General features: G+C 74.0%; 101 protein-coding genes, 1 tRNA gene, 3 pseudogenes and 1 riboswitch (1 of these 106 cut by a window edge). Of the genes and pseudogenes, 51 read left to right on the top strand and 54 right to left on the bottom strand.

Annotated elements, in window-relative coordinates:
- A protein-coding gene (locus tag ACGFS9_RS05585) for a tRNA (adenine-N1)-methyltransferase (protein WP_393251022.1) crosses the window boundary here: on the bottom strand, positions 1-275 show its 5' end (the start). 628 nt of this gene lie to the left of the window's left edge; the window shows 275 of its 903 coding nt (coding positions 1-275); it begins with the start codon at positions 273-275; its stop codon lies beyond the left edge, outside the window.
- Positions 276-322: 47 nt separating this feature from the next.
- A complete protein-coding gene (locus ACGFS9_RS05580) occupies positions 323-2,062 on the bottom strand; it encodes a site-2 protease family protein (protein ID WP_393251021.1) in 1,740 nt (579 codons plus the stop codon).
- 291 nt (positions 2,063-2,353) lie between these two features.
- On the opposite strand from ACGFS9_RS05580, the gene ACGFS9_RS05575 reads away from it, so the two are divergent.
- From ACGFS9_RS05575 to ACGFS9_RS05555, 5 genes are all read left to right on the top strand, one after another.
- Positions 2,354-3,289 (top strand): RecB family exonuclease, encoded by a 936-nt coding sequence (locus tag ACGFS9_RS05575; protein ID WP_393251020.1) that lies wholly within the window; start codon positions 2,354-2,356, stop codon positions 3,287-3,289.
- A gap of 14 nt (positions 3,290-3,303) precedes the next feature.
- Complete coding sequence (locus ACGFS9_RS05570) at positions 3,304-3,975, top strand: response regulator transcription factor (RefSeq protein WP_358817116.1); 672 nt, start codon at positions 3,304-3,306, stop codon at positions 3,973-3,975.
- 453 nt (positions 3,976-4,428) lie between these two features.
- Complete coding sequence (locus ACGFS9_RS05565) at positions 4,429-5,187, top strand: ATP-binding cassette domain-containing protein (protein WP_393251019.1); 759 nt, start codon at positions 4,429-4,431, stop codon at positions 5,185-5,187.
- Positions 5,184-6,527 (top strand): hypothetical protein, encoded by a 1,344-nt coding sequence (locus ACGFS9_RS05560; protein WP_393251018.1) that lies wholly within the window; start codon positions 5,184-5,186, stop codon positions 6,525-6,527. The genes ACGFS9_RS05565 and ACGFS9_RS05560 overlap by 4 nt, the downstream gene beginning before the upstream one ends.
- Positions 6,524-7,111 carry a hypothetical protein gene (locus tag ACGFS9_RS05555; protein ID WP_393251017.1) on the top strand — a complete coding sequence of 196 codons (588 nt, stop codon included), beginning with the start codon at positions 6,524-6,526 and terminating at the stop codon, positions 7,109-7,111. The genes ACGFS9_RS05560 and ACGFS9_RS05555 overlap by 4 nt, the downstream gene beginning before the upstream one ends.
- A gap of 344 nt (positions 7,112-7,455) precedes the next feature.
- On the opposite strand, the gene ACGFS9_RS05550 is transcribed toward ACGFS9_RS05555, so the two are convergent.
- The 4 genes from ACGFS9_RS05550 to metH form a co-directional block, all read right to left on the bottom strand.
- Entirely contained in the window at positions 7,456-9,036 is a 1,581-nt protein-coding gene (locus ACGFS9_RS05550) for an ABC transporter substrate-binding protein (RefSeq protein ID WP_393251016.1), read from the bottom strand.
- Positions 9,037-9,105: 69 nt separating this feature from the next.
- Positions 9,106-10,710 (bottom strand): ABC transporter substrate-binding protein, encoded by a 1,605-nt coding sequence (locus tag ACGFS9_RS05545; protein ID WP_393251015.1) that lies wholly within the window; start codon positions 10,708-10,710, stop codon positions 9,106-9,108.
- Between the two features lie 463 nt (positions 10,711-11,173).
- Positions 11,174-11,875, bottom strand: a complete 702-nt coding sequence (locus tag ACGFS9_RS05540) for an HAD family hydrolase (RefSeq protein WP_393251014.1) — start codon at positions 11,873-11,875, stop codon at positions 11,174-11,176.
- 140 nt (positions 11,876-12,015) lie between these two features.
- Complete coding sequence (metH, locus tag ACGFS9_RS05535) at positions 12,016-15,546, bottom strand: methionine synthase (RefSeq protein WP_393251013.1); 3,531 nt, start codon at positions 15,544-15,546, stop codon at positions 12,016-12,018.
- 281 nt (positions 15,547-15,827) lie between these two features.
- Here metH and ACGFS9_RS05530 point away from each other — a divergent pair, with 281 nt between their 5' ends.
- The 5 genes from ACGFS9_RS05530 (at position 15,828) to ACGFS9_RS05510 (ending at position 22,681) form a co-directional block, all read left to right on the top strand.
- A complete protein-coding gene (locus ACGFS9_RS05530; RefSeq protein ID WP_393251012.1) occupies positions 15,828-16,592 on the top strand; it encodes an IclR family transcriptional regulator in 765 nt (254 codons plus the stop codon).
- A 386-nt stretch (positions 16,593-16,978) separates the two neighbouring features.
- A complete protein-coding gene (locus tag ACGFS9_RS05525; protein WP_393251011.1) occupies positions 16,979-17,770 on the top strand; it encodes an MIP/aquaporin family protein in 792 nt (263 codons plus the stop codon).
- A 61-nt stretch (positions 17,771-17,831) separates the two neighbouring features.
- Positions 17,832-19,370: a glycerol kinase GlpK gene (glpK, locus tag ACGFS9_RS05520; RefSeq protein ID WP_393251010.1), complete on the top strand. Its 1,539-nt coding sequence runs from the start codon at positions 17,832-17,834 to the stop codon at positions 19,368-19,370.
- Between the two features lie 18 nt (positions 19,371-19,388).
- Entirely contained in the window at positions 19,389-21,005 is a 1,617-nt protein-coding gene (locus ACGFS9_RS05515; protein WP_393251009.1) for an FAD-dependent oxidoreductase, read from the top strand.
- Between the two features lie 518 nt (positions 21,006-21,523).
- The gene (locus ACGFS9_RS05510; protein WP_393251008.1) at positions 21,524-22,681 is read left to right on the top strand and encodes a PAC2 family protein; all 1,158 of its coding nucleotides are present in this window, start codon (positions 21,524-21,526) and stop codon (positions 22,679-22,681) included.
- A 508-nt stretch (positions 22,682-23,189) separates the two neighbouring features.
- Here the strand turns inward: ACGFS9_RS05510 and mshC are convergent.
- The 4 genes from mshC to ACGFS9_RS05490 form a co-directional block, all read right to left on the bottom strand.
- The gene (mshC, locus tag ACGFS9_RS05505; RefSeq protein WP_393251007.1) at positions 23,190-24,419 is read right to left on the bottom strand and encodes a cysteine--1-D-myo-inosityl 2-amino-2-deoxy-alpha-D-glucopyranoside ligase; all 1,230 of its coding nucleotides are present in this window, start codon (positions 24,417-24,419) and stop codon (positions 23,190-23,192) included.
- A 111-nt stretch (positions 24,420-24,530) separates the two neighbouring features.
- On the bottom strand, positions 24,531-25,358 hold the full coding sequence (locus ACGFS9_RS05500; protein WP_393251006.1) for an SCO1664 family protein: 828 nt from the start codon (positions 25,356-25,358) through the stop codon (positions 24,531-24,533).
- Positions 25,322-25,912, bottom strand: coding sequence for a DUF3090 domain-containing protein (locus ACGFS9_RS05495; RefSeq protein WP_393251005.1), 591 nt, complete (start codon positions 25,910-25,912; stop codon positions 25,322-25,324). Before ACGFS9_RS05495 ends, ACGFS9_RS05500 begins: the two co-directional genes overlap by 37 nt.
- 120 nt (positions 25,913-26,032) lie before the next feature.
- A complete protein-coding gene (locus tag ACGFS9_RS05490; RefSeq protein WP_393251004.1) occupies positions 26,033-26,719 on the bottom strand; it encodes a histidine phosphatase family protein in 687 nt (228 codons plus the stop codon).
- A gap of 98 nt (positions 26,720-26,817) precedes the next feature.
- On the opposite strand from ACGFS9_RS05490, the gene corA reads away from it, so the two are divergent.
- Positions 26,818-27,816 (top strand): magnesium/cobalt transporter CorA, encoded by a 999-nt coding sequence (gene corA / locus ACGFS9_RS05485; RefSeq protein WP_393251003.1) that lies wholly within the window; start codon positions 26,818-26,820, stop codon positions 27,814-27,816.
- A gap of 25 nt (positions 27,817-27,841) precedes the next feature.
- On the opposite strand, the gene ACGFS9_RS05480 is transcribed toward corA, so the two are convergent.
- The gene (locus tag ACGFS9_RS05480) at positions 27,842-28,630 is read right to left on the bottom strand and encodes a ferritin-like domain-containing protein (protein ID WP_393251002.1); all 789 of its coding nucleotides are present in this window, start codon (positions 28,628-28,630) and stop codon (positions 27,842-27,844) included.
- A gap of 259 nt (positions 28,631-28,889) precedes the next feature.
- A complete protein-coding gene (locus ACGFS9_RS05475) occupies positions 28,890-29,945 on the bottom strand; it encodes an LLM class F420-dependent oxidoreductase (RefSeq protein WP_393251001.1) in 1,056 nt (351 codons plus the stop codon).
- A gap of 297 nt (positions 29,946-30,242) precedes the next feature.
- Between ACGFS9_RS05475 and ACGFS9_RS05470 the strand changes: the two genes are divergently transcribed.
- Complete coding sequence (locus ACGFS9_RS05470; RefSeq protein ID WP_393251000.1) at positions 30,243-31,226, top strand: aldo/keto reductase; 984 nt, start codon at positions 30,243-30,245, stop codon at positions 31,224-31,226.
- Positions 31,223-33,571, top strand: coding sequence for a helix-hairpin-helix domain-containing protein (locus ACGFS9_RS05465; RefSeq protein WP_393250999.1), 2,349 nt, complete (start codon positions 31,223-31,225; stop codon positions 33,569-33,571). Before ACGFS9_RS05470 ends, ACGFS9_RS05465 begins: the two co-directional genes overlap by 4 nt.
- 319 nt (positions 33,572-33,890) lie before the next feature.
- Here ACGFS9_RS05465 and ACGFS9_RS05460 read toward each other — a convergent pair whose 3' ends face one another.
- Positions 33,891-34,586 (bottom strand): hypothetical protein, encoded by a 696-nt coding sequence (locus tag ACGFS9_RS05460; RefSeq protein ID WP_393250998.1) that lies wholly within the window; start codon positions 34,584-34,586, stop codon positions 33,891-33,893.
- A gap of 47 nt (positions 34,587-34,633) precedes the next feature.
- On the opposite strand from ACGFS9_RS05460, the gene ACGFS9_RS05455 reads away from it, so the two are divergent.
- Entirely contained in the window at positions 34,634-34,822 is a 189-nt protein-coding gene (locus ACGFS9_RS05455) for a DUF5703 family protein (RefSeq protein ID WP_081223519.1), read from the top strand.
- Between the two features lie 105 nt (positions 34,823-34,927).
- Here the strand turns inward: ACGFS9_RS05455 and ACGFS9_RS05450 are convergent, their stop codons facing one another.
- The 3 genes from ACGFS9_RS05450 to ACGFS9_RS05440 form a co-directional block, all read right to left on the bottom strand.
- Entirely contained in the window at positions 34,928-35,908 is a 981-nt protein-coding gene (locus tag ACGFS9_RS05450) for a chaplin (RefSeq protein ID WP_393250997.1), read from the bottom strand.
- A 194-nt stretch (positions 35,909-36,102) separates the two neighbouring features.
- Positions 36,103-36,336 carry a chaplin ChpH gene (chpH, locus tag ACGFS9_RS05445; protein WP_393250996.1) on the bottom strand — a complete coding sequence of 78 codons (234 nt, stop codon included), beginning with the start codon at positions 36,334-36,336 and terminating at the stop codon, positions 36,103-36,105.
- A 191-nt stretch (positions 36,337-36,527) separates the two neighbouring features.
- Positions 36,528-37,853 (bottom strand): M20/M25/M40 family metallo-hydrolase, encoded by a 1,326-nt coding sequence (locus tag ACGFS9_RS05440; RefSeq protein ID WP_393250995.1) that lies wholly within the window; start codon positions 37,851-37,853, stop codon positions 36,528-36,530.
- A 186-nt stretch (positions 37,854-38,039) separates the two neighbouring features.
- On the opposite strand from ACGFS9_RS05440, the gene ACGFS9_RS05435 reads away from it, so the two are divergent.
- Positions 38,040-38,124 (top strand) — tRNA-Leu (locus ACGFS9_RS05435).
- A gap of 645 nt (positions 38,125-38,769) precedes the next feature.
- Positions 38,770-39,615 (top strand): spermidine synthase, encoded by an 846-nt coding sequence (locus ACGFS9_RS05430; protein ID WP_393250994.1) that lies wholly within the window; start codon positions 38,770-38,772, stop codon positions 39,613-39,615.
- Here the strand turns inward: ACGFS9_RS05430 and ACGFS9_RS05425 are convergent.
- Together ACGFS9_RS05425 and ACGFS9_RS05420 are read right to left on the bottom strand one after the other, a co-directional pair.
- The gene (locus ACGFS9_RS05425; RefSeq protein ID WP_393250993.1) at positions 39,577-40,941 is read right to left on the bottom strand and encodes an MFS transporter; all 1,365 of its coding nucleotides are present in this window, start codon (positions 40,939-40,941) and stop codon (positions 39,577-39,579) included. The genes ACGFS9_RS05430 and ACGFS9_RS05425 overlap by 39 nt on opposite strands.
- 169 nt (positions 40,942-41,110) lie before the next feature.
- Complete coding sequence (locus ACGFS9_RS05420) at positions 41,111-42,178, bottom strand: hypothetical protein (protein WP_393250992.1); 1,068 nt, start codon at positions 42,176-42,178, stop codon at positions 41,111-41,113.
- Between the two features lie 524 nt (positions 42,179-42,702).
- Here ACGFS9_RS05420 and ACGFS9_RS05415 point away from each other — a divergent pair.
- Together ACGFS9_RS05415 and ACGFS9_RS05410 are read left to right on the top strand one after the other, a co-directional pair.
- The gene (locus ACGFS9_RS05415; protein ID WP_393251274.1) at positions 42,703-43,140 is read left to right on the top strand and encodes a DUF4442 domain-containing protein; all 438 of its coding nucleotides are present in this window, start codon (positions 42,703-42,705) and stop codon (positions 43,138-43,140) included.
- A 489-nt stretch (positions 43,141-43,629) separates the two neighbouring features.
- Positions 43,630-44,280 (top strand): DedA family protein, encoded by a 651-nt coding sequence (locus ACGFS9_RS05410; RefSeq protein WP_393250991.1) that lies wholly within the window; start codon positions 43,630-43,632, stop codon positions 44,278-44,280.
- Positions 44,281-44,299: 19 nt separating this feature from the next.
- Here ACGFS9_RS05410 and ACGFS9_RS05405 read toward each other — a convergent pair whose 3' ends face one another.
- Positions 44,300-44,830 (bottom strand): gamma carbonic anhydrase family protein, encoded by a 531-nt coding sequence (locus ACGFS9_RS05405; RefSeq protein WP_393250990.1) that lies wholly within the window; start codon positions 44,828-44,830, stop codon positions 44,300-44,302.
- Positions 44,831-44,981: 151 nt separating this feature from the next.
- Between ACGFS9_RS05405 and ACGFS9_RS05400 the strand changes: the two genes are divergently transcribed.
- Positions 44,982-45,797, top strand: a complete 816-nt coding sequence (locus ACGFS9_RS05400; protein ID WP_393250989.1) for an acyltransferase — start codon at positions 44,982-44,984, stop codon at positions 45,795-45,797.
- Between the two features lie 31 nt (positions 45,798-45,828).
- On the opposite strand, the gene ACGFS9_RS05395 is transcribed toward ACGFS9_RS05400, so the two are convergent.
- The gene (locus tag ACGFS9_RS05395) at positions 45,829-46,686 is read right to left on the bottom strand and encodes a DMT family transporter (RefSeq protein ID WP_393250988.1); all 858 of its coding nucleotides are present in this window, start codon (positions 46,684-46,686) and stop codon (positions 45,829-45,831) included.
- 92 nt (positions 46,687-46,778) lie between these two features.
- Between ACGFS9_RS05395 and ACGFS9_RS05390 the strand changes: the two genes are divergently transcribed.
- Positions 46,779-47,351, top strand: coding sequence for a helix-turn-helix domain-containing protein (locus tag ACGFS9_RS05390; protein WP_393251273.1), 573 nt, complete (start codon positions 46,779-46,781; stop codon positions 47,349-47,351).
- 197 nt (positions 47,352-47,548) lie between these two features.
- Positions 47,549-48,106, top strand: coding sequence for a YbaK/EbsC family protein (locus ACGFS9_RS05385; RefSeq protein WP_393250987.1), 558 nt, complete (start codon positions 47,549-47,551; stop codon positions 48,104-48,106).
- Between the two features lie 135 nt (positions 48,107-48,241).
- Here the strand turns inward: ACGFS9_RS05385 and ACGFS9_RS05380 are convergent, their stop codons facing one another.
- Complete coding sequence (locus ACGFS9_RS05380) at positions 48,242-49,357, bottom strand: cation diffusion facilitator family transporter (RefSeq protein ID WP_393250986.1); 1,116 nt, start codon at positions 49,355-49,357, stop codon at positions 48,242-48,244.
- A 62-nt stretch (positions 49,358-49,419) separates the two neighbouring features.
- Here ACGFS9_RS05380 and ACGFS9_RS05375 point away from each other — a divergent pair, with 62 nt between their 5' ends.
- Entirely contained in the window at positions 49,420-49,779 is a 360-nt protein-coding gene (locus tag ACGFS9_RS05375; RefSeq protein ID WP_393250985.1) for an ArsR/SmtB family transcription factor, read from the top strand.
- 111 nt (positions 49,780-49,890) lie between these two features.
- Complete coding sequence (locus tag ACGFS9_RS05370; RefSeq protein WP_393250984.1) at positions 49,891-50,739, top strand: alpha/beta fold hydrolase; 849 nt, start codon at positions 49,891-49,893, stop codon at positions 50,737-50,739.
- Positions 50,740-50,833: 94 nt separating this feature from the next.
- Here the strand turns inward: ACGFS9_RS05370 and ACGFS9_RS05365 are convergent, their stop codons facing one another.
- Entirely contained in the window at positions 50,834-51,274 is a 441-nt protein-coding gene (locus ACGFS9_RS05365) for a GNAT family N-acetyltransferase (RefSeq protein WP_393250983.1), read from the bottom strand.
- Positions 51,275-51,397: 123 nt separating this feature from the next.
- Entirely contained in the window at positions 51,398-51,805 is a 408-nt protein-coding gene (locus tag ACGFS9_RS05360; RefSeq protein ID WP_393250982.1) for a CoA-binding protein, read from the bottom strand.
- Positions 51,806-52,107: 302 nt separating this feature from the next.
- On the opposite strand from ACGFS9_RS05360, the gene ACGFS9_RS05355 reads away from it, so the two are divergent.
- From ACGFS9_RS05355 to ACGFS9_RS05335, 5 genes are all read left to right on the top strand, one after another.
- Positions 52,108-52,848, top strand: a complete 741-nt coding sequence (locus tag ACGFS9_RS05355) for a hypothetical protein (protein WP_393250981.1) — start codon at positions 52,108-52,110, stop codon at positions 52,846-52,848.
- Positions 52,845-53,387 (top strand): SixA phosphatase family protein, encoded by a 543-nt coding sequence (locus ACGFS9_RS05350; RefSeq protein WP_393250980.1) that lies wholly within the window; start codon positions 52,845-52,847, stop codon positions 53,385-53,387. Before ACGFS9_RS05355 ends, ACGFS9_RS05350 begins: the two co-directional genes overlap by 4 nt.
- 94 nt (positions 53,388-53,481) lie before the next feature.
- Positions 53,482-54,120, top strand: a complete 639-nt coding sequence (locus ACGFS9_RS05345; protein WP_393250979.1) for a YigZ family protein — start codon at positions 53,482-53,484, stop codon at positions 54,118-54,120.
- Between the two features lie 96 nt (positions 54,121-54,216).
- Positions 54,217-55,380 (top strand): exonuclease SbcCD subunit D, encoded by a 1,164-nt coding sequence (locus tag ACGFS9_RS05340; RefSeq protein WP_393250978.1) that lies wholly within the window; start codon positions 54,217-54,219, stop codon positions 55,378-55,380.
- Between the two features lie 76 nt (positions 55,381-55,456).
- Positions 55,457-58,462 carry an AAA family ATPase gene (locus ACGFS9_RS05335; RefSeq protein ID WP_393250977.1) on the top strand — a complete coding sequence of 1,002 codons (3,006 nt, stop codon included), beginning with the start codon at positions 55,457-55,459 and terminating at the stop codon, positions 58,460-58,462.
- A gap of 98 nt (positions 58,463-58,560) precedes the next feature.
- On the opposite strand, the gene ACGFS9_RS05330 is transcribed toward ACGFS9_RS05335, so the two are convergent.
- Complete coding sequence (locus ACGFS9_RS05330; RefSeq protein ID WP_393250976.1) at positions 58,561-59,007, bottom strand: Lrp/AsnC family transcriptional regulator; 447 nt, start codon at positions 59,005-59,007, stop codon at positions 58,561-58,563.
- A gap of 291 nt (positions 59,008-59,298) precedes the next feature.
- On the opposite strand from ACGFS9_RS05330, the gene ACGFS9_RS05325 reads away from it, so the two are divergent.
- A complete protein-coding gene (locus ACGFS9_RS05325; protein ID WP_393250975.1) occupies positions 59,299-59,802 on the top strand; it encodes a rhodanese-like domain-containing protein in 504 nt (167 codons plus the stop codon).
- Positions 59,803-60,206: 404 nt separating this feature from the next.
- Here ACGFS9_RS05325 and ACGFS9_RS05320 read toward each other — a convergent pair whose 3' ends face one another.
- Together ACGFS9_RS05320 and ACGFS9_RS05315 are read right to left on the bottom strand one after the other, a co-directional pair.
- A complete protein-coding gene (locus ACGFS9_RS05320) occupies positions 60,207-61,898 on the bottom strand; it encodes a DUF885 domain-containing protein (protein WP_393250974.1) in 1,692 nt (563 codons plus the stop codon).
- A gap of 62 nt (positions 61,899-61,960) precedes the next feature.
- On the bottom strand, positions 61,961-62,467 hold the full coding sequence (locus tag ACGFS9_RS05315) for an Lrp/AsnC family transcriptional regulator (protein ID WP_393250973.1): 507 nt from the start codon (positions 62,465-62,467) through the stop codon (positions 61,961-61,963).
- A 60-nt stretch (positions 62,468-62,527) separates the two neighbouring features.
- Between ACGFS9_RS05315 and ACGFS9_RS05310 the strand changes: the two genes are divergently transcribed.
- Complete coding sequence (locus tag ACGFS9_RS05310; RefSeq protein WP_393250972.1) at positions 62,528-63,739, top strand: trans-sulfuration enzyme family protein; 1,212 nt, start codon at positions 62,528-62,530, stop codon at positions 63,737-63,739.
- Positions 63,740-64,141: 402 nt separating this feature from the next.
- Here ACGFS9_RS05310 and ACGFS9_RS05305 read toward each other — a convergent pair whose 3' ends face one another.
- From ACGFS9_RS05305 to ACGFS9_RS05295, 3 genes and pseudogenes are all read right to left on the bottom strand, one after another.
- Positions 64,142-65,584: a GNAT family N-acetyltransferase gene (locus tag ACGFS9_RS05305; protein WP_393250971.1), complete on the bottom strand. Its 1,443-nt coding sequence runs from the start codon at positions 65,582-65,584 to the stop codon at positions 64,142-64,144.
- A 360-nt stretch (positions 65,585-65,944) separates the two neighbouring features.
- Positions 65,945-66,127, bottom strand: a pseudogene (locus ACGFS9_RS05300) (alkaline phosphatase); the annotation flags it as partial.
- 192 nt (positions 66,128-66,319) lie between these two features.
- Positions 66,320-67,795: a PLP-dependent aminotransferase family protein gene (locus ACGFS9_RS05295; RefSeq protein WP_393250970.1), complete on the bottom strand. Its 1,476-nt coding sequence runs from the start codon at positions 67,793-67,795 to the stop codon at positions 66,320-66,322.
- On the opposite strand from ACGFS9_RS05295, the pseudogene ACGFS9_RS05290 reads away from it, so the two are divergent.
- Positions 67,786-68,679, top strand: a pseudogene (locus ACGFS9_RS05290) (DMT family transporter); the annotation flags it as partial. The gene ACGFS9_RS05295 and the pseudogene ACGFS9_RS05290 overlap by 10 nt on opposite strands.
- A 114-nt stretch (positions 68,680-68,793) precedes the next feature.
- Here ACGFS9_RS05290 and ACGFS9_RS05285 read toward each other — a convergent pair.
- Entirely contained in the window at positions 68,794-69,624 is an 831-nt protein-coding gene (locus ACGFS9_RS05285) for an alpha/beta fold hydrolase (RefSeq protein ID WP_393250969.1), read from the bottom strand.
- A gap of 160 nt (positions 69,625-69,784) precedes the next feature.
- On the opposite strand from ACGFS9_RS05285, the gene sigJ reads away from it, so the two are divergent.
- Together sigJ and ACGFS9_RS05275 are read left to right on the top strand one after the other, a co-directional pair.
- Complete coding sequence (gene sigJ, locus ACGFS9_RS05280) at positions 69,785-70,669, top strand: RNA polymerase sigma factor SigJ (RefSeq protein WP_393250968.1); 885 nt, start codon at positions 69,785-69,787, stop codon at positions 70,667-70,669.
- A gap of 268 nt (positions 70,670-70,937) precedes the next feature.
- Complete coding sequence (locus ACGFS9_RS05275; protein WP_393250967.1) at positions 70,938-71,699, top strand: GntR family transcriptional regulator; 762 nt, start codon at positions 70,938-70,940, stop codon at positions 71,697-71,699.
- Positions 71,700-71,885: 186 nt separating this feature from the next.
- On the opposite strand, the gene ACGFS9_RS05270 is transcribed toward ACGFS9_RS05275, so the two are convergent.
- A complete protein-coding gene (locus ACGFS9_RS05270) occupies positions 71,886-73,043 on the bottom strand; it encodes an ROK family transcriptional regulator (RefSeq protein ID WP_393250966.1) in 1,158 nt (385 codons plus the stop codon).
- Between the two features lie 477 nt (positions 73,044-73,520).
- On the opposite strand from ACGFS9_RS05270, the gene ACGFS9_RS05265 reads away from it, so the two are divergent.
- Positions 73,521-73,967, top strand: coding sequence for a hypothetical protein (locus ACGFS9_RS05265; protein WP_393250965.1), 447 nt, complete (start codon positions 73,521-73,523; stop codon positions 73,965-73,967).
- An 86-nt stretch (positions 73,968-74,053) separates the two neighbouring features.
- Here ACGFS9_RS05265 and mug read toward each other — a convergent pair whose 3' ends face one another.
- From mug to ACGFS9_RS05245, 4 genes are all read right to left on the bottom strand, one after another.
- Positions 74,054-74,602, bottom strand: a complete 549-nt coding sequence (gene mug / locus ACGFS9_RS05260; RefSeq protein ID WP_393251272.1) for a G/U mismatch-specific DNA glycosylase — start codon at positions 74,600-74,602, stop codon at positions 74,054-74,056.
- Positions 74,599-76,041, bottom strand: coding sequence for an adenylosuccinate lyase (purB, locus tag ACGFS9_RS05255; protein WP_393250964.1), 1,443 nt, complete (start codon positions 76,039-76,041; stop codon positions 74,599-74,601). The genes mug and purB overlap by 4 nt, the downstream gene beginning before the upstream one ends.
- A gap of 118 nt (positions 76,042-76,159) precedes the next feature.
- Positions 76,160-76,735, bottom strand: coding sequence for a hypothetical protein (locus tag ACGFS9_RS05250; RefSeq protein ID WP_393250963.1), 576 nt, complete (start codon positions 76,733-76,735; stop codon positions 76,160-76,162).
- Positions 76,736-76,741: 6 nt separating this feature from the next.
- The gene (locus tag ACGFS9_RS05245; protein ID WP_393250962.1) at positions 76,742-77,218 is read right to left on the bottom strand and encodes a transcriptional regulator; all 477 of its coding nucleotides are present in this window, start codon (positions 77,216-77,218) and stop codon (positions 76,742-76,744) included.
- 465 nt (positions 77,219-77,683) lie between these two features.
- Between ACGFS9_RS05245 and ACGFS9_RS05240 the strand changes: the two genes are divergently transcribed.
- Positions 77,684-78,265: an RNA polymerase sigma factor gene (locus tag ACGFS9_RS05240; RefSeq protein WP_393250961.1), complete on the top strand. Its 582-nt coding sequence runs from the start codon at positions 77,684-77,686 to the stop codon at positions 78,263-78,265.
- Positions 78,262-79,860 carry a BN159_2729 family protein gene (locus ACGFS9_RS05235; protein ID WP_393250960.1) on the top strand — a complete coding sequence of 533 codons (1,599 nt, stop codon included), beginning with the start codon at positions 78,262-78,264 and terminating at the stop codon, positions 79,858-79,860. Before ACGFS9_RS05240 ends, ACGFS9_RS05235 begins: the two co-directional genes overlap by 4 nt.
- Before the next feature lie 750 nt (positions 79,861-80,610).
- On the opposite strand, the gene ACGFS9_RS05230 is transcribed toward ACGFS9_RS05235, so the two are convergent.
- The 6 genes and pseudogenes from ACGFS9_RS05230 to ACGFS9_RS05205 all read right to left on the bottom strand — a co-directional run bounded on the left by ACGFS9_RS05230 (position 80,611) and on the right by ACGFS9_RS05205 (position 88,636).
- Positions 80,611-81,429: an SGNH/GDSL hydrolase family protein gene (locus ACGFS9_RS05230; protein WP_393250959.1), complete on the bottom strand. Its 819-nt coding sequence runs from the start codon at positions 81,427-81,429 to the stop codon at positions 80,611-80,613.
- 468 nt (positions 81,430-81,897) lie between these two features.
- A complete protein-coding gene (locus ACGFS9_RS05225; protein ID WP_393250958.1) occupies positions 81,898-82,911 on the bottom strand; it encodes a hemolysin family protein in 1,014 nt (337 codons plus the stop codon).
- The gene (locus tag ACGFS9_RS05220) at positions 82,908-84,233 is read right to left on the bottom strand and encodes a hemolysin family protein (protein ID WP_393250957.1); all 1,326 of its coding nucleotides are present in this window, start codon (positions 84,231-84,233) and stop codon (positions 82,908-82,910) included. The genes ACGFS9_RS05225 and ACGFS9_RS05220 overlap by 4 nt, the downstream gene beginning before the upstream one ends.
- 417 nt (positions 84,234-84,650) lie before the next feature.
- Positions 84,651-85,073, bottom strand: a pseudogene (locus ACGFS9_RS05215) (GNAT family N-acetyltransferase); the annotation flags it as partial.
- A gap of 112 nt (positions 85,074-85,185) precedes the next feature.
- Positions 85,186-87,753 carry an ABC transporter permease gene (locus ACGFS9_RS05210; protein ID WP_393250956.1) on the bottom strand — a complete coding sequence of 856 codons (2,568 nt, stop codon included), beginning with the start codon at positions 87,751-87,753 and terminating at the stop codon, positions 85,186-85,188.
- Between the two features lie 7 nt (positions 87,754-87,760).
- Entirely contained in the window at positions 87,761-88,636 is an 876-nt protein-coding gene (locus ACGFS9_RS05205; RefSeq protein ID WP_393250955.1) for an ABC transporter ATP-binding protein, read from the bottom strand.
- Positions 88,637-88,914: 278 nt separating this feature from the next.
- On the opposite strand from ACGFS9_RS05205, the gene ACGFS9_RS05200 reads away from it, so the two are divergent.
- On the top strand, positions 88,915-89,154 hold the full coding sequence (locus ACGFS9_RS05200; protein ID WP_393250954.1) for a toxin-antitoxin system HicB family antitoxin: 240 nt from the start codon (positions 88,915-88,917) through the stop codon (positions 89,152-89,154).
- A gap of 40 nt (positions 89,155-89,194) precedes the next feature.
- Positions 89,195-89,533 carry a fic family toxin-antitoxin system, toxin component gene (locus ACGFS9_RS05195; protein WP_393251271.1) on the top strand — a complete coding sequence of 113 codons (339 nt, stop codon included), beginning with the start codon at positions 89,195-89,197 and terminating at the stop codon, positions 89,531-89,533.
- 108 nt (positions 89,534-89,641) lie between these two features.
- Here the strand turns inward: ACGFS9_RS05195 and ACGFS9_RS05190 are convergent, their stop codons facing one another.
- The 4 genes from ACGFS9_RS05190 to bioB all read right to left on the bottom strand — a co-directional run bounded on the left by ACGFS9_RS05190 (position 89,642) and on the right by bioB (position 93,758).
- Positions 89,642-90,346, bottom strand: a complete 705-nt coding sequence (locus ACGFS9_RS05190; RefSeq protein WP_393250953.1) for a class I SAM-dependent methyltransferase — start codon at positions 90,344-90,346, stop codon at positions 89,642-89,644.
- Between the two features lie 206 nt (positions 90,347-90,552).
- A complete protein-coding gene (gene bioD / locus ACGFS9_RS05185) occupies positions 90,553-91,269 on the bottom strand; it encodes a dethiobiotin synthase (protein WP_393250952.1) in 717 nt (238 codons plus the stop codon).
- Position 91,270: 1 nt separating this feature from the next.
- Positions 91,271-92,551, bottom strand: coding sequence for an adenosylmethionine--8-amino-7-oxononanoate transaminase (locus tag ACGFS9_RS05180; RefSeq protein WP_393250951.1), 1,281 nt, complete (start codon positions 92,549-92,551; stop codon positions 91,271-91,273).
- A complete protein-coding gene (gene bioB / locus ACGFS9_RS05175; protein ID WP_393250950.1) occupies positions 92,544-93,758 on the bottom strand; it encodes a biotin synthase BioB in 1,215 nt (404 codons plus the stop codon). The genes ACGFS9_RS05180 and bioB overlap by 8 nt, the downstream gene beginning before the upstream one ends.
- A 161-nt stretch (positions 93,759-93,919) precedes the next feature.
- Between bioB and ACGFS9_RS05170 the strand changes: the two genes are divergently transcribed.
- Complete coding sequence (locus ACGFS9_RS05170; protein ID WP_393250949.1) at positions 93,920-95,044, top strand: 8-amino-7-oxononanoate synthase; 1,125 nt, start codon at positions 93,920-93,922, stop codon at positions 95,042-95,044.
- Between the two features lie 12 nt (positions 95,045-95,056).
- Here the strand turns inward: ACGFS9_RS05170 and ACGFS9_RS05165 are convergent, their stop codons facing one another.
- Together ACGFS9_RS05165 and ACGFS9_RS05160 are read right to left on the bottom strand one after the other, a co-directional pair.
- On the bottom strand, positions 95,057-95,281 hold the full coding sequence (locus ACGFS9_RS05165) for a DUF397 domain-containing protein (RefSeq protein ID WP_393250948.1): 225 nt from the start codon (positions 95,279-95,281) through the stop codon (positions 95,057-95,059).
- Positions 95,282-95,294: 13 nt separating this feature from the next.
- Complete coding sequence (locus ACGFS9_RS05160; RefSeq protein ID WP_393250947.1) at positions 95,295-96,152, bottom strand: helix-turn-helix domain-containing protein; 858 nt, start codon at positions 96,150-96,152, stop codon at positions 95,295-95,297.
- 211 nt (positions 96,153-96,363) lie between these two features.
- Here ACGFS9_RS05160 and ACGFS9_RS05155 point away from each other — a divergent pair, with 211 nt between their 5' ends.
- Entirely contained in the window at positions 96,364-96,825 is a 462-nt protein-coding gene (locus ACGFS9_RS05155; RefSeq protein ID WP_393250946.1) for an ATP-binding protein, read from the top strand.
- Between the two features lie 220 nt (positions 96,826-97,045).
- On the opposite strand, the gene ACGFS9_RS05150 is transcribed toward ACGFS9_RS05155, so the two are convergent.
- Together ACGFS9_RS05150 and ACGFS9_RS05145 are read right to left on the bottom strand one after the other, a co-directional pair.
- Positions 97,046-97,519 (bottom strand): C40 family peptidase, encoded by a 474-nt coding sequence (locus ACGFS9_RS05150; protein ID WP_393250945.1) that lies wholly within the window; start codon positions 97,517-97,519, stop codon positions 97,046-97,048.
- Between the two features lie 3 nt (positions 97,520-97,522).
- A riboswitch (cyclic di-AMP (ydaO/yuaA leader) is annotated at positions 97,523-97,721 on the bottom strand.
- Between the two features lie 319 nt (positions 97,722-98,040).
- Entirely contained in the window at positions 98,041-98,346 is a 306-nt protein-coding gene (locus ACGFS9_RS05145; RefSeq protein ID WP_393250944.1) for a hypothetical protein, read from the bottom strand.
- Positions 98,347-99,209: 863 nt separating this feature from the next.
- On the opposite strand from ACGFS9_RS05145, the gene ACGFS9_RS05140 reads away from it, so the two are divergent.
- From ACGFS9_RS05140 to ACGFS9_RS05110, 7 genes are all read left to right on the top strand, one after another.
- The gene (locus ACGFS9_RS05140) at positions 99,210-99,512 is read left to right on the top strand and encodes an urease subunit gamma (RefSeq protein ID WP_393250943.1); all 303 of its coding nucleotides are present in this window, start codon (positions 99,210-99,212) and stop codon (positions 99,510-99,512) included.
- A gap of 16 nt (positions 99,513-99,528) precedes the next feature.
- Entirely contained in the window at positions 99,529-99,840 is a 312-nt protein-coding gene (locus tag ACGFS9_RS05135; protein ID WP_393250942.1) for an urease subunit beta, read from the top strand.
- On the top strand, positions 99,833-101,554 hold the full coding sequence (locus tag ACGFS9_RS05130) for an urease subunit alpha (protein WP_393250941.1): 1,722 nt from the start codon (positions 99,833-99,835) through the stop codon (positions 101,552-101,554). The genes ACGFS9_RS05135 and ACGFS9_RS05130 overlap by 8 nt, the downstream gene beginning before the upstream one ends.
- Complete coding sequence (locus ACGFS9_RS05125) at positions 101,554-102,228, top strand: urease accessory protein UreF (protein WP_393250940.1); 675 nt, start codon at positions 101,554-101,556, stop codon at positions 102,226-102,228. Before ACGFS9_RS05130 ends, ACGFS9_RS05125 begins: the two co-directional genes overlap by 1 nt.
- 193 nt (positions 102,229-102,421) lie before the next feature.
- A complete protein-coding gene (ureG, locus tag ACGFS9_RS05120) occupies positions 102,422-103,099 on the top strand; it encodes an urease accessory protein UreG (protein ID WP_393250939.1) in 678 nt (225 codons plus the stop codon).
- On the top strand, positions 103,096-103,887 hold the full coding sequence (locus ACGFS9_RS05115) for an urease accessory protein UreD (RefSeq protein ID WP_393250938.1): 792 nt from the start codon (positions 103,096-103,098) through the stop codon (positions 103,885-103,887). Before ureG ends, ACGFS9_RS05115 begins: the two co-directional genes overlap by 4 nt.
- 192 nt (positions 103,888-104,079) lie before the next feature.
- Positions 104,080-105,690 (top strand): alpha/beta hydrolase, encoded by a 1,611-nt coding sequence (locus ACGFS9_RS05110; RefSeq protein WP_393250937.1) that lies wholly within the window; start codon positions 104,080-104,082, stop codon positions 105,688-105,690.
- A 70-nt stretch (positions 105,691-105,760) separates the two neighbouring features.
- On the opposite strand, the gene ACGFS9_RS05105 is transcribed toward ACGFS9_RS05110, so the two are convergent.
- The 4 genes from ACGFS9_RS05105 to ACGFS9_RS05090 all read right to left on the bottom strand — a co-directional run bounded on the left by ACGFS9_RS05105 (position 105,761) and on the right by ACGFS9_RS05090 (position 109,284).
- Positions 105,761-106,498: a lysophospholipid acyltransferase family protein gene (locus ACGFS9_RS05105; RefSeq protein WP_393250936.1), complete on the bottom strand. Its 738-nt coding sequence runs from the start codon at positions 106,496-106,498 to the stop codon at positions 105,761-105,763.
- A 100-nt stretch (positions 106,499-106,598) separates the two neighbouring features.
- Entirely contained in the window at positions 106,599-107,846 is a 1,248-nt protein-coding gene (rocD, locus tag ACGFS9_RS05100; RefSeq protein WP_393250935.1) for an ornithine--oxo-acid transaminase, read from the bottom strand.
- Complete coding sequence (gene ddaH / locus ACGFS9_RS05095; RefSeq protein WP_393250934.1) at positions 107,843-108,655, bottom strand: dimethylargininase; 813 nt, start codon at positions 108,653-108,655, stop codon at positions 107,843-107,845. The genes rocD and ddaH overlap by 4 nt, the downstream gene beginning before the upstream one ends.
- Before the next feature lie 125 nt (positions 108,656-108,780).
- On the bottom strand, positions 108,781-109,284 hold the full coding sequence (locus ACGFS9_RS05090) for an Lrp/AsnC family transcriptional regulator (protein WP_103550629.1): 504 nt from the start codon (positions 109,282-109,284) through the stop codon (positions 108,781-108,783).
- Positions 109,285-109,382: 98 nt separating this feature from the next.
- Between ACGFS9_RS05090 and ACGFS9_RS05085 the strand changes: the two genes are divergently transcribed.
- The 4 genes from ACGFS9_RS05085 to ACGFS9_RS05070 are packed head-to-tail and all read left to right on the top strand — an operon-like array spanning position 109,383 to position 113,428.
- Complete coding sequence (locus ACGFS9_RS05085; RefSeq protein ID WP_393250933.1) at positions 109,383-110,138, top strand: LytR/AlgR family response regulator transcription factor; 756 nt, start codon at positions 109,383-109,385, stop codon at positions 110,136-110,138.
- 10 nt (positions 110,139-110,148) lie between these two features.
- The gene (locus ACGFS9_RS05080) at positions 110,149-110,508 is read left to right on the top strand and encodes a hypothetical protein (RefSeq protein ID WP_393250932.1); all 360 of its coding nucleotides are present in this window, start codon (positions 110,149-110,151) and stop codon (positions 110,506-110,508) included.
- Positions 110,509-110,513: 5 nt separating this feature from the next.
- Entirely contained in the window at positions 110,514-112,226 is a 1,713-nt protein-coding gene (locus ACGFS9_RS05075; protein ID WP_393250931.1) for a cation acetate symporter, read from the top strand.
- On the top strand, positions 112,223-113,428 hold the full coding sequence (locus tag ACGFS9_RS05070; RefSeq protein WP_393250930.1) for a sensor histidine kinase: 1,206 nt from the start codon (positions 112,223-112,225) through the stop codon (positions 113,426-113,428). The genes ACGFS9_RS05075 and ACGFS9_RS05070 overlap by 4 nt, the downstream gene beginning before the upstream one ends.
- Positions 113,429-113,488: 60 nt before the next feature.
- On the opposite strand, the gene ACGFS9_RS05065 is transcribed toward ACGFS9_RS05070, so the two are convergent.
- Positions 113,489-113,644, bottom strand: coding sequence for a hypothetical protein (locus ACGFS9_RS05065; RefSeq protein WP_366704990.1), 156 nt, complete (start codon positions 113,642-113,644; stop codon positions 113,489-113,491).
- Positions 113,645-113,654 lie beyond the last annotated feature (10 nt).

Genomic DNA, 113,654 nt, shown 5'->3' with positions numbered 1-113,654 from the left:
GGGTAGACCACGGCGGCACCGCGGGGCATGGACAGGACGTAGTCGGGGAGCAGGGGGCGCAGCGCGAGGTAGGCGACGTTTCCGGTGGTGCGGACAACGCTGCCCTCGGGAGCGCCGATCAGCTCGTCGTGGGGGAAGGAACCCTTGTGGGTGTGGAAGTTCTTCCCGGCCTCGAGCGTGAACGTGTAGTGGCGGCCCTTGGGGTCGGTCAGCTGAACCTGGTCCCCGACCTTGAAGGGCCCGCGCCTGCGGGCGGCACCGGTCGGTTCGGACATGTGACCAGCCTACCGGTCCGCCGGGAGGCCGCCGACCACGCGGGTGGTCAGGCGGGGCGGGCCATGGCCTTGACGAAGGCGCGTTCCACGTCGGCGGCGGACAGGACGCCGTAGATCTCCCCGGAGTCCTCCACCACGAGGTACTCGGTGGCGGGGGTGGCGCGCAGGACGTCGAGGAGTTCCTCGCCGGCCAGTTCGGCCGAGACGCGCATGCCGTCGGTGAGGTCCTGGGCGAGACCGCTGACCGCCACCCACGGGCGCCGGTGCTCGGGGACGCCGACGATGGCGGCCTCGCGCACCAGGGAGAGGGGTTCGCCGTCGGTGTCGACGACGACGAGGGCGCGCGCTCCGGCGTCGTTGGCGCGGCGCAGGGCCTCGGAGAGGGGGGTGCCGGTCTCGACGGGGACCGCGCGCCGGGTGAGCGAGCGGGCGCGGAGTTCGGGGAGGTGTTCGCGCAGGCGGGCCATCCGGAGGCTGTTGCCGGCCCCGGTCCAGATGATCGCCGCGAGGATGGCGGCGAGCAGCGCGTCCGTGACGGTGTCCATGCCGCTGCTGTCCTCGGGGGCGGAGCCGAGCAGCGAGGTCTGGGTGAGCAGGGGCAGGCCGACCAGGACGGACACGGCGAGGGCGCGGCCGACCCAGGCGGCGGCGACGGTGCCGCTCATCGGCCTGCCGGTGATCTTCCACACGACCGCGCGGAGCATCCGGCCGCCGTCGAGGGGCAGACCGGGCAGCAGGTTGAAGGCGGCGACGATGAGGTTGGAGATCATCAGCCCGGCGAGCAGGACGCCGGGGACGGTGCCGGGCTCGACCGGGAGCAGCGCGAGGTAGAAGACGCCGGCCAGCACGAGGGAGAGCAGGGGCCCGACGAAGGCCAGCACGAACTCGCGGCCCGGGGTCTCGGCCTCCTTCTCGATCTCGGAGACACCGCCGAAGAACTGGAGCTGGATGCGGCGCACCGGCAGCTTGAAGCGCAGGGCGGCGACGGTGTGGGCGAGTTCGTGGACCAGGACGGAGGCGTAGAAGGCGACGGCGAAGAACAGGGAGACCAGGTAGCGGGCGGCGCCGAGTTCGGGCAGGACGCGGTCGAGCTGGCCGCCGAACACCCAGGTGATGAGGGCGGCGACGAGGAACCAGCTCGGCGCGACGTACACCGGGACGCCGAAGGGGCGTCCCATCAGCAGGCCGCCGCCGGGCTCGTTGCGGCGCCGGGGCGGGCGTCCGCCGCGGCCTCGGCCGCCGCCCGGGGCACCGCCGCCGGCCGGCCGGCCGTCGCCGCTGTGGGCGAGTGTCCGGTGCGCCGGGGCCTGCCGGGGGCCCGACGCGTCGGGCGTGCCGGGGCCGGCGGGCTCCCGGCGGTCCTGGTCCGGGTGGGGCGGCGGGGGCTGCGCGGCCGAGGGGCGGTCCTCGTGGCCGTCGCTCCCGGGCGCCGGGCGGTCGCGGGTCTCCGGGTCGTCGTCGCCCTCGGCGGCGGGCCGGGCGTGCGCCGCGCCGCCGCCGGGCGTCGCGGGAGCGGAGTCGCCGCGCGGCGGGGTGCCGGGTTCCGTGTCCGGCGCGGAGCCGGCCGACGGCCCGGGATCGGCCGGGGCCGTGCCGCCGCCGGGCGCCGCGTCCCCGGCGTCGTGTCCGGGGTCCGCGGGACCGGTTCCGGTGGGGGTCTCGGGTCCGGCCGGCCCGGGGCGCGGGGTGTCGGCGGCCGGGCCGGCGGACGCTCCGGGCCTGCCGTGGCCCTCGGTCGTCCCACCGGTGCCGGACCGCGGCTGCCCGTTCCCGCCGCTCTCGTCCACGATGTCCCCTCGTTCGAAGCGTCTCCCGCCGCGATCCGACGGAGCGGGAGGGTCTGCCGTCGATGGTATGCGTCCGTCGCGGCGCGTTCCGCCCCGGCACCCCCTCTGTTTTTCGTGCCGTCGCCCGGGTGGAGCCCGGCCTCGGCGGTGTCCGGACCGCGGGGTGGGCGGTCGCCCGGGGCGCCGGGCCGGGGCCGGTGGCGGGCCGGGCGGACCGGCGGGGCACCCGCCCCGTGCGGCGTCGGCACGCGGGAGGCCCGTTGTCGGTCCCGGGCCGTAAGGTCTGTCGTCATGGATACGAGCACCGAGGGCGCCGCGCCCGAAGAGGCGGCCCGGGCCGACGCGCCCGCGGCCGAGGCGCCGGCCCCGGCGGCCGCCCGCCCGCCCACCTCGCTGTCGCCCTCGCGTGCCGGGGACTTCATGCAGTGTCCTCTGCTCTACCGCTTCCGGGTGATCGACAAGCTGCCGGAGAAGCCGAGCGCGGCGGCGACCCGGGGCACCCTGGTGCACGCGGTGCTGGAGCGGCTGTTCGACGCGCCGGCCGCGGACCGGACCGCGCCGCGCGCCAAGGCGCTGATCCCCGGTCAGTGGGACCGGCTGCGCGAGAGCCGCCCGGAGGTCGTCGAGCTGTTCGCCGACGATCCGGAGGGAGAGCGCCTCGCGGGCTGGCTCGCCGAGGCGGAACAGCTGGTGGAGCGGTGGTTCACCCTGGAGGACCCCTCCCGGCTGGAGCCGGCGGAGCGTGAGCTGTTCGTGGAGGCGCGGCTGGACTCGGGCCTCACCCTGCGCGGCATCATCGACCGGGTGGACATGGCCCCGACGGGCGAGGTCCGCATCGTCGACTACAAGACCGGCAAGGCGCCCCGCCCGGAGTACGCCGAGAGCGCCCTGTTCCAGATGAAGTTCTACGCGCTGGTGGTGTGGCGCCTGAAGCGGGTGGTCCCGCGCCGTCTGCAACTGGTCTACCTCGGCAGCGGCGACGTGCTGACGTACGACCCCGTGGTCGCCGATCTGGAGCGGGTGGAGCGCAAGCTGCTGGCGCTGTGGGAGGCGATCCGGCGGGCCACGGAGACGGGCGAGTGGCGACCGCGGCCCACCAAGCTGTGCGGCTGGTGCGACCACCAGGCGGTGTGCCCGGAATTCGGCGGTACTCCCCCGCCCTACCCGCTGCCGGTCGGGGCGCCCGGGTCGGGACCGGTCGAGCAGGGCAGAATGGGGCCGGACTAGCGAAGGAGACTCACGTGGCCATCCGCGTCCTACTCGTCGACGACCAGCCGCTGCTGCGCACCGGGTTCCGGATGATTCTGGAGGCGGAGCCGGATCTCGCGGTCGTCGGCGAGGCCGGTGACGGTCTCCAGGCGCTCGACCAGGTGCGTGCGCTGCAGCCCGACGTGGTGCTCATGGACATCCGCATGCCGCGGATGGACGGTGTCGAGGCGACCCGTCAGATCACCGGCCCCGGCCGGGACGGACCGGCGAAGGTGCTCGTCCTGACCACCTTCGACCTCGACGAGTACGTGGTGGAGGCGCTGCGCGCGGGTGCCAGCGGCTTCCTCCTGAAGGACGCGCCGGCCAACGAACTGGTGCAGGCGATCAGGGTGGTCGCCGGGGGCGAGGCGATGCTGGCGCCGAGCATCACGCGCCGGCTGCTGGACAAGTACGCGGGCCATCTGCCGTCCGGTGAGGAGCCGGTGCCGGACACCCTGCACACGTTGACGGACCGTGAGGTCGAGGTGCTGAAGCTGGTGGCGCGCGGTCTGTCCAACGCGGAGATCGCGGCGGACCTGTTCGTCAGCGAGACCACCGTCAAGACGCACGTCGGGCACGTCCTGACGAAGCTCGGACTGCGCGACCGGGTGCAGGCCGCGGTCTACGCCTACGAGAGCGGCCTGGTGCGCCCCGGCGCGCAGTGACGCCGGATTCCCGCCGGGAAACCGGCGGTGCGGTCGGTGCGCGACACGGGAGCGGGCGCCCGCTCCCCTCGGGGGACGGGCCGTCTGTGCCGTGGACGGGGCGGATCAGCCCTTCTTGATCTCCCAGAGAAGATGCGTGAGACGCCGCAGTCCGCACACAGTCCTCAGAACATCCGGTCGGGACCGTCATGCGCGATCGCTGCCATCCGGAAAGGGCCGGGTCCACGACCCACAGCAACGTTCGTCGCGGGTCGTGGACCCGGCTGAAGGCGAGGCGCTCGCCGCCCTTGCGGTTGTCCTTGCCGCCGACCGAGTCGGACGGAGAATCCCGTACGTCGTTCCAGGTGACACTGGCTTCCGAGTACCTGGGTGGAGACCTGAAACGCAGGTCTCCACCTGCCTCTTGACGCAACAGACAGAGGCACCCCCCACCCTGAAATGCCAAGGTGTCACATGCCCATTTCGATGTCCGAATGCTCCTTCTCCTATCGGCGCAGACGCCCGGTGCTGCGCGATCTCAGCTATACGCTGCCGCCCGGGCGGACCGTACTTCTGGGGCCGAACGGAGCGGGAAAGAGTACCCTGTTGAGTTTGTGCGCATCTGCGCTGCGCCCCGATTCCGGCTCCGTCACCTACGGCGGCCTGAGCACCGGCCGGCGTCGCGCGCTGCCAGCGTTCCGTAGGCGCGTGGCATGGATGCCTCAGCAGGTGGAGTACGTGCAGGGGCTCACGGCCCGGGACCAGGTCGCGTATTCCGGTTGGCTCAAGGGGATGGCCCGGCGCGAGGCGTGGCGTCAGGCCCTCCGGGCCCTGAATCGCGTGGAGTTGGCCGATCGGGCGAATGACAGGGTCCAGGAGCTCTCCGGGGGGCAACAGCGGCGCGTCGCCGTCGCACAGGCACTCGTGCACGACGCAGAGGTCCTTCTCCTCGATGAGCCGACGGCGGGCATGGATCCCCGGCAGCGTCAGGTCTTCCACCGGATTCTCGCCGATCTGTCGCAGGACGTGCACATCGTTCTCTCCACCCATGACACCTCGGACATCGCCAACTCGTACGACTCGGTCGTGGTTCTGCTGGACGGTCAGGTGCGCTTCTCGGGAACGGTGGTGGACTTCCTCTCCCACGCGAGCGCGACGGCGACATCCGACGAGCAGCGGGCCACCTCCGCTTATCAGGCCTTCACCGAGATCGATGGGGCGATCTCGTGGTGAACCGATTCCCCTTCGCTCGGCACTCGGCCGCCATCGGGCTCGGAGCCCCGACGGTGGCTCTGGCCGTCTACTTCACCGCCTACCAGCCCATGCCGTTCACCGGCGAGGATTCCATCGTCGTGGTCTCGGTGGCCCTGAGGGTCGCCGCGCTGGGAATCGCCCTGGTGGCCGCCTGGGACGCGGGGAGGCTTCGCCAGGCTCGGATCACCGCCGCCCCCTCCACCCGCCACCTGCTGCGCATATTCGTCGATGCGATGGCCCCCACCCTGGCCCTGGTCATCATCAGTTGGGTGGCGTCCTTCCTGTTGGTGATCAGCTACCTGGGAGGCCCCGCACCAGGTTTCCACGACACCGTTCCCGTGGTCCGAAGTCTTGCGATCCCCTTCAGCGCAGTGGCAGTCGGCTTCCTCCTCGGGCTCTGCCTTCCGCCCGTCGTCGCCCGTCCCCTCGCGGTGGTGATCACGGCGCTGTGGGTCTTCGTCGCCTACACGCTGGGTGTCCCATGGCTGAGGGCGATATCCGGATTCGACATGAGCACTCCGACGTATACGGATGTCGTGGACCGCTCCTACCTCATGGCACCGGCGATCCTGGCTCTCGGGCTGCTGCTCGGTGTTGTCGCGGTCAGCCTGCTCTCACGTCCGACGCTGCGCGCCGGTGCCGTGGCCTGCTGTGTCCTCGCGGGCTTCGGGGCGTCGTATCCGCTGGTGAGTGATGCCCCGCGCTACGCCGACCCCACCGTCCCCCGCACGTGGGCGACGACGTGTGAGCGAACCGCCCCGGTGATCTGTGTGCCCGGCGAGTTCGCCGACGACATCCCCGCGCTGCACCGCTCCGCTCAGCACGCGCTGCCCCGCCTGCGCGAGGTCGGGTTCACCCCACCCCGGAAACTGGCCTTCGTCTCGGAGGATCTACCGGCGGCACGCGACACCTGGCGAACCGCCCTCCAGAAGCCGGTGACCCGCCATCGCAGTCGGGCCGTCTATGTCAGCGCCTTGGTTCCGACAGGGCTCCACGACTGCCCGAACCTGCCTGACGACTACGTCTATCCGGGGCGCGGAGCCGCTTCCGCCTGGATCGGCCTGACGGTCGGGATGTCGGAGGCGGAGGCCGCCCGCAGCTACGGGCCCGGTGGCGTCTACCGGGCACGTTGGGTGCGCAGTCTCCCCAAGGCGAAGCAGTACGCCTGGTACAAGCAGCAGTTGGGATACCTCGAGTCCTGCGACGAGCAGGTCCACGAGAAGGCCCGGGCGGGAGCCAAGGCCGAGAACGAACGGGGCCGGGCGCTGGGACCGCAGGTGGAGGATCCGGCCGGCATGGCACCGGAGGTGAACCGTTGACCCTGTGGGCGCGCGCACGAAGAATCTGGCTGCTGCCTGTAGCCCTGTTCGCCTGGACGCTCCTTCTTGTGCTCGTGCGCGACGACGTGGCGAAGGTTCCCCAGATCGCAGCGCAGGGCACCTTCTCGATCAAGCTGATGAACTTCGTCCCGCTCATCCTGTGCATCCCGACGATGTACTGCATGAGCCGGCGCCTCACCGCCACCGAGACCACGGCGGCGCGAGCGGTCACCGCGGTTGACCGGCTGACTCTCCTGCTCCTGGGGGTGAGCACGGCGGGACTGGGCTTTGCGCTCGGGGATTTCCTGGACATGCCGACGGCGGTGGCGGGCGGACGGAACACCGTCATGGTGCTGGGCCTCGCTCTCCTCGTACGCAGCCGGTACGGCCCGATCGCCGGCGGTGCGGCGGCGACCATGTTCGTGATGGTCAGCATTGTCACCGGCCTGGCGGGAGACCAGAGGCCGTACCCGTGGGCGGTTCTCCTGACGGAGTCCACCAGCGTCGTGGCGGCAGTCGTGGCGGCGGTCAGCTTCACCGCCGGTCTGATCACCATGTCGTATCACCGACAGATACCGGGGTGACGTGCCCCTTGGGCTGAGGACCGAGGATTCCGGCCGGCCCCTGCCACCTGCTGCGCGAGGAAGGGGCCGCGAGCCCGTCCAGCTACCGCACTTGGTGACCCGGGACCTGCGCCACTTCTACGCCTCCGCGCTCGATGTGGGGGGCACGATGCGTGAGGCAGGCGCGGGCGGCCCTCGGCCACGCACCGCCGTCGTCACACTGCGGGTCTACGCGCACCTGTCGCCGGGCGAAGTAGACCGCACCCGGTCCGTGATGGACGCCGTGCTCGGCGGCCTGCGGACCGGGTGCGGACAGGTAGGCCCTCTGACCGGCGAAACCACAGGTCAGAGGGCCTGGCCGGAGATCAGCCCTTCTTGATCTCCCAGAAGCGGAACACGGTCGAGGCGTCCAGGCAGTACTCCAGGCCGTAGACGTCGTCCGCCGCCACGGCGTACTGCTTGGCCTGCCAGACGGGGACGACCGGCAGGTCGGCGGCGACGAGGTCCTGGAGCTTGCCGTAGGACGCGCCGGTCGCGGAGCGGTCGCTCTGGGCGGCCGTCCTCGGGATCAGGGTGCCGGTGATCGTCGGGTTGCCGAAGTGGTTGCCCAGGACGTTGCCCTTGCCGAAGAAGGGGGCCGTGAAGTTGTCGGGGTCGGGATAGTCGGGAATCCAGCCCTTCACGTACACGCCGTACCGGCCGCGGGCGATGTCCTTCTCGTACTGGTCGTAGGGGACGGACTCGACGCTCGCGTCGAACAGCCCGCTGGCGTTGAGCTGCTCGGCGATCGCCTTGAACTCCTCGTCCGTGGAGGGGCCGTAGCGCGAGGGGGTCGACCAGAGGGTGAGCTTCACCTTGCCGGTGAGGCCCTCGTCGCGCAGGGCGGCCTCCGCCTTGGAGCGGGAGGGACGGGCGCCGTAGGTGTCGAAGAAGGACGTGCTGTGGCCGGTGATGCCGGCCGGGATGATCGAGTACAGCGGCGTGGCGGTGTCCTGGTAGACGTCGTCGACGAGGGCGTCGCGGTCCAGCAGGTAGGCGATGGCCTTGCGCACGCCGAGCCTGCCGGCCACCGGGTCGTCCATGTTGAACACCAGGTGCTGGACCTCGGCGCTGTTGCCCTCGGTCACGTGGACGCCGCCGCCGCTCGCGCCGCCCGCCATCCGGGCGATGTCGCCGGCGGCGAGGCCGCGGTAGGCGACGTCGACGTCGTGCCGGAGCACCGCGTTCTTCAGGGCCTTCTGGTCGCCGTGGAAGAACTTCAGCGTGACGCCGGTGTTCTGGACCTCGGCGGTGCCCTTGTAGTGCGGGTTGACGGAGAAGACGGCCTTGTCGTCGCCGAACGAGTCGAGCCGGTAGGGACCGGAGCCGACGGCCTGGTGGTCCTCGCGCAGGCCGTTGGTGGCGTACTCCCGGTGGTCCACGATCGAGCCGGCACCCGAGGCGATCTTGCTCGGGAAGGTGGCGTCGGCGTACTTCAGGTGGAAGACGACGGTCTTGTCGTCCGGTGTCGCGACCTTGTCGAGCATGGGGAACATGACGGCCGGGCCGGCGCTGTCGTCGATCTTCATCATGCGGTCGAAGGAGTACTTCACGTCGGCCGAGGTCAGCGCGTCGCCGTTGCTGAACTGCAGGCCGTCCCGGAGCGTGCAGGAGTACACCGTGGTCGCGGCGTCGGTGAACGAGCACGTCCGGGCCGCCTCCGGCTCCGGCTCGGTGCCGCCCTTGGGGAAGCTCAGCAGCGTCTGGAAGACGTTGTCGAACAGCAGCCACGATCCCGGGTCGTAGCCGGAGGCGGGGTCGGTGGCGAGGACGTCGTCGGACATCCCCATCACCACGGAGGAGCCGTCGCTCCCGGAGTCGCCCGTCTCCGAGCCGCATCCGGTCAACAGGCCGGAGGCCAGCCCCGCCACGATGGGCAGGACTGGCCACTGGTTGCGCATGTTCACGTGCAGGTGCCTTGTCGTTGGAACTGGTGCACCCGGGGCCCGCGTGGGGCCCCGGGCAGGATCGGTCGCTCAGCCCTTCACACCGCGGCCGAGCTCCCACAACTGGAGGGTGGAGGAGGAGTTGAGGGCCCACTCCGAGCCCGTGATGTCGTCGCGCGCGGCGATGTACTGCTTGCCCTGCCAGAGCGGGATCAGCGGCACGTCGTCGGCGACGATGTCCTGGATCTCGCTGATGCTCTTCGACGCGGTGAGGCGGTCGGCCTCGCGACGGGACTCCGGGATCAGGTTGTTGATGATGTTGCCGTTCGAGTAGGGCGACTTGAGGAAGTTGTCCTTGTCGAGGAACGGCGCGAGGTAGTTGTCGGCGTCCGGGAAGTCGGGGAACCAGCCCATGCCCCAGACGTCGTAGTCGCCGGCGCGCTCGGCGGGGACGAACTTGTCCCAGGTGGTGCCCTGGATGCTGACGTCGAAGAGGCCGCTCGCGTTGAGCTGCTTCTTCAGGATCTCGAACTCCTGCTTCGTGGCCGCGCCGTAGTGGTCGGTCGTGTAGTGCAGGGTGACCTTGACGGGCGTGGTGACGGCCGCCTTGGTCAGGAGGTTCCGGGCCCGCGCGACGCTCGCGTCGCCGTACTTGTTGAAGAAGGCGTTGGCGTGGCCGGTGATGGTGGCCGGGACCATCGAGTAGAGCGGCTCGGCCTGGGTGCCGTACACCTTGGCGACGAGTTCGCCGCGGTCGATCACCTGCGCCATGGCCTGGCGGACCGCCTTGTCCTTCACGGACGGGGCGTCGGTGTTGAAGGCCAGATAGCGGATCTCCAGGCCGGGCATCTCGTTGAGGTTCACGTCGCCGCCCGAGGCGGTGGACAGCTTGGTGATCTGCGCGGGCGTCATCGAACGGGTCATCAGGTCGATGTCGCCCTTGGCGAGGGCGGTGCCCATGGTGTCGGCGTCCTCGAAGGAGCGCATCTCGACCTTGGAGTTCCTGACCTTCAGCTCACCCTTGTAGTTCGGGTTCTTGGTGAAGACGGCCTTGACGACGGCGTCGTCCTTGACCTCGGACTCCAGGGTGTAGGGGCCGGACCCGTCGATGGAGAAGCCGTCCCGCAGCTTGTCCTTGTCGTAGTCCTTGGGGTTCACGATGCCGGCGACCGGGGTCGACAGCTTGTACGGGAAGGTCGCGTCCGCGCTCTTGAGGTGGAAGATCACCTGGCGGTCGCCCTGGGTCTCGACCGTGTCGACGGTGGACAGCAGGGCGAAGACACCACTGTCCGCCTTGATGGCCCGCGCGCGGTCGATGGAGAACTTCACGTCCTTGGCGGTGACCGCGTCCCCGTTGGAGAACTTCAGTCCCTCGCGGAGCGTGCACGAGTAGCGCTCGTTGCCGCTGTCGCTGAACCCGCACTTCTCCGCCGCCTCGGGCACCGGCTCGCCGTCGCCGCGCGGCTGGACCATCAGCGTCTGCACGGTCTGGCGCAGCACGTTCCAGGTGCCGACGTCGTAGGCGTAGGCCGGGTCGAACGGAGCGGGGGCGTCCTTCGACGCGGTGAACCGGTCCGTGGTGCCGACAACGATGGCATCGCCGCTGCTGCTGCCGCTGTCCGAACCACCACACGCGGCGAGCACCGGGGCGAGCAGACCGACCACGGCCGGCAGCACCAAAGTCTTGCGGTTCATGCTCGAGTTTCTCCAGAGCTGTAGTTTCCGCGAGCCGGCATGCAGGGGTGGCGCGGCGGGTCACGGGGTTACGGCATTGTTCTGGCGACGACATTAGTCCGCACCACCAGAACGGCCCGCAGGCACCGGAGTTGCGGTGCGCTCACGCTGCGAAACCGGGCGCGGACGCACCGATAACCCGACACGGGAAGGATTCGTGCAGCGTTCCACCAAACGGGACACAAGGGCCCGCCGGGCCCGCACGAATGGGCGGTCAACACACAAGTCGGTCCCCCTGTCGACCCTCCATCGAGTGACGAACATCACAGTGTCAACTCGGCCGGAGGGGACTGGAATTCGGCCATCCGCCGCATTGCGCCCCACCGAACCCCTCGCCCGCGCTTACCACAGCGATGCCCGGTACCGCCTGCGGGTGGCCGTCCCGGCACCCGGAGTGACGCCGCCGGGCACTCCGGGTGAACACCTAGCGCGTCTGCGCCATCAGCCCGTGCAGGAAGGGGAGGTCGACCTCCTCCAGGGAGCCGACCACCGTGCGGCGGGTCGCCGGCGCGATCGGGGCGACCGAGGGGACGGCGACCACGTGGCAGCCGGCGGCCTCGGCGGCGGCGACACCGGTCGCGGTGTCCTCGACGACGGCGCAGCGCCCGGGTTCGGCGCCGAGCCCGGCGGCGGCGAGCAGATACGGGTCGGGGAACGGCTTGGTCCGCTCCACCTCGTCGCCCGCGACGGTCAGGGTGAAGAAGTGAGAGCCGATGGAGCCGAGGACCCGGTCGATGATCCGCCGGTGCGAGGCGGAGACCAGGGCCGTGGGGATCTCGTGCGCCGCGAGTTCGGCGAGCAGTCTGGACGCGCCCGGCATCAGCGGCAGGGAATGGCCGATGCGGCTCTCGAAACCATCGTTGAGCAGCACGGACAGCTCGGCGAGCGTGATGTCGGCACCCGTGGCCTCGATGAGGAATCCGGCGCTGCGGGTCATGGGGCCGCCGACCACGACGTGCCGCCACGACTCGTCCAGGACGTGCCCGAGGGTCCGGAAGACCTCGACCTCCACGTCCCACCAGAATCCCTCGGTGTCGACCAGGGTTCCGTCCATGTCGAGGAGAACGGCCTGCAGGGCGGAGCCCTCGGCCGTACGGGTTCCGAGCGCGGGGACCGTGCTGGTCATCCTGGCGCACCTCCTTGAGGGACGATCAGGCCGGTCGTCCCTTCTGCGTGCAAGGGACAACCGGCCTGCGGTGGACCGACCAGTGTACGACGTATCCGATCAATGTGCGCGGGAGCGGGTGCCGCAGCGCGCCGGCACGCTCACCGTGCGTTGAAGTACTTCGCCTCCGGGTGGTGGATGACGATGGCGTCGGTGGACTGCTCCGGGTGCAGCTGGAACTCCTCGGAGAGGTGGACACCGATGCGCTCGGGCCGGAGCAGGTCCGCGATCTTGGCGCGGTCCTCCAGGTTGGGGCAGGCGCCGTAGCCGAGCGAGAAGCGGGCGCCGCGGTACCTCAGGGCGAACATGTCCTCGATCTCGGCGGGGTCCTCCCCCGCGAAGCCCAGTTCGGAGCGCACGCGGGCGTGCCAGTACTCCGCCAGCGCCTCGGCGAGCTGGACGGACAGGCCGTGCAGTTCGAGGTAGTCGCGGTAGGCGTTGGCCTCGAAGAGCTTGGCGGTCTCCTCGCCGATGCGCGAGCCCACGGTGACGACCTGGAAGCCGACGACGTCGGTCTCCCCCGATTCCTCGGGGCGGAAGAAGTCGGCGAGGCACAGCCGGCGCCCGCGGCGCTGGCGGGGGAAGCTGAAGCGGGTCCGCTCGTTGCCCCGCTCGTCCAGGATGATCAGGTCGTCGTCCTTGGCCACGCACGGGAAGTAGCCGTAGACGACCGCCGCCTCCAGCAGGTTGTCGGTCTGCAGCCGGTCGAGCAGTCCGCGCAGCCGGGGCCGGCCCTCGGTCTCGACCAGGTCCTCGTAGCTCGGGCCGTCGCCGGCGCGGGCCTGCTTGAGGCCCCACTGGCCCTTGAACAGGGCGCCCTCGTCCAGCCAGGAGGCGTACTCCTTGAGCTGGATGCCCTTGATGACACGGGTGCCGGTGAAGGGCGCCGAGGGCACCGGGTTGTCGGTGGAGACGTCGGAGCGGACGTGGCCCTCCTCGGGGCGCTCCTCGACCACGGCCGTCTCCGCGGCGGCCCGCACCCGGCGCTGCTTCAGCTCGGGCAGGGCGGCTCCGGGCACCCCCCGCTTGACGCCGATCAGCGCGTCCATCAGGCGCAGGCCCTCGAAGGCGTCCCGGGCGTAGCGCACCTCGCCCTGGTAGATCTCGTGCAGGTCCTGTTCGACGTAGGCCCGGGTCAGGGCGGCGCCGCCGAGGATGACGGGGTAGTCCGCGGACAGGCCGCGCTGGTTCAGCTCCTCCAGGTTCTCCTTCATGATCACGGTGGACTTGACGAGGAGGCCGGACATGCCGATGACGTCGGCCCGGTGCTCCTCCGCGGCGTCCAGGATCGCGGAGACCGGCTGCTTGATGCCGAGGTTGACCACGTTGTAGCCGTTGTTCGACAGGATGATGTCGACGAGGTTCTTGCCGATGTCGTGGACGTCGCCGCGCACGGTGGCGAGGACGATGGTGCCCTTGCCCTCGGCGTCGGACTTCTCCATGTGCGGTTCCAGGTAGGCGACGGCCGCCTTCATGACCTCCGCGGACTGGAGCACGAACGGCAGCTGCATCTGGCCGGAACCGAACAGCTCGCCCACGACCTTCATGCCGTCGAGCAGGGTGGCGTTGACGATGTCGAGGGCGGGCCGTTCTGCGAGCGCGGCGTCGAGGTCGCGCTCCAGGCCGTTCTTCTCGCCGTCGATGATCCGCCGCTTGAGGCGCTCGTCCAGGGGCAGCGCGGCCAGTTCCTCGGCCTTGCCCGCCTTGAGCGACTTGGTGGTGGCGCCCTCGAACAGGGCCATCAGCTTCTGCAGCGGGTCGTAGCCCTCGGAGCGGCGGTCGTGGATCAGGTCGAGGGCGGTGGCGACCTCCTCCTCGCTGAACCGGGCGATCGGAAGGATCTTGGACGCGTGCACGATCGCGGAGTCCAGTCCGGCCTTGACGCACTCGTCGAGGAAGACCGAGTTCAGCAGGATGCGCGCGGCCGGGTTGAGGCCGAAGGAGATGTTCGACAGGCCGAGCGTGGTCTGCACGTCCGGCCGGCGGCGCTTGAGCTCGCGGATCGCCTCGATCGTCGCGATGCCGTCCTTGCGGGACTCCTCCTGGCCGGTGCAGATGGTGAAGGTCAGGGTGTCGATGAGGATGTCGGACTCGTGGATGCCCCAGTTGCCCGTGAGGTCGTCGATGAGCCGCTCGGCGATGGCGACCTTGTTCTCGACGGTCCGGGCCTGGCCCTCCTCGTCGATCGTCAGCGCGATCAGGGCCGCGCCGTGCTCCCGGGCGAGGCGGGTGACCTTCGCGAACCGCGAGTCGGGCCCGTCGCCGTCCTCGTAGTTGACGGAGTTGATGACCGCGCGGCCGCCGAGCCGCTCCAGGCCCGCCTGGATGACGGGGACCTCGGTGGAGTCCAGCACGATCGGCAGGGTGGAGGCGGTGGCGAAGCGTCCGGCCAGTTCGTCCATGTCCGCGACGCCGTCCCGGCCGACGTAGTCGACGCACAGGTCGAGCATGTGCGCGCCCTCGCGGATCTGGTCGCGCGCCATCTCCACGCAGTCGTCCCAGCGGCCGTCCAGCATGGCCTCGCGGAACTTCTTCGATCCGTTGGCGTTGGTGCGCTCGCCGATGGCCAGGTAGGCGGTGTCCTGGCGGAAGGGGACGGTCTGGTAGAGCGAGGCGGCGCCGGGCTCGGGGTGCGGGTCGCGCGCTCCGGGCGTCGCGCCGTCGACGCGCTCCACCAGTTGCCGCAGGTGCTCCGGCGTCGTGCCGCAGCAGCCGCCGACCAGGGACAGCCCGTAGTCGCGGACGAAGTTCTCCTGGGCGTCGGCGAGGCCCTCGGCGTCGAGCGGGAAGTGCGCGCCGTCCTTGGTCAGGACGGGCAGGCCGGCGTTGGGCATGCACAGGAGCGGGATGCGGGAGTGCCGGGTCAGGTAGCGCAGGTGCTCGCTCATCTCGGCCGGGCCGGTGGAGCAGTTCAGGCCGATCATGTCGATGCCGAGCGGCTCCAGCGCGGTGAGCGCGGCGCCGATCTCGGAGCCCAGCAGCATGGTGCCGGTCGTCTCGAACGCCATCGAGACGAGCAGCGGCACCCGGACGCCGGTGGCCTCCATGGCGCGGTGGGCGCCGAGGACGGAGGACTTCGTCTGCAGCAGGTCCTGGGTGGTCTCGACGATCAGCGCGTCGGCGCCGCCGGCGAGCAGGCCCTCGGCGTTGGCCTGGAAGCCGTCGCGGAGGGTCCCGTAGCCGACGTGGCCGAGCGTGGGGAGCTTCGTGCCGGGGCCGATGGAGCCGAGGACCCAGCGCTGGCGGCCGTCCCGGGCGCCGAACTCGTCGGCGACCTCGCGGGCGAGCCGGGCGCCGGCCTCGGACAGCTCGTGGACGCGCTCGGGGATGTCGTACTCGGCCATCGCGGAGTGGTTCGCGCCGAAGGTGTTGGTCTCGACGCAGTCGACGCCCACCGCGAAGTACGCCTCGTGGACGGAGCGGACGATGTCCGGGCGGGTGACGTTCAGGATCTCGTTGCAGCCCTCGAGGTTCTCGAAGTCGTCGAGCGTGGGGTCCTGCGCCTGAAGCATCGTGCCCATGGCACCGTCGGCCACCACCACCCGGGTGGCGAGCGCCTCGCGGAGTGCGTCGGTTCGCCTGCGGCCCTCCGCGGTACCGGACGAAAGGGACGGGTTCGGCAACGAGGCCATGAAGGTGCTCCCTGGAGTGCGACGGCTGTCGGCTTTGCGCTTCCCGTGGAAGGCGCACGCCGTCAGCGTAGCCCGGAGCACCGGAGATCGGTCGGGGCGTCCACGGGACGGACGCACGGGCGTGGCGCGGGGCGCCCGGGTGACGGTCGTGTGGAGATGCCCGGAACATGTGGCGACCACCCATTGGCGAGAGCCCGGCTACGACGGGTAGTGTTCGGCATTGCCGAACGGTTGCGACCAGGCGCACGCCGACGGCCGAAGGGGACGGAGGCAGCACGGCGATGGCACGGAACATCCAGTCGCTCGAACGGGCGGCGGCGATGCTGCGGCTGCTCGCGGGCGGTGAGCGTCAGCTCGGGCTGTCGGACATCGCCTCCTCGCTGGGCCTCGCCAAGGGTACGGCCCACGGCATCCTGCGCACGCTCCAGCAGGAGGGGTTCGTCGAACAGGACGCGACCTCCGGCCGGTACCAGCTGGGCGCCGAGCTGCTGCGGCTGGGCACCACCTATCTCGACGTGCACGAACTGCGGGCGCGCGCCCTGGTGTGGACCGACGACCTGGCCCGTTCCAGCGGCGAGAGCGTCTACCTGGGCGTCCTGCACCAGCAGGGCGTCCTGATCGTGCACCACGTCTTCCGCCCCGACGACAGCCGCCAGGTGCTGGAGGTCGGCGCGATGCAGCCGCTGCACTCCACGGCCCTCGGCAAGGTGCTGTCGGCCTACGACCCGGTGGCGCACAGCGAGGTCCTGGAGGTGGAGCGCACCGCGTTCACCCCGCGGACGGTCGGCGGGCTGGAGGAGTTCGAGGGTGTCCTCGACCTCACCCGGGCGCGGGGGTACGCGGCCGACGTGGAGGAGACCTGGACCGGGGTGGCCTCCGTCGCCGCCCCGATCCACAACCGGCGGCGGATGCCGGTCGGCGCGGTGGGGATCACCGGTGCCGTGGAGCGGGTCTGCAAGGACGGGGAGCTGCGCCCCGACCTGATCGCCGCGGTCCGCGACTGCGCCCGCGCGGTGTCGCGGGACCTGGGCGCCGGGCGGTTCTGAGGCGCGCCGGGCCGGGGCGGGCCCGCACGGGACGAGGCCGGGAGACCGAGGGTCTCCCGGCCTTCCGTGTGCCCGCGGGCCGGCCGGGGCCCGGAGCACCGCCGGACCCCCGGCGGCGGGCGCGCGGAGCCGCTCCGGCAGTCGACCGGACACCGGTCACACACAGGGATCAATAACGATCGTGTTTTCGACTACAGGACCCTTGACGAGCTGGTAACGCGAGAGCAAGACTCCCGTCCATCGGTCGGCATTGTCGAACACCTACCGGCAATAAGCGTTAGAGTGTGGCAATGCCAGGGCCGAGACGCTCTCACCCCCTGAGAGCACGAACCACCGGTGGGACCCGGGGTTCGGCTTCCCCTGGACGAAGGACAAAGGAGTCGCGGGTGTCCAGCTCCGACATCTTCATCGGCGAGACCATCGGTACCGCCATGCTCATCCTGCTCGGCGGCGGCGTCTGCGCCGCCGTCACTCTCAAGCGCTCGAAGGCGCAGAACGCCGGCTGGCTCGCGATCACGTTCGGCTGGGGCTTCGCGGTCCTGACCGGCGCCTATCTCGCGGGCGGGGTCTCCGGCGCCCATCTGAACCCGGCGGTGACCATCGGTCTCGCGATCGAGGGCGGGACCAAGTGGAGCGACGTGCCGCTCTACCTCGGCTCGCAGCTCCTCGGCGCGATGATCGGCGCGGTCCTGGTCTGGATCACGTACTACGGACAGTTCCGGGCGCACCTGACCGACCCGGAGATCCTGGCCGAGCAGCCGGCCGAGGAGGGTCTGGTCGACCAGAAGGCCGCGCCGAAGGCCGGTCCGGTGCTCGGCATCTTCTCCACCGGCCCGGAGATCCGCAACGCGGTGCAGAACCTCGCGACGGAGATCATCGCCACCGTCGTCCTGGTCCTCGCGATCCTCACCCAAGGCCTGAACGACAACGGCAACGGGCTCGGCGTCCTCGGCGCCCTGGTGACCTCCCTGGTCGTCGTGGGGATCGGCCTCTCGCTCGGCGGTCCGACCGGCTACGCCATCAACCCGGTCCGCGACCTGGGTCCGCGTATCGTCCACGCCTTGCTGCCGCTGCCGAACAAGGGCGGCTCGGACTGGAGCTACGCCTGGATCCCGGTGGCCGGACCGCTCGTCGGCGGCGCGATAGCCGGCGGCCTGTACAACCTCGCCTTCAAGTGACACGACGGCCGCACCTCGTCACCACGTCTGAGAACGCCACCCGAGAGCTACGGAGCACATCGTGACCGACGCCCACACCGCAGGCCCCTTCATCGCCGCCATCGACCAGGGCACCACCTCGTCCCGCTGCATCGTCTTCGACCGCGACGGCCGCATCGTCTCCGTCGACCAGAAGGAGCACGAGCAGATCTTCCCGAAGCCGGGCTGGGTCGAGCACGACGCCGCGGAGATCTGGACCAACGTCCAGGAGGTCGTCGCCGGAGCCGTGTCCAAGGCCGGCATCACCCGGGACGACATCAAGGCCATCGGCATCACCAACCAGCGCGAGACCACGCTGCTGTGGGACAAGAACACCGGCGAGCCCGTCCACAACGCGCTGGTGTGGCAGGACACCCGCACCGACGCCCTGTGCCGCGAACTGGGCCGCAACGTCGGGCAGGACCGCTTCCGCCGCGAGACCGGCCTCCCCCTCGCGTCCTACTTCGCCGGCCCCAAGGCCCGCTGGCTGCTCGACAACGTCGAGGGCCTGCGCGAGCGCGCCGAGGCCGGGGACATCCTCTTCGGCACCATGGACAGCTGGGTCATCTGGAACCTCACCGGCGGGGTGAACGGCGGCAAGCACGTCACCGACGTGACCAACGCCTCCCGCACCATGCTGATGAACCTGCACACCCTCGCCTGGGACGAGAAGATCGCCGAGTCCATCGGCGTCCCGATGGCGATGCTGCCCGAGATCCGCTCCTCCGCCGAGGTGTACGGCGAGGTCGGCGGCGGCGCCCTGGGCGAGCTGCTCGGCGGCATCCCGGTCGCCTCCGCGCTCGGCGACCAGCAGGCGGCCCTGTTCGGCCAGACCTGCTTCTCCGAGGGCGAGGCCAAGTCGACCTACGGCACCGGCACGTTCATGCTGATGAACACCGGCGACAAGATCATCAACTCCTACTCCGGGCTGCTGACCACGGTCGGCTACCGGATCGGCGACCAGCAGCCGGTCTACGCCCTGGAAGGCTCCATCGCGGTCACCGGCTCGCTGGTGCAGTGGATGCGCGACCAGATGGGCCTGATCAAGTCCGCCGCCGAGATCGAGACGCTCGCGTCCTCGGTCGAGGACAACGGCGGCGCCTACTTCGTCCCGGCCTTCTCCGGCCTGTTCGCCCCGTACTGGCGCCCCGACGCCCGCGGTGTGATCGCCGGACTGACCCGGTACGTCACCAAGGCGCACATCGCGCGCGCCGTGCTGGAGGCCACGGCCTGGCAGACCCGTGAGATCAGCGACGCCATGACCAAGGACTCCGGCGTCGAGCTCACGGCGCTCAAGGTCGACGGCGGCATGACCTCCAACAACCTGCTGATGCAGACCCTGGCCGACGTCCTGGACGCCCCCGTGGTGCGTCCGATGGTCGCCGAGACCACCTGCCTCGGCGCCGCCTACGCCGCCGGTCTCGCCGTCGGCTTCTGGACCAACACCGAGGACCTGCGCGCCAACTGGCGCCGGGCGGCGGAATGGACCCCCAACATGGCCGCGGACGTCCGCGACCGTGAGTACAAGAGCTGGCTCAAGGCCGTGGAACGGACCATGGGCTGGATCGAAGAAGAGAACTGACGAGGAGTTAGACCCGCAATGACCAGCCAGTCCACCCTGCAGTCCGTGCCTGCCCTCGGTACGCACCCGGCCTCCGGCTCCAACCCGAGCCGCGCCGAGACCCGGGAGCAGCTCTCCAAGGCGACGTACGACCTCCTCGTGATCGGCGGCGGCATCCTGGGCATCTCCACCGCCTGGCACGCCGCGCAGTCCGGTCTGCGGGTGGCCCTGGTCGACGCCGGCGACTTCGCCGGCGCCACCTCCTCCGCCTCCTCCAAGCTCCTCCACGGCGGTCTGCGCTACCTGCAGACCGGCGCGGTGAAGCTGGTGGCGGAGAACCACTTCGAGCGCCGTGCGGTCTCCCGCCAGGTGGCCCCCCACCTGGCGAACCCGCTCACCTTCTACCTGCCCGTGTACAAGGGCGGGCCGCACGGCGCCGCGAAGCTCGGAGCGGGCGTCTTCGCCTACTCCGCCCTCTCCGCCTTCGGCGACGGCGTCGGCCACCTGCTGAGCCCCGCGAAGGCCGCGCAGGACGTGCCGGAGCTGCGCACCGACAACCTCAAGGCCGTCGCCGTGTACGGCGACGACCAGATGAACGACTCCCGCATGGCGCTGATGACGGTCCGCGCGGCCGTCGAGTCCGGCGCCGCGGTGCTCAACCACGCCGAGGTCACCGGCCTGCGCTTCACCCGGGGCCGGGTCACCGGTGCCGAACTGCGGGACCGGCTGTCCGGCGACGAGTTCGGCGTGGACGCGCGGCTGGTGCTGAACGCGACCGGCCCGTGGGTCGACCACCTGCGCCGGATGGAGGACGCGAACGCGGCCCCGTCCATCCGCCTGTCCAAGGGCGCGCACCTCGTCCTGAAGCGGACGGCACCGTGGAAGGCCGCGCTCGCCACCCCGATCGACAAGTACCGCATCACCTTCGCCCTCCCCTGGGAGGACATGCTGCTGCTCGGCACGACCGACGAGGAGTACGAGGGCGACCCGGGCGAGGTCGCGGTCAACGACCGGGACATCACCCAGATCCTCGACGAGGCCGCGTTCTCCATCCGCGACCAGCAGCTCGACCGCGACCTGATCACCTACTCCTTCGCCGGTCTGCGGGTGCTGCCGGGCGGCCCCGGCGACACCTCGAAGGCCAAGCGGGAGACGGTCGTCACCGAGGGCCGGGGCGGCATGCTCTCCGTCGCGGGCGGCAAGTGGACCACGTTCCGCCACATCGGCCGCACGGTCATGAAGAAGCTGGAGTCGCTGCCCGGCCACCCGCTGGGCGAGGACTTCGAGCCGATCTCCGAGCTGCCGAGGAAGCTGCCGCTGCCCGGCGTCGCCAACCCCCGGGCCGTCGCCCACCGTCTCCTGGTGGACGGCCCGGCACCGGGCCCGCGGATGGCCGCCGACACCGCCCGCCACCTGTCGACGCACTACGGCTCGCTCGCCTTCGACATCGCCCGGCTGGCGAACGAGAACCCCGAACTCGCCGAGCGCGTCCACCCGGACGCCCCGGAGATCTGGGCCCAGGTCGTCTACGCCCGCGACAACGAGTGGGCCGAGACGGCGGACGACGTGCTGCGCCGCCGGACGACGCTGACCATCCGCGGCCTGGCGACGGACGACGTCCGCAGCCGGGTGCAGGACGTGCTCGACCGGAAGTAGCCGGGCGGGCCGCCGGAGAGCGGCCCGCGACCCGCGACGAGGGGCGGCGCCCGCAAGGGCGCCGCCCCTGCGGCGTACCGCGGGTCCCGGTCCGCCGGAGGCCGCCCGGGCACCGGGTGCCCCCGCCGCCCGCCGCGCCGCGGGCGGGAGACCAAGGCCCCGGACCCCGCCGGTGGCGCCGGACCAGCGCCCCCGGACGCCCTCCCCCGGGAAGCCGCGCAGGCGTTCCCCTCGTCGCCCGGCCGAGTGGCCGGGCGCCGCGCGGCGCCCGCGCCCTCCCCCGCGCCCGGCCCGCCGGGATCGGGCACGACATGGGGCGGGGACGTCGTCGCACGGGCGCGTCGACCGGGAAGGGCTCCGCCGGCTGACGGATCGTCCGGTCCGGCGATCCGGCGTGTTCCGGGGCGCGGGACGGGGCAGTGATCCGTGCAGTTCCCCACACCAGGGGGCTGCGGAGGCCCCCTCGGCACGCCGTAAGGTTGAGGCGTAGGCGAGGGCACATCGGAAGGAGGCGCTGGGTGATCGAGCTGGAGGGGGTTCCCGAGCTGATCGACCCAGTCATGGTGGCCGCGTTCGAGGGCTGGAACGACGCCGGCGACGCCGCCTCCACCGCGGTCGCGCACCTGGACAGGGAGTGGAAGGGCGAGGTGTTCGCGGCGCTGGACGCCGAGGACTACTACGACTTCCAGGTCAACCGGCCCACCGTGTGGCTGGACGGCGGTGTCCGCAAGATCACCTGGCCCACCACGCGTCTGTCGGTGGTCCGGGTGGGCGGGGAGAAGCCCCGCGATCTGGTGCTGGTCCGCGGTATCGAGCCGTCGATGCGCTGGCGCTCGTTCTGCAACGAACTCCTCGGGTTCGCCCACGAACTGGGCGTCGAACTGGTGGTGATCATGGGTGCGCTGCTCGGCGACACCCCGCACACCCGCCCGGTGCCGGTCAGCGGTGTCACCTCCGACGCCGACCTGGCGCGCACGATGGACCTGGAGGAGACCAAGTACGAGGGCCCCACGGGCATCGTCGGCATCCTCCAGGAGGCCTGCACGCACGCGGGCGTGCCCGCCGTCTCGCTCTGGGCGGCCGTCCCGCACTACGTGTCGCAGCCGCCCAACCCCAAGGCGACGCTGGCCCTGCTGAACCGCCTGGAGGACCTCATCGGCCTGCGCATCCCGCTGGGCGAGCTGGCGGAGGACGCGCGGGCCTGGCAGCTCGGCGTCGATCAGCTCGCCGCCGAGGACAGCGAGGTCGCCGAGTACGTGCAGACCCTGGAGGAGGCGCGGGACACCGCCGAACTGCCCGAGGCGTCGGGCGAGGCGATCGCGCGGGAGTTCGAGCGCTACCTGCGCCGCAGGGACGGCGGCCCGTCCGCCGGGCCCGGCGGCCACGCGACGGAGAGCGGCGAGTCCTACCTCCGCGACACACCCGGCGCGCCCGGCGGACGGGCCCGGCCCCCGATGCCCCCGCGGCCCGAGTCCGACGCCCCGCGCAACGCCGGGTCCGACGCGGAGCCGGCGAAGGGGACCGAGACGGGCGGTGCCCCCGGTTCCGCCGCCCGGGGCGGCGCGGCGGACGCCGAGGGCGGTGCCGGGCGTCCGGCACCGGCGGAGCCGCCGGAGTCCTCCGACCCCTCCGATTCCTCCGGGCCCTCCGATGCGCCGGGCTCTACCGAGGACTGAGCGACCCGGCGACGCAGGACGGGCGGCCGGGCCCGGCGTGGCCCCCGGCCGCGCCGGTCACCGCGTCTCCCGCGCCCTCTCGCGGCCTCTCGCGGCCCGCGGGGCACGACACACCGGTAGGCGGAGGCCGTGTCGAGGGCCCCTCGGTCGACGGGGAACTGCTCGGCGGCGATGTCCGCCGGGTGCCGGGCCTCGCCCCGTCGAGCGGGCCGGCACCGCGCCGTCCGGCGCACCGGCCGCGGCTCGCGACGCGGGAGGCCGTGCCCCGGCCCCGCCGTGTCCGGTCGATCCGGGTCGCGCACGGGGGCGACGGGGTGTCAGGGCCGTGCGCGTCGAGCGTCCACCCAGGTGAGCGCGGCCGGACCTCGAAAGGAGCGTCCCCGGGCACGGGCGGCGGCCGGACGCCGGGGGCCGGCCCCGGAAGCGCGGCTGCCCGGCCGGGTGTCCGCAGGCGGAGACGGGCGACGGGCGCGGAGTGCGCCCGTCGCCCGTCTCCGCGTCCGATGCGTTACAGCGCGACGCCCAGGAGAGCGTCCACCGCGCGCGAGACGATGCCCGGGGCCCCTTCGTCCGTACCGCCGACGGCGTGCTGGAGCGCCGCCCAGCGATCGACCGCGGCGAGCGCGGCGGGGGCGTCCAGGTCGTTCGCGAGGGCTGCGCGGATCTCGTCGACGAGGGCCTCGGCCGGCGGGCCGTCGGGGCGCGAGACGGCGGCCCGCCAGTCCTCCAGCCGGGCGACCGCCTCGGCGAGGACGGCGTCCGTCCACTCCCAGTCGGCACGGTAGTGGTGCGCGAGGAGCGCCAGGCGGATCGCGGCGGGGTCGACGCCCTCGCGCCGCAGCGCGGAGACGAAGACGAGGTTGCCCTTCGACTTCGACATCTTCTCGCCGTCGAGGGCGACCATGCCCGCGTGCACGTACGCCTTGGCCATCGGGAACTCGCCGGTCAGCACCTGGGCGTGCGAGGCGCCCATCTCGTGGTGCGGGAAGGCGAGGTCGGAGCCGCCGCCCTGCACGTCGAAGCCCATGCCGAGGTGGTCGAGGGCGATGGCGACGCACTCGATGTGCCAGCCGGGACGTCCCCGGCCCAGCGAGCCGCCGTCCCAGCTCGGCTCGCCCTCGCGGGCGGCCATCCACAGCATCGGGTCGAGGGGGTTCTTCTTGCCGGCCCGGTCCGGGTCGCCGCCGCGCTCGGCGGAGAGCCGCCGCATCGTCGCGGCGTCCAGGCCGGAGACCTTGCCGAAGTCGGGGTCCGACTCGACGGAGAAGTAGACGTCGCCGTCCAGTTCGTAGGCCGCCCCGGCGTCCCGCAGCCGCTCGACGAGCGGCACGATGCCGGGTATGGCCTCGACGGCGCCTATGTAGTGCTGCGGCGGGAGCATCCGCAGGGCGGTCATGTCCTCGCGGAACAGGGCGGTCTCCTTCTCCGCGAGCCCCACCCAGTCGACGCCGTCGCGCTCGGCCCGCTCCAGCAGCGGATCGTCGACGTCGGTCACGTTCTGGACGTAGTGGACCTGCCGCTTGGTGTCGAGCCACACGCGCTGCACGAGGTCGAACGCGGTGTAGGTGGCCGCGTGCCCCATGTGGGTCGCGTCGTAGGGCGTGATGCCGCAGACGTAGATACGGGCGACGGGACCGGGGCGGAGGGTGACGAGGCCACCCGTCGCGGTGTCGTGGATCCGGAGGTCGCGGCCCTCACCGGGCAGGGCGGGGACGTCGGAAGCGGGCCAGGCATGCATGCCTTGAGACTAACCGGACGGACCTTCCGCATACGAACCGGGCGGCCCCGGTTGGCCGGGAAGGCCCTCTTGCGCCGGCCCGGCCGCCGCGGGTGCCGCGGCCGGGTGCCGCTACACCGGCGGCCAGGGAATGGCGGGCCACGCGCCACCGGGCTCCGGGTGCCGGCCGGACGCCAGCAGGGCGTCCACCCGCGCGCGCGTGGCCTCGGTCTCGGCGCCGGTGAGCAGTTCCGCCAACCGGGTGGCCAGCGGCGCGCCCGGGGCCAGCGCGTCCCGCAGCACGGCGAGGACCTCCGCCGCCTCGTCCGTGAGCGGCTCTCCGGCCCAGCCCCACAGCAGCGTCCGCAGCTTGTTCTCGGCGTTGAAGGTGACGCCGTGGTCGATGGCGTAGAGCCGCCCCCCGGGCGCGGGGAGCAGATGGCCGCCCTTGCGGTCGGCGTTGTTGATCACCGCGTCGAGCACGGCGAGCCGCCGCAGCCGGGGGTCGTCGGCGTGCACCAGCAGGGCCGTCTCTCCGTCACCGACCTCGGCGAACCCGATGGCCTTCCATCCGTCGGCCGGCTCCTCCCCCGCCACGAGCGCGAGGAGCCCGTCCCCGTCCTCGTCCGCCGAGGGCTCGATCCACAGCTGGCACATGCCCTCGCCGTAGGGGCCGTCGCGCAGCACCGTGGGCGGCACGAGCCCCCAGCCGGTCGCCTCCGACACCGCGTACGCCGCGACCTCGCGCCCGGCGAGGGTGCCGTCGGGGAAGTCCCACAGCGGACGCTCGCCGGCGACGGGCTTGTAGACGCAGAGCGCCTCCCGGCCCTCGAAGGACACGGAGCACTGCAGCACCGCGTTCGACGCCTCGCGGATGCGGCCGCGCACGGTCAGCTCGCCCCGGGCGAGCAGCTCGGCCGTCGTCACGCTCCGCGGCGGTATCCGTTCTGGCGCGGACATACGTGTCCTTCCGGGTCGAGCGGGAGGCTGCACAGCGGGCAGGGCGGGCGGCCGGCGTTGACGACGTCGAGCGCCCGCTTGGCGAAGGCACGGGCCTGGGCGCCGGTGAGGCGGACGCGGAGCATCGGCGGGCCGTTCTCCTCGTCCTGGAGGAGCCGCTCCTCCGCCTCGGCGAGGTCCTCGTCGGAGTCCGCCTCCAGCTCGACGAGGGCCTGCGCCTCGACGATCATGCGCTGCTCGTCGCCGTCCCAGGCCAGCGCCATGGTGCCGACACGGAACTCCTCCTCGACGGGGGTGTCGAGCGGAGCGGTGTCGGACACCTCGGTGGGGGCAACGGCGGGGACCGGGGCGCTGCCGCCGGTGCGCCGCACGACCTCGTCGAGCAGTTCCTCCATCCGCTCGGCGAGTGCGGCCACCTGCGTCTTCTCCAGCGCCACACTCGTCACCCGGGGCCCCGAGGTGGCCTGCAGGAAGAAGGTACGGCGCCCGGGCAACCCGACCGTACCGGCCACGAAGCGGTCCGGGGGGTCGTAGAGGAACACCTGACGGGACACGTCCTGTCTCCATTGGATCGGCATGAGGACCGGCTGACCGCGCGGTCCCGCATCGGCTGCTGAGAACTGGCTGACGACTACTGCGCTGCTTCGACCGCTTCACCCTACTGCGGCCGACGATCACGGTGCGCCCGCACCACCCCCCACCGGGGCGTCGCCGCTCGGGCGTTCCTCGTGGGGCGCGAGGGACGCGAGGTCGCCGGTGTCCCCGAGCCGCACGAGAAACGGCCTCAGCCGGGTGTAACGGATCGCGGTGATGGAACAAGGTTCTACGGAGATCCGCTGGAAGAGGTCGAGATGAAGCCCGAGTGCGTCGGCGACGAGCGCCTTGATGATGTCCCCGTGCGAGCACATGAGATAGACCGCGTCGCCGCCGTGGTCGCGCTCCACGCGCGCGTTCCACTCGCGCACCGCCTCGGCGGCCCGGGTCTGCATGGCCCGCATCGACTCGCCGCCCGGGAACGCGGCGGCGGAGGGGTGCGCCTGGACGACCTCCATCAGCGGCTCGTCGGTGAGTTCGGCCAGTTTGCGGCCGGACCAGTCGCCGTAGTGGGCCTCGCCGATGCGCTCGTCGGTGTGCGCGGGCACCTCGGGGCGGGCCTCGCGCAGCGGCCGGACGGTCTCCTGGCAGCGTTGCAGAGGACTGGCGACGATCTCGGCGATCGGCAGCCCGGCGAGCCGCCCGGGCAGCGCCGCGGCCTGCCGGGTGCCGCGCTCGTCGAGGGCGACGCCGGGCGTCCAGCCGGCGAGCAGTCCCGCGGTGTTGGCGGTGGAACGTCCGTGCCGGACGAGGATCAGGGTGGGCATGCGGCCCAGGGTAAACGGACGGTCCGCGGACCCGGAGCGCGCCGTGGACGGCGGCGGCCGGAGTGCGCCGGGGCCACAACGACAGGAGAATGCGCTCCGTGATCGTCGACTGCGCCATCTACCGCGACGGGAAGCGGACCGAGGGTCCGGACGACCTGTCCGACGCTCTCGCCCAGTGCCGGGCCGAGGGCGACGCCTTCGTGTGGATCGGGCTGTACGAGCCCACCGAGCGGGAGTTCGACCTGGTCACCGAGGAGTTCGGACTGCACCCGCTGGCCGTGGAGGACGCCCTCAAGGCGCATCAGCGGCCCAAGCTGGAGACCTACGACGACTCGCTCTTCATGGTGCTGAAGCCGGTGTCGTACGAGCCCGAGAGCGACGCCGTCTCCTCCGGCGAGGTGATGGTGTTCCTCGGGGACTCGTTCGTGGTGACGGTGCGGCACGGCGAGGAGTCGCCGCTCGCGGCGGTGAGGCGGCGCCTGGAGTCGGACCCCGAGATGCTGCGGCACGGGCCGACGGCGGTGCTCTACTCGATCGCGGACGCCACGGTGGACCACTATCTGGAGGTGGCCACCGAGCTGGGCACCGACCTGGAGGAGCTGGAGGCGGAGGTCTTCTCCCCGCAGCAGGGCGGCTCCCGCACCACCGCCTCGCGCATCTACGCGTTCAAGCGGCAGGTCCAGGAGTTCCGCCGGGCCACGGTGCCGCTGGCGGCGCCGCTGACCCGGCTGTCGGGGCCGGGCCTGGCGACCGCGGCGGTGCCGTTCGTCAACACCGAGGCGCAGCCCTTCTTCCGGGACGTCAACGACCACCTGACGCGCGTCAACGAGTCGGTGGAGGGCCTGGACCGGCTGGTGTCCGACATCCTCTCGGCGCACCTGGCGCAGATGAGCGTGCGGCAGAACGACGACATGCGGAAGATCTCCGCCTGGGCCGCCATGGCGGCGGTGCCCACGATGCTCGCGGGCGTCTACGGCATGAACTTCGACCACATGCCCGAACTCCACTGGGTGTGGTCGTACCCGGCCGTCGTGGCGGTCATGGTCGTGCTGGAGGTGTTGCTGTACCGGCAGTTCAAGCGCCGGGGCTGGCTGTAGCACCGGGCGCTGCCGCCGCGGAGGCTCAGGCGAACTCGGCGGCGGTGGCGGCGGGTCCGTCGAGCGCGCCGCGCCGCTCCGGCATCCTCAGCGAGACCATGCGGCGCCAGCCCACGGCCCGCTCGTAGACGTGGGCGGCGTGGATGCCCGCCGCGAGCGCGGCGGCCCTGGCGCGGGACCAGCCGAGGATGTGCCCCATGTGGTCCATCACGGCGAGGCTCACGTCGCGGTAGACGCGGATCTCGGCGTGGGCGCAGGTCCGCAGCGTCCGCCGGATCGCTCGCCCGTGCCCGGCGCGGGCGAGCCGCAGCAGTTCCTCGTGGCAGTAGGCGAGGTGGTTGTCCTCGTCGTTGGAGATCATCTTCACCGCGCGCCCGAGGTCGGGGTGGTCCGCGAAGTGCTTGCGCAGCAGCCGCATCTGCTCGGAGGCGCGCTGTTCGGTGACCCGGCTGTGGGCCAGGTAGGTGACGAGGTCCCGCACGGTGAGCGGACGGTCCTCCCTGAGCCTGCTGTGCGCCAGTCCGATGCCGCGGCGCTCCAGCAGCATCGTGTAGTCGGTGTCGGCGGGGACCTCGACGGGCTCCAGGCCGCGCTTCCTCATCAGCGCGTTGAAGATGCGCCCGTGCTTGTCCTCGTCGGCGCCGTGGCGGGCGATCCTGGGCGCGAGGTCGCGTTCGCTCGCGGGGACCAGCGCGGCGATCCTGGCGTTCTCCCAGCCGCCCTGGGCCTCCCCGCCGGCCGCGATGGAGCAGAAGAGGCGGAACGACTCGTCGTGGTCGACGATCTCCTGGAACAGGTTCTTGGCCGACAGCATCTCTGACACCTCTCTGCAGGGGCCCGCAGAAAACGAGTCAAATAGGACGTGGCCGACCCGGCAACCGATGCGCCGGACGAATCCGCCGAACGACGGACGGGAAACCCGGCGCCGGGGCGTAACCACCGGCCCCGCGCGGCGTTGTTCCCCGTGACGGCCGTGGCGGGGAAGACCCCCCGAGCCCCCACCACGGCCGCAGACCTCCCCCGGCCTCCGTCGCACCACCCGCTAGAGTGCGCGAACCCTTCCGGTCAGGGCACTAGGCCAGTCCGGCACGCTCCAGGGCGTCGGAGCCGGCGCGCAGCGCGGCGATCCGCTCGTCCAGCGTGAACCCGGCCGGGGCCAGCGTGAGCGTGGTGACGCCGGCGGCGGCGTACGCGGCCATCCGGTCGGCGATGCGGTCCACCGAGCCCAGCAGGGTCGTCTGGTCGATCAGGGCGTGCGGGATGGCCGCCGCCGCGCCCTCCTTGTCGCCGGTCAAGTACTTGTCCTGGATCTCGGCGGCCTCCTTCTCGTAGCCCATGCGCTGGGCGAGCCGGTTGTAGAAGTTCTGCTTGCGGCTGCCCATGCCGCCGACGTAGAGCGCGGTGTAGGGGCGGAACGTGTCGGCGAGGGCGGGGACGTCCTTGTCGTCTCCGAGGGCGAGCGGCAGGGTCGGGCAGACGTCGAAGCCGTCCATGGTCAGGCCGGCCTTCGCCCGGCCCGCGCGCAGGTGGCCCACCGCGGTCTCCTCAAGGTGCTCGGCCGAGGGGAAGATGAGCAGGGCGCCGTCGGCGATCTCGCCGGTCTGCTCCAGGTTCTTCGGGCCGATCGCGGCGATGTACAGCGGAATGTGCTCGCGCTCGGGGTGCACCGTGAGCTTCAGCGGCTTGCCCGGACCGCCCGGCAGCGGCAGCGTCCAGTGCTCGCCCTCGAACGACAGCCGCTCGCGCGTCATGGCCTTGCGCACGATCTCCACGTACTCCCGGGTGCGGGACAGCGGCTTGTCGAACGTGACGCCGTACCAGCCCTCGGAGACCTGCGGGCCGGAGACGCCGAGGCCGAGCCGGAAGCGGCCGCCCGACAGGGAGTCGAGGGTGGCGGCGGTCATCGCCGTCATCGCGGGCTGCCGGGCCGGGATCTGGAAGATGGCCGAGCCGACGTCGATGCGCTCGGTCTGGGCGGCGACCCAGCTGAGCACGGTGGCCGCGTCGGACCCGTAGGCCTCCGCGGCCCAGCAGACGGCGTACCCGAGCCGGTCGGCCTCCTGGGCCACGGCGAGATTGTCCGCGTCCATTCCCGCGCCCCAGTAACCGAGGTTGATGCCGAGCTGCATGGCCGAATCCCCTTACCGATCAGTAACGTCCCTTGGCCGAGACCCTAGCGCGCGGGTGGCCCGGTCGGGGAGCGGCGGCTTCGGCCTTCCGCGTCCGGCCCCGGCGGCGTCGCGGGCGGACTCCCTCCGCACGCCCCGCACCGGGGCGGCACCGCCCCGCCGCACCGTCCGTGCGCCCGCGTGCGCCGGTCTGCCGTCCGCACCGGGACCCCGGGACGCCCGGGGGCGCCGAACGGTCGGAATTCGGTTGTCCACAGGCCCCCACGCGGCCGGTTCCGGACAGTAATCTCGGCGTTCATGGAGCAGAGGCATCTCGGCCGTACCGGCCTGCGCGTGTCCCGGATCGGACTCGGCACCCTCACCTGGGGCCGGGACACCGACGAGCACGACGCCGCGGACCTGTTGAAGACGTTCTGGGAGGCGGGCGGAACGCTCGTGGACACCGCGGACGTGTACGGCGACGGAGAGGCCGAGTACCTGCTGGGGCGCCTGGTGGAGGGCCTGGTGCCGCGCCGGGACCTCGTCATCTCGACGAAGGCCGGCAGCGTGCCCGATCCCGAGCGCCGGTTCGACGGCTCGCGCAGCCACCTGCTGTCCGCGCTGGACGCCTCGCTGGAGCGGCTGGGCACCGACCACGTGGATCTGTGGCAGGTGCACGCCTACGACGCCGGCACACCGCTGGAGGAGACGCTCCAGGCCCTCGACCTGGCCGTCAGCAGCGGCCGCGCGCGCTACGCCGGCGTGTCCACCTTCTGCGGCTGGCAGCTCGCCAAGGCGGCCACCTGGCAGCTCGCCGCCCCCGGCATACGCACCCGGCTGGCCGGCACGCAGATGGAGTACTCCCTGCTCCAGCGGGGCGTCGAGCGGGAGGTGCTGCCCGCCGCGCTGGACCTGGGGATCGGTCTGCTGCCCTCCTCCCCGCTCGGCCGCGGCGTGCTCACCGGCAAGTACCGGGCCGGCACTCCCGCGGACTCGCGCGGGGGCTCGGAGCACCTCGCCCCGTTCGTCGCGCCCTACCTCGACGAGACGGCGAACCGTGTCGTGGACGCGGTGTCGATCGCGGCGGACGGCCTCGCCGTGACGCCGCTCCAGGTGGCGCTGGCCTGGGTCCGCGACCGGCCCGGGGTCGCCGCGCCGATCGTCGGCGCGCGCAACGCGCAGCAGCTCACGGCCGCTCTGTCAGTGGAGACCCTTAGTCTTCCTGACGAGATCTGCCGGGCGCTCGACGACGTGTCGGCCCCGGTGCACCACTATCCCGATCACGACTGGAGCACGCTGTGAGCACGGAGCCCGAGACCACGGAGGAAGCGGAGCCGGGGGCGCCGGGCGCGGAGCGGGACACGGCCGCGGCGGCGGACGGCTCCGGCCCGCACCCCGGGGGCGGGGACCGTTCCGGTGACGGGAGCACGCCGCCGGACGCGGCGGACGGCACCGACGCGCCCCGCCCCGAGGGTGAGGGCCCGGACGCGGGCACGGACCCCGCGACCGCAGCGGGCGCACACACCGGCGCGGAGTCCGGGGCCTCGACCGGGGCGGAGTCTCCGGCGGAGACCGCGGCGGCCGCAGAGGGCGAGGCCGCCGCCCAGGTGTCCGAGGCGGCGGCCGAGTTGGCTGCCCAGCGGCTGGAGCGGGAGCGGATCGAGCGGCGCAGGGCGGAGCGGCAGGCGCCCATCGAGGCCGGGACCAAGCTGAGTGGCACCGCGGCCGACCTGCTCGCCGCCGTGCGGGCCGTGGAGAGCGGCGAGAAGCCCGTGGCCACCGCCTTCCCCGGGCCGGCCCCCGCTCCGCGCCGGGTCGTTCGGGAACCGGAGCGGAGGGCGCGCCCTGAGGCGGACCGCCCGGCTCCGCCGAGCGCCGTCCCGAGCGAGGCGGTCGACGCCGTCCGCGCGGTGCTGACCGAGGCGGGCGCACCCCAGACGCTCGCCGCCCAGGCCGTCGCGGTCCTGGGCGAGGGAGCCGACGGGCAACTGCGCGAGGATCCCTGGCAGTTGCTGCGGGTCGCCGGAGTGCGGCCCGAGCCGGCCGACGGCTTCGCGCGGGCACTGCTGGGCGCCGGTTGCGGCCCGGACGACGAGCGGCGCGGCCGGGCGCTGACCGTGTGGCTCCTGGAGCAGGCCGCGGTGGCCGGGCACACGGCGCTGGACGCCTCGGCGCTCACCGCCGCGCTCGGGCGGTACGCGGTGCCCGATCCGGACGCGGCCGTGCAGGCGGCGATCGCGGAGGGCGACGCCCTGGTCTTCCAGGACGCCTTGGACGAGGGGCCCGGCGCGCCGAAGGACGACGCGGAGGAGCCGAGCGAGGAGCGCCCGGTGCGCGTCCTGATCGGCCTGGAGAGGTACGCGCTCGCCGAGGAGAGTCTCGCCGACGCACTGGGCCGGGTGATGAACTCGGTGCCCGCCTCGGACGGCCCGGCCGCCGACTGGGAACAGGCCGCCGGTGCGGCACCCCGCTCGGCCGGTGACCTGATCCGGGCCGTGGCCGCCCACGGGCTGGTCCTGCACACCGGCGGGGACGCCTCCCGGTCCGAGGTGGCGGCGCTGCTCGGCGCGGCGCGCGGCCTCGGCCTGCGCGGCTGGGTCGCGGCGCACACGCCCGACGGCCGCGACCGTCTGGCGGCGCTGGTGGACGGAGAGGAGCGCCGGGACACCGGCGGCGGCGAGCCGACCGGCACCGCCACCGTCGAGGGGCTGCTGTCCGGCGCCGAGGGGCCGGGCCGCGACGCGGACGGCGCACTGGACCTGGACGTCCTGGTCGTGCTGGACGCGCCCGCTCTCGACGTGGAGACGGCGGCCGTGCTCGCCGAGTCCGTGCCGGACGGCGCCCGCCTCGTGCTGAGCGGCGACCCGGCGCTGCTGTGGTCGGCGGGCCCCGGACGGGTCTTCGCGGACCTGCTCGCCACCCGCGCCTGCCCCCAGGTCGCCTCCCGGACACCCGATCCCGGCCCGGTGGGCGAGCTGGTCTCGGGCATCGGCGTCGGCGAGCTGGCCCAGGTCGAGGCCCCCGGCAAGGAGGTCGTGATCGTCCCGGTGCGCGACGCGGGCGAAGCGGTGCACCGCGCGGTCCAACTCGTCGCGGACTCGGTGCCCCGGGCGATCGGCATTCCCGCGGAGGAGACCCGGGTGATCACGCCCGGGCACGGTGGGGCCGTCGGCACCCGCGCGCTGAACACCGCGCTCAAGGAGCGGCTGAACCCGGGGCCCGGCCGCTTCGGGGGCTTCGACCCGGGCGACCGGATCGCCTACTCCCCCGCCCCGGGCCGGGTCCTGACCGGTCGCGTGGTGACGGCCGACGCCGCGGGGCTGCACCTGGAGTGCGCGGGCGGACCCGTCGTCGTCCCCAAGGAGCGGGTGGAGCAGACCGTGCGGCACGGCTGGGCGCTCACCGCGCACCAGGCGGTCGGGTTGCGCTGGCCCGCCGCAGTCGTGGTGCTGCCGGGGGACGCGGCGGCCTCGCTGACCCGCCCCTGGGTGTACACGGCCTTCGGGCGGGCCGAGCGGCACCTGTCCGTCGTGCACGGGGTCGAACAGGCTCTGCAGCGGGCCGTGGCCGAGGTCCCGCACAAGCCCCGCACCACTCGGCTGCCGGCTCTGCTGAAGGCCCAGGCACCGGCGCCGGCGGCGGGCTGAAGTCACCCCCCGCGACCGTGCGGACGCCGCGGGCGGTCCGCCGGGCGCGGTGCCGTGCCGGTGACCCGGCCGTGGGCGGTGGCCCGGCGACCGGCCCGGCGCGAGCGGCGCCTGCCCGGACGGCGGCGGGCGGGCGCCCGGCTCGGCCTCCCGTGCGGGAGGCGCCCGCCGGGGCACCGGAGGCCGAGCCGGGCGCCCGCTCCCGGCCGGGGCCCACGCGGACGGGGGCGGCGCTCACCCTGATCCCGGGTGACCGCCACCCCCGTACGGGCGGGCACGCCCGCTCATGCCGCTCGGCGGCGTGCGGGGCGGGCGCGCCTCAGCGATCCGCACCCACCGGGCCGCCGGCCGCGGACTTGCCGCCGGGACCGGGGTCGTCCGGATCCTCGTCGTCCGCCTCGTCGTCGAACACGGCGCTGACGTCGAAGCGGCACACCACGCTCTGCGGGTCGATCGCCTCGAACGGCGCCTCCAGCCATTCGCCGGGCTCGGGCGGTTCGTCGCCGGCCGTCACCCAGAGGGTGGAGTCGCCCTCCTCCAGCCCGAACTCCTTGTGCCGCGAGGCGATCTCGTCCGGCTCGAACTCGCCGAAGAGGATGCCGAGCGCCCCGTGCAGGGTGCCGGACGCCGCGTCGAATCCCTCGCTCGCCGTGGCGCCGTCCTCCTCCACCGCCTCCACGCGCTGGGCCTGCGCCAGCAGCCGCTGCGGTTCGACCACGGCGTAGTCCCGGCGGATCACCACGCTCAGCGTGTTCGGCTCCTCCGGTCCGGTGTAGGGCGGCAGCTCGTCGTCACCGCCGGGGATCTCGAACGGGGTGACCTCGTCGTAGCGGTCGTAGAGGAGTTCGTCGTACTCCTCGGCCGCCGCGGCGAGCTCGTTGAAGGCCTCGTACACGGCCGGGTCGTCGTCGCCCGTCCTGCGCTCGACCGCGGCCAGGTGACGGTCGAGGGCGGTCTTGACCGCCTCGGCGGCGGCTCGTACCTCGGCAGCGGTGGGCTGCACAGCATCAGACATAGTGCAGACGCTATCCGTACCGGGCCGGTGCCCGCACAATAGATGCGATGCCGGAATACGAATTTGTCGACGTGTACGTGCCGCGCGGGGTCTCCCGCAAGGAGACGACGCGCCTGCTGACGGACCATGCCGAGTACGGTCACTGGGAGTTGGACCGCCTGAGCCTGCTCCGGGACGGCAGCCGCAGAGTGCGGCTGCGCCGCCGGATCATCCGCCAGGTGCGGGCCACGTGGTGACGTGACCCGCCGGGAGGGCGTGTGGGCCCCGCGGCGCGGGGCCCACACGATCACGGCGCTCCGCCCGACGCGGCGGCGCCGCGGTGGAAGCCGTGCCCGCCCGGATCACCTCCTCGCCGCGCGCGCCCTGCGGTAGAGCACGGCACCGGCGAGCAGCGCGGCCGCTCCGGCGGGGACGACGGCGCCGACGGGCAGCTCACTGCCGGTGTGGGCGAGTTCCGCGGGGCCGTTCTCGGCCGTGGCGGGGGTCCGCACCGCGGAGTCCGCTCCCCGGTGGGCCACCTGCGAGATCCCGCCCTGGTGGCCGCCCCCGCCGACGGGCGTGGACGTGCCGCCGGTCTGCCCCGGCGTTCCCGGCCGGCCGGGGTTCCCGTTACCGCCCGGCTCACCGGGGTGGCCGTCGCCCCGGCCGTGGTGGCCGTGGTGCCCGTTCTCCTGGTGCCCGCCGTGGCCGGGCTTGCCGGGGTGCCCCGCGTGACCGCCGTGCCCGGGGTGACCCGGGTGGCCGGGGGTTCCGGGGTTGCCGCCGTGACCCGGGTGGCCGCCGTGACCCGGCGTCCCGGGGTTGCCGCCGTGACCCGGGTGGCCGGGGGTTCCCGGGTGGCCGCCGCCGGGGTGGCGGGTGGAGTGGCCGCCGGAGCCGTTCGCGCAGTCGTTGCCGGCCGCCGCGTTGCCGATGCCGATGACGTCGACACTGTTGCCGCACACGTTGACGGGGACGTCGACGGGCACCTGCACGTGGTTTCCGGAGCCGACGCCCGGTGAGCGCGAGGCGTGGCCGCCAGCGTGCGAGCCGCCGGCGGAGTGGGATCCGCCGTGGCCGCCGGCGGAGCCGCCGCGTCCGCCCTGGTCGGCACACGTGGTGCCGGCGGCCGGGTTGAGCAGCCCGACCACGTTGACGGTGTTGCCGCAGAGGTTGACCGGCGCGTGCACCGGTGCCTGCACGGTGTTGCCCGACAGCACTCCGGGCGAGTGAGCCGACGAGCCGTTCGCGCCCGAGTCGGCGTGCGCGGAGACGCCGGTCACGGCGATCACTCCACTCGCCGCGGCCACGGTGATCAGGCCCTTGCGGGTGACCTGTCGCATAGCTGTATCCCTGCCTCAGTCCTTGGGACGTGGACCATCAAGAACGCGCACACGTCCGGGTGGGGTGTGCGCGGGAGCGGGCCGGCCCCGGAGCGCATGGCGCGCACTCCGGGGCCGGCGAGCCGGACCTTCACGAAGTGACCCGCATGAGGCGAGCCCATGGGGGCGGCCCCGTCACCCGACGGGGCGCCTCGTCACTTGTTGAAGCAGGTGTTGCCGAAGGCGGGGTTCAGCAGGCCGATCACGGAGACCGTGTTGCCGCAGACGTTCACCGGGACGTGAACGGGCACCTGCACGACGTTGCCGGAGGCGACACCCGGGGAGTGCACGGCGGCACCCTGAGCACCGGAATCGGCGACGGCCAGGCCCGCACCAGCGAGAACCAGGCCACCCGTGGCGGCAGCGGCGGCGACGACCTTCTTGATCATTATTCCTCCTAGTAGGCACAAGCGATCCAAGTAGCCGATCGCAACACCTGTAACGAGGAGGGAGTAGTAGAGCTACGAGCTGATCGTCACATTCACCCGTGCCGGGCGAGCTTCGCACGGGCGGGCGAATGGCGGCGTCAACGCCGCGACGAGCCGTCGGCACCGGGCCGGGACCCGCCGCGGCGCCGAGGTCAGGACGCGTCGATGAACCGGTCCAGGACCCGGACGCCGAACTGGAGCGCGTCCACCGGGACCCGCTCGTCGACGCCGTGGAACATGCCCGCGAAGTCCAGCTCCGGCGGCAGCTTCAGCGGGGCGAAGCCGAAGCAGCGGATGCCGAGGTCGGCGAAGGACTTGGCGTCGGTGCCGGCGGAGAGCATGTACGGCACCGCACGCGCGATCGGGTCCTCGGCGGACAGGGCCGTCTGCATCGCCTCGACGAGGGCACCGTCGAAGCCGGTCTCCAGGGCCTTGTCCGCGTGCACGTCCTCACGCCGCACGCGCGGACCGAGGATGCGGTCGAGGTCGGCGAGGAACTCCTCCTCGTGACCGGGCAGGAAGCGGGCGTCGACGTGGGCGGTGGCCTGCCCCGGGATGACGTTCACCTTGTAGCCGGCGCCGAGCTGGGTGGGGTTGGCGGTGTTCTGCAGCGAGGCGCCGATCAGCTTGGCGATCCCGCCGAGCCTGGCCAGCGTCTCGTCCATGTTCTCGGGGTCGAGTTCGGTGCCGAGGGCGTCGCCGAGCTCGTCGAGGAAGTGGCGCAGGGTCTTGGTCACGCGGACCGGGAACGTGTGCCGGCCGAGCCGTCCGACGGCCTCGGACAGCTCGGTGATGGCGTTGTCCTTGTGGATCATCGAACCGTGGCCGGCGGTGCCGTCCACGGTCAGCTTCATCCAGTGCATGCCCTTCTGCGCGGTCTCGATCAGGTACAGCCGGAGCTGTTCGTTGACCGTGAAGGAGAAACCGCCGACCTCGCCGATCGCCTCCGTGACGCCCTCGAAGAGGCCCGGGTGCTCGTCGACCAGGTGCCGGGCGCCCCAGGTGCCGCCGGCCTCCTCGTCGGCGAGGAAGGCGAGGACGATGTCGCGCGGGGGCTTGCGGCCGGTCCGCATCCGCTCGCGCACCACCGCGAGGGTCATCGCGTCCATGTCCTTCATGTCGACCGCGCCGCGGCCCCACACCATCCCGTCGGCGATCTCGCCGGAGAAGGGGTCGTGGGTCCAGTCCGCCGCGTTGGCGGGCACGACGTCGGTGTGCCCGTGGATGAGGAGCGCCGGCCGCGAGCGGTCCTCGCCCTCGATGCGGGCCACCGTGGAGGCGCGGCCGGGGTGGGACTCGAAGATCTGCGGTTCCAGCCCGACCTCGGCGAGCTTCTCGGCGACGTACTCCGCGGCCTGGCGCTCCCCCGGGCCCGAGTGGTCCCCGTAGTTGCTGGTGTCGATCCGGATCAGCTCGCGGCAGAGGTCCACGACCTCGTCCTGGCCCGTGACGCTGCTGGTCGTGCCGGTGTCGCTCACGCTGCTTCCTCCCGCTGTCGCCGCTGGTGGTCCTCCTCATCCTCTCTCTCCGGCGGCTCTCCTCCCAAGGGCGGGTACCGGCCCGCCCCGCCGTTCCCGCCGCGGCGGGGGGTGATCGGGACCCCCCGGAAAGCCTGGTAATGTTTTCCCTGTCGCCGCGAGGGAAACCAGCGCGACAGACACCTTGTCCGGGTGGCGGAATGGCAGACGCGCTAGCTTGAGGTGCTAGTGCCCTTTATCGGGCGTGGGGGTTCAAGTCCCCCCTCGGACACAGCGAAGTGGGGGCCCCCCCCCCCCGGGGGGGGCCCCCCCGGGTTGGGCCCCCCCCCCCGGGGGGGCGGCCCCCCCGCCGCCGGGGGGCCCCCCCCCGCGGGGGGGGGGGTGCCCGGGGCCCCGGGGGGGGGGCGGGGGGGGCGGGGGCCGGGGGGGGGGCCGGGGGCCCCCGGCGCCGCCCCCCCCCCCGCCCTCGGGTCAGCCCCCGGCACGCCCGCGGGCTGACCCGAGGGGCTGCCCGCCGGCCCACCCGCGGGTCCGCCCGCGGGCCGTATCTGCCCTCGGGCCTGTCCAGCCTGCCCTCCGGTCTGTCCCCGGGCCCCGTCCACGGGGATGTTCGTGTCGGTTTGCGCACGGGCTCGCGCCCGGGTCCGTGCACAGACCCGTCCGCGGGTCTGCCCTCCGGTCTGTCCCCGGGCCCCGTCCACGCGGATGTTTCGTGTCGGTCTGTGCACGGGCTCGGCCCCGGGTCCGTGCACAGACCCGTCCACGGCCCGCCCGTGCGCAGGTCCGCCGGCGGAGGTCGGCCCGCGGGGGCCGCGCCGCGGGAGGTCGGCCGACGGGCGGGCGTCCCGAGGGGGCGGGCTCGGGCCCCGGCGGGGCTCCGCGCGGCCGTGCCGCCGGCAGGCCGCACAATGGAGCCGTGGACGAGCCGATACCCGTGACGCGGACCGTGGACCACGGGACCGCGAAGCTGATGCCCGACGTGGACCGCAGGCGGGCCTGGCTGCTGACCGTGGACGGCGCCCCGCAGTCGTACGTGGATCTGGACGAGCCCACGCACCTGGAGTTCGAGTACACGCGCCGGCTGGCGCACGTGCTCGACACGGTCGCGGAGCCGGGGCGCCCGCTGGACGTCACACACCTCGGCGGCGGCGCCCTCACCCTGCCGCGCTACGTCGCCGCGACCCGGCCCGGCTCACGGCAGGACGTCGTGGAGGCGGACCGCGCGCTGCTCGCGCTGATCGGCACCCACCTTCCGCTGCCGCCCGGCACGGGTACGACGCTGCACGGCGCCGACGCCCGGGAGTGGCTGGAGGCGGCCGGACCCGACCGCGCGGACGTCCTGATCGCCGACGTCTTCGGCGGCTCGCGCATCCCCGCCCATCTGACGTCGACCGGCTACGCGCGCGCGGCCGAGCGCGCCCTGCGTCCCGACGGCGTCTACCTCGCCAACCTCGCGGACGCGGCGCCGTTCGGCTTCCTCCGGTCCCAACTCGCCACCTTCGCCACGGTGTTCGAGGAACTCGCACTCGTCGCCGAACCCGGCGTGCTGCGCGGACGGCGGTTCGGCAACGCCGTGCTCGTGGCCTCCCACCGTCCGCTCGACACGGCGGCCCTGGCACGTCGTACCGCCGCCGACGCCTTCCCCGCGCGCGTCGAGCACGGCGCCGCCCTGGAGAGGTTCGTGGCCGGGGCCGCGCCGGTCACCGACGAGGACGCGGTGCCCTCACCCGAGCCTCCCGGCGGAGCCTTCGGGATCGGCTGACGCCGGTGGCGGGCCGGCCGCCTCGGCGCCCTCCGCGCCGAGCAGCGGAACCCCGTCGGCGGGGGAGACCGGGGAGCGCTGCGCCACCTGCCGGGTCCGCCGGGTGAGGTTGCGTACGTCCGGCACGCAGAGAACGGCCGCGGTGACCGCCACGACCAGCAGCGAGCATCCCCACAGCGCGGAGGTCCGCCCGAGGACCTGCTCCGCGGGTCCGGCAAGGGCGGTGGCCAGCGGGACCATGGCGACCGAGCCGAACCAGTCGTAGGCCGACACCCGGGAGAGCTTCTCCTCGGGGATCTCCTGGTGCAGCGCGGTCATCCAGGAGACGCCGAACACCTCGATCGCCAGACCGCTGACGAACATCACGGCGTACAGCGCGCCCACCGGCACCGGCACCGCGAGCGCGGCGGCGGGCGCCGCGAGCGGGAACACGCACAGCGTGCCGACGAGCAGCAGCCGCCGGGGTTTCCAGCGGGTCATCAGGAGGGCGCCGGCGACGGTTCCGGCGCCGAACGCGCCGAGGGCCAGCCCCCAGGGCCCCGGCCCGCCCAGGCTGTCGCGGGCGACGAGCGGACCGTAGACCGCGTCGGCGGCCCCGACGACGGCGACGACCACGGAGAACTGGGCGACGATCGTCCACAGCCACGGTCGCCCGACGAACTCGCGCCAGCCGTCGCGGAGATCGGCGAACAGACCGCCGCCGGGTTCGCGCGGCGGTATGTGGCCGACGTCCAGGAACGAACGCATCGCCCCGGCCGCGGCGAACGCCAGCGCGTCCACGGCGAGCACCCAGCCCGGTCCGATCACGGCCACCAGCGCGCCGCCGAGCGCCGCCCCGCCGAGGCCCGCCCCCTGCATCGCCATCCGGAACACCGCGAACGCGCGGCTCGCCTGCTCGCCGTCGACCGAGGACATCAGCATGCCCTCGGCGGCCGGCCCGAAGAAGGCCTGGCCGGTGCCGCCGAGCGCGGACAGCAGCATCATCTGCCACAGGTGCGCGTGACCACCGAGGACCAGCAGGGCGAAGACTCCCTGGGAGACGCAGTTCAGCGCGTTCGCGGCCACCATCACCCGGTGCCGTGGCAGCCGGTCCGCGACGGCCCCGCCGATCAGCAGGAACAGCACCAGCGGCAGGGTCCGGGAGGCCGCCACCAGACCGACGTCCCCGCCGTCGCCGCCCGCGGCGAGCACCGCGAACGCCGCCGCGATGAGCGCGCCCTGGCTGCCCAGACCGGTGACGACCGCGGCGGCGGTCAGCAGCGTGTAGTTCCGGCCCGCCCAGGACGGGCGTCGGGGGCGGTGGCGGCGGGGGGCGGCGGGGATCACCCGGAGACTATCGCCGCCCGGGGTCCGCCATGCCAAACCCGGTCACGGGAGCCACCGGCGCCGACCGGCACGGCGGTGCGGCGCACCTCGCGGGCCGACGCCCGTCGGTCCCGGCCCGGGACGTCACCGCGGTGGGGTCGGCCGGACCCGAGGACCGACCGGCCCGGGGTCACGAACCGGTCGGGTCGCCGTGCAGCCGCACCGTGCTGAGGATCTTCCGCACGGTCGCGTCCGAGACCTCCTCCTTGACGCCCTTGGCGCCGTAGAAGGTCCACGACACGAAGTCGCCCGCGGAGTTCTTGAAGGCGAACGTGGTGGCCTTGCCGTCGGAGTCGCACTTGCCCTTCTTGGCGACCCCCGTGGAGTACGTCGTCGCGACGCTGCCCTTCACGCCCGAGTCCGTGGTGTACGCCGTGGGCTTGCCGATCTTCAGGAGCTTCTTGGAGGAGTCCTCCTGGTCGGTGTAACCGCCGAACACCCACCACGCGGAGTCGTTGCGCGCCACGTCCTCGGTGTTCTTGGCGCCGCTCTGGCCCTTGGTGCCCGCGGCGGCCAGCGACGTGTCGCTGTCGTGGCCGTCCTTGTCGTCGTCAGAGGTGCACCACTTCTCCTTGAGGAACGCGGGCGCGGACATGCCGATCAGGACGGAGCCGTCGCCCTTCTTGTCGTCCTCGAAGCCGATGAACGTGCCCGGCGTCTCGACCTTCCAGTCCGCGGGCACGTCGAAGGCGGTGCCCCACTTCGGGTTCACCACGACCTTCCAGCCGTCGATCGTCGGCTTCTCGCCGTCGCCGCCGCGCGGGTTGTCGTCGCCGCCCGTGCCGCCGGTGGTCGGCGAGGCGGACGCGGACGCCGATGCCTTGGGTGACGTGGACGGGTCGCCGCCCGCCGCGTCGTCCTTGCCGCCGCCCAGCACGACCGCCGCGGTGACGCCGGCGGCGATCACGACCGCGGAGGCCGCGACGATCGCCGTGATCTTCGTCTTGTTGCCGCCGCCGCCGCCCCCGCCGCCCTTGCCGCCGGACGGCTGCGGCCCGCCGATCGGAACGGTCGGCGCCCACTGCTGGTGACCCTGCGGCGGTCCGTACGGTCCGGGCTGCTGTGACCCCGGCTGCCCGCCCGGCTGCTGATACCCGGGCTGCTGGTACGGATTCGGCTGCTGGTACCCCGGCTGCTGGTACGGGTTCTGGTCCTGCGGGTTCTGCTCGCCCCCGGGCGGCTGCTGTCCTGGCCACATGGCCGGTAACGATAGAGGGGCCGGTGACCCGTGTGCCATGGCGGTCCCCCGTCGGACGGGGCCGGCAGGACCCTTTCCCCCCTTTGCTCCGGGCTTGCCCTCCTCCCGCCCGGGTCCTGCCTCCGGCTCCCGGACGGCCGGCGGGTCCGCGCGCTCTGCGCGGTCCGCGGCGTTCCGCCCGATCGCCGTGGCCCCCGAGACGGCCGGCACGGCAGTGCGTGCCGTCCCCGCCGGGGCGGGGGCGGGGGCGGGGCGACGGGACGGAGTCGGCGCGTCCGGCGCACGCGAGACGCCCGCGCCGTGGGGCCCCGGGCACGACGCCCCCGGAGGCGACGGCGTCCGGCAGGTGAGGCTCCGGCGCGAGGGCCCGCCCCGGCTCCCCGAAGGCCCGCGCCGGCGCTCGGGGGCCGCCGCGCGCCTCCCTTCGGCCCGCGGTCCGCCCGAAGACGGAACCAGGCAGGGCGCGGCCGGGCTGGTCAAGGTTTGCTACCCATGGGTAACATCCAGGCATGAGCGCAGACCAGATGACGATCGGCGAGATGCTCGCCGCGACCGTGCCGATGGCCCGGACCCTGAACCTCGAGTTCGTGGAGACGACTCCGGAGAAGGCCGTCGTGGCCTTCCCGGACCAGGGCGACTTCCACAACCACGTCGGCGGCCCGCACGCCGGCGCCATGTTCACCCTGGGGGAGTCGGCCAGCGGTGCGATCGTCCTGGCCGCGTTCGGCGACCAGCTCTCCCGGGCGGTCCCGCTCGCCGTACGCGCCGAGATCGCCTACAAGAAGCTGGCGATGGGCCCGGTCACGGCCACCGCGACGCTCGGCCGGCCGGCCGCGGAGGTCGTCGCCGAACTGGACGCCGGCCGCCGCCCCGAGTTCCCCGTCGCCATCGCCATCCAGCGCGCCGACGGGGCCGTCACCGGGGAGATGACGGTCGTCTGGACCCTGCGTCCCAACGGCTGAGCCCGGGGCCGCCCGCGCGGCCCCCGGCCGGGACCGGCGGCCCGCCTCCGCACCCGTGGTCGCTGCCGAGACCGCCCCGCCGCCGCGCCCCGGCCGCCCGTCGCCTCGACGCTGCCTCCGCCGACCTGACGACATGGCGACACGACGACATGACGCTCTGTCGACCTCACGGCGTCCGGGCCGCGCGCCGGGCGGTGGCGTGACGGTCCGCCGCCGGTGTGGCCGGCCGTCCTGCGGGCTACGGTGACCCGGCGAGGCGCGTGCCGTCCGGCCGGGCGGCCGTGCCCGGTGCCCCGTCCGTGCGCGTTCGGGACCGGAGGACGCCCCGGTGATCACCGGCGGCCGGTGAGCCGAGGACGGCGGCGCACGACCGGGCTCCGGTCCGCGGCGACCAGGTAGGCTTCCCGGCGTGCGCTCGGGGAGGCGCGCCGGGTGACCGAGCGAGACGCAGCCGCCCGGGCCAGGCCAGCTCAACGGGAGGAACCGGCGTTGCACGTCCAGGAATGGCTAGAGACGGTGCCCGCGGTCAGCATCTACGCCCTCGTGGGCCTCGTCATCGGCCTGGAGAGCCTGGGCATCCCGTTGCCCGGAGAGATCGTCCTCGTCTCGGCCGCGCTGCTGTCGTCCCAGCACGCCGGCATCAACCCGGTCGTCCTCGGAGCCTGCGCGAGCCTCGGCGCGATCGTCGGCGACTCCATCGGGTACGCCATCGGCCGCAAGGGCGGCCGTCCGCTGCTGGGCTGGCTGGGCGCCAGATTCCCGCGCCACTTCAGCGAGGGCCACGTGGCCACCGCCGAGCGGTCGTTCCACAAGTGGGGCATGTGGGCCGTGTTCTTCGGCCGCTTCATCGCCCTGCTGCGGATCTTCGCGGGCCCCCTCGCCGGGGTGCTCCGCATGCCGTACTGGAAGTTCCTCGTCGCCAACGTCCTCGGCGGCATCGTCTGGGCGGGCGGCACCACCGCGGTCATCTACTACGTCGGAGTCGTCGCCGAGGCATGGCTCAAGCGCTTCTCGTGGCTCGGCCTCGTCGCGGCCGTCCTCGTCGGTCTCGGCTCGATGCTCGTCGTCCGCCGCAGGGCCCGGATGACGGCGGCCGAGCACGAGGCGGCGGAGCCGGAGCCCGTCCCCGCCGCCGAGTGACGGCATCCGCCGGGGCCGCCTACGCGTGAATCCCGCGATGCGCCCCCGCCAGTTCCACGTACAGCGTGCCGTTCACGGTGATGCCCTCGCGTTCCTCGTCGGTCAGCGGCCGCCTGATCCGGGCGGGCACCCCCGCGACCAGTGAACCCGGCGGGATCCGCATGCCCTGGGGCACCAGCGCCTGGGCGGCGACCAGGGAACCCGCGCCGACGACCGCCCCGTTGAGCACCGTGGCGCCCATGCCGATCAGGCAGTCGTCCTCGACGGTCGCGCCGTGCAGGACGGCGTTGTGGCCGATGGAGACCCGCTCGCCGACGCTGATGGGGAATCCGGGGTCCACGTGGAGGCTGCAGTTGTCCTGCACGTTGCTGTCCGCGCCGATGACGATCGGCCCGCAGTCGGCGCGCAGCACCGCGCCGTACCACGCGCTCGCGCCGGCGCCCAGCGTGACGTCCCCGATGACCACCGCGGTGGGTGCCACGAACGCCGCCTGGTCGACCTGCGGTTCCTTGCCGCCGATTCCCTTGATCAGCGCCTGCTGAGTCGTCACCCTGTCACCGTCTCGTCGTCTCGTGGATGGTCGTCGAACGCCGGCGGGACCGCCGCACCGGCACCGTATGCCATCGCCGCGGGGCCCGGTGGGGTGAAGATCACAGCGGTCCGGCGGGATCCGCGCGGTCCGCCCTGAGTACCGTGAGCGGGTGCCCAGGAGCAAGAACACGTTCTCATCATGGCGGCGGCGCCTCGCGCAGCGGGCCGTCCACGCGGGCTGGGCCTGGGTGCAGCGCACGGGTGCGGTGACCGCGGAGCGGCCGGGCCGGCTCCGCTTCGGTTCCATCGGGGCGGGCACCCGGCTGGCGTTCCCGCTCGGCACGGTCTTCGGTGAACCGTGGATCCACCTCGGGTCCCACTGCATCGTGGCCGAACAGGTCACGCTGACCGCCGGGCTGATGCCCGACCTGGATCTCGGACCCGAACCGATTCTGCGGGTCGGTGACGGCGTCGTGCTCGGCCGGGGCAGCCACGTCATCGCCGACACCACCGTCACGATCGGCGGCGACTGCTACTTCGGTCCCTACGTCTACGTTACGTCGACGAACCACTCCTACGACGACCCGCACGAGCCCATCGGCAGGCAGTGGCCCCGGATGGAGCCGGTGGAGATCGGCCCCGGCTGCTGGATCGGGACGGGGGCGGTGATCCTGCCGGGCGCACGGATCGGCCGCAACGTCGTGGTGGCGGCCGGCGCGGTGGTACGGGGAACGGTGCCCGACCACTGCGTGGTGGCCGGCGCCCCCGCGCGCGTCGTCCGGCGCTGGGACCCCGAGGCCGGCTGGCAGCCGCCCCTGCGGACCCCGCCGCCGGTGCCGGTCCCGGACGGGGTGACCCCGGATCAATTGCTCGCGCTCTCCGGGCTCGACGAGGAGGCGGTGGCGCGCCTCGCCGCGCTCGACCCCGACGTCCCGGCGGACGCGGACCCGCCCGCGCGAACCGGTGACGTCCACGCCGAGTCCTGACCGTCCGGCGCACGCCGGGACGCGGCGAGGATCAGCCCGTGGCCAGCAGCAGCGTGCCGACCAGGGCGAGTCCGGCGCCCGCCGCCTGCACCGCCCGCAGTCGCTCGCGCAGCAGCCCGCGCGCGGCCAGTGCCGTCACCACCGGGTAGAGCGAGGCGAGCACCGCGGCGACGGTCACCGGGCCGTGCTGGGCGGCCACCGAGTACGTGCCGTTGGCCGCGACGTCGGCGAGGCCGACGAACGCGAGCGCCGGCACCGACGCCCAGGGGAAGCCGCCCGCGGGCAGCGCGACCCCGCCGCGCCGCACGGAGACGGCCAGCGCCGCGCCGCCCACGGCGACGTTCGTCACGCGCTGCACGAACAGCGCCAGGAACAGGCCGGTGACGGACGAGGACGCCTCCGCGATCAGCGCGAACACCGTGCCGAACCCGGCGGCGGCGATCAGGGTGAGCAGGATCGCCCGGCGCTGGACCGGCGCCCCGCGCAGCTGAGGGCCGCCCGCCAGAACGACGCCCGACACGGCGACGGCGATGCCCGCGACCTGGAGCAGACCGGGCCGCTCGCCCAGGAAGAGGCCCACGCCGATGGGGACCGCCACGGCCAGCGAGCCGAGCGGTGAGACCACGCCCATCGGTCCGAGTGCCAGCGCCTTGTAGAAGGAGAGCAGGGCGACCGGTCCCACGAGTCCCGCCGCGACCGCGAACCACAGCCGTGGTCCCGCCGCGCTCCACGCGCCGGTGCCCACCACGATCGCGCCGAGCACCGCGGCCGCGACGGCCTGGGAGACGACCACCACGGTCAGGGCCGGCGTGCGACGGGTCAGCAGGCCTCCCCCGAAGTCCGCCAGACCCCACAGGAGGCTGGTGGCCAGGGCGAAGAGTGCTGTCACGGGGGCCTCGCAGTACAGTTCGGTGAACGATCGGGTGCACCACACGATAGTTCACTCGATTGAACTATGTCATCCATAATATTGGACGGAATGTGTCGGATCTCGACCTGCTGACCCAGTCCCTCGGACGCAACGTCAAACGCTGGCGCGCCGAGCGCGGCTTCACCCTGGAGACCCTCGCCGCGCGTGCCGGAGTGAGCCGCGGCATGCTCATCCAGATCGAGCAGGCCCGGACCAACCCCAGCCTCGGCACCGTCGTCAAGATCGGCGACGCGCTCGGCGTCAGCATCACCACCCTGCTCGACTACGAACAGGGGCCCCGCGTCCGGATCGTCCCCGCCGAGCAGGCGGTGCGGCTGTGGCACACCGACGCCGGCAGCTACAACCGCCTGCTGGCCGGCACCGAGGCCCCCGGCCCGCTGGAGATGTGGGACTGGCGGCTCATGCCGGGCGAGGGCAGCCCCTCCGACCCGCACCCGGCCGGCACGGTCGAACTGGTCCACGTCCTCGCCGGTGAGCTGACGCTGCACGTGGACGGTGTCGACCACCGGGTGCCGCAGGGGGCGAGCGCGTCCTTCGAGGCGGACACCCCCCACGCGTACGCGAACCGGGGCGAGGTTCCGGTCGACATGGTCATGGCCGTCTCGGTTCCGCTGGTGCACTGAGGGGCGCGGACCCGTGCCCGCCGGGCAGGGGTTGCGGCCGGCCGCCTCCCGGCCTTCCCGCCCTGTCGCCCGGGCGGACGCGGGGCCCTGGGCCGTCGGCGGCGGGCGCGGGCCGGTCTCCCGGTGCGGGAAAGGCTGTTCGTCCACCGCCCCGGCGCGGCGGACGGAGCCGGCCGGCCGGCTGTTAACGTGCCGCCATGCGCGCACCGATCGGACACTTCGAGCACGCCGCTCCCGCCCCCGACCGCCTGGACGAACTCGTCGGGCCCGTCGCCGACGCCGTGCGCGCCTGGCGCGGTGCCACGCCCGCCGAGCGGATCGTCCACGTCGACACGAACCCCGACTGGGCCGACACCGCCACCTTCGTCGAGCACTATGGCAAGGAACTGCTCGACCTGTCCGCGAACTGCGTGGTCGTGGCCGGCAGGCGCGGCGCCGAGACGACCCTCGCGGCGTGCGTCGTCCCGTCCGCGACACGGGTGGACGTCAACGGTGTCGTGCGCCGTCGACTGGGCGCCCGGAAGGCATCGTTCGCGCCCGTGGAGACCGCGACCGGCGCGACCGGCATGGAGTACGGAGGCATCACCCCCGTCGGACTCCCCGCCGACTGGCCGGTGTTCGTCGACGCCGCCGTCGTCGCGCTGCCCTACGTGCTGGTCGGCAGTGGCCTGCGGCGCGGCAAACTCCTCGTGCCGGGACCGGCGTTCGCGGAACTGCCGAACGCCGTGGTGCTGGAGGGGCTGGGGCTCTCCTGACGAATCGTCGGGAGAGGCGAAGCGCGGGCCGTGGGCGGTAGACGTGTGGGTGGAGGTGGGCCGCTCCCGAGTGACGACCCGTTCGACCGTCCCGGCGGGCCCCGGTGCCCCTCGTCCGGATGGTCTCGCGGTCCGTCAGGCCGTGGTGTGGTGGGTGAGCCTCGCGTGAGGGTCGACGCCGCCCGGCACGGCCGCGGGGTCGGCGTGGACCAGGGCGGCGGTGAGTCCCGGGACGGCGTGCAGCAGGGCGTGCTCGGCCTCGACGGTGATCGCGTGCGCCCGGTGCACGGTCGCCTCGCCGTCGACCACCACCGCCACCTCCGCGCGCAACCGGTGCCCCACCCAGCGCAGCCGCAGCTCGCCCACGTCCCGTACCCCCGGGACCTCCCGCAGCGTCCGCTCGGCCCGATCCACCAACTCCGGCTCCACCGCGTCCATCACGCGCCGGAACACCTCACGGGCCGCGTCGCGCAGCACGAACAGGACGGCGACGGTGATGCCCAACCCCACCAGAGGGTCGGCGAGATGCCACCCGAGGGCCGAGCCGGCCGCCCCCACCAGCACCGCCAGCGAGGTGAACGCGTCGGTCCGGGCGTGGAGTCCGTCCGCCGTCAGCGCCGCCGAACCGATCGCGCGGCCCACCCGGATGCGGTACCGGGCGACCCACTCGTTTCCCGCGCATCCGACGAGCGCGGCGACCGCCACCGCCGGAAGGTGCCGCACCGGGTGCGGGTCGAGCAGCCGGTCGACCGCCGCCCAGGCCGTCAGTACGGCCGACGCGGCGATCGTCAGCACGATCACCAGGCCCGCCAGGTCCTCCGCCCGCCCGTAGCCGTAGGTGTAGCGCCGGGTGGCCGCACGGCGGCCCAGCGCGAACGCGATTCCGAGCGGGACGGCCGTCAGCGCGTCCGCGGCGTTGTGCACGGTGTCGCCGAGCAGGGCCACCGACCCGGACAGGGCGACGACGACCGCCTGGACCGCGGACGTCGCGCCGAGGACGGCCAGCGACACCCACAGGGCCCTCATCCCCCGGGCGGACGACTCCAGCGCGCCGTCGACCCGGTCGACGGTGTCGTGGGAGTGCGGGGCGAGCCCGTGGCGCAGGCTGCGCAGCGCGGACCCGAGGCGGCCCGGACCGGTCGGCCGCCCCGGATGCGGATGCGGGTGCGGGTGGCCGCCGTGGCCGGGGTCGCCGTCGTGGACGTGGCGGTGGCCGCCCTCGTGGTCCGGTGCGTGGTGGCTGTCGTGCACGGGCGTCCCCTTCCGGTGCGCGGGAGTGGACGCGGGGGCGCCCACGCGGACATTATGTGCGTATGAGCGCACGCATGCACCTGTCACCTGCGCACGATGCGCACCCGCACAGCCCCGGCGAGGAGCAGTTCGCGCTCGCCGCCGAACTCCTCGCCCTGCTCGGCGACCGCACCCGCCTGACCCTGCTGCACGCCCTGGCCGCCGGCGAGGCGGACGTGACCACGCTGACCGAGGCGTGCGGGGCCGCCCGCCCCGCGGTGAGCCAGCACCTGGCCCGGCTCCGTCTCGCCGGACTGGTCACGACGCGCAAGGAGGGGCGCCGGGTGATCTACGCCCTCGGCGACGGCCACCTGCGCCGGGTGGTCGACGAGGCGCTGAGCCTGGCCGACCACCGGTTGTCGGGCCGGCCCGACCACGGCTGAGCCGGGGCCCGGCCCCCGCGGGCGGCGCTCCTGCCGGGGAGCGTGCGCACCGACCCGACCGTGCGTCAAACCACATGCCCGGCAACCCACCGGACTGGTATCGATGGCGCCATGCCCATCTTCGCCGCGCCCGACGGAACCCGACTCGCCCACCACGTCAGGGGCGAGGGGGCACCGCTGCTCTGTCTGCCCGGCGGACCGATGCGGGCCTCCGCCTACCTCGGTGACCTCGGCGGGCTGGCGCGCCACCGCCGGCTGCACCTGCTCGACCTGAGGGGCACCGGGGACTCGGCCCGTCCGGCCGACCCGCCGAGCTACCGCTGCGACCGGCAGGTCGAGGACGTGGAGGCGTTCCGCGCGCATCTCGGACTCGACCGGGTGGACGTGCTCGCGCACTCGGCCGGCGGCGACCTCGCTCTGCTGTACGCCGTCCGGTACCCGCGGCGGGTCCGCTCCCTCACCCTCGTCACCGCCCGGGCGCGGGCGCTCGGCGTCGACTTCACGCCCGAGCAGCGTGCCGAAGGAGCCGCGCTGCGCGGCGCCGAACCCTGGTTCGCGGGCGCCCGGGAGGCGTACGCGCGGATCTGGGACGGTACGGCCGACGAAGCCGACTTCGACGCCGCCGCGCCGTTCTTCTACGGCGTGTGGGACGCGGCGGCGCGCGCACACGCGGCCACCGAGGTGGAGCAGAGCAACGAGGAGGCCGCCGCGCACTACGCGCCGCCGGAGGCGTTTCGCCCGGCTGCCGCCCGGGCCCTGGTCGCCGCCTGGGACGTGCCCGTGCTGCTGGTCTCGGGTGGGCTGGACAGTGGTCCGCTGCCGCGGGTCGCCCGAGGCGTCGCGGACCTCTTCGCGCGGGCCGAGTCGGTCGTCCTGCCCGGAGCCGGTCACTTTCCCTGGCTCGACGACCCGCGCGGTTTCACCGGGACGGTCACCGGGTTCCTCGACCGGCGGGCGTGAGCCGGCCGCCGCTGCTTCCTTCCCGCCGTACGGCCGGGCGTCCGGAGGGCGGCCCGGCCGTGCACCGTTGGAGCCGGGGGAGAGCGAACCGGTGCTAGGCCAGGCGCAGATCGACCCATTCCGCCGTCTCGCCCGGGAGTACGTAGCGGTCGATCTCCACGAACCCGTGCCGCCGGGCGAAGCGGAGTCCGTCCTCGTTCGCCGCGAGAACGACCGTCTCGATCGTCCCGGCCCCGAGCCCCCGGGCCTGCTCCAGGCCCCGTGCGTACAGTTCGCCGCCGAAGCCGCGCCCGCGGTGGTCGGGCAGCACGCGCGCGATGACGGTCGCCGTCGCTCCGTCGCCGGCGGGCGGCCGCACGGTGGTGCAGCCCACCGGCAGGTCGCCGAGAAGGGCGACCTCCAGCCGGTAGCGCCGGGCGCGTTCTCGAACGGCGTCCAGCGGCAGCGCGGCAGGCGGGACGACGGTGTTGTGGATGTGCCGCCACTCCGCGAGGCGGCGCTCCCCGTCGGGCTGTTCGAAACGAAGAAGAGTCACCGGGGCAGACAACCGCCTCGGCCGACCCGCGTCAACGGCGTTCAGGCGGACCGGACCGGCCGCGAGCCGTCACCTTCCTCGGTGCGGTGCGGTGCGGTGCGGTGCGGTGCGGTGTGGTGCCCTTCAGCCCAGGCGCGGGATCTCGATCGCCGGGCAGCGGTCCATCACCATGTCGAGCCCGGCGGCGCGGGTCCGCTCCCAGGCCGCCTCGTCGACGACGCCGAGCTGGAACCACACGCCCTTCGCCCCGATCGCGACGGCCTCGTCCGCCACCTGCCCGGCCAGCCCGCTGTTGACGAAGACGTCGACGACGTCGACCTCGAAGGGGATGTCCGCGAGACTGGCGTACCCCTTCTCGCCGTGGACCGTCTCGGCCTTCGGATGCACCGGCACCACCCGCTTGCCGAAGCGCTGGAGGATCTCGGCCACGCCGTACGCCGCGCGGTGCCGGTTCGAGGAGAGCCCGACCACCGCCCAGGTGTCGCCCTGGTCGGTCAGCATCCTGCGGATCGTCGCCCGGTCGCCGTACACGCTCGGCCTCCTCGTGGTCCGTGTTGTCGGTGCTCGGCCGTCCAGCCGCTCACCAGGCACAACGACCCGCCCCGCGGAGTGATTCCCGGGACGGGGGAGACGAGGGAGGCGGGGTACAGCCAAGGGGAGCGGCCGGATCGGCACCTCCCCCTGGGGAGCGTACGGCCGCCCCCCACCGGCGGCCGGGACACCGGGCCGCCGGGTGTCCCGGCCGGTCACCCGGGCGCGTACCCGCGGGATGCCGCCGCCGGGACATCCCCGACCTCCCCGCGCCCCGCCGTCCGCGCCCCTAGGCTCGCTCCGTGCTGCGTATCCACGACGCCCGTACGGGCGACCTCATCGACGTCGCGTCCGCCGGACGCGGCCTGGTCCGGGTCCACGCGCGCGTGGACCGGTTCGACGCCACGGCGCTGCGCGTGCTGCTCTGTGCCGACGTCCTGGTCCGGGCCCTGGAGATCGGCGGCACCCCCGCCCACGCGACCCTGAGCACCGCGGCCGGTCCGGCGGACGCGGCCCGGCTGCGCGAGCGCGCGGGCGGACTGGGCGTGCGCCCCTTCGAGGAACACCACGGCCCCGAGACGGAGCAGGCCGCGACCCGCACCGTCGAGGTGTCCGCCGCGGGCGGCACCGGGAACGCCGCCGTCCGCTGCGAGGTGGCCCCCGTCGCCGCGGGCGGCCCGCCGGCCCCTGGCGTGCCGGACCCGGACGATCCCACCGACCTGCGCCTCGCCCTGCTGGCGTCGGCCAGAAGCGCGCCCCTGCGTCTGGACGCGGCAGCCCTGGAGGACGCCGGGAGCACCCTGAAGCGCTGGCGTGCCGCCGTCGCCGGATGGGCCACCGAACCGTCCAGGCCCGTCCCCGACGAGGTTCGGCGACGGCTGCGCGCCGCCTGGGAGGACGACCTCGACGTCCCGGCGGTGCTCGGCGTCCTGCGGTGGATCGAGACCTCGGACCTCGCGGCGGGCGCCCGCTTCGAGTCCTGCGCCTTCGCCGACCGGCTGCTGGGCCTCGAACTCACCCGCGAGATCGGGTCGGTGTGGTGAGCGCAGCCGGACCGTCGGGACCCCCGCGCCGGCTCGTCGTGCTGCGGCACGCCAAGTCCGCCTATCCGGACGGCGTCCCCGACCACGACCGGCCGCTCGCGCCGCGCGGTCGCCGGGACGCTCCCGCGGCGGGCCGCCACCTGGCCGGCGCGGGTCTGCTCCCCGACCTCGCCCTCTGCTCCACCGCCCGGCGCGCCCGGCAGACCTGGCAGCTCGCGTCCGGACAGTGGGCTGCCGCGCCGCCGGTCTCGCTCGACGCGCGGCTCTACGGAGCGGACGTGCCGGAGCTGCTGGACGCCGTGCGCGACGTTCCGGAACGGGTCACGACGCTGCTGCTCGTCGGCCACAACCCCGGTCTGGAGGAGCTGATCCTCACGCTCGCCGGCGACGGGGCCGACGACGCCCTGGAGCGGGTCAGGACGAAATATCCGACGTCGGCCGTCGCGGTCCTCGCCTGGCACGGCGCGAGCTGGCGTGCCCTCCTCCCCGGCGCGGCGCGGCTCACGGACCTCGCCGTGCCGCGCGGCGGAACGGCGTGACCGCCGGGGCCGACCCGGCGGCCGACGCGACGAGCACGGGACGGGCCCGGTACCGCCCTCGGTCCCGCGCGGGCGCAGCGCATACGCTGGGCCGATGCAGGACGAGTACCGCACCGTGGCCCGGGCGGGCGTGCACGAGACCGAGATCAACCGCTCGCGTTTCCTGTGCGCCCTCGCCCCCGCCGCCACCGAGCAGGAGGCCCAGGAGTTCATCGCCGCCGTCCGCAGACGGCACGCCGACGCCAGCCACAACTGCTCGGCCTACGTCATCGGCGCCGACGCGGCCGTGCAGAAGGCGAGCGACGACGGCGAGCCGGGCGGAACGGCCGGCGTTCCCATGCTCCAGATGCTGCTGCGCCGTGACATGCGCTACGTCGTCGCCGTCGTCACCCGCTACTACGGCGGGGTCAAGCTCGGTGCCGGCGGGCTGATCCGCGCCTACGGCGGCTCCGTGGGCGAGGCGCTGGACGAACTGGGCACCGTCACCCGCCGCCGGTTCCGGCTCGCCACGGTCACCGTCGACCACCAGCGGGCCGGGAAGGTGGAGAACGACCTGCGCTCCACCGGACGCGCGGTGCGTGACGTTCGTTACGGCGAGGCCGTCACCATCGAACTCGGACTGCCGGACGGCGACGTGGACGCCTTCCGCGCCTGGCTGGCCGACGCGACCGCGGGAACGGCCCGCCTCGAACTGGGCGGTGAGGCCTACGGGGACGTGGAACAGTCCGGATGAAAGCCGCGAATCCACCGCCTCCGGACGCGGTCGGAGCCGGCCGGTACGGGAGTAACCGCCCGTGATGTCGGACCCGCCGGTTACCCTTCGGGGATCATGAGGTTCCTGCACACGTCCGACTGGCATCTGGGCCGCGCGTTCCACCGGGTGAACCTGCTCGACGCGCAGGCCGGGTTCGTCCGCCACCTCGTCGCCACCGCGCGCGAGCGCGAGGTGGACGCCGTGGTCGTCTCGGGAGACGTGTACGACCGGGCCGTCCCGCCGCTCGCCGCCGTCCGGCTCTTCGACGACGCCCTGCACCGGCTGGCCGACCTCGGCGTCCCCACCGTGATGATCTCGGGGAACCACGACTCGGCGCGCCGGCTCGGCGTCGGCGCCGGGCTCATCGACCGGGCCGGCATCCACCTGCGGACCGACGCCGCGGCCTGCGGCACCCCCGTGGTGCTCACCGACGCCCACGGCGACGTCGCCTTCTACGGTCTGCCCTACCTCGAACCGGCACTGGTGAGGGACGAGTTCGGGGTGGACAGGCCCAGCCACGAGGCCGTGCTGGCCGCGGCCATGGACCGGGTCCGCGCCGACCTCGCCGCCCGCGCCCCGGGCACCCGCTCGGTCGTCCTCGCGCACGCCTTCGTCACCGGCGGCGCGGTGAGCGACAGCGAGCGGGACATCACCGTCGGCGGAGTCGCCTCCGTGCCCGCCGGTGTCTTCCACGGCGTCGACTACGCCGCACTGGGCCACCTGCACGGCAGCCAGACCATCGGCGAGCGCGTCCGCTACTCCGGCTCCCCGCTGCCGTACTCTTTCTCGGAGGCCGGCCACCGCAAGAGCATGTGGCTGGTGGACCTCGGCCCCGACGGCTCCCTGGACGCCGAGCGCGTCGACTGCCCCGTGCCGCGCCCGCTCGCCCGGATCCGCGGGCACCTGGAGGACCTGCTCGCCGACCCCGCCCTGGCGGGGGACGAGGACGCCTGGGTCGAGGCCACCCTCACCGACCCCGTGCGGCCCGCCGACCCGATGGCCCGGCTGGCCGAGCGCTTCCCGCACACCCTCAGCCTCGTCTTCGACCCCGAGCGCGCCGAGCAGGAGCAGGACGTCTCCTACGCCCGCCGGCTGGCCGGCCGCAGCGAGCAGGAGATCGCCGAGGACTTCGTCGCCCACGTGCGCGGCGCCGGACCCGACGGCGACGAACAGGCCGTGCTGAGGGACGCGTTCGACGCCGTGCGCGCCGAGGAGACCGTACGGGAGACCGCCCGGTGACCATCCGGCCCCGTCACCGAGGACCGTCGGGCGCCCGCACGTGCCGCGCGGCCCGCCCGGACACCGAGAGGACCCGATGAGGCTCCACCGCCTGGACATCACCGCCTTCGGCCCCTTCGGCGGCACCCAGCGGGTCGACTTCGACGAGCTGTCCGCCGCGGGACTCTTCCTGCTGCACGGCCCGACGGGCGCCGGCAAGACCTCCGTCCTCGACGCCGTCTGCTACGCGCTGTACGGCGCGGTCCCCGGCGCCCGGCAGGGCGCCGGACAGGGTCTGGGCCTGCGCAGCGACCACGCCGCCCCCGCCACCCGCACCGAGGTCCGCCTCGAACTCACCGTCGCCGGGCGCCGCCTGGAGGTCACCCGGCAGCCGCCCTGGGAGCGCCCCAAGAAGCGCGGCACCGGCACCACGACCGAGAAGGCGCAGAGCACGCTGCGCGAGCGCGACGCCGCCTCGGGCGACTGGAGGGACCTCAGCCGCTCCCACCAGGAGATCGGCGAGGAGATCACCCAGCTGCTCGGCATGAGCCGGGATCAGTTCTGCCAGGTCGTCCTGCTGCCCCAGGGCGACTTCGCCCGCTTCCTGCGCGCCGACGCCGAGGCCCGCGGCAAACTGCTCGGCCGGCTCTTCGACACCCACCGGTTCGCCGCGGTGGAAGCGCGGCTCGCCGAGCGGCGGCGCGCCACCGAGGCTCAAGTGCGCTCCGGGGACGCCGCGTTGCTCGCCGACGCGCACCGCATGCACCAGGAGGCCGGAGACACCGACGGCATGCCCTTCCCCGAACCGGCGCCCGGCGATCCCGGCCTCGCCGCGTCCGTGCTGGCCTGGGCGGCGGTGGCCCGCAGCACCGCGCGCGAGCGGCTGACCATCGCCCACTGCGCGCGGCGGGCGGCCGAAGCGGCGCAGGCCGCCGCCGACCGGGAACTCGACGGAGTACGGGAGGTCGACCGGCTCCAGCGCCGGTTCGCCGAGGCGCGGGAGCGGGCCGCGCGTCTGGAGGACCGGGCCGACGACCACCGTGCCGCCCGCACCCGCATGGAGCGCGCCCGCAAGGCGGAGGCGGTCGCGCCGGCCCTCGACCTGCGGGAGGCGGCCGAGAACGAGCGACGCGCGGCGGCCGAGGCGGAGACGCGCGCGCGTGCCGCGCTGCCGGACGGCTTCGCCGGAGCGAGCGCCTCCGGACTCGCCGCCGCCGCGCGCAAGGCAGCGGAGGAACTCGGCGGGCTGGAGTCGGCGCGCCGTGCGGAGCGCCGACTCGCCGAACTCGGCGCGGAACGCTCGGCGCTGGACCGCCAGGAGCGCGCCGACGAGGACGTCCTGCTGGAGGCCGAGACCTGGCTGGCCGACTGGGACGGCGTCCGGGCGGACATCGAGCGGCGGATCGAGACCGCGCAGGAGGCCGCCGCGCAGGCCGAGCAACTCGGGGCCCGGCGGGAGTCGGCGGTCAAGCGGCTCGACGCGGCCCGGCTGCGCGACCGGCTCGGACGCGACACCGAGGACGCCCACGAGCGGACCCTCGCCGCGCGCGAGGAGGCGGCGGCGGCCCGCACCCGCTGGCTGGACCTGAAGGAGCAGCGCCTGCGGGGCATCGCCGCCGAACTCGCCGCCGAACTCGCCGACGGCGAGGCCTGCGCGGTCTGCGGCGCCACCGAGCACCCGGCGCCCGCGCGGAAGATCGCCGGACACGTCGACCGCGCCGCCGAAGAAGGCGCCCTCGCCGCCTTCCAGCGAGCGGACAAGGAGCGTGCCGAGGCGGAACGCGGGCTCGGTGTCGTCCGCGAGGCCCTGGCCGCCGCGACCGCCGAGGCGGGCGACACCCCGACCACACGGCTCGACGAGGAAGCCGAGGAGCTGGAACGGCGGCTCGACCGGGCCCGCGCGGCCGCCGCCGGGCTGCACGCCGCACGCGAGACACGCGAGCAGGCCGAGCGCGAGCACGGGCAGCGGCTCACCTCCCAGCAGGAGGCCGCCCGCCGTGTCGCCTCGCGCGCCTCGCTCCGGGACGCCCTCGACCGCGAGCGGGTCCTGCTGGACCGCGAGCTGGAACAGGCGCGGGGTGCCGCCGCCAGCGTGGCCGTCCGCGCGGAGCAGCTGGAACGTCGGGCCGCCCGCCTCGCCGAGGCCGCGGACCGTGCGCGCGCCTGCGAGGAGACAGCGCGGCGGCTGAAGGACGCTGACGCACGGCTCGCCGACGCCGCCTTCCGCGCCGGGTTCGAGCACCCGCAGGCCGCGGCGGAGGCCCTGCTCGACGACCGGGCCCACCGCGACCTCCAACGGCAGCTCGACTCCTGGCAGTTGGAGGAGTCCGCGGTACGCGCCGTGCTCGCCGAGGCCGACACCGCCGACGCGGCCCGCCGCCCGCCCGCCGACCTGCCCGGTGCGCAGGAGCGCGCCCAGTCGGCGCGCCGCCGGCTGCGCGAAGCGGCGTCGGCGCAGGACGCGGAGGCCCGTCGCTGCGCCGAACTGGACGCCCTGTCCGCCCGCGCAGCCGCCGGCGTGCTGCGGCTGGCCCCGCTGCGCGAGGAGTACGACCGCGTCGCCGGCCTCGCGGGCCTCGCCGCGGGCACCTCCGCGGACAACGAACGCCGGATGCGCCTGGAGTCCTACGTCCTGGCCGCCCGCCTGGAACAGGTCGCCGCCGCCGCGACGGTACGGCTGCACCGCATGTCCGCCGGGCGCTACACCCTCGTGCACTCCGACGACCGGGCCGGACGCGGCCGCAGCGGGCTCGGGCTGCACGTGGTGGACGCCTGGACCGGACGCGAGCGCGACACGGCGACCCTGTCAGGCGGCGAGACCTTCTTCGCCTCCCTCGCCCTCGCCCTCGGGCTCGCGGACGTCGTGACCGACGAGGCCGGCGGGGTGCGGCTCGACACGCTCTTCATCGACGAGGGTTTCGGAAGCCTCGACGACCGGACCCTCGACGAGGTTCTCGACGTCCTCGACTCGCTGCGGGAACGCGACCGCAGCGTCGGCATCGTCAGCCACGTCGCCGACCTGCGCCGCCGCGTCCACGCCCAGCTGGAGGTCGTGAAGGGCCGGACCGGCTCGGTCGTGCGCCGGCACGGGGCCGACGGCTGAACCGGACGCCGGACGCGCAGGCGTCCGCCCGCGTCTGCGCGGGCGGACGGGTCACCGGCGAGGTCCGCCCGCGGATCCGCGGGCGGGCGACACGGGCGTCAGTGGCCCAGCGGACGCCGGGGCAGGGGCGAGGAGTAGACGACGCTCGTGGTCACCGCGCCGAGTGCGCCGATCTTCCCCGACACCGCCTCCAGGTGGGTCATGGAGCGGGCCGCCACCTTGATCACGAAACAGTCGTCGCCGGTCACGTGGTGGGCCTCCAGGATCTCGGGCGTCGCCTCGACGAGGTCGTGGAAGGGCTTGTAGTTGCCGGTCGGGTACCGCAGCCGCACGAAGGCGAGGATCGGCAGGCCCAGGCTCTCCGGGTCGACCACGGCCGCGTAGCCCCGGATGACACCCGCCTCCTCCAGGCGCCGGACCCGTTCGGTGACGGCGCTGGCCGACATCGAGACGGCGCGGGCGAGGTCGGCGAAGCTGGCGCGGCCCTCCCGCTGGAGCACGTCGAGAATGCGCCAGTCCGTGGCGTCCGGGGAATGCGTGGTCATCTTCCATGACTACCAGCCCGATCCCCGGAGGATCAAGAGGGATGCCGTGGATCGTCCCTTCAGGGACCGGCCCGCGGCCCGTAGATTTCCGGTCGGGAGGTCCCGCGGAGGGGTGCGCGGATCGCACCGGGGTGGCGACGAAGGCACCGGGGCGGCGGGACACGGACGAAGGGCCGGACCATGACATCCCCTGCCGACAGCACGACGACCGCAGCGGAAGGCCCCGATCGCGCGGCCCCGGCGGCCCCGGCCACCGGGACGCCCGCGGGGCGCCCCGTCGCCGCTCGCGCGGTGACCTCCCGAACGGCCGCGGCGGACTCCGGGGACGTCCCGGCGAACCCCGTGCTGCGGGTGGCGCCCGCCCCGCCGGAGGTGGCAGCCGCCCACTTCGGAGCCAGTCTGGCCTTCCACGCGGACGTGTCGGACGTGGCCGCGGCCCTCGCCGGCGAGGGCGACCCCGGCTTCGTGGTCCTGGACTCCCGCTCCACCGCGTCCTGGGACCAGGGCCACGTCCCCGGAGCGGTCCACCTGCCCACCGCGCTCATCCCCGAGCAGGCCGGCCGGCTCCTGGACCCGTCGGTGCCCGTGGTCACCTACTGCTGGGGACCGGGCTGCAACGGCGCGACCCGCGCGGCCCTCGCCCTCGCCGAACTCGGCTACCGGGTCAAGGAGATGCTCGGGGGGTTCGAGTACTGGGCGCGCGAGGGCTTCCCGTTCGAGACGTGGCAGGGGCGCGAGCGCCGCGCCGCCGACCCCCTGACGGCACCCGCCGACGCGGCCGACTGCGGCTGCTGACACCTGCCGGTGACGCCGGGGGGACGCGGCAGCCTGCCGCCGCGAACCGCCTCAAAGGCCGCTCGGCCGGGCCGCGGTCCGCGGACCGACCGGCCACCGGCCGCGAGACGGCCGCCCGCTGGAGGGATGTCGTGGGCGGCCGTGCGGCCGCGGAAGGAGGTCGTGCGGCTTCCGGAGGCCGGGGACCGTGCCCCGGTCCCGTCGTCCTCTTCGACGCCGCCCGGCCCGGCTCCCGCGGCCGCACCGGCCACCCGAGCCCGCCGCTCGCCGCGGGTCGGTACGCGGTCCGCGCCGCCCCCGTCGAGCCGGGACCCGGGGTGCGGGCCGGAATCGTCCGGCTGCGCGGGCCCGCCGCCCGACGGGGCGGCCCGGCGCCTCGGGCCGGGCCGCCCCGCACCGCGCCGTCAGAGCCGGGACAGCTCCTCCACCAGGTCGTCCAGTCCCAGGGAGCCCAGGGACAGGGCGGCCATGTGCCACGCCTTGGCGTCGAAGGCGTCCCCGTGGCGCCGCTTGGCGTTCTCCCGGCCCAGCAGCCAGGCCCGTTCACCGATCTTGTAGCCGATGGCCTGGCCGGGCATCGTGAGGTAGCGGGTCAGCTCGCTCTCCACGAAGTCCGCGGGCCGGCTGCTGTGCGCGCCGAAGAACTCCTGCGCGAGGGCCGGTGTCCAGCGCTCGCCCGGGTGGAAGGGCGAGTCGCCCGGGATCTCCAGTTCGAGGTGCATGCCGATGTCGACGATGACCCGGGCGGCCCGCATCATCTGCGCGTCGAGGTAGCCGAGCCGCTGCTCCGCGTCGGTGAGGAAGCCGAGTTCGTCCATCAGGCGCTCGGCGTAGAGCGCCCAGCCCTCGCAGTTGGCGCTGACCCGGCCGACGCCGGACTGGTAGCGCGACAGGTCCTCGACCACGTGCACCCACTGCGCGAGTTGCAGGTGGTGACCCGGCACCCCCTCGTGGTACCAGGTCGACACGAGGTCGTAGACCGGGAAGCGGGTCTGTCCCATCGTGGGCAGCCAGGTGCGCCCCGGGCGGGAGAAGTCCTGCGAGGGGGCCGTGTAGTAGGGGGCGGCGGCGCTGCCGGGCGGTGCGATGCGCGACTCCACGCGCTTCACCCGCTCGGCCAGTTCGAAGTGGGTGCCGTCCAGGGCGGTGATCGCCTCGTCCATCAGCCCCTGGAGCCAGGCCCGGACCTCGTCGACGCCCTCGATGTGCCGGCCGTGCTCGTCGAGATGGGCCAGCGCGACCCACGGGGTCGCCGCCCCCGGCAGGATCTTCTCCGCCTCCGCGCGCATCTCCGCGAGGAGCCGGTGGTACTCGGCCCACCCGTACGCGTACGCCTCGTCCAGGTCGAGGTCCGTTCCGTTGAAGTAGCGCGCGAGCCGGGCGTACCGCTCGCGTCCCACCGTCTCGGGGGCGCCCTCGATGGTCGGCGCGTACACGTCCCGCATCCAGTCCCGCAGCGACACCAGGGCCTGCGTCGCGGAGCGGGCCGCCGCGTCGAGTTCCGCGCGCAGGCTGCCGGGGCCCGCCGCGACGAAGTCCTCGAACCAGCCGAGGCCCTGCCCGTCGGTGTCGGACCACTCGGTGAGCTGCTCGACGAACGTGGCGGCCGGGCGCGGCGCCGCGTACAGCTTGCGGTCCAGGCCGAGGGCGAGCGACTCCCGGTAGCCGGCGAGCGCGGCCGGTACCGCCCGCAGCCGCCGGGCGACCGTGGCCCAGTCCTCGTCCGTCCCGGTCGGCATCAGAGTGAAGACCTGCCGCACGGAGTGCACGGGGGTGTGCAGGTTGCCGACCGCCCGCAGCCCCTCGCCCGCGTCGTGCACGGCGAGTTCGGCGGTGAGCCGCTCCCGCAGCAGCCTGCCGCAGCGGCGCTCGACGTCCCGCTCGGCGCCGGGCTGCCGCTCGGCCTCGTCGAGCCGCGCGAGGGTGGCGCGCGCCAGCTCGGCGACGGCCTCCTGGCCGGCGGGAGAGGTGTCGGGGAGCCTGCCGTAACTCTCCGGGACACCGAGGTAGGTGCCGAGGACCGGGTCGAGGGCGGTGAGCTCGTCGACGTAGGCGTCGGCGACCTCGCGGGGCAGCGGCTTCTTCGTCTCTGACATGCGCACATCCTCGTACGGCGAGGCCCGCCGCGTCAGCCCCGGCCCGGGCCGCCGCACCCGGATCAACCGGATTTCGCCGCCGCCGAGGAGCCCGCCGCGACCGGCGGCAGCAGCGGACCGCAGTCCCACTGCTGGAAGATCAACCGTGTCTCGACGCGCGCCACCTCGCGCTGCGAGGTGAACTCGTCCAGCACCAGTCGCTGGAGATCCGCCATGTCCGCGACCGCGACGTGCACGAGGTAGTCGTCCGGGCCGGTGAGGTGGAAGACGGTCCGGGACTCCGGCAGCACCCTGATGCGGTCGACGAAGGGACCCACCAGCTCGCGGCGGTGCGGCCGGACCTGCACGGACAGCAGGGCCTCCAGACCGCGCCCGAGCTTCGCCGGGTCGAGCCGCAGCTGATGGCCGAGAATGACTCCCGCCCGCCGCAGCCGGGTCACCCGGTCCAGGCACGTCGACGGCGCGACGCCCACCTGCGCCGCGAGATCGCGGTACGTCGTCCGTGCGTCGTTCTGCAACAGCCGCAGCAGATGAAGATCGACCGGATCGAGTACGACGGAATCGGCCATGGCGCGAACGTAACACGGGATGCTCCGCTCGAACCCCGTCGGGTGTTCAGGCTTCCGCCCATGGACTCCGTTGTGTACGACACCCAGGACGCATACGACGCCGACGCCCGGAGCGGTGAGCAGGGGACCGGCGGCCCGGCCCGGCGCCGCTCGCTGGCCACCGAGGCCGTGCACGCCGGACGGGAGGATCTCGCCGCGCTCGGGCTGCACGCGGCGCCGATCGACCTGTCCACCACCTACCCGTCCTACGACAGCCGCGGGGAGGCCGCCCGTATCGACGCCTTCGCGGCCGAGGGCGCCGAACCCGAGGGCCCGCCCGTCTACGGCCGGCTCGGCAACCCGACCGTCGCCCGCTTCGAGACGGCGCTGGCCCGCCTGGAGGGAACGGAGAGCGCGGTCGCCTTCGCGAGCGGCATGGCCGCGCTGAGCGCGGTCCTGCTCGTCCGCAACGCGATGGGCCTGCGCCACGTCGTCGCCGTCCGCCCGCTCTACGGGTGCAGCGACCACCTGCTGACGGCCGGACTCCTCGGCTCCGAGGTCACCTGGGTCGACCCGGACGGTATCGCCGGTGCCCTGCGCCCGGACACCGGCCTGGTGATGGTCGAGTCGCCGGCCAACCCGACGCTGGCGGAACTGGACCTCCGGGCCGTCGCGCGCGCCTGCGGTTCCGTCCCCCTCCTCGCCGACAACACCTTCGCCACGCCCGTGCTCCAGCGCCCCGCCGAGCACGGCGCCCGGCTGGTCCTGCACAGCGCGACCAAGTACCTCGGCGGCCACGGCGACGTCATGGCGGGGGTCGTCGCCTGCGACGAGGAGCTGGCCCGGCGGCTGCGGCAGGTCCGGTTCGCCACGGGCGGTGTGCTGCATCCGCTGGCCGGCTACCTCCTCCTGCGGGGTCTGTCCACCCTGCCGGTCCGCGTCCGGGCCGCGTCCGCGACCGCCGCGGAACTGGCCCGCAGGCTCGCCGGCGACCCCCGCGTGGAGCGGGTGCACTATCCGCGCATCGGCGGCGCCATGATCGCGTTCGAGGTGCACGGCGACCCGCACGAGGTGATCGCCGGAGTCCGGCTCGTCACCCCGGCCGTGAGCCTCGGCAGCGTCGACAGCCTCATCCAGCACCCGGCGTCCATCAGCCACCGCATCGTCCCCACCGAGGACCGGCACGACTCCGGGGTCGGCGACCGCCTGCTGCGCATGTCGGTGGGCCTGGAGGACGTCGAGGACCTGTGGGCCGACCTGGACGCGGCGCTGGGCCGTACCGGCGGAGCCTGAGCCCTCGCGGGCGGCGGTCCGGGGCGCGCCGCCCGGCCGCCCCTTCCGCCACGGAGGCGCCCGGGGCGGTGGTCCGCCGTGCACGCACGGCGGACCACAGGATTGTCCCGTCATCCGCGGCGGGCGCACGACGACGGCCACGGCACCCCGCCGCGTTGCCGGACCGCCCGCATACACCCGGTACGAGGACGGCCCTCCGCCGTGCGATGCGCCGCATCCGACCTCGCGCGCCTATCCCCCGGGGATGACGGGGCAGCCCTCGGCCGGCGTGTGACGCGCCGTCCGGCGCCCGGCGGCGGGGGAGCGGGCCCGGTGACGGCGGCGCACCGCCGTCACCTCTCACCGTGCGGCGACGGGCCCGCCCGCGCCGGCGGTGTCGAACTCGGCGGGCCCGGGCCGGGATCAGTCCCGGACGGCCCGCCGGGCGCCGCGGGGCCGGGCCTCGTCCGTGCCGTCGGCGGGAGGCGGCGGGGCGGTCGGCCGTGCCGCCGCCAGGCGGGCGGTGATGACGAGGGTGCCCTCCTCGATCTGGTAGTCCAGGGGCAGGCCCAGGCCGCGCATCGCGGCGACCATGCCGGTGTTGGACGCCTGCGTGACGGCGTACACGCTCTCGCAGCCGGCCTCGGCGGCCATCGCCACGAGCCGGCCGACGAGTTCCCTGCCGATGCCGCGCCGCTGCCAGTCGTCCTCCACCAGGACGGCGACCTCCGTCTCGTCGCCGTCCCAGAGGAGATGGCCGAGCCCGACGATCCGTCCCGAGGCCGTCTGCACCGCGAGCGTCCGGCCGAAGCCGGGGCTGAGCAGGTGGTTGAGATAGCGGTCCGCGTCGCCGACCGGGCCGTGGTAGCGCATGCCGAGCGTCCTGGGCGAGCAGCGCTCGTGCATCGCCTTCGCGGCCTCGACGTCGGAGGTGTCGGCGCGCCGCACGGTGATCGCGTTGCCCTCGGGCAGCGTCAGCCGGTCCCGGCCGCCCGGGACGCGCGGACCGAGCCGTGCGTCCAGTTCCACTAGGGCCCGCGCCCGCGCGAACTCGGTCGGGGTGAACGGCAGGTAGGGCCGCTCCACGGTGATCACCCCGCCCTCCGGCGCCCGCAGGCGCATCACCGTGTCCTCCAGGGCGCCTTCGACGGGGGCGCCCGGCGCCACGCGTCCGGAGAGCGGTGACGTGGCGGGCAGCGACCGGATCGTGACCCGGCCGAGCAACTGGCGCAGGGCGAGGGGGAGTTCGGAGGCGTCCAGGGCGGTCCGGGTGGCCAGTCCGAGCACGCGGGTCGGCACGTCCACCAGGTCGTGGGCGTCCGCCCGCTCGATCCAGGTGCCCGTTCCGCCGGCCCGGGCGACGTCGCGGGTGATCTCGGCGGTGGCGAGTTCGGCCGGTGCGCGCAGCAGGAGTTCGTCCACCGTGCCGTCCGCCAGCGGGTGGGTCTGGAGGCTCAGGATGTCCACCCCGCGGTGGGCGAGGGCCGCGCAGAGCCTGGCCAGGGAGCCCGGGGCGTCCTGGACCGTGGTGCGCATCCGCCACAGCACGGTCTCCTCGCCGGCCCCCCGCTCCGCCCGGTCGTCGGACGACCCGGCCGCTCGCTCGGCGGCGAGCGGCCGGGTGCCGGTATCGCCCGCCGGAGGAGCGTGCCCGTGGCGGCGTGCCCACCAGGTGTGGAAGCCGGCCGTGGCCGCCAGGACGAGGGCGGAGGTCACCAGCAGGGCGGGGCCGTCCGGGCCGTGCCCGATCAGGTTGGCGACGCCGTCGGCGACCGCGACGGCCGTGAACAGCGCGGCGAGTTCGACGACGTCGCGCCGCCAGTGGTGGACGGGGCGTCCGTGCTTCGCACGGGTCACATCAGACATGTCTGGAGTCATACCGACACTGTGAAGGAACGGTGTTGCGTGATCACGAACGCTTTGTGACTGATCGGTTAAGTGTCGCTCTGCCCGTTTTGTAGTTCTTTTTTGCGGGTTTTTACTTCACGCCCGCACGGGGCCGACGCACCACGCCACGCCCCACCGCCGTATGACGGTGGATCGGACGGCCGCCACCAGGCCCTCGGGTGACCGGACACCGCCGGCGGCGCCCCGGTCCGCGACCTGCGCGGAGCCGCGCACCGGGGGATGACTCCGGTGCGCGGCGGACCCTGTGAGGGTACGGGATCGGCCTGCCGTGCCCGGGCCCCGCGACGGGTGCGGCACCGGCCGGCCCGGTGCCGGCCGCTACTGGCCGACCTGCCCCGGCCGCAGCCGCCGGATGTACAGCACCGACCCGTCCTGCTCCCTCAGCCGTACCGTCGGCTCACCGCTGCCGCCGTCGATGTCGACCTCGCCGAAGAACTGGTAGCCCCCCGCCGGCGAGACGTTCGACGCCGTCGGCGCCTTCACGAACACCCGCGGCGGACCGCGAGGGATGGGCGACGGAGCACGCCAGGCAGGTGCCGTGGCACGCGCGGTTCCGCGTCGTCGGGCAGCAGGAACACCGCGTGGTCTGTGCAGCGGCGACACCGTCTACGCGGACGGCCGATCGCGGCCGCGGCTGCGCCGCCCGGCGGGGGCACCGGGCGCAACATCACGACGGAAGAGAAGCCGTACGGCTCACGTGTCCGCCGCACGGCCGTCCTCGGCGTGCACCGCCCGCGCCAGCCGTTCGATGCCCTCGTGAATGCGTGCCGGCGACAGATGCGCGTAGCCCAGCACCAGCCGCACGCCACCCGGTTCGGCCGCCCCGTAGTGGGCCGCCGACCTGATCGCCACCCCTGCCTCCGCCGCCCGGCGAAGAAGACGCTCCGGCGGTCCGTAGCGGTCGGGGAGGGCGGCGACGGCGTGCAGGCCCGCCGCGACACCGGAGACCGTCGTGCCGGGGAAGTGCTGCGCCAGGGCCTCCACCAGCGCGTCGCGCCGCTCCCGGTAGGCGCGCTGGCAGCGCCGCAACTGCCGGTCGTAGTCGCCCCGTTCGACCAGGCGGGCCAGGACCGCCTGGTCGAGCACCGGGTTGCCGAGGTCCATGGTGCGCTTGCGCTCGACGACCTCCTCGACGAGGGACGAGGGAACGAGCAGCCAGCCCAGCCGCAGCCCCGGAGCGAGCGACTTGCTGACCGAGCCGGTGTAGGCGACCCGTTCCGGATCGAGCCCCTGGAGGGCGCCCACCGGCGCACGGTCGTAGCGGAAGTCGCCGTCGTAGTCGTCCTCGATCAGCAGTCCGTCCACCCGGCGCGCCCAGTCGAGCAGTTCGGCGCGGCGACGCGCCGAACAGGCGATCCCGGTGGGGAACTGGTGCGCCGGGGTCGTCACCACGGCCCGCAGCTCCGCGCGCCGCAGCGGTTCGACCGCGAGCCCCTCGCCGTCCAGGGGCAGCGGGACGGCGCCGAGCCCGGCCGCGGCGAACAGCGCCCCGTGCTCCGGGCTCCCGGGGTCCTCGACGCCCACTTCGCGTGTCCCGCGCGCGTACAGTACGCCGGCGAGGAGGGTCAGCGCCTGCGCGACCCCCGAGACCACGATCACGCGATCCGGGTCGGCGACCACGCCGCGACGGCGGCCGAGGAGGGCGGCGAGGGCGGCCCGCAGCGCCGGCAGACCGCGCGGATCGGGGTAGCCGAGCGCGGTGTGGGGGAGCGCGTCCAGCACGCTGCGGTGCGCGGCGGTCCACGCGGCACGCGGGAACAGGGACAGGTCGGGCGTCCCGGGCACGAAGTCCGCTCGCAGCCCCGCCGGGCGCGGGGCGTGGTCCCGTGGGGACGGCGCGACCGGGCGGGCCGCGCCGCCGACCCAGGTGCCCGCTCCGCGGCCGCTGCGGAGATAGCCCTCCGCGGTCAGCTGCTCGTAGGCCTCCGTCACCAGCCCCCGGGACACGCCGAGGTCCCCGGCCAGGGCGCGGCTGGACGGGAGCCGGGTCCCGGAGGGGAGCCGCCCGGACCGCACCGCCTCGCGCAGCGCGGCCTGGAGGGCACGTCCCCGGGAGCGGGGCGCCGCCGCGGCGGCCGGCAGCAGCAGTTCCCAGGAGGCCGCCCACGGGGCCGGGCCCGGGAGCCCGGCGTCCGGCCGCTCGCCGTGATTGGTCCCCGATGAGGTCATGGAAGTGGACCTTAAACCGGTCCGTGCGCGCTCCTAGCGTCGCTCCCATGAACGCCACCCCCACTCGCGGCGCCGCGCTCGCCGCCCTGGCCTGCGTCCTCGTCGGCGGTTCCTTCACCGCGAACAGCCTCCTCGGCACCTACCCGTACGCCGGCGGGCAGTTCCTCCGCTACGGTCTCGCCTGCGTCCTGCTCGCGCCCCTGGCGGGCCGGCGGGCGGCGGACCGGCTGCGGCTGCTCGGCCCCCGGGGCTGGGCGCGTCTCGCGCTGCTCGCGGCCGTCGGCATGGTCGGCTTCAACCTCGCCGTGCTGGCCGCCGAGCGCACGGCGGAACCGGCGGTGCCCGGGGTCCTCGTCGGCTGCGCCCCCGTCGTCGTCGCCGTGCTGGTACCGCTCCAGGAGGGACGCCGGCCGCGGCGCCGCGTGCTGTACGGGGCGTCGCTCGTGGCGCTGGGAGCCTGCACCGTCCAGGGGTGGGGACGCACCGACGGCGCCGGCATCGCCTGGGCGGTCGGCGCGCTGGCCGGGGAGGTCGGCTTCGCCGTTCTGGCCGTCCCCGTGCTGCGGGTGCTCGGCCCCCGGCTGCTGTCGGCCGCCGTGTGCGGGTGCGCGGCCGTCGAGTCGGCGGCGGCGGGTCCGGTCCTCGACGGGAGCGGCATGCCGCGCATGCCGGACGCCACGGAGGCCGCCGCCCTGCTGTGGCAGGCGGTGGTGGTCACCGTGGTCGGGTTCGTCTGCTGGTACACGGGCATGCAGCGGATCGGCGCGGAGCGGGCCACGCTCTTCTCCGGGCTCATCCCCGTCGCCGCCGCCGGCACCGCCCCCCTCGTCGGCACCGGTGGCTACGGGCCGGCCCAGGCGCTCGGCAGCGCCCTCGTGGGGGCCGGAGTGGCCCTCGGGTCGGGGGCGTCGGACTTCCTGAGGGTGCGGCGCGCCGGACGCGGATCGCCCCGCGCCGGCGGTCGGCGCCCGGCCGGCGTCCCGGCGGGGGCGCCGCCCTCAGCTGCTGCCGTCCAGGAGGACGCGCGCGACGAGGGCCGGATCGTCGCTCATCGGGACGTGGCCGCAGCCGGGCAGCCGCACCAGCCGGGCGCGGGGGATGACCTGCTTGGCCCGGACTCCCTGGCGCCGCACCAGCAACCGGTCCCGCGTTCCCCAGGCCACGGTCACGGGAAGGGCCGGAATGTCGTCGGTGAACTGGACCGTCGTCCCCGCCCGCAGGGTCTCGGTGAAGGCCTCGGCGTGTGCCAGCGCGAGGGTCTCGGCGACGACGGCCTCGGGTGAACGGCGGCCGGGGCGGGCGTAGATGCTGCTCGTCAGCACCGCCCGCCCGGCGGCGGAACGGGCGAGCCGCTCGACGACCGGGACGGGCATCCGCCGGGCGGCCTGCCGCATGGCGAGCAGCACACCGAAGGCGTACCGGCGCTCGACCGGCGACCAGAAGCCCGCGGGTGAGAACGCCGTCACCGACCGCACGCGCTTCTCGCGGCCCAGCTCCAGGGCCAGCAGCCCGCCCAGCGAGTTGCCGGCGACGTGCGGACGGTCGATGCCGAGCGCCTCGCACAGCGCGCCGAGCACGGGCACCACGGTCGAGAGGTCGTGGGTCAGGCCGTCGGGCAGGGCGGGGGACGCGCCGAAGCCGGGGAGGTCGACGGCGATGACGTCCCGTTCCGCCGCGACGAGCGGCACCACCGGGTCCCATGCCTGCCGGTGGTGCCCGATCCCGTGCAGCAGGAGCAGCGGCTGCCCACTGCCCACGCGCGCGTAGGACAGCGTGACCGTCCGCGGGCCGCGCGGGGAGGGGACACGGAAGGAGACCGTCTCGGACATGGGCTGCTCCTAGTCTGGGACGCCGGTGTGGCCTGATGCGTAGACAGCTTGTCAGCAACTCCTACCGGCGGGTAGCCCCCGTTCGGCACCGGCCGCACCGGCCGGGCCCCGGCCGGAGATCGCCTGGACACGGCCGGGCGGTGTCCGGTGGGATGGCGGGGTGGAAATCGACACGGCTGCCGACGTCTTCGAAGAGCACCGACCGGTCCTGACGGGCGTGGCCTACCGCATGCTCGGGCGGGTCGCCGACGCCGAGGACGTCGTGCAGGACGCGTGGCTGCGCTGGTCCGCCGCGGACCGGTCCGACGTGCGCGAACCACGCGGCTGGCTCGTCCGCACCACCACCCGCCTCGCCGTGGACCGGCTGCGCCAGGTCAAGGCCCGCCGCGAGGCCTACGTCGGGCCCTGGCTGCCCGAACCGTACGTCACCGACGTCGCGGCTATTGGCGCGGACGCCGCCGAGCGCGCGGTCCTCGCCGACACCGTCTCCCTCGCGGTCCTCGTCGTCCTGGAGTCGCTCTCGCCGCTGGAACGCGCGGTGTTCGTCCTGCGGGAGGCGTTCGGCTACCCCTACGCCGACATCGCGGCCGTCCTGGACCGCGAGGAACCGGCGGTACGTCAGCTCGCCGGGCGAGCCCGCAGGCACGTCGAGGAGCGGCGCCCGCGCTACACGGTCGACCCCGCCGAACGCAGGGACCTCACCGAACGGTTCCTCGCCGCGGCGGTGGACGGGGACCTGGAGGGGCTGACGGCCCTGCTGGCGCCGGACGCGCGTCTCGTCGGCGACAGCGGAGGGCTCTCCAAGGCTCCGCTGCGGGTGCTCGAGTCGGCCGGCAAGGTCGGCCGCTTCATCGTCGGAGCGGGCCGCAAGGGTCTGCCCGGCCTCACCTTCCGCCTCCTCGAACTCAACGGCGGGATCGCCGTGCTCGCCCTGTCCGGCGATAAGCCCGACACCGTCTTCCAGTTGGACGTCACCGACGGGCGCATCGCCTGCGTCTACGTCATCCGCAACCCCGAGAAGCTGGCGTCCCTCGAGGTCCGCTGACCGTCTCCCGCGCCCCGGTCCACGCCGCCGCACTCCGAAAGCCCCCCGCCTTCCCGGCCGGGGGCTTTCGGCGTCATGTCGGGAACGTCGCCCGGTGCGAACACCCCGTGAACCCTCCGCCGCATCGCGCCTCCCGGGTTCCCCAAGGATCGAGGATTGGTCTTGACCAAGGGTGGGGGCAGCTCTATGGTCGCAGGGTTAGTGCAGGAACCTTTAATAAACAAGGGCGCTAAAACGCCGCCGGGACACGGCGATTGCGGAGGACAGGGTGGGGACCACGCAGTTGGAATCGGTGCCGGAACCGAAGTACTGGCATCTCAAGACCGTGCTCAGCGAAGCGCTGGACTCCGAGTTCACCGTGGGCGAGATCCTGCCCAACGAGCGTGATCTGGCCGCCCGGTTCGGTGTCGCGCGGGCCACCCTGCGCCAGGCGCTCGAACAGCTCGAACTCGAAGGACGCCTGCAGCGGCGCCGGGGCGTGGGCACCACGGTCGCCCCGCCCCGCGTCGGCGTGGCCGTCGGAACGGGGCAGCAGGTGTGGCCGGGGGCGGCGGGGGACGCCTGGCAGGCCGCGGACTGCGTCGTCGCCGCGCCCCCCGCGCAGGTGGCGGGCGTCCTGGAGACCGCCGCGGACGAGGTGGTGCACACCGTGCGCCGCTCCCGGATGACGCACGGTCAGCCCGTCGCCGCCGAACTGCTCTACGTCCCGGCGTCCTCGGTGCCCGCCCTGTCCGCCATCGACGCGCCCTCGGGTGCGGCACGCGCGCGTGCCGTCCTGCGCGAGTTGCAGCGGCTGGAGCTGGAGGGGCAGGCGCGCTCCGTCGAGCTGGGCTCGGCGCGCGCGGACGACGCCAGGGAACTCGACCGGCTGCCCGGCGCGCCGGTCCTCCTCGTCACCACCCGCTTCCTCGCCGGGGGCCGCACCGCCGCGGTCTCCGTGGCCACCTACCGCGCCGACACCTGCCGGCTCACCTTCGGGGACTCCGGGGACGTGGAGATCCACCACGACCCCGAACGCCGCGCCTCCTGAACCGCCGGCTCCGCCCGGCGGTCCGGGCGGGCGGCCTCGCCCCGTCCGCCTCGCACTCTCCACGACCCCACCGGGGCGCGGGCGGCCGTGCCACCGCGCGGGGCGCGGGCGGGACGTCCCGGAGGGAGCCGCCGTGTGGCGGACACCGGACGGGGCGCGGTCCCCTGGCGCGGAGCGCGGCGGCCGTCAGCGGCGGGCGGTCACCGTTCCCTCGACGGCGAACAGCTGTTCCTCGACGTGGTCCAGGGCCAGCCGCAGGGCCCCCGTCGCGATGGCCGCCTCGCCCAGCACGGACAGGGTCACCGCGGGCGGGCGCAGGCAGTAGCGCGCCAGCTCCCGCCGCAGGGGCTCCAGCACACCGTCCAGGCCGGCCGCCCAGCCGCCGATGACGACCAGTTCGGGATCGAGCGCGAGGACCAGAGCCGCCACGTCGTGCACGAGCCGCTGGATGAACCGGTCGACGGCGGCGCGGGCGCGCTGGTCGCCGTCCCTGGCCAGGGCGAAGACCTTGGCGACCGCCTGCTCGTCCAGGGGGTGCAGCGGCTCGTCCGTGGTCGACAGCAGCGTCTCGGGCGTCACGTCCCGCCCCAGCAGGTGCAGCGCCCCGATCTCGCCGGCCGCGCCGCCGTACCCCCGGTGCAGCCGCCCGCCGATCAGCGAGCCCGCGCCCGGGCTCAGCCCCGCGAGGACGAACACGACGTCGTCGGTCTCGGTCGCCGCGCCCTTCCAGTGCTCGGCGACCGCCGCCGCGTTGGCGTCGTTCTCGACCAGCACCGGGCACCTGAACGAACGGCTCAGGCGCTCGCCCAGCGGCAGGCCCGTCCACTCGGGCAGCGCGGTGCCCAGGCGCACCGTGCCGTCCGCCTCGACGATGCCGGGGCTGCCGACCCCGACCGCCCGCAGGGAGCTGCGCGCCACCCCGGCGCGGCGCAGCAATTCGGCGACGGTGCCCCGCAGCCGCTCCAGCCGCTCGTCGGCGGACGCCGCCTCGTCGACGTCCTTGGCCATCGTGCCCAGGACGCGGCCGTCCAGGTCCGACAGGAGTGCGGCGACCCGGTGCGGCCCGATCTCCAGGCCCAGCAGGTGTCCCGCCTCGGCCCGGAACCGGTAGCGGCGCGCCGGTCTGCCCTGACGGCGGGCGGCGCCCTCCTCGGCCGCCTGCTCGACGACGAGCCCGTTCTCGATGAGTCCTTCGACGACGCCCTCGACCGTGGGCCGGGACAGCCCCGTCACCCGGGTGATCTCGGTGAGCGTCGCGCAGTCCGCCGCACGCAGGGCGTGCAGCACCACCGCGGAATTGATCCGTCGCAGCAGAGAGGGATCCCCGCCGGTCAACCGCCCCAACGTCCGTCCTCCCAGCTCGTGCGCGTGTTGGCCGGATCGTACTCGGCGCGGGGGAGCCCGGCGAGTGCCGGGGGCCGTTTCCTCGTCACGAGTCGCTCACGGCCCGGATCTGAAGGCCCCCCGTGTACCGTGCCGGCCGGGCGCGGGGGGTGGCGGGAGCGTGGAGCCACCGTGCGCGCCGACGGAGGACCGCCGTCGCCGAGGGCGGAGGGGACCGGCCTCCGGCCGTCCCGGAGCGGCACGTCACGGGACCTGTGCGCCACGGCCGTCCCTGTCGTGCCGGCCGTCCCCGGGGTGGGGATCGTGCGGCCGCGAGCGGGGTCCCGGCGCCGTCTCGCGACGACCGCTGCGCGGAGCGTGGGCGCGCGGCCGGCGCCCGGTGGGTCCGGCGCCGGGACGCCGGACGCGCGCACGCCCGACGGCGGCGGGTTTCTGACGCCTCACCAATTGTCAGTGGGGCGCGCTTTACTGGAGGCCATGACCATCGCGCGGCAGCTCGCCACGATCGACCGGCTGTGTTCCGAGGACTTTCCCGCGGAGCACGGCCGGTCGGCCGCGGGCACCGCGGGCCCCGGATATCACCTGGCCGAGTTGGCGACGAGCGAGGACTTCCGGGAGACCGACGGCGCGGCGCGTGCGGAGACGGAGGAGCAGTTCGAGGCGGAGCGGGACGGTCTCGCGCAGCTGCTCGCCCGGCGCTGGGGCCCTCCGGAACCCGTCAGCCTGGCGGCCCTGCCGGAGCGGTCGGCGCGCGGCGAGGACATACCCGAACCCTGGGCCGCGCTGAGCGCGCACGTGCCGGACGTGCACCTGTGGAGGCCGGCCGGCGCGCACGACCGCTGGGTCGCCCTCGGCGTCTCGCAGTGGGGCAGTGACCTGCCCTACCAACTGCTCGCCCTGGTCACCGAGATAGATCCGCCCTGACCCGGGTGCGGGCCGCCGGGCCCATCCCGTCCCGGCCGGCGGGGGAGAGGGGGACGGGCCGCGTTGCAGCGACGGGCCCGGCCGTGTCAGGGCCTCTCGGCGGCCGACCGCAGCCTGCCGTACTCCTCGGCCATCGTGGCCACGGTCCAGTGGGCGTTGAGCCCGCTCGGGTTGGGCAGCACCCACACCCGGCTCGACCCGATCGTCCGCTCCTGCGGGCCGATGCGGGCCCGGCGGTCCTCGAAAGCCGCCCGGTACGCGGTCACACCGACGACGGCCAGCCACCGCGGGCGGAGCCGGATCACCTTGCGGGCGAGCAGCCGCCCACCGGCACGGAACTCCTCGGCACTCAGCTCGTCGGCGCGTGCCGTCGCCCGCGCCACCACGTTGGTGATGCCGAGCCCGAGGCCCGGCAGCTCCCCCTGCTCGGCCGGCTTCATGAGCCGCGGGGTGAACCCGGAGCGATGCAGCACGGGCCAGAAGCGGTTGCCGGGGCGGGCGAAGTGATGTCCCGTGGCCGCCGTCATCAGGCCCGGGTTGATCCCGCAGAACAGGACCGAGAGGCCGTCCGCGACGACGTCCGGCACGAGCCGGTCGCGGGCGGCCTCCAGGTCCTCGGGGGTGAGGCGCGTCAGAGGATCGCCCCGGGCGTGTAGCCGGCCGCCTCGGGGTGCTGCTTCACGACCTCCTCGACCCGGGCCACCACGGCGGCGACCTGGTCGGCCGCGGCGCCCGTGAAGGAGAGCTTGTCGGCCATCAGTTCGTCCAGCGCGGCCCGGTCCAGCGGGATGCGCTCGTCCGCGGCGAGCTTGTCCAGCAGTTCGTTGCGCTCCGCGCCCTGCTCGCGCATCGCCAGCGCCGACGCGACCGCGTTCTCCTTGATCGCCTCGTGGGCCACCTCGCGGCCCACCCCGGCGCGCACGGCACCCATGAGGACCTTCGTCGTCGCGAGGAACGGGAGGTAGCGGTCCAGCTCACGGGCGACGACGGCGGGGAAGGCGCCGAACTCGTCCAGGACGGTCAGGAAGGTCTCCAGCAGGCCGTCCAGCGCGAAGAACGCGTCGGGCAGCGCGACGCGGCGCACCACCGAGCAGGACACGTCGCCCTCGTTCCACTGGTCGCCCGCCAGCTCGCCCGTCATCGACGCGTAGCCGCGCAGGACGACCATCAGGCCGTTGACGCGCTCGCAGGAGCGGGTGTTCATCTTGTGCGGCATCGCGGAGGAGCCGACCTGGCCGGGCTTGAAGCCCTCGGTGACCAGTTCGTGCCCGGCCATCAGCCGGATCGTCTTGGCCGTCGACGAGGGCGCCGCCGCCAGCTGCACCAGCGCGGTCACGACCTCGTAGTCCAGGGAGCGCGGGTAGACCTGGCCGACGGAGGTGAACGCCTGCGAGAAGCCCAGGTGCCCGGCGATCCGGCGCTCCAGCTCGGCCAGCTTCGCCGCGTCGCCGCCCAGCAGGTCCAGCATGTCCTGGGCCGTGCCGACCGGGCCCTTGATGCCGCGCAGCGGGTAGCGCCCCAGGAGTTCCTCGACGCGGCCGTGGGCGACGAGCAGTTCGTCGGCGGCGGTCGCGAAACGCTTACCGAGGGTGGTGGCCTGCGCGGCGACGTTGTGCGAGCGGCCGGCCACGACCAGCTCGGCGTACTCGCCGGCGAGCCTGCCGAGCCGGGCGAGCACGGCGACGGCGCGGTCCCGCATCAGCTCCAGCGAGAGCCGGATCTGCAGCTGCTCGACGTTCTCCGTGAGGTCCCGCGAGGTCATGCCCTTGTGGACGTGCTCGTGCCCGGCGAGATCGTTGAACTCCTCGATCCGCGCCTTCACGTCGTGCCGGGTGACCTTCTCGCGCTCGGCGATGGAGGCCAGGTCGACCTGGTCCAGAACACGCTCGTAGTCGGCGAGGGCGGCGTCCGGCACCTCGATCCCGAGGTCCTTCTGGGCCCGCAGCACGGCGAGCCACAGCCTGCGCTCCAGCCTCACCTTCTGCTCGGGGGACCAGAGCGTGGCGAGCTCGGCGGAGGCGTAGCGTCCGGCGAGGACGTTGGGGATACGGGGCTTTGCGGGCGCGGCAGTCACGTGTACGGAGCATACCGGCTGCGCAGCGGCGGTCCCGTACCGCGGGGTCGGGCCCCGGGGTACCGGGCGGGCGGCGCCGGGGCGGCGCTCACGGGCCGCGGGAGCGGAGCCCTCCCGGTCATGATCCCGAGCGGGGCGGGCGCGTCTCGTACCACGCCCGCGCACGCGGGTCGGCGGGGGGCCGCTCGCTGCCGACCACGGCGCGCAGACCGCCGTAGGTCTTGGTGGTGAAGCGGTCGCGGGCCAGGGTCAGCTCGGCGGTGACGAGCTGGTTCCGCTCGTCGTTGACCTCCTCGATCTCCTGCATCAGCTGGGCGTTCCTGGCGCGGAGCGCCGCGTTCGCGTTGCGGGCCTCGTCGAGTGCCCGCGCATGACTGCCGAGCCGCAGCGCGGTGAGGGTGGCGCTGCGCGCCAGGGCCTGCTCCCGCCGGGAGAGGTCCGCCTCGCGCCGTTGCAGCTCCTGCTCCAGCAGCCGCCGCTGCTCCGCCAGCGCGCCGAGGTCCTGCCGTGTACGGGCGTCGGCCTGGCGGAGTGTGTGGCGCAGCAGGGCGGCCAGCAGCCCCGCGACGCCCGCGGTCAGGAGAGTGCCCCCGACGGCCGCCAGCTCCCACGTGTGCTGCCAGACGCCGTCGCCCACGCAGGCCCCGCCGGCCGTGCAGCCGGCGGTGGAGGCGCTTGCCAGTCTGTACGCCACGTTCCGTTACCCCCTTGCCGTGGCCCCCCGGTCGTCCTCCGCGTCGAGATCCCTCTGGAGTTCGATCGCCTGGACGATGTTCCCGTTGAGCATCGTGCGGATTCTGAAATCGGTGAGCCCCCAGGCGTCCATGGCCTCCTCCGGCGTGGGCGGCGCCGGCGCCGCCCCGCGTGCCGCCGGACGGGGCCCGTGTTCCGGGGAGAGCATGCCGCTGTTGACCAACATCTCCCGTTGGTCGAGGCCGAGTACCGACGCCCATGTCGTCAGCTGCGAGGGGAGGGGGAGCGTCTTGCCCTCCAGCGTTCTGCTGATCGTCGTCAGGCTCACTCCGATCGCGACGGCGAGCTGGGCCCGGCCGCCTGCTCGTGGGCGGACGTCGTACCCGGCCGCTGTCGCGGCCCTCGTGAGGTACTCGCCGACCCTCCGTGCGAGAGCTTGTCGCTCACCGCGGGACTCGTGGGGGGACTCTTCCATGCTCCGCATGGATCGGAGACTAGCGCGCACGTATGCAACTTGCACATGACTTGCACGAGTTCATCGTCGCAGGTCGATCGGTGTCGAGGCGTCACGACAGGCCAAGGGGTAAGGCTCGTACGTAAGTTCACGGTCAAAAGTCGTGCAGCCGTACCGGTGAAGCAACTTGCGTGCGCGTGCGCACGTTGCATATGTTGCATGACTGTGAGTTAGTCGCACGTATGCAAGTCCTGGTCGCGGGGGATTTCTGCGCACCGTTCCCGCGCCGGCTCGATCACGCCGCGGAGCCGCGGAGCGACGGGGCGGCGGGGGCACCGCACCGCCCTGCCCGTCGGGCGCGACGTCCGGACCCCGGGTCCGAAAGCCCGACGGCCGCAGCGCACCGTCCCGTCGTCCCCCACCCGTGGTCCACCGCTGTCGCGGACCGCCACGCACCGCCCACCACAGTTCGTTTACTCATGAACGGAGTAGGCCTTGATCGCCGAGGCTAACGCCGCCACACCGCCGTCCCGCACCGGAGAACCGGACCTGATCGCCCGTGCCCTCGCCGGCGACCGGGACGCCTTCGGGAAGCTCTACGCGCTGCACCATCCCGCGGTGCTCGCCTACGTACAGCGCCGTGTACGCAACCGGCAGGTCGCCGAGGACATCACGGGCGAGACCTTCCTCACCGCCTGGATGAAACGCGGCACCTTCACCTATCGCGGCGTCGGCTTCGTGGGGTGGCTGATCACGATCGCCCGCAACAAGGTCATCGACCACTGCAAGAGCGCCCAGCGCCGGGAGTTCGTCGTCGAGGACATGCTCGGCTTCGACGAGGATCTCACCATCAGCACCGAGGACGCCGTGCTGAGCGGCCTCGACGAGGAACTGCTGCGCCGGGCCCTCGGACAACTGCGGCCCACCCAGCGCGAGGTCCTCACCCGCCGCTTCCTCATGGAATTGTCGGTGCTGGAGACGGCGCGGCACATGGCGCGGACCGAGGGCGCGGTGAAGACCCTGCAGTTCCGGGCGCTGGCCAAGCTGCGGCACGAGTACCTGGGAGTGGCGGCGTGAGCGCGGCGCCCGGCGGCCGCACCGCGGTCGAGGCGGACCTGGCCGAGCAACTGGTCTCCTTCGCCCGGGAATTCGTGGCCGGCCTGGAGGCGCAGGGCCGACTCGTGGAGGCCGGCGGCGCGAGCGCCCTGGAGCACCTGCGGGCCCGGGTGGAAGCCCGGCGCGACGGCCCGGAGTCCTACCGGGACGCCGTCCGGACGATCGTGGAGGACTGCGGCTATCCCGGCGACGTCGCGCTGCGCATCGCCACCGCCCTGAACCGCCGGGGACTGCTCCCGGCCGGCACCGAACCCGAACCCCGGCACGACCGCGTCCCCGCGCTCGCGCCCCTCGTGCCGGGCTCCCGGGGCGCCATCGTCCTGCGCCTGGCCGAGCGCGGCGCGGGACGGTCGGCGGACGGCCCCGGGGACGCCCCCGCGGAGGAGGACGGCCGCGAGCACGCGGGCGTGCCGCTCCCCGGGGACGAGCCGCTCGCCGGGGGCCGCGGCGCCGACGGGCCGGCGGACGACGGGGCCTCGGGAGAAGAGGGCGGCACCGGAGCGGGAAGCGCCGCCGGCGCCGGAGGCCCGGCCCCGGGAGCGGACGGCGCCGAGGTCGGACGGGAGCCCGCCGGCGGGGGAGAGGCGGCCCGCCCGGACCCCGAGGGCGGCGCGGAGCACGCGGGTCCGGAGCACGAGGTCCCCGACCAGGAGGGGCGAGGACCGGAGCCCGCGGGCCGGAACGCCCCCGGTGCCGTAACGGAGCGGCCGGGCCCGGAGCCCTCGGAGACGGCCGCGGAGCGGCGGGCGGCCCGCGACGGCGGATCGGCCCGCGGCCTTCCGTCCGCGCCGCAACCCGGGCAGGGGTGCACGCTCGGGGTCGCCTCGGCACGCGAGAACGCGCACGGACGCAGCATCGGCGCCGCCCTCGGCGGCGGCGCGGTGCGCCCGCCGGGCCCCGGTGCCGTCCCGGCGGGCGAACCCGTGCCGGAGCGGGTGGTGGGCCAGATCCCACGGGTGCGCCCGGCCACCGTTCGGTCCCGCACGGCCGGGTGGGACACCGCGTCCGCCCGCGCGGTCTCCCTCGCCGCGACCCTCCAGGCCGATCACCTCGCACGCCTTGAGGTCATGCGGATCACCGCGGACGGGGAGCGGGTCACCGTGGCCGTCAAGCCCACCTGCCTGGCCGACTGGGAGTACTGGCTCGACGCGATCGGCGCGGAGCGCAACGTCCGCACCCGGACGGCGGGGCGGGCCCAGGTGGCCGCCGGAAACCTGGACGGTGTCGCGGTCCACCTGACCGCGCACGGGGTCCCGCGACTCCTCCAGGAGGCGAGCGACGCGGCCGCCGAACCCTTCTACCTCTGGGGCCGCATCTACGACCTGGGCATGGGGCAGACCGACCGGTCCGACCGGGTCTGGCAGTGTCTCGGACGGTGCGAGGACGAGCGTGGTATGCCGCTGCTGGTCCTGCGCGGCACCTCGGGGCCGCCCTATCCGCTGGCCGCGATCGTCATGGCCCACGGTCCGCTCACCGCCACCCCGCTGCCCGGCGGCGACGCCCGCGCCGACGCCGAGGGCGGCGACGGGCGGGCGGACGGCCGGACGGGGCCGTAGCCGCCCCCTCGGCGGGCGGGACGCGACCGGACGCCGGAGGGCGGACTACGCCTCGCATGGCCGGAACTCATCGGTCCTGATGCGTCCTCCGCACCAGAGGATGCACCGCCAAGCGTCCACGACATCCCCTGAACGGCGTACAGCAGGTGGCCCAGAACCTCTCCGCGAGCGTGCTCCGCGTGGCCGGTTCCGGGCGCTCGCGGGGGAGCGGAGCAGCCGACCGCGAGGAGGCATCGGCCCTGATCCGCCCGGGGACGCCAGGCCGGCCCGCGAGCGGGCGGCCGCCCGCCGTACCGACGGGGCGCGGGCCTGCCGGGACACGCCGGCCCCGCGGCACGCGGGGGGCGTACTTCTCAGGTATCCGCGGGAGTGCTTGGATGCTGAGCCCGGCCGGGCCGTCGGCCGATCCGGTGCTCGCCACTCGTTCGGGTGGCGGGACGGCTCCTTTCCATGCTCCGCAAAGCTGAAGGGGCCGTCGGCCGGGCCCGGTGCGTGCGCCGGGCCCGGCCGTACGTCCGAGGAGCGCGCGACGCGAGCGGTTCGCGGGCGCCGCGCTGTCGAGCGCCCCCCGCGCGCCCTGTGGAGCCGCCGAGCGGGACGCTAGCGTCCACGGCATGCGGAGCATGGCCGCCGTGCCGCTCGACGGAGCGGCACGGCGGAAGCCGTCCGCGCGGCGCCCGCCGGGCGAGGGGGAGGCGCCGCGAAGCGCCCGTTCCGGCGACCGGCGACCGCCTCGGCGTGAGGAGGGGCTCAGCCCTCGCGTGCCACGGACCCGGCGTCCTGGTCTCCCGCCACCGGGCCCTCGTAGGGGAGTAGTTCCGCGTGCTTCGCCGGCCGGCCGTCCCCCGAGGAGCGGCCCGTCAGGCGGCGCCCGATCCAGGGCATGAGGTGCTCCCGGGCGAAACGGGCGTCCGCGGTGCGCCGCGCGATCCAGCCGGGCAGGGCCGTCGCGCCCATCGGGGTGCGCCAGTCCGGGTCCTCGGCCTCGTAGCCGAGCGTCTGCCACACGGCCTCGGCGACCCTGCGGTGCCCCTCGGCGTTCAGGTGCAGCCGGTCCACGTCCCACATGCGCGGGTCGGCGAGCGAGGGCGCGCCGTACAGGTCGACCACCAGCGCGCCGTGCCGCTCCGCGAGGTCGTCCACGACGCCGAACAGCTCCTCCATGCGGGGGCGGAAGCGTTCGAGGACCGGGCCGTTGCGCCCCGGGCTGCGCATCAGGACGAGTTGCCCGCAGGCGGGCGCGAGGCGCTCGACGGCCTCCTCCAGGAGTCCGCGGACGCGTCCCATGTCCACCTTCGGGCGGAGCGTGTCGTTGAGGCCCCCGACGAGGGTGATCACGTCGGGGCGCATGGCGGCGGCGACGTCGACCTGCTCGGCGACGATCTGCCCGATGAGTTTGCCGCGCACGGCGAGGTTGGCGTAGCGGAAGCCGGGAGTCCGCGCCGCCATCCGGGCCGCGAGGAGGTCCGCCCAGCCTCGGTAGGACCCGTCGGGCAGCAGGTCGGACATGCCCTCGGTGAAGGAGTCGCCGACCGCGACGAGACTGGTGTAGGTGGCATTGGTCTGCATGGCGGGAAAGATGGTAACCCGAGGACATACCCGGCGGTCGGTCGGGTGCCGGGAAACGCCGGCCCGACTCGTGCCGCCGGCAGCCTGGCCGGAGCCGGAGCCGGAGCCGGAGCCGGAGCCGGAGCCGGAGCCGGAGCCGGAGCCGGAGCCGGGGTTGGGGTCCCGGGGCTGCCGCCGCCTGACCCGGCAGAGGGCGGTGGGAGGGGCGGCGTCCGGGCAGGCCCGAGGGCGGGGTTGCGGTTGCGGCGCTCGGACGCGGACGGCGCCCGCGGGCGGCGGCCCGGCGGCCCTCGTCGGCCGGCTCCGCCGGTGCCGTGACCGGAACGGTGCGCCGGACGGCTCGCGATGTCCGGTGCGGCGCATCACGGCGGAGCGTCGCCCGCGTACCGGATGTACGCGGGTGATGCTCCGCCGTGGCGCGGCGCCGTGCCGGGCGTCGCGAGCCGGTCAGCCCTTCCGGTCGGGGCGTTAGGCGCGCTGTCCGAACAGCTCCCTGAGGACGTCCTCCATGGTGACCAGACCCGCCAGCCGGCCGTCGCTGCCCATCACCGCCGCGAGATGCGTGCGGCTGCGGCGCATGGCGGTCAGGACGTCGTCCATCGGGGTGCTCTCGCGGACCCGGGCAATGGCCCGCATGTCCTCCACCCGGAAGGCCCGGTCGCGCGGAGTGGCGTCCAGAGCGTCCTTGACGTGCAGATAGCCGACGATCCGGCGGCCGTTGTCGACCACAGGGAACCGGGAGAAGCCCGAGGTCGCGGACAGCCCCTCCAGTTCCTCCGGGGTGACGCCCACCCGCGCGGAGACGACCCGCTCCACCGGGAGCACGACGTCGCGCACCGGCCTGCGGCCCAGTTCCAGCGCGTCGTGCAGCCGCTCCTGGGCCCGGTGGTCGATGAGCCCGGCGGCTCCGGAGTCCTGCACGAGACGGGCCAGCTCGTCGTCCGAGAACGTCGCCACGACCTCGTCCTTGGTCTCCACGCGCAACAGCTTCAGCAGCCCGTTCGCGAAGGCGTTGACCGCGAAGATCACCGGGCGCAGGGCACGGGAGAGGGCGACCAGGGGCGGTCCGAGGAGCAGCGCGCTCCGCACCGGCTCGGCGAGCGCCACGTTCTTCGGCACCATCTCGCCGAGCAGCATGTGCAGGTACGTCGCGAGGGTCAGCGCGATGACGAAGGAGACCGCGTGGCCCGCGCCGGTGGGCACGCCCACCGCATGGAACACCGGCTCCAGCAGGTGCGCGATCGCCGGCTCGGCCACGATGCCGAGCACCAGCGTGCACAGCGTGATGCCGAGCTGGGCGGTGGCCAGCAGCGCGGAGACGTGCTCCAGCCCCCACAGGACGCTGCGCGCGCGACGGTCGCCCTGCTCGGCGTGCGGCTCGATCTGGCTGCGGCGCACCGAGATGAGCGCGAACTCGGCGCCGACGAAGAAGGCGTTCACGACGAGCGTCGCGAGTCCGATCAGCAGCTGTACGGCGGTCATCGGGCGCTCTCCTCGGCGTCGTGCGGTGCGTGCAGCAGCACGCGGGCGGCGCGCCGCCCCGAGGAGTCGACCACGTCGAGACGCCAGCCGGCGGCCTCCACGGTGTCTCCCTCGGCGGGGATGCGGCCCAGCTCGGCGGCGACGAAACCGGCCAGCGTCTCGTACGGGCCGTCGGGCACCCGCAGGCCCACCCGGGCGAGCTGGTCGGTGCGGGCCGAGCCGTCGGCCGAGTAGAGCGGGCGGCCCGCCTCGTCGGTGCCGGCCGGTGCCAGGTCCGGGGTCTCGTGCGGGTCGTGCTCGTCCCGCACCTCGCCGACGACCTCCTCGACGATGTCCTCCAGTGTGGCGACGCCCGCCGTGCCGCCGTACTCGTCGATGACGACGGCCATCGTGCGCCTGCCGGCCAGCCGGTCCAGCAGGCGCTCCACGGTCAGCGACTCCGGCACGAGCAGCGCCTCCCGCATGATCCGGGAGACCGGCGTCTGCGTCCGGCTGTCGCCCGGCACCGTCAGGACGTCCTTGATGTGGGCGACGCCCACGACCTCGTCCAGGCTGCCCCGGTAGACGGGGAAGCGCGACAGCCCGGTCGCCCGGGTCGCGTTCGCCACGTCCTCGCAGGTCGCCTGCACGTCCAGCGCGATGACCTGCACGCGCGGTGTCATCACGTTCTCGGCGGTCAGGTCGGCGAGGTTCAGCGTGCGGACGAACAGCTCGGCCGTGTCCGCCTCCAGCGCGCCCTCCTTGGCGGAGTGCCGGGCCAGCGCCACCAGTTCCTGGGGGCCGCGCGCGGAGGCCAGCTCCTCGGCCGGTTCGAGGCCGAACCGGCGCACGACGTGGTTGGCGGTGTTGTTCAGATGGGCGATGAACGGCCGGAACGCCGCGCTGAACCAGCGCTGCGGGGTGGCCACCCGCTTGGCCACGGCCAGCGGCGAGGAGATCGCCCAGTTCTTCGGGACCAGCTCTCCCACGACCATCAGGAAGACGGTCGAGAGGGCGGTACCGATGACCAGGGCCACCGAACGCGACGCCGAGGCCGGGACCCCGACGGCCTCCAGAGGGCCCGCGATGAGCTTGGCGATCGACGACTCGGACAGCATGCCGACGACGAGGTTCGTCACGGTGATGCCGAGCTGGGCGCCGGAGAGCTGGAAGGTGAGGTTGCGGACGGCCTTGAGGGCGCCCGAGGCGCCCCGCTCGCCGCGGTCGACGGCGCGCTCCAGCTCGCTGCGCTCGACCGTGGTCAGCGAGAACTCCGCCGCCACGAACGCGCCGCAGGCCAGCGAGAGCAGGACGGCCACCAGCAACAGGAGGACTTCGGTCATCGGGTCACCTCCGTCCCATGATCGGCCAGGGTCGGGGGGATCGCGCGATGTCCGCGGCCACCGTGAGGAACACGGCACCGGGTACTGGGAGGCTCGCCCATGGGCGGACGCTCACACCTTTCGTAGGAGGACGGAGTGTCCTCCAAGAGTAAAGGAAGGGCAAAGCGTTCTCCTCGGTGGGCCCCCGGGCCCGGTCGGGGGCCGGGGAAGCGGGGCCGGGACCGCCCCGGTTCCCCGCACCGGTCCGGGTGACACGCCGCCGGGTCTGTTGCGCGGGTCCCGCCCGCGGTGCGGCGCCCTGCCCGCCCGCCGCACCGGCGAACGCCCCCCGTACACCGCGTTCACCCCGTAGGACGTTTCCGTCCCGAACGCCGGGAGCCGCAGGGCCGTCCGGGACCGGCCGGGCCAGTACACCCGGCCGGGGAGCGGCTTCACCCAGCGCCGCCAGTGCTCCTCCGGGACGTATCCGGCGGCCCGCCACGCGTGCTGCGCCCGCTCGTTCCGGGCCAGCACCATCGCGTCGCCGCGCCGGCCCCCGAGCCGTACGAAGCGCTCCTCCGCGGCGGCGAGCAGCGCCGTACCGACGCCGGATCGCCGGCGGTCCGGGTGCACGGCCAGGCGGTACAGGTGACACCGCCAGCCGTCGAAGCCGGCGATCACGGTGCCGGTCAGCTCCGTTCCGTGCTCCGCCAGCAGCAGCGACTCGGGATCGCGTGCCAGCAGGCGTTCCACGCCGTCGCGGTCGTCGCTGATGCTCGTGCCCTCGGCGGCCCGTTTCCAGAAGGCGAGCACGGCGTCCAGGTCGTCGGGCACGGCGGCCCGTATGCGCAGGTCCGTCATGCGCCGATCCCATCACACGGGCCGGTCGGGGGCGTCGCGTTCCGCCCTCCGGACGGCGGGCGCCGTCCGCCCCGCCGCGGCACCGGCGACGGGAGCGCATCCGGCGGCGGGGTCATTCGTGGGCGATGGCGGCCAGGACGTTCATCCGGGACGCGCGCAGCGCCGGCAGCAGCGCCGCCACGATCCCCACCAGAGCGGAGCCGACCACGACGGCGACGATCGTCGTCCAGGGGACGGCCAGTTCCGTCATCCCCTGGAGGGCCAGCACCCGCTGGACGCACACGCCCCAGACCAGGCCCAGGGCCAGGCCGAGGACCGCCCCGAACACGGCGATCACCACCGACTCCAGCCGGATCATCCGGCGCAGCTGGCGGCGGCCGAGCCCGATCGCCCGCAGCAGCCCGATTTCTCGGGTCCGCTCCACCACCGACAGGGCGAGGGTGTTGACGACCCCGAGCACCGCGATCACGATCGCGAGTCCGAGCAACGCGTACACGAGGTAGAGCAGCACGGCGATCTGGTCGTGCACCAGCTTCTTGTAGTCGGCCTGGTCGCGCACCTGCACCTGGGGGAACGGGGCGAGGGTCCGCTCCAGACGGGAGCGCAGTGCGTCCGGTGCGGTGCCCGGGCTCGCGTTCACGTACAGCGCCGAGTCCTGTCCGCCGGGCACGAACCGCTCCACCGTGCCGAACCCGATGACGAGCCCGCCCTCCATGCCGAAGCCGGCGCTGCCCGCCTGGTCGGTGAGGGCGCCCACCGTCAGCTCCGTCCGGCGGCCGGCCGGGAACTCGACGGGAACGGTGCTGCCGACCCGGACGCCGTGCTCCTTCGCGAACGCCGCGTCCATGGCCAGGCGCCCGTCCGCCAGAGCCGCGGCGCTGTCGCCCCGCGCGTACGTGATGTGGGCGACATCGTCGAGGCGCCGGTCGTAGGCCGCGGCGGACGTCGTGATCCGCCTGCCGTCGGGGAGTCCCACCGCGATCGGTGTGAAGCGCTGCCGCACGACGAGCCCCACGCCCGCGGTGCCGCGCACCTTGTCCGTCAACTCCTTCGAGAACGGGGTGAAGTTGTCGTTCTGCAGCACGAAATCGGAGCCGAGCGTCCTGTCGATCTGCCGGTCGAAGGACTTGCTCATGGAGGCGCTCGCCACGGACATCCCGCCGACCAGGGCGAGCCCCACCATCAGAGCGGCGGCCGTGGCGCCGGTGCGGCGCGGATTGCGCAGGGCGTTGCGCCGGCTCATCCGGCCGACCGATCCGAACAGCGCGGGGAAGGCGGCCGACAGGACCCGGATCACCGGTCGCACCAGCAGCGGGCCGGCGATCACCGTCGCGACGAGCGTCAGGACCACGCCGAGCCCGAGCAGCGAGGCGGCGGTCGAGGTGGTCGACGCGGCGGCGCAGCCGGCGAGTGCCGCGGCTCCGGCCGCGCCCACCACGCCGCCCACGACGGCGCGTGCCCGCAACGGGCGGCCGACTCCGGCGACTTCGGCGTCGGACAGAGCCGCCATCGGGGAGACGGCCGCCGCCCGCCGGGCCGGCAGATAGGCGGCGACGAACGTGACGCCCACGCCGACGGCGTACGCCGCGACGGGTGTCGTCCAGCCGACGACCATCTCCGTGGACTTGAGGTTCATGCCGAACGCGGTCATCAGTCTGATCAGACCGACCGCGAGCCCGATCCCCGCGGCGAGGCCGAGGGTCGACCCCACCAGGCCGAGGAGCAGCGCCTCGGTCAGCACCGATCGGCGCACCTGGCGGCGGTCGGCGCCCACCGCCCGCAGCAGGCCGAGTTCCCGGGTGCGTTGGGCGATCAGCATGGAGAAGGTGTTGACGATCAGGAACACCCCGACGAGCACGGAGATCCCGGCGAAGCCGAGCATCACGTACTTGATGACGTCCAGGAAGCCGCCGAGCTGCTCGGCGGACGACTCGGCCTGCTCGGCCGCGGTCTTCACGTCGTAGCGCGCGGCGCCGAGTTCGGCGACGACCCGCCGTTTGACGGTCGCGTCGGTGACGTTCCCGGCGGCGTCCACGGAGATCCCCGTGGCGCGATCCCGCGCCCCGAGGAGCGCGGTCTGCGCTGTGGGTGTGTCCAGGAAGACCAGCGCGGCGCCGGGGTTGGTGGTGGTGAAGGTGGCGATGCCGACGATCCGCACCCGGAAGGAGCCGGGCTGCGCCTGCACGGTCAGGGTGTCGCCGATGCCCAGGTGCTTCCTGCCGGCGGTGTCCGCGTCGAGCAGCGCCTCGCCGTCGCCTTCGGGCGCGTGCCCCGAGGTCAGCTTGAGCGGGCTGCGGTCGGTGACCTGCCAGGCGGTGACGATGGTGGGGGCGCCGGAGGTCGGGCCGACCGACCTGTTCGCGCTGTCGACGACCGGGGCGTTCTCCACCGAGACGTCGACACGGGCGGCGGCGACGCCGTCGAGCCGCGCGATCCGGTCCGCCAGCGCGGCGGGCACGGTCTGCGTCGCGCCGGTCGGGAGCTGGGAGGTCAGGTCGTTCTTCGGTTCCACGCTCACGTCGGCCGCCGTCGAGGCGAAGAGGCGGTCGAACGTGCGGGTCACCGTGTCCGAGAAGATGAGGCTGCCCGCGACGAAGGCCACGGACAGCACGATGGCCAGCGCCGACAGGAGCAGTCGCCCCTTGTGCGCGAGAAAGCTCCGCAGGGTCGCCTTGAGCACGGCCGCCTCAGTCCTTGTCGGGAGTCATGTCGCCGGAGCCGGTGGCGGTGGCGGAGGGCTGGACGGCGGCCGTCGCGGAGTGCCGGCCGTCACCGTCTTCGGGGGCCGCCCGGACCGGGTCGAAGCGCTTCATCCGCTCCAGCACGGCGTCGGCGGTGGGCCGTTCCATCGCGTCCACGATCCGCCCGTCCGCGAGGAACAGCACCCGGTCGGAGCGGGCCGCGGCGCCCGGATCGTGGGTGACCATCACGACGGTCTGCCCCAGTGCGTCGACGGCGTCCCGCAGGAAGCCGAGGACCTCCAGGCCGGCCCGGGAGTCCAGGTTGCCCGTCGGTTCGTCGGCGAAGATCAACTCGGGTCGGGAGGCGAGCGCCCGCGCGCAGGCGACCCGCTGCTGCTGCCCGCCGGAGAGCTGGGCAGGCCGGTGCTTCAGCCGGTCCCGCAGCCCCAGGGTGTCGATGACCTGGTCCAGCCATCGACGGTCGGGCTTCCGGCCCGCGATGTCCAGGGGCAGGGTGATGTTCTCGGCGGCGTTCAGCGTGGGGATCAGGTTGAAGGACTGGAACATGAAGCCGACGCGGTCCCGGCGCAGCCGGGTCAGCTCCCGGTCCTTCAGTCCGGTGATCTCCGTGTCGCCCAGCCACACCTGTCCCGCCGACACGGTGTCGAGCCCCGCCAGGCAGTGCATCAGCGTGGACTTCCCCGATCCCGAGGGCCCCATCACCGCGGTGAACCGGCCGCGCGCGATGTCCACGTCCACCGAGTCGAGGGCGAGCACCGCCGTCTCGCCCGCCCCGTACGCCTTCGTCAGGCCGCGGGCGCGGGCGGCGGGCCCGTCCCCCTCCGCGCGGCCGGCCGCCTGCTCCGCAGCAGCTGTGGACAAGGCCGCCACCTCCGTGTTCGACGTCCCGATTCCCTCGTCGCGGCCGAGCGTAGTGTGACCGAGGGCACAGCCGGTATCCCCCTGGGGTGCCGGACGTCCTCCATCCCAGGTCGCGTCCCGGAGACGGTTGTAAGGGGCACTCTCCACCGCCGCTCTCCACCCCGCCCTCCGCCCGCCGGGCCCGGGGACCCGAAGGCCGGGGGCGGCGCTCCGGCGCCCCCGGCCGACCGGAGGAGACCCTCTTGCCGGCGCTAGCTGTTTCGCGCTAGCTTCGAAGGATGGCCAAGACGCAGCTGAACGTCCGGGTGGACGAGGGCACGGCCCGGGCCGCCCGCGAGCGGGCGCTGGAACGGGGGATGAGCGTGAACCGCTACATCGAGGAACTGGTCCGGCAGGACACCGGGGAGGTCGGCCACACGTTCGTGGACGCCGCCGCCGACTTCATGAAGCAGTACGAGTCCGTGTTCGCCGAGGAGTTCGGCGCGGACCGCGAGGGCGCCCGCGAAGGACGTCGCTGATCCCTTGAGCCGTCTCAGCGTCGACCTCGCCTGGCTCCTCATGATCGCCGAACAGAAGACACCCGGAGATCCCCAGGTCACCGACTGGGGAGCGCTCGTGGCCGCCGTGAGCCGGCACGACGCGGAGATCTTCGGCATACCCGTCTACGACAGCCCGCACGCCCGCGCCGCCGCGCTCCTCCAGCTCCTGCTGCACGTGCCGGCGCTCGAACGGTCCAACGCGATGTTCGCCTCGGCCGTCGCCTACGCCTACCTGGTCGCCAGCGGCCTGAAGGTCGTCACCTCGCCCGAACAGGTCCGGGAACTGGCCCGGCTGGTCAAGAGCGGCGAAGCCACCGTCCACGACATCGCCCACGAGCTGCGCCGCTGGAGCCTGTGACCCGAGGCGCACCGTGCCCCAGGGCGCGGCCCGGTCCGCCCGCAGAACCGCGCCCGACGGCGGAGGGCGCCCGGCCGGGCGCGCACGAGGCCCGGCCCGCCGGGTCCGTCAGGCGCCGCCCACGGGGCCGATCGGCCGGAACGCGGTGCCGAGGACGCAGTACGACGTGGGCATCCGCGGGCCGGTCTCCGGCATCAGCAGACGCCGGTAGGGGCCCAGCTCGAAGCCCGCCCCGCGCAGCGCGCCGACCGGATCGCGGGCGAGGTGGCAGCCGCCGGCCAGCCGGGGCCACACCGTGCGGTCCAGGGCACGCTGCGCGGACCGCATCACCGCGCCGCCGCCGCTCCCGTGCTCGAAGAAGCGCACCGTGCCGCCCGGCCGCAGCACCCGCCGCACCTCCGCGAGCGCCCTCGGCACGTCCCGCACGCTGCACAGAACGAGCGACAGGACGGCCGCGTCGAACGCCTCGCTCTTGACCGGCAGGGCCTCCGCCACACCCGGCACGACGTCCGCCGGCACCGCGCAGCGCAGCGCCGCCTCCATCGCCAACCGCCGCAGCAGCGGCTCGGGTTCGACGGCGACCACCTCCGAGACGGCGGCCGGATAGCAGGCGAGGTTCAGCCCGTTGCCGGCGCCGACCTCGATCACCCGGCCGGAGAGCCCCGCGAGCAGCCGCTCACGCATCCGGGCCATGCCCATCCGGGTCTCGGCACGGACGCTGAGGCGGGCGTAGGAGCGGGCGAACACCGGATGGTGGACGGCGTCCGCCGCCACCTTGCCGGAGCCGGCCGGTCGTGACGACGGGAACGGCATGGCGGACCTCCCGGAAGGACGGGGCGTACCGGGATTGTCCCCCCGCCGGACCCACCGCACGCGCGGCGCCCCGAGCGAACCGGCGCCCGGGACCGCTCTACGCCGCACGCCGTGCGGCGTACCCCCGGCACCGCGCGAAAGCCCCGTCGCGCCGGACGCGGTACGGCTCCGCCGGCCTGCTGCCGAGCCGTACCGGACGGCGGGGCTCAGGCGCCGCCCGCCGCGGCGAACGCGTCGGCGTTCCAGCGCCCGCCGAGCCGCGGGTCCAGCCACCCCGGAGCGCCCGCGCGGAAGTCGGCGGGCGTCCTTGACCCGGCGCCCGCCGGGACCGCCCCCAGCAACGGCGCGCCGCACACGGCCGGCAGGTCCGCGAGGTTGCAGCGCATCGCCAGATCCGGCTCGGCGGGCCAGCTGCCGATGACGACGCCGGTCGACTCCAGCTCGCGACGGTGCAGTTCGCGTACCGTCAGCTCGGTGGCGTTGAGCGTGCCGAGCCCGGCCGCCGCGACGACCAGCACCGGCGCGTCGAGCAGCCGTGCCGCGTCCGCGAGCGTCCCGTCCTCGTCGTCGAAGCGGACGAGCAGCCCGCCCGCCCCCTCCACGAGCACGAGGTCGTGCTCGGTGGCCAGCTTGGCCGCCGCCTCGGCGACGGCGGACGGCGCCACCGGCGCGAGACCGGCCCGCCGGGCGGCGGTGGCGGGGGCCAGCGGCTCGGGATAGCGGCCGAGTTCGAGGGTCGTGACGGCTCCGGCGAGCCGCGCGGCCTCGTCGGCGTCCCCCCGCTCCCGCGGTCCCACCCCGGTCTGCGCGGGCTTGAGCACCGCCACCGACCGGCCGGCCGCGAGCGCCGTGGCGGCGACGGCCGCCGTGACGACCGTCTTGCCGACCTCCGTGCCCGTTCCCGTGATCACCAGTACCGGCATCTCAGCCCTCCCGTGCCGCCGCGCACACGGCGCGCGTGATCCGTTCGACGTCCCCGTCGTCCGTGACGTAGGGCGGCATCGTGTAGACGAGGTCGCGGAACGGGCGCAGCCACACGCCCTCGCGCACCGCAGCCGCCGTCGCCGCCTCCATGTCCACCTCGTGGTCGAGCTGGACCACCCCGATCGCGCCGAGCACGCGCACGTCCCGGACGCCGGGCAGGGCGGACGCCTGCGCGAGCCCGTCCCGCAGCCCGGTGCCGATCCGCTTCACCTCGGTCCGCCAGTCCTGCGCCAGCAGCAGGTCGACCGACGCGCACGCCACCGCCGCGGCCAGCGGATTGCCCATGAACGTCGGCCCGTGCGCGAGCACCGGGATCTCGCCGCGCGAGATGCCCTCGGCCACCCGCGCGGTGCACAGCGTCGCCGCCATCGTCAGATAGCCGCCGGTCAGCGCCTTCCCGACGCACATCACGTCCGGAGTCACGCCCGCGTGGTCCGCCGCGAACAGTTCGCCCGTGCGCCCGAAGCCGGTGGCGATCTCGTCGAAGACCAGCAGCACGTCGTGCGCGTCGCACGCCTCGCGCAGCACGCGCAGGTAGGCGGGGGAGTGGAAGCGCATTCCGCCCGCGCCCTGCACCACCGGTTCGACGATGACCGCCGCGAGTTCGTCCGCGTGCGCGCCGATCAGCGCGCGCAGCCGGTCGGCGTAGCCGGCGTCGTAGCCGGCGGGAGGCGCGTCGGCGAACACCTGGCGGTGCAGCACGCCCTGCCAGAGCTCGTGCATCCCGCCCTCCGGGTCGCACACCGACATGGGCTGCCAGGTGTCCCCGTGGTAGCCGCCCCGCCAGGTCAGCAGCCGCTGCTTGGCCGGGCGGCCCAGCGAACGCCAGTGCTGGAGGCACATCTTGACGGCGACCTCGACCGAGACCGATCCGGAGTCGGCGAGGAAGACGTGCTCCAGGCCGGCCGGCGAGATGTCGGCGAGCCGCTTCGCGAGCCGCACGGCGGGCTCGTGGGTCAGCCCGCCGAACATCACGTGGCTCATCCGGTCCAGCTGGCCGCGCGCCGCCTCGTTGAGGACCGGGTGGTTGTAGCCGTGGATCGCCGACCACCAGGAGGACATGCCGTCGACCAGTTCGCCCGCACCGCCGGCCAGCCGCAGCCGGACCCCGTCGGCCGACTCCACGACCAGCGGTTCCTGCCGGCCCGGCATCGGCCCGTAGGGATGCCAGACGTGCCGCCGGTCGAGGTCGAGCAGTTCACGTACGGACAGGTCAGGCATTGGGCGCGAGATCCGTTCCCGCGCCGCGCCGGCGGACGGCGACGAGGTCGGTCCGGCCGCCCGCCGGCGCGCTCCGCGGGACCTCGGGCTCCGCGCCGGCGGGGGCGGTGCCGCACACCCCGGCGCCCTCGGAAGAGCCGCAGCCGCCGTCTGCGGGGGAACCGCACCCGGCCGCCGTGTGCGATCCGCACCCTCCGGCGGTGGCCCGGTGCGCGGGCAGGGTCGTCTCGCCCGTGTCCTCCACCTCGAACCCGGCGTCGGCGATCATGTCGAGGTCCGCCTTGCCGGCCTGGCCCTCGCTGGTCAGGTAGTCGCCGAGGAAGATCGAGTTGGCGAGGTGGAGCGCGAGGGGCTGGAGGGTCCGCAGATGGACCTCCCGTCCTCCGGCGATCCGGACCTCGACGTCCGGGCAGACGAAGCGGACCATCGCCAGGATGCGCAGGCAGCGCTGCGGCGTCAGGTTCCACTCCTTGGCCAGCGGGGTGCCCTCGAACGGGATCAGGAAGTTCACCGGGACGGAGTCCGGGTCGAGGGCGCGCAGCGCGTAGACGACGTCGACCAGGTCCTCGTCCGACTCGCCCATGCCCGCGATCAGGCCCGAGCAGGCCGACAGTCCCGCCGCGTGCGCCTTGTTGACCGTGTCGACCCGGTCGGCGTAGGTGTGCGTGGTCGTGATGTCCCCGTACGTCCCCTCGGACGTGTTCAGGTTGTGGTTGTAGGCGTCCGCGCCCGCCGCGCGGAGCCGCTCCGCCTGGCCGTCGGAGAGCAGACCGAGGCAGGCGCACACCTCGACGCCCTCGTTCTGGTCCTTGATGGCCTTGATCGTGTCGGACACCCGGTCCACGTCCCGGTCCGTGGGCCCCCGGCCGCTGGCCACCAGGCACACCCGCTTGGCGCCCCCGGCGAGCCCGGCCGCCGCCGCACGCGACGCCTCGTCGGGCTTGAGCCAGCTGTACTTCAGGATCCCGGCCTGCGAACCGAGACGCTGCGAGCAGTACGAGCAGTCCTCCGGGCACAGGCCCGACTTCAGGTTGACGAGGTAGTTCAGTTTCACTCGCCGCCCGAACCAGTGCCGGCGCACGCGGCCGGCCGCGGCCACCACGTCCAGTACGTCGTCGTCGGACGTGGCCAGTACGGCCAGCGCTTCCTCGCGGGTCGGCAGCTCGCGCCGAAGCCCCTTGTCCACCAGCGTGTTCAGCAGGTCCATGAGGTCCGATCCTGGCCTATGCGACCGGTCCCGGCCAAGGAGAGATCGGACAACAGAGTGGGTTCGACGTGTGGGTATTGCCACATCCTGGGCGGCTGGTCCCCCCGCTAGGGTCTGTGCACTGCCTACAAAACACCCCGCGACGACGGCCCGGAGGACTCATGGCGTTCGGCTGGATCGACGAGCAGGCCGCGGCACGCCGGGCCGCGGGCCTCGTCCGGACGCTGCGCCCGCGCCCCGCGCGGTCGCCGCTGCTCGACCTGGCGAGCAACGACTACCTCGGGCTGGCCCGCCATCCGCGGGTCACGGCCGCCGCGGCGGAGGCGGCACGCACCTGGGGCGGCGGCGCGACGGGCTCCCGGCTCGTCACCGGCACCACCGAACTGCACACCGAGCTGGAACGGGAACTGGCCGACTTCTGCGGTTTCGAGTCCGCGCTCGTCTTCTCGTCCGGCTACGCGGCCAACCTCGCGGCCGTCACGGCCCTCGCCCCGCACGGCTCGCTCGTCGTCTCGGACGCGGGCAACCACGCCTCGCTCATCGACGGCTGCCGGCTCGCCCGGGGCACCACCCAGGTCGTCGGGCACGCGGACCCGGCCGGTGTGCGCAAGGCACTCGGTACCCACGAGGGGCCGGCCGTCGTCGTCTCCGACACGGTCTTCTCGGTGGACGGCGACGCCGCGCCGCTCGGTGAACTGGCCCTCGCCTGCCGGGAGTACGGGGCCGGGCTGGTCGTGGACGACGCACACGGGCTCGGCGTGCTCGGGGACGGCGGCCGCGGCGCGCCGCACGCGGCGGGACTCGCCGGGGCGCCGGACGTCGTCGCCACGGTCACCCTGTCCAAGTCGCTGGGCGGTCAGGGCGGGGCGGTCCTCGGCCCGGCGGCGGTCGTGGACCACCTCGTCAACGCGGCGCGCACGTTCATCTTCGACACCGGTCTCGCCCCGGCCGCGGCGGGCGCGGCGCTGGCCGCGCTGCGGCTGCTGCGCGAGGAGCCCCGGCGGGCGGCGCGGGCGCGCGAGGTGGCGCGGTCCCTGCACGCCCGGCTGACGGCCGAGGGCCTGTCGGCGGTCCGTCCGGACGCCGCCGTCGTCTCCGTGCGGGCACCGTCCCCCGAACGGGCCCTGCGGTGGGCGGCCGACTGCCGCGAGGCGGGCCTCGCCGTCGGCTGCTTCCGTCCCCCGTCGGTGCCCGACGGGGTGTCGAGGCTGCGGCTGACGGCCCGCGCCGACCTCACCGACGAGCAGATCGGGCGGGCGGTGGACGTCATCAGCCGCAGCCGGTGATCCGGTCCCGGATCAGGCCAGACCGCTGACGAACCCCTCCCAGGCGGCAGGGGCGAACAGCAGGGCGGGCCCTGCCGGGTTCTTCGAGTCGCGTACCGCCACCGTCCCGGACCACGGTCCGGAGCCGGGGCGAGCCGTCTCGACGCAGTTGTTCATTCCCGTGCTGCGGCTGCTGCGCAGCCAGCGCACGTCGCGCAGTGCAGTGCTGGAGGGTACGTACCGAGGCGATGCAGACATGGGGGGTGCCTCCTTACGCGCCGTCACCTATCCCGGCGATGTAGTCCAACGAGTCCTCGGGCGAAAGGGCGTGGAACCGAAGGGTGTCGAAGGCCTCCGTGTAGGCCTGGAGGTCTTCTTTCCGTTCGAGATAGAGGCTACTCGTCAAGTGGTCGAGAACAACCACATCCAGATCAGTAGTGTTCGGAAAGGAGAAGATAACGAAAGGCCCGGTGATCCCGATGTGCGCCCCGGCCGCGAACGGCAGTACCTGAAGCCGGACTTGGGGCAGGGTCGCGGCCTCCCGGAGCCGCCGGAGCTGACGGGACATCACCTCCGGCCCGCCCACCTCCCGCCGCAGCACCGCCTCGTCGAGCACCGCGCACAGCTCCAGCGGAGGATCGGCCCGCAGCACGTCCTGCCGGGCCAGCCGCACCTCGACCAGGGCGTCGAGCCTGCTCTCCTCCAGCCCCTCCACGGCGGCCCGCGTCACCGCGCGCGCGTACTCGGGCGTCTGGAGCAGGCCCGGAACGACGGAGGTCTCCAGGGTCCGCATCCCGCTCGCCCCCGATTCCAGGCTGATGAAGTCGCGGTACGCGGGCGGCAGCACCCCGCGGTAGGCGTGCCACCAGTGGTGCCGCCCGTTGCCCTCGGAGCCCGCCAGCACGACCAGGAGATCGCGCAGTTCGGGGTCCGCGACACCGTAGGCGTCCAGCAGACGCTCCACGTCGGCCGGTTTCACCCCGCTGGTGCCGGTCTCGATGCGGCTCACCTTCGACTGGTGCCAGCCGAGCAGCCCCGCCGCCTGGCCGCTCGTGAGACCCGTGCCGGCGCGCAGCGCACGCAGTTCGGCACCCAGTTTGCGGCGGCGTACCGCGGGACCGTGCTGCATGCCCGTTCTCCCTACTCCTCTCAAGTCGCCCGAATACGCTCTGCCGACGCAGAGTTCACCGCATCGAGCGACAGATATATGCATTACTCGGTGGATCGCACCCGCGACCGGCCCGGTAGTGGCAGTCTTGCGCAAGCACCAGTCCGGGACCGTACTCGAACCATCCGCTCCGTGTCGGACTCCGGTCCCGTGGGAAAGGGACGACGTCGCCATGGCAGATCACCAGGAAGCAGCCGTCACTCTGCCGAGCGAGGCCGTCTCGGTCTCGGTGGCCCGTAGGTTCGTGGCGGACGTGCTGGCCGAGTGGGGTCTGCCGGACGGCGCGGAGGTCGCCGAGACCGTCCGCCTGGTGGTGTCCGAACTGGCGACCAACGCGGTGCAGCACACCCTCGGCCAGTCCCCCACCTTCACGGTCGACGTGTGCCTCGAACGGGAGGAACGCCTGCGGATCGGGGTCACCGACAGTCATCCGCGCTTTCCCCGGCGGCTGCCCGCGGCGGTCCAGCAGGACAACGGCCGCGGGATGGTCATCATCCGCTGGCTCGCCAAGGAGTGCGGCGGCAGGCTCAGCGTCCGCGCCACCCGGGAGGGCGGCAAGACGGTCTCCATCGAGCTGCCCTGGACGGCGGCGGTCCAGCCGGTCGCCGCGGGAGGGGCCCCGCCCGAGGGGTAGCCCGCCCGGCTCCGCCGTGCCGCCCGCCCGTCCGGAGGGGCGCGGCCGGCTTCGCCGTCCCGGCACCGGGCCGCGCGCACCGCGGGGCGGGGCGCCCCGGGGCCGGCGCACCGGACGCGCGGCGGTTCGGCCCCCGGGAAGCGGGCCGCCGGGCGCCGCGAGGGCGGTCGGACCCGGTGCCGTTCGCCGGCGGCGGTCCGAGCCGCCGCCGGCGGACCGGTCAGCCGACCCGGCCGTACCAGACGCTCCGCGTCCAGATCTTCTGCAGCCTCACCACGTCCCCCGTCTTCGGCGAGTGCCAGATCCTCCCCTTCCCGGCGTAGATGCCGACGTGGTAGACGCTCCGGCCCGAGTGGAAGAAGACCAGGTCCCCGGCCTTGCGGTGCGAGGCGGAGACGTGGTGGGACGTGTTGTACTGCGCCGCGGCCGTACGCGGCAGCTTCTTGCCCGCCTTCTTGTACGAGTAGAGGGTCAGCCCGGAGCAGTCGAAGCGGTGCGGCCCGGTGGCGCCGTACTTGTACGGGGCGCCGTGCTTGGAGGCCGCCACCCGGAGCGCCTTCGTCGCGGTGGTGGCCGCCTGCGCCTCCGCCGCCCCACCGGGGAGCACGAGGCCGCCGCCCACGGCGGCGAGGGTGAGGGCCGAGGCCGTACCGGCCCTGGTCCACAGCGACGGGACACGATTGAGCGCAGTCATGCGCAACCCTTCGTCAGCCGCCTGTGAAGGATGACCTGTCGGATTCGGGCTGGCGAAGTTGCCCGGCCGCTGGCGCGGCTTCACCCCAAGGACCGCCCGGAGGGCTGCTCCGGCGGACCGTCGTGCTGGGTCCTCCACTCCTGCCGATCCACTTCTGTCGACCGGTCATCCGGGCGGCGGCAGGACTCGGCGTCCGCCCGGACCGCCCCGCCGCCGTGGCGGGGGCTTGTCGTCGGAAGGGATCTTCACCCATGAACGTCGGAAAATCCGAGCGGAACCGGTGTTTTGTGGGCTTACTCACCACTCACCCGTTCGGGTGGACGCCTCTGTGTTCGAAGGGGTGTTGGGGCCGCGGACGACGCCCGCACCTGCGCCGGAGCCTCCCGATCCGCGCCGGGGCCCTTCCCGTCGCGCAAGTCGGGGGGCCCGGGAAAGTGCCGATTTCTACGCCATCAGGGGGTACACCATCTGGTGCGTTTGAGTCGCGGGCCGGGGTGCCTGCGGCGTCCGCGCGCGGTGCCTCAACTGCCGGGCTCGGGAGGCGTCGTGACCCGCGCGGTCCGCCGCTCGCCGTCCAGCGCGCGCAGGGCCCTGGCCAGGGTGGAGGCGTGCACCTCGCTCTCGCCCCGCTGGTGCATCAGCGCGAGCGCGTCCCGCAGCGCGGTCGCCCTCCCGACCAGCGCCTGGGCCGCACGCAGCCCCCGGTAGGTGTCCCCGGGGCGCGCCGGGTTGATCCGGCCGACCAGGTCGACGACGTCCAGGTAGCGGTCGATCAGCTCGGCTTCCGCACGGGTCAGGGCCGGCAGCGGAGGCGGGTCGGGGATCACCGGCCGCCCGCCCGGTGCGGCGCGCGGTGCCCGTGACCGCGGTGCCGCGGGCCGACTCCCCGGCGCGGGGCGGCGGTCGGTGTGCCGGCCCGGGGGTCCGGCTCCGGCGCCCGGTGGCGCGCGGCGGTGCAGGGGGCGCTCGGCGTGTCGATCCGGAGGGGCGGTTCCGGTCCCGGCCGTCCCGGGGTGGAGGGGCCGGCGGGTACGGGCGGGACGGGGCGGGCGGACGGGCGCTGCATGGGCACGCCTCCTCGCGGTCGATGACTCGACGTCTGTCAAAAAGGTACAGGCCGTACGCCGTTCGCCGAGAGGCCCCGGTCGTGACCGGACTCCCGCTCCCGGCGCCGGGGACGCCCGGGGCGCGCCGTCCGCCGCGGTCCGCGATCCGTGATCCCGGGGAGGGCGGCCGTGCCGGGCCGGCTCCCCGCGTCCGGCCGGCGGGCCGCGCCGGTGCGGACCCGGACCCGGTGCCCGGGCGGGAGGGTGCGCGCGCGACGCCCCGGCACCGTCCGTGCCGTATACGGTCCGGGCGCGCGCCCCCGGTGCCGCGCCCCGCGACCGGTGGGCGGGGCGGCCGTGACGGGCGGGCCGGGTGTCGGGTCCCCCTCGGAGGTGATGCGGCCCGGGTCCGCGCTCCGCGCCGGGTATGCGACCGGTCGGCTGCCGGTCATGGGGTGATCAATGGCTGGTTAACGTAGTTGAAACTCCGCCCCACTAATCTGCCGATCCACGCCGCCGGGGGTTCTTGTGTCCGGATCGGCGAAGAACGCGCCATGTGTCGGTGTGTTACATCTATCCCGCCGCGATGGCTGCGGCACCCGGGCCCCGCACGGTCCGGAGCGAGGACTGTGAGGTGGGACGCCGTGCAACTGACCCCGCACGAGCAGGAGAGGCTGCTGATCCACGTGGCCGCCGACGTGGCCGAGAAGCGCAGGGCCCGCGGGGTGAGACTGAACCACCCCGAGGCGGTCGCGCTGATCACGTCGCACCTCCTGGAAGGCGCCCGGGACGGCCGCACCGTGGCCGAGCTGATGTCCTCGGGACGCAAGATCCTCACCCGTGACGACGTCATGGAGGGCATCCCCGAGATGATCCACGACGTCCAGGTCGAGGCGACCTTCCCCGACGGCACCAAGCTCGTCACCGTCCACGACCCGATCGTCTGAACGGGGGAGCGACATCGTGATTCCCGGAGAGATCCGCTTCGCCGACGGCCCCGTCCGCTACAACGAGGGCCGTGAGGTCACCCGCCTGACCGTCCTGAACGCCGCCGACCGGCCCGTCCAGGTCGGCTCCCACTACCACTTCGCCGAGGCCAACCCCGGACTCGACTTCGACCGCGGAGCCGCCCGGGGCAAGCGGCTCAACGTCGCCGCCGGCACCGCCGTGCGCTTCGAACCCGGCATCCCCGTCGCCGTCGAACTCGTGCCGCTCGCCGGCACCCGTACGGTGCACGGGCTGCGCGGCGAGACCGGAGGTGCCCTCGATGCCTGAGATCTCACGGGCCGCTTACGCCGACCTGTTCGGCCCCACCACCGGCGACCGCATCCGGCTCGCCGACACCGACCTGTTCGTCGAGATCGAGGAGGACCGCTCCGGCGGCCCCGGACTCGCCGGCGACGAGGCGGTCTTCGGCGGCGGCAAGGTCATCCGCGAGTCCATGGGCCAGTCGCGCGCCACACGCGCCGACGGCACCCCGGACACGGTCGTCACCGGGGTCGTCGTCATCGACCACTGGGGGATCGTCAAGGCCGACATCGGTATCCGCGACGGCCGGATCGCCGGCATCGGCAAGGCCGGCAACCCGGACACCATGGACGGCGTCCACCCCGATCTGGTCATCGGCCCGGAGACCGAGATCATCGCCGGCAACGGGCGCATCCTGACCGCGGGCGCCATCGACGCGCACGTGCACCTCATCTGCCCGCAGATCGCGGACGAGGCCCTTGCCTCCGGGATCACCACGCTCGTCGGCGGCGGCACCGGTCCCGCGGAGGGCTCCAAGGCGACCACCGTGACCCCCGGTCCCTGGCACCTGGCCCGGATGCTGGAGGCGATGGAGGGATACCCCCTCAACTTCGGTCTGCTCGGCAAGGGCAACACCGTCTCGCACGACGCGATGCTGTCGCAGATCCGCGGCGGCGCCCTGGGCCTGAAGATCCACGAGGACTGGGGGGCGACGCCCGCCGCGATCGACGCCGCCCTCACGGTGGCGGACCGCACCGGCATCCAGGTCGCCATCCACACCGACACGCTCAACGAAGCCGGCTTCGTCGCCGACACCCTCGCCGCGATCGCCGGGCGCGGCATCCACGCCTACCACACCGAGGGTGCGGGCGGCGGGCACGCGCCCGACATCATGTCCGTGGTCTCCGAGTCGTACGTGCTGCCCAGTTCCACCAACCCGACCCGGCCCTACACCGTCAACACCGCCGAGGAACACCTCGACATGCTGATGGTGTGCCACCACCTGAACCCGGCGGTGCCGGAGGACCTGGCCTTCGCCGAGTCCCGCATCCGGCCCTCGACCATCGGCGCCGAGGACATCCTGCACGACCTCGGCGCCATCTCCATCATCTCGTCCGACTCCCAGGCCATGGGCCGGGTCGGCGAGGTGATCATGCGCACCTGGCAGACGGCCCACGTGATGAAGCGCGCCCGGGGCGCGCTGCCCGGGGACGGCGGCGCCGACAACCACCGCGTACGTCGCTATGTCGCCAAATACACCATCAACCCCGCGCTGGCGCAGGGGCTCGCCCGGGAGATCGGCTCGGTCGAGAGCGGCAAGCTCGCCGACCTGGTGCTCTGGGAGCCCGCATTCTTCGGGGTCAAACCGCACCTCGTCATCAAGGGCGGAACGATCGCCTACGCGCAGATGGGCGACGCCAACGCGTCGATCCCGACGCCGCAGCCGATCCTGCCCCGGCCGATGTTCGGGGCCGTCGGGCGGGCCCCGGCGGCGAACTCGTTCAACTTCGTGGCCCCCCTCGCCATCGAGGACGGGCTGCCGGAACGGCTCTCCCTCGGCAAGAGGTTCGTGGCCATCGACTCGACCCGGGGGGTCACCAAGGCCGACATGCGGGAGAACGACGCGCGGCCCGAGGTGCGGATCGACCCCGACAGCTTCGCCGTGCACATCGACGGCGACCTCGTCGAGGCGACTCCGGCGGCCGAACTGCCCATGGCCCAGCGTTACTTCCTCTTCTGATGTCCCGCGCAGCGCTGCTCGTCCTGGCCGACGGCCGCTTCCCGGCCGGCGGGCATGCCCACTCCGGAGGGGCCGAGGCCGCCGTCAAGGACGGGCGGATCACCGGGGCGGCGAGTCTGGAGGACTTCTGCCGGGGCCGGCTCCACACGGCCGGGCTCGTCGCCGCCTCCCTGGCCGCGGCGGCCGCGGCCGGCGCCGATCCGGTGGCACTGGACGCCGCCGCCGACGCCCGGACCCCCTCCCTCGCCCTGCGGGTCGCCGCGCGGCGGCTCGGGCGGCAGCTGATGAGGGCCGCCCGGGCCACCTGGCCCTGCCCCGAACTCGACCAGCTGGCCAAGGAGTTCCCCAAGGGGGCGCACCAGCCGGTCGTGCTCGGCGCGACGGCGCGGGCCGCGGGGCTCGGACCGGGGGACGCCGCGTACTGCGCGGCCTACGAGAGCGTCAGCGGGCCGGCCTCGGCCACGGTCCGGCTGCTCGGCCTCGACCCGTTCGACGCGACCGCCGTACTGGCCCGGCTCGCGCCGGAACTGGACCTCGTCGCGCACCGGGCGGCGAGCGCCGCGCGGCGGGTCCCCGACGAAGGCGTCGAGGTGCTGCCCGCGGCCTCGGCACCCCTGCTGGAGATCGGCGCGGAGGCGCACGCCGCCTGGCCGGTGCGTCTCTTCGCCTCCTGACCCGGCGCCGCCGACCGCCGCGACCACCCTGCCCGGGCGATCGGCACCCCCGCTCGCCCCCACCCCACCCGGTGGAGCCGGACCGCCTCGGCCGGCGCCACCGGGACGACCACCGACACGACCCTCCGGCCGGCCCCACACCGGCGCGACCGTCGTCGCACCGAGCCGACCCGGAAGAAACCGGAGCCCCGTCATGCATCTCGACCACTCCCACACCGGACCCGCCGCGGTCAGCGCCGACGCGCACCGCCCCGACGGCCGGCGCCGTGCCCTGCGCATCGGTCTGGGCGGACCCGTCGGATCGGGCAAGACCGCCACGGTCGCCGCGCTCTGCCGTGCCCTGCGCGACGAGTTGTCGCTCGCCGTCGTCACCAACGACATCTACACCCGCGAGGACGCCGAGTTCCTGTTGCGCGAGGCGGTGCTGCCGCCCGAGCGGATCACCGCCGTGGAGACGGGGGCCTGCCCGCACACCGCGATCCGCGACGACATCTCCGCCAACCTCGAAGCGGTCGAGGACCTGGAGGACGAGGTGGGCCCGCTGGACCTGATCCTCGTCGAGTCGGGCGGCGACAACCTCACGGCGACCTTCTCCCGCGGGCTCGTCGACGCGCAGGTCTTCGTGATCGACGTCGCGGGCGGCGACGACATCCCGCGCAAGGGCGGACCGGGCGTCACCACCGCCGACCTGCTCGTGGTGAACAAGACCGACCTGGCGCCCCACGTCGGGTCCGACCTCGGCCGGATGGCCGCCGACGCCAAGGCCCAGCGGAACGAACTGCCGGTGGTCTTCCAGTCGCTGCGGACCGAGGCCGGGGTCTCGGACGTCGCCGACTGGGTCCGCGGCCGGCTCGCGGCGTGGACGGCATGACCACCCGGGGCGTCCGCGCCACCGCCCGCATCGAGGCCCGGTCCGACGGACGCGGCGGGACGGCCCTGCCGGTGCTCGACGGCGCCGGACCACTCGCGCTGCGCCGCACCCGCAGCGGCGGCACCGAGGCACGGGTGACGCTCGTCGGCGCGATGAGCGGCCCGCTCGGCGGCGACCGCCTCGCCGTCGAGGCGCGGGTGGGCCGGGACGCGCACCTGCGGGTCGGCTCGGCCGCCGCCACCATCGCGCTGCCCGGACAGGCCGGCGGCGAGGCCCGCTACGACGTGCGTCTCGACGTCGCCGAGGGTGGCGAACTGCACTGGCTGCCCGAGCAGTTGATCTCGGCGGGCGGCAGCGAACTCGCCGTCGCCACACGCGTCGACCTCCGGCCCGGCGCCCGGCTGGTGCTGCGCGAGGAACAAGTCCTCGGGCGGGCGGGCGAGGAGCCGGGACGGCTCACCAGCCGGATGACCGTGCGCTACGACGGCCGGACCCTGCTGGACCAGGAAGTGGCGTGCGGACCCGGCGCTCCCGGCGGCTGGGACGGGCCCGCCGTCCTCGCCGGGCGCCGCGCCCTCGGCCAGCTCCTCGTGGTCCGGCCGGAGTTCGAGCGAGAGCCGCCGACCGCACGGCCCTTGGGGGAGTACGCCGCGCTCAGCCCGCTCGCCGGCCCCGCCGCCCTCGTCACCGCGCTCGCCCCCGACGCGCTGCTGCTGCGCCGGGTCATGGACGACGCCCTGGACCGCCTCGTCCGCCGCGGCCACGAGGCGCCGTCTCCCGCGGCCTGAGCGGGGAGCCCGAACCTCACGGAGCGTCAGCAACACCTGGGAACAGTGCCGTTGACGATGACCGCACCGCTCAGCGGAGCAGGGCGCACCGGCTATCGGAATGGTAAAGAACACCGGTCGCACCTGTTCTCAGGGACCTCACAGCCGCAAGGATCCCCGTACCCATCACCACCACGCACGGGGAGGTCCCACGTGAGGTCCAAGAGACCGGCGAAGCGGGCGACGGCGCTCGGTTCGGCCGGAGTGCTCGTCACGGCGACGCTGATAGCCGGAGCCGTGGCGGCCCCGTCGGCCACCGCCGACGAGCGCCACGGCCACCCCCACGGGCAGAGCCGCGAGCAGCGCGGCGCCGCGGTCGCCGCGGAGCGGGCCGCCCGGGCGGGGATCGACTGGACGGACTGCCCGGCGGACTGGGGCCTCGCCAAGCCCATCCAGTGCGGCCGGGTCAGCGTCCCGCTGGACTACGCCCACCCGAACGGCAGGCAGATCAAGCTGGCGGTCGACCGCGTCGGCAGCACCGGGACGCCGCAGGAGCGCCAGGGCGCCCTCGTCTACAACCCCGGCGGCCCCGGCGGCTCCGGCATGCGCTTCCCGGTCCGGGTCACCGGCAAGAACCCGATCTGGGCGAACGTGGCGAAGGCCTACGACTTCGTGGGCTTCGACCCGCGCGGTGTGGGTCACTCCGCGCCCATCTCCTGCATGGACCCCCAGGAGTTCGCCAAGGCGTCCAAGGCGGACCCCGTCCCGGACACCGAGGCGGACAAGCGTGCCCAGCGCAAGCTGGCCGCCGAGTACGCGCAGGGCTGCGCCGAGCGCACCGGCACGGACGTGCTGCGCCAGATGACCACCCCCAACACCGCCCGCGACCTCGACGTCGTCCGGGCCGCGCTCGGCGAGAAGAAGCTCAACTACCTGGGCGTCTCCTACGGCACCTACCTCGGCGCCGTCTACGGCACCCTCTTCCCGGGCCACGTGCGCCGCATGGTCGTCGACAGCGTCGTCGACCCCGCCCGCGACAACATCTGGTACCAGGCCAACCTGAAGCAGGACGTCGCCTTCGAGGCCCGGTGGAAGGACTGGGAGGACTGGGTCGCCGAGAACGACGCCGCCTTCCACCTCGGCACCACCCGTGCCGAGGTCCAAAGCCAGTGGCTGAAGCTGCGCGCCGCGGCGAAGCGGAGTCCGCTGGGGGGCGTCGTCGGCCCGGCCGAGCTGATCTCCTTCTTCCAGAGCGCCCCGTACTACGACTCCGCCTGGGTGCCGATCGCCACGGTGTTCGGCAAGTACGTCGCCGGTGACACCCAGGCACTGGTGGACGCCGCCGCCCCCGACCCCTCCGACACCGCGGGCAACGCCTCGGCGGAGAACGGCAACGCCGTCTACACGGCCGTCGAGTGCACCGACGCCCGGTGGCCGACCAGTTGGCGCCGGTGGGACCGGGACAACTCCCGGCTGCACCGGGACAACCCGTTCATGACGTGGGCCAACGCCTGGATGAACCTGCCGTGCGCCACCTGGCCGGTCCGGCAGCAGACCCCGGTGGACGTGAAGACGGGCCGGGGGCTGCCGGCCGTCCTGATCGTGCAGTCCACGAACGACGCCGCCACACCGTACGAGGGCGCCGTCGCACTGCACCGGCGTTTCGCGGGGTCCCGTCTCGTCACCGAGAAGGGCGCCGGCTCGCACGGTGTGACCGGGCTGCTCAACCCGTGCGTCAACGGGCGGGTGGACGCCTATCTGCTGACCGGCAGGACCGACGCGGCCGACGTGACGTGCGCACCGCACGCCACCCCGCGGCCGTAGCACCCGTCGGAGGGAGGGGGCGGCCGGTCCACCGGCCGCCCCCTCCCTCGCGGGGCGGCCGTCCGGGAGGTCAGGAGGACGGCGTGCGGCGGAACGTACGCCGGGACTCCGCCTTCTGCGCCTCCGCCTTCACGGCCTCCTCCTTCTTGACGTCGGCCGCGTACCGGTCGACGTACTCCTGTCCGGAGAGGCTCAGCACGGCGTACATGATCTCGTCCGTGATGGCCCGCAGGACGGTCTTCTCGTTCTCCATCCCGGCGTAGCGGGAGAAGTCCAGCGGCTCACCGAACCGGATCGCCACCGGTCGCACGCGCGGCAGCTTGCGGCCGGGCGGCTGCGCCTCGAACGTGCCGATCATCGCGCAGGGGACGACCGGCACCTGGGCCCGCAGCGCCATCACCGCGACGCCGACCTTGCCCTTGTAGAGGCGTCCGTCGTGCGAGCGGGTGCCCTCCGGGTAGATGCCCAGCAGCTCGTCCTTCGCGAGGACGCCGAGCCCCTCGCGGATCGCCGCCTGTCCGGCCTCCTTGCCGGAGCGGTCGACCGGGATCTGCCCGGCGCTGCGGAAGAACGCCGCCGTCAGCCGGCCCTTGATCCCCGGCCCGGTGAAGTACTCGGCCTTCGCGAGGAAGGTGATCCGGCGCTTGAGGATCGCCGGCATCAGGAAGTGGTCCGAGAAGGACAGGTGGTTGCCGGCCACGATGGCCGCGCCCGACGACGGTACGTGCTCGAGACCCTCGATCCGCGGCCGGAACACCAGTCGCAACAGCGGACCCAGAAGCACGTACTTGAGCACGTAATAGAACACTGGAGCGCTCCTCATTTCCCCGGGGGAGCGATCAGTGTAGGCGCGGCCGTCGCCGGGCGTAACCGTCCGGGCGTCACTCTCTGTGGCCTTCCGGCCGGAATCAGACCCCTCGGGCCAGGACCTTCTCCAGGGCCCCGAGAGCCGACCCCAGTTCCTCCTCCGTGATCGTGAGCGGCGGCGCCAGCCGGATCGTCGAGCCGTGCGTGTCCTTGACGAGGACGCCCTCGGCCATCAGCGCCTGGCTGATCTGCCGGCCCGTCCCGATGGCGGGGTCGATGTCGACTCCCGCCCAGAGCCCGCGCGAGCGGAAGCCGACCACCCCGCGGCCGGTCAGCGGCGCCAGGCCCTCCCGCAGCAGCACGCCCAGGGCGGCGGCGCGGCGCTGGTAGGTCCCGGTCCTCAGCAGGCCGACGACCGCGGAGCCGACGGCGGCGGCGAGCGGGTTGCCGCCGAACGTGGAGCCGTGTTCACCCGGACGCAGTACCTCCATGACCTCCCGGCGCCCGACGACGGCCGAGACGGGCACGATGCCGCCGCCCAGCGCCTTGCCGAGCAGCAGCAGGTCGGGCACGACGGACTCGTGGTCCACCGCCAGGGTGGCCCCGGTGCGGCCGAGACCGGACTGGATCTCGTCCGCGACGAACAGGCAGCCGGTCCGCCGGGTCAGCTCGCGCACCCCGGTGAGGTAGCCGTCGTCCGGGATGACGACGCCCGCCTCGCCCTGGATCGGTTCGAGCAGCACGGCGGCCGTGGTCGCGTCGATCGCCGCCTCCAGCGCGGCCAGGTCGTTGTACGGCACGACGCGGAAGCCGGGCGTGAAGGGGCCGAAACCGGCGCGTGCGGTGTCGTCGGTGGAGAAGCCGACGATCGTGGTGGTGCGGCCGTGGAAGTTCTCCGCCGCCACCACGACGGTCGCCCGGCCGCTCTCCACGCCCTTCACCTCGTAGGCCCACTTGCGGGCCACCTTGATGGCGCTCTCCACGGCCTCCGCGCCGGTGTTCATCGGCAGGACCATGTCCAGGCCGGTCAGCTCGGCGAGCGACTCGGCGAACCCGGCCAGCTGGTCGTTGTGGAAGGCGCGGGAGGTCAGGGTGAGCCGGTCGAGCTGCCGGTGCGCCGCCTCGACGAGCACGGGGTTGCGGTGGCCGAAGTTGAGGGCGGAGTAGCCGGCCAGCATGTCGAGGTAGCGGCGGCCCTCGACGTCCTCCACCCAGGAGCCCTCGGCGCGTGCGACGACCACGGGCAGCGGGTGGTAGTTGTGCGCGAGGACCGGCTCCTCGGCGCGGATCAGTTCGGCGGAGCCGCGCGTCGCTGCGGCGGACGTGCGCGGACGGGCGGGAGCGGTCATGAACGGATCTCCTGAGTGCAGCACTTGATGCCGCCGCCGGCCTTCTGGAACTCGGAGAGGTCGACGGGGACGGGGACGTATCCGTGCCGGGCGAGCCGGTCGGCGAGGGCTTCGGCGCGCGGTGCGATGAAGACGTGGCGGCCGTCGGACACGGAGTTGAGGCCGAAGGCGAACGCGTCCTCGCGGGTCGCGAGGACCGCGTCGGGGAAGAGCCGGGCCAGCACCTCGCGGCTGCCCGGCGAGAACGCCTCCGGGTAGTAGGCGATGTTCTCGTCGTCCAGCACGAACAGCGCGGTGTCGAGGTGGTAGAAGCGCGGGTCCGTCAGGCGCAGGGTGATCACCGGGACGCCGAAGAACTCCTGGACCTCGCGGTGCGCCGCGGGCGTCGTACGGAAGCCGGTGCCCGCCAGAACGTAGCGGCGCGTCGGGACGAGGTCGCCCTCGCCCTCGCAGACGGCCTCGGGCCGGTACACGTCGAACCCGGCCGTCTTGAACCAGGTGTCGTACGCGGTGGACTCGGGGCGCCGCTCCGGCGCGTGGAAGTACGAGCCGAAGACCCGGCCCGCGATGACCAGCGCGGAGTTCGCGGCGAAGACCATGTCGGGCAGGCCGGGCACCGGCTCGACGGAGTCGACCACGTGACCGTGCGCGCGGTAGGCGCCGATCAGCGCCCTCCACTGGTCCTGCGCGAGATCCACGTCCACGGGGGTGTCGGGATGCATCCAGGGGTTGATCGCGTACTGCACGGCGAAGTGTCTGGGTTCGCAGACGAGAAAGCGCCGGGGGCGCGGCACACGGCTGTCGGGCACAGAGGGGTCCCTCCGCTTCCTGCGGTGTCGGCTGGGTGGATACCTCAACGGTAGGAAACGGGAGATACGGGCGACAAGCGATGAGAGCTGCGCGTATACGCACCATCGCTGCGTGATCGACTGGGTCAGCGCACGTTTCCTGCGTCGTCCGGGGCGGCCTGGGTCGCCCCCGCCTCCGGTGCCTCGGGCAGCAGATGGGACAGCACCATGTAGCTGATCGTCTTCCGGATGAACGGTTCCACCCGAATGCGCTCCAGCACCTCCTCGAAGTGCTCGACGTCCACCGCGCGCACGTGCAGCAGCGCGTCCGCGCCCCCCGTCACCGTCATCGCCGCGGTGATCTCCGGATGGTTGCGCACCACCTCCGCGAGCCGGCGCGGCGGGGCGGCCCCCTCGCAGTACACCTCCACGTACGCCTCCGTGCGCCAGCCCAGCGCCGCCGGTTTCACCGTGGCCGTGAACCCGGTGATCACGCCCGTCTCGCGCAACCGGTCGACACGGCGCTTGACCGCCGTGGCGGACAGCCCGATCGCCGCGCCGATCTCCGCGAAGCTCGTCCGGGCGTTCGCCATCAGAGCCGTGATGATCTTGCGGTCGAGCTCGTCGAACATCGCGGGCTTGCTGTTCATGGCGGCACTGTATCCAGCGGAGGCCGGGCCGCGGCCGGGCGCGACGGCCGTGTCCGACGCATGTCCAGCCGCGCGAAACGCTCTTACACTCCACTCTCATGCTGCGCGCGCTCGCCGTCGACGACGAACAACCCTCCCTGGAGGAGCTCCTGTACCTGCTGAACGCCGATCCCCGGATCGGCAGCGCCGAGGGAGCCGGCGACGCGACCGAGGCGCTGCGCCGGATCAACCGCGCCCTGGAATCCGGCCCCGGCGGTCCGGAGGCGATCGACGTGGTCTTCCTCGACATCCACATGCCCGGGCTGGACGGACTCGACCTGGCCCGGCTGCTCGGCGGGTTCGCCCGGCCGCCGCTCGTGGTGTTCGTGACGGCCCACGAGGGCTTCGCCGTCCAGGCCTTCGACCTGAAGGCCGTCGACTACGTCCTCAAGCCCGTCCGGCGCGAACGGCTGGCCGAGGCGATCCGCCGCGCGGCCCGCCTGCGCGACACCACCCCGCTGATCCCCGTCCACGAGCCCGACCCGGACCACATCGGCGTCGAACTCGGCGGCGTCACCCGCTTCGTGGCGGTCGAGGACATCACCCACGTCGAGGCCCACGGCGACTACGCGCGGCTGCACACCGCCCAGGGCAGCCACCTGGTCCGCATCCCGCTGTCCACCCTGGAGGAGCGCTGGCGCCCGCGCGGCTTCGTCCGCATCCACCGCCGCCACCTCGTCGCGCTCCGCCACATAGCCGAACTCCGCCTGGACGCCGGCACCGTGAGCGTCCTCGTCGACTCCGTCGAGCTCCAGGTCAGCCGCCGCCACGCCCGGCAGCTGCGCGACCTGCTGCTGCGCCGGACCACGAGCTGAGGAGGACGGCGTGCCCCAGGACCCAGCCGAACGCCGGGTGGTCGTCACCGGAGCGCCCCGGCGCGCCCGCCGGACCTCCGGCTACTACCGGCCGCGGACCGAGATCGACGAGCAGACCACGCTGGGCCACACCTACGTACGCTCCCTGATGCGCAGCCAACTCCGCGTGGGCCTCGCGGTGTTCCTCGTCCTGGTGCTCCTCGTCGCCCCGTTGCCGCTGGTCTTCGCCGCACTCCCGGACCGCGCGGGAACCGCATGGGCGGTCCTCGGATTCGGCGTCTACCCGCCCCTGGTGCTCCTCGCCCGTTGGTACGTCCGCCGGGCCGAGCGCAACGAGCGGGACTTCGTGCGGCTCGTCGAGGACCGCTGACCGGCGTGAACCAGAACTACGCCGTGCCCGCCGTCGCCCTCGTCGTCCTCGCCACCGTGCTGGTCGGCGCGTTCGGGCTGCGCGTCTCCCGGACCACCTCCGACTTCTACGTGGCCTCCCGCACCGTCGGGCCCCGGCTCAACGCCGCCGCGATCAGCGGCGAGTACCTCTCCGCCGCCTCCTTCCTCGGCATCGCGGGACTCGTCCTCGTCCAGGGACCCGACATGCTCTGGTACCCGGTCGGCTACACCGCGGGCTACCTCGTGCTGCTCCTGTTCGTCGCCGCCCCGCTGCGCCGCTCCGGCGCCTATACCCTGCCCGACTTCGCCGAGGCGCGGCTGGGCTCCCCGGCGGTACGGCGGCTGGCGGGCGCCTTCGTCGTCGGCGTCGGCTGGCTCTACCTGCTGCCCCAGCTCCAGGGCGCGGGACTCACCCTGGCCGTCATGACCGACGCGCCCGACTGGTTCGGCGGGGTCCTCGTCGCCGCCGTCGTGGTCGCCACCGTCGCCGCGGGCGGCATGCGCAGCATCACCTTCGTCCAGGCGTTCCAGTACTGGCTCAAGCTCACCGCCCTGCTCGTCCCGGCCCTCTTCCTCGTCCTCGCCTGGCAGGCGGACGGCGCCCCCCGCCACGCCTTCGACGAACCGGCCTCCTTCCGCGAGCGGCGGCTCGTCCGGATCGACGACACCCTCGACCTGACACTGGCCCGCCCGCTCACCATTACCGCGACGGGCACCGTCGACGGCCGCCGCCACCAGGGCGAGCGCCTCGACCTCCCGGCCGGCACCCACCGGGTCGAGCGCGGCACCCGGCTGACCTTCGACCCGGGGGACCCGGTCCCCGCGGCCGGGCGCGGCAGCGACGGCGGCGTGTCGACGCCGCTCGCGGCCGGACGCGAGGAACGCCCGCTGTACGCGACCTACGGACTCATCCTCGCCACCTTCCTCGGCACCATGGGCCTGCCGCACGTCGTCGTCCGCTTCTACACCAGCCCGCACGGCGTCGCCGCCCGCCGGACCACCGTCGCCGTGCTGGGCCTCGTCGGCGCGTTCTACCTGCTCCCGCCCCTCTACGGGGCCCTCGGCCGGCTCTACACCCCCGAACTGAGCCTCACCGGCGACGCGGACGCCGCCGTCCTGCTGCTGCCCGACCGGATGATCGGCGGAGCCGGCGGGCACCTGCTGGGCGCACTCGTCGCCGGCGGGGCCTTCGCCGCCTTCCTGTCCACGGCCTCCGGCCTGACCATGGCGGTGGCCGGCGTGCTCGCCCAGGACGTGCTGCCCGCCCGCGGCGTCCGGCACTTCCGCCTCGGCACCGTCCTCGCGATGGCCGTACCCCTGGCGGCCTCCGTCCTGGTCGGCGGGCTCCCCGTCGCCGACGCCGTCGGCCTGGCGTTCGCGGTCTCGGCGTCCTCCTTCTGCCCGCTGCTCGTCCTCGGCATCTGGTGGCGCCGGCTCACCCCGCCCGGCGCCGCCGCCGGGATGCTCCTCGGCGGCGGCGCCGCCCTCGTCGCGGTCGCCGCCACGATGGCCGGTTATCCGCGTACCGGCGCGCTGCGCGCCCTGCTCGCCTGGCCGGCCCTCTGGTCCGTGCCGCTCGGCTTCGTCACCATGACGGTGGTGTCGCTGGCCACCGCCACCCGCGTGCCGGCCGGGACGGCCGCGATCTTGGCCCGCTTCCACCTCCCCGAGGAGCTCACCGAGGCGGCGGGCCGGTGAGCGGATTCCTGGCCGGTCTCTGCGTCGCCGTCCTGCCGCTCCTCGCGGCCGGGTACTGGCTCGGCAGACGCACCGCGCGGCCGCAGCACCTCGGGGGCCTCGGCACCCCCGTCGAACACGCCACCTTCCAGACGCTGCACACCGCCTCGCTCGCCGCGCCCCCGCTGCGTGCCGGGCTCACCGAGGAGACGGCCCGCCGCTCCGCCCGCCGGCTGCGCACCCTGCTCGGCACCGACGCGCTCTGCCTGACCGACCCCGAGACCGTGCTCGCCTGGGACGGCGTCGGCGCGCACCACCGCGACGAGATCATGGAGCGCCTCGCCGGACCGCTGGACACCGGCCGCGGCGCGGCCTTCCGGCTGGCCTGCGAGGAGCCCGCCTGCACCCTGCGCTGGGCCGTCGTCGCCCCGCTCACCGTGGAGGACCGCGTGCACGGAGCCCTCGTGGCCTGCGCGCCCCGGGAGTCGGCGGTCCTGGTGCGTGCCGTCGGCGAGGTCGCGCGCTGGGTCTCCGTCCAACTGGAGCTGGCCGATCTCGACCGGTCCAGGACCCGGCTGATCGAGGCCGAGATCAGGGCCCTGCGCGCCCAGATATCACCGCACTTCATCTTCAACTCGCTCGCCGTGATCGCCTCGTTCGTCCGCACGGACCCCGAGCGCGCCCGCGACCTCCTCCTGGAGTTCGCCGACTTCACCCGCTACTCGTTCCGCCGGCACGGCGACTTCACCACCCTCGCCGACGAACTGCACGCCATCGACCACTACCTGGCCCTGGTCCGGGCCCGCTTCGGCGAGCGGCTGTCGGTCACCCTGCAGATCGCCCCCGAGGTGCTGCCGGTGGCGCTGCCCTTCCTCTGTCTCCAGCCGCTGGTGGAGAACGCGGTCAAGCACGGCCTGGAGGGCAAGACGGACAAGAGCCACATCGGCATCACCGCCCAGGACGCCGGGGCCGAGGCGCTCGTCGTCATCGAGGACAACGGCGTGGGCATGGACCCCGGGCGGCTGCGCCGCATCCTGTCGGGAGAGGTCGGGCCGTCGGCCGGCATCGGCCTGTCCAACGTCGACGAACGGCTGCGGCAGGTCTACGGCGACGACCACGGGCTGGTCATCGAGACGGCCGCGGGCGCCGGCATGAGGATCACCGTCCGGCTGCCGAAGTACCAGCCGGGCGTGCACTCCGCGGCGCGCCGCCCGCGGGCGTGACCGGCTCGGTGACACGGCCTCGCCCCGGGGCCGGTGGCCGTGCCCCGGCGCCGGGCGCTCTCAGGCGTGCGAGACGACCATCCCCAGGGTGATCAGACCGAGCACGACCCAGCCGAACCACAGCCAGCCGTTGCTGCCCAGCGCCACCGTGTAGGCCGTCACCATGACGAGCCCGCCCACGGTGAGCGCTCCCATCGTCTTCGTCGTACCGGGCATCGGGACACCC

Source organism: Streptomyces sp. NPDC048566 (genome assembly GCF_043199735.1).
GTDB lineage: Bacteria > Actinomycetota > Actinomycetes > Streptomycetales > Streptomycetaceae > Streptomyces.
Note: the sequence above shows the minus strand (reverse complement) of the source record. Positions and strands in the feature narration are given on the sequence as shown.

Bases quoted from the DNA above. Each gene is read 5' to 3' on its own strand.
- ACGFS9_RS05575 (WP_393251020.1), top strand. From the start codon at position 2,354: ATGGATACGAGCACCGAGGGCGCCGCGCCCGAAGAGGCGGCCCGGGCC.
- ACGFS9_RS05565 (WP_393251019.1), top strand. From the start codon at position 4,429: ATGCCCATTTCGATGTCCGAATGCTCCTTCTCCTATCGGCGCAGACGC.
- ACGFS9_RS05545 (WP_393251015.1), bottom strand. From the start codon at position 10,710: ATGAACCGCAAGACTTTGGTGCTGCCGGCCGTGGTCGGTCTGCTCGCC.
- ACGFS9_RS05540 (WP_393251014.1), bottom strand. From the start codon at position 11,875: ATGACCAGCACGGTCCCCGCGCTCGGAACCCGTACGGCCGAGGGCTCC.
- metH (WP_393251013.1), bottom strand. From the start codon at position 15,546: ATGGCCTCGTTGCCGAACCCGTCCCTTTCGTCCGGTACCGCGGAGGGC.
- ACGFS9_RS05530 (WP_393251012.1), top strand. From the start codon at position 15,828: ATGGCACGGAACATCCAGTCGCTCGAACGGGCGGCGGCGATGCTGCGG.
- ACGFS9_RS05515 (WP_393251009.1), top strand. From the start codon at position 19,389: ATGACCAGCCAGTCCACCCTGCAGTCCGTGCCTGCCCTCGGTACGCAC.
- mshC (WP_393251007.1), bottom strand. From the start codon at position 24,419: ATGCATGCCTGGCCCGCTTCCGACGTCCCCGCCCTGCCCGGTGAGGGC.
- ACGFS9_RS05500 (WP_393251006.1), bottom strand. From the start codon at position 25,358: ATGTCCGCGCCAGAACGGATACCGCCGCGGAGCGTGACGACGGCCGAG.
- ACGFS9_RS05490 (WP_393251004.1), bottom strand. From the start codon at position 26,719: ATGCCCACCCTGATCCTCGTCCGGCACGGACGTTCCACCGCCAACACC.
- ACGFS9_RS05480 (WP_393251002.1), bottom strand. From the start codon at position 28,630: ATGCTGTCGGCCAAGAACCTGTTCCAGGAGATCGTCGACCACGACGAG.
- ACGFS9_RS05475 (WP_393251001.1), bottom strand. From the start codon at position 29,945: ATGCAGCTCGGCATCAACCTCGGTTACTGGGGCGCGGGAATGGACGCG.
- ACGFS9_RS05470 (WP_393251000.1), top strand. From the start codon at position 30,243: ATGGAGCAGAGGCATCTCGGCCGTACCGGCCTGCGCGTGTCCCGGATC.
- ACGFS9_RS05460 (WP_393250998.1), bottom strand. From the start codon at position 34,586: ATGTCTGATGCTGTGCAGCCCACCGCTGCCGAGGTACGAGCCGCCGCC.
- ACGFS9_RS05455 (WP_081223519.1), top strand. From the start codon at position 34,634: ATGCCGGAATACGAATTTGTCGACGTGTACGTGCCGCGCGGGGTCTCC.
- ACGFS9_RS05450 (WP_393250997.1), bottom strand. From the start codon at position 35,908: ATGCGACAGGTCACCCGCAAGGGCCTGATCACCGTGGCCGCGGCGAGT.
- chpH (WP_393250996.1), bottom strand. From the start codon at position 36,336: ATGATCAAGAAGGTCGTCGCCGCCGCTGCCGCCACGGGTGGCCTGGTT.
- ACGFS9_RS05420 (WP_393250992.1), bottom strand. From the start codon at position 42,178: ATGTGGCCAGGACAGCAGCCGCCCGGGGGCGAGCAGAACCCGCAGGAC.
- ACGFS9_RS05415 (WP_393251274.1), top strand. From the start codon at position 42,703: ATGACGATCGGCGAGATGCTCGCCGCGACCGTGCCGATGGCCCGGACC.
- ACGFS9_RS05385 (WP_393250987.1), top strand. From the start codon at position 47,549: ATGCGCGCACCGATCGGACACTTCGAGCACGCCGCTCCCGCCCCCGAC.
- ACGFS9_RS05375 (WP_393250985.1), top strand. From the start codon at position 49,420: ATGAGCGCACGCATGCACCTGTCACCTGCGCACGATGCGCACCCGCAC.
- ACGFS9_RS05370 (WP_393250984.1), top strand. From the start codon at position 49,891: ATGCCCATCTTCGCCGCGCCCGACGGAACCCGACTCGCCCACCACGTC.
- ACGFS9_RS05345 (WP_393250979.1), top strand. From the start codon at position 53,482: ATGCAGGACGAGTACCGCACCGTGGCCCGGGCGGGCGTGCACGAGACC.
- ACGFS9_RS05340 (WP_393250978.1), top strand. From the start codon at position 54,217: ATGAGGTTCCTGCACACGTCCGACTGGCATCTGGGCCGCGCGTTCCAC.
- ACGFS9_RS05335 (WP_393250977.1), top strand. From the start codon at position 55,457: ATGAGGCTCCACCGCCTGGACATCACCGCCTTCGGCCCCTTCGGCGGC.
- ACGFS9_RS05330 (WP_393250976.1), bottom strand. From the start codon at position 59,007: ATGACCACGCATTCCCCGGACGCCACGGACTGGCGCATTCTCGACGTG.
- ACGFS9_RS05320 (WP_393250974.1), bottom strand. From the start codon at position 61,898: ATGTCAGAGACGAAGAAGCCGCTGCCCCGCGAGGTCGCCGACGCCTAC.
- ACGFS9_RS05315 (WP_393250973.1), bottom strand. From the start codon at position 62,467: ATGGCCGATTCCGTCGTACTCGATCCGGTCGATCTTCATCTGCTGCGG.
- ACGFS9_RS05310 (WP_393250972.1), top strand. From the start codon at position 62,528: ATGGACTCCGTTGTGTACGACACCCAGGACGCATACGACGCCGACGCC.
- ACGFS9_RS05305 (WP_393250971.1), bottom strand. From the start codon at position 65,584: ATGTCTGATGTGACCCGTGCGAAGCACGGACGCCCCGTCCACCACTGG.
- ACGFS9_RS05295 (WP_393250970.1), bottom strand. From the start codon at position 67,795: ATGACCTCATCGGGGACCAATCACGGCGAGCGGCCGGACGCCGGGCTC.
- ACGFS9_RS05285 (WP_393250969.1), bottom strand. From the start codon at position 69,624: ATGTCCGAGACGGTCTCCTTCCGTGTCCCCTCCCCGCGCGGCCCGCGG.
- ACGFS9_RS05265 (WP_393250965.1), top strand. From the start codon at position 73,521: ATGACCATCGCGCGGCAGCTCGCCACGATCGACCGGCTGTGTTCCGAG.
- ACGFS9_RS05245 (WP_393250962.1), bottom strand. From the start codon at position 77,218: ATGCGGAGCATGGAAGAGTCCCCCCACGAGTCCCGCGGTGAGCGACAA.
- ACGFS9_RS05230 (WP_393250959.1), bottom strand. From the start codon at position 81,429: ATGCAGACCAATGCCACCTACACCAGTCTCGTCGCGGTCGGCGACTCC.
- ACGFS9_RS05225 (WP_393250958.1), bottom strand. From the start codon at position 82,911: ATGACCGCCGTACAGCTGCTGATCGGACTCGCGACGCTCGTCGTGAAC.
- ACGFS9_RS05220 (WP_393250957.1), bottom strand. From the start codon at position 84,233: ATGACCGAAGTCCTCCTGTTGCTGGTGGCCGTCCTGCTCTCGCTGGCC.
- ACGFS9_RS05200 (WP_393250954.1), top strand. From the start codon at position 88,915: ATGGCCAAGACGCAGCTGAACGTCCGGGTGGACGAGGGCACGGCCCGG.
- ACGFS9_RS05195 (WP_393251271.1), top strand. From the start codon at position 89,195: ATGATCGCCGAACAGAAGACACCCGGAGATCCCCAGGTCACCGACTGG.
- ACGFS9_RS05190 (WP_393250953.1), bottom strand. From the start codon at position 90,346: ATGCCGTTCCCGTCGTCACGACCGGCCGGCTCCGGCAAGGTGGCGGCG.
- bioD (WP_393250952.1), bottom strand. From the start codon at position 91,269: ATGCCGGTACTGGTGATCACGGGAACGGGCACGGAGGTCGGCAAGACG.
- ACGFS9_RS05180 (WP_393250951.1), bottom strand. From the start codon at position 92,551: ATGCCTGACCTGTCCGTACGTGAACTGCTCGACCTCGACCGGCGGCAC.
- bioB (WP_393250950.1), bottom strand. From the start codon at position 93,758: ATGGACCTGCTGAACACGCTGGTGGACAAGGGGCTTCGGCGCGAGCTG.
- ACGFS9_RS05170 (WP_393250949.1), top strand. From the start codon at position 93,920: ATGGCGTTCGGCTGGATCGACGAGCAGGCCGCGGCACGCCGGGCCGCG.
- ACGFS9_RS05165 (WP_393250948.1), bottom strand. From the start codon at position 95,281: ATGTCTGCATCGCCTCGGTACGTACCCTCCAGCACTGCACTGCGCGAC.
- ACGFS9_RS05160 (WP_393250947.1), bottom strand. From the start codon at position 96,152: ATGCAGCACGGTCCCGCGGTACGCCGCCGCAAACTGGGTGCCGAACTG.
- ACGFS9_RS05155 (WP_393250946.1), top strand. From the start codon at position 96,364: ATGGCAGATCACCAGGAAGCAGCCGTCACTCTGCCGAGCGAGGCCGTC.
- ACGFS9_RS05150 (WP_393250945.1), bottom strand. From the start codon at position 97,519: ATGACTGCGCTCAATCGTGTCCCGTCGCTGTGGACCAGGGCCGGTACG.
- ACGFS9_RS05130 (WP_393250941.1), top strand. From the start codon at position 99,833: ATGCCTGAGATCTCACGGGCCGCTTACGCCGACCTGTTCGGCCCCACC.
- ACGFS9_RS05125 (WP_393250940.1), top strand. From the start codon at position 101,554: ATGTCCCGCGCAGCGCTGCTCGTCCTGGCCGACGGCCGCTTCCCGGCC.
- ureG (WP_393250939.1), top strand. From the start codon at position 102,422: ATGCATCTCGACCACTCCCACACCGGACCCGCCGCGGTCAGCGCCGAC.
- ACGFS9_RS05115 (WP_393250938.1), top strand. From the start codon at position 103,096: ATGACCACCCGGGGCGTCCGCGCCACCGCCCGCATCGAGGCCCGGTCC.
- rocD (WP_393250935.1), bottom strand. From the start codon at position 107,846: ATGACCGCTCCCGCCCGTCCGCGCACGTCCGCCGCAGCGACGCGCGGC.
- ACGFS9_RS05090 (WP_103550629.1), bottom strand. From the start codon at position 109,284: ATGAACAGCAAGCCCGCGATGTTCGACGAGCTCGACCGCAAGATCATC.
- ACGFS9_RS05085 (WP_393250933.1), top strand. From the start codon at position 109,383: ATGCTGCGCGCGCTCGCCGTCGACGACGAACAACCCTCCCTGGAGGAG.
- ACGFS9_RS05065 (WP_366704990.1), bottom strand. From the start codon at position 113,644: ATGCCCGGTACGACGAAGACGATGGGAGCGCTCACCGTGGGCGGGCTC.